Origin of the sequence: Halomonas sabkhae (assembly GCF_030409265.1) — a bacterium.
Classification (GTDB): domain Bacteria; phylum Pseudomonadota; class Gammaproteobacteria; order Pseudomonadales; family Halomonadaceae; genus Halomonas; species Halomonas halmophila.
The window spans coordinates 172617-259633 of record NZ_JAUFPM010000008.1; the positions used below are offsets into that span (position 1 = coordinate 172617).

Below are 87017 nucleotides of genomic sequence, written 5' to 3' on the forward strand. Positions count from 1 at the left end.
GCTTCTCTGCTGTTGCTGGAAGTGTTGCGGCTTGATGAACAGGCCTTCACTCCAGACGACTCGGTTACGACTGGTCATCGGGTTTCCTTTCTCAGCTTGGCTTCATGCGCCAGCAAGTGCACCAGCAGGTGGTAGTCGCGCCCGGTGTCATCGACACGCACGACCTTCTTCCACTGGGCCCGGTTGGGCGCGGCATAGAAGGCGATGATGCCGATGTAGCGGGTGTCCTCTTCCACCTCGAAGGGCTCGTAGAACTTGAACTGGCCCGGCAGCAGGGTGAAATCGTCATGCGCCAGGTAATTGGTGCCCAGGGCTTCTTCCAGATCGGTGTAGAGCTGCTGACGATCGGCGGCCATCAGCATCGAATCGTCCTTGAGCTGCAGGATCTGGAAGCGCAGCGGCGTACCCTGGCCACCGAGGTAGGGGTTGACGTTCTCGGTGGCCAGCATGCTCAGGTCGACCTTCGAGGGCCGGTCTTCAATCGGGCCGACAGGCGTCGAGGGGTCGCTCAATACCTGGAAGGTCTTGCTGGCCGTCGTGCAGCCGCTCAGCACCATGGCCATCAGCGCCACGAGCAGCCAGGTCATGGCCTGCTTACGCCCGGGGTACGGGGTGTGCTTGATCATGATGCCTCCCGTTGTTGACGACGCAGCGAGGCGTCATAGGCTTGTTCGAAGACTTCCCAGAAGAGCTTTTCGAAGCCCTGCTGGCGCCCCGAATTGAGCTCCTGAAAATAGTGGCGATACATGTTCCAGGCCCAGTCGCCTTCGCTGTCGGCCGGGGCGCTGCCGGCGCCGCGGTAGGCCATGAAGCGCTTGAGCAGCGCATCCGGCGAGAAGGCCGCCAGAATCGACGTGAGCGCCTCGTTGATGGCCTCTTCAATGGCCACCATGTGCTGTTGCTGATGCTGCAGGCATTCGGCCACCGCCGCCGGCGCCGACAGATGCACCGGGCTGCGCTGGGCCGAGAAGAGGGTCTGCAGGGTACGCTCGTAGTCTTCTCCGAGCCGCAACGGGTTGTCCTCGATGGGCTGGAGGTGGCGATCGCGCAGCGGATAGCGGCGATCATCATGATGCTGGTGCAGCTTCAGCAGCCCCTGGATGGTGGCGTTCAGGGTCTTGCCGGATTCTTCCAGGAAGGCCTGTTGCTCGGTGCTGTCGGCAAAGTCGAGCTGGCCGCCCAGGGCGCGCAGCAAGGGCGAGGCACTGAGGTGCTCCATGCCGGTCTGGCCGGGTTCTTGCCAGCGGTCCTCGAGCTGCTCGCCGACCGAGCGCTCGAGATCATTCAGCAGTTTTTCGTCCATCTTGGGTTCCTTGTGGTGTCCATGGGATGGCAGGGCAGGCGTCCAGTTGACGGGGTCTGCCTCGTCCACCGTGGTCATGAGGTCGTCCGACGCTTCGATAGGCGCGTCGATCTGGCCGCTGTCCCGCGCCGAGAGGGCATCCAGCGGGTCGTGCTGGCGCTGTGTGGCGGTCGTTTCGCCGAGAGCCCGGAGGGGGTCGTTGCGTTGCTGGGTCTCAACCGTGGTGAAAGAGCCTGCCTCTTCACTCTCCGGGAGCGCCTGGTCGTCGTTGACCAGGGTAGCCAGCGATTGCACACCGCCCTGCTCCGCCTGGCGGTCGCCCATGTGCACACGCATGCGATACTCGCCGACGACCAGCTCGTCGCCGTCGCGCAGCGCCACGTACTTGCTCTGCCCCAGGGGCAGGGAGGCATCGTTGACGAAGGTGCGTCCGCTGCGATCGACCAGGCAGAACTGCCCCTCGCGCAGGCAGATCTCGGCATGGCCGGGCAGAATGCGGCCGGAGTGATCCTGGAGCAGCCAGTCATCCGTGAGAGCGCTGCCCAGGCTGCCTCCCGGAGCCGGGAAGACATGGCTGCTGGTGGAGCGACCTTCGAGCCGTTCGCTGTTGGTGACCACCAGCGTGATCGCGGAGTGTCGGGACGTTTCTGTCATGGAAGTCTCACCGGGTCATCTGGATACGGACCCGGCGTCGCCGAGCCGTGGCATTGAGGTCAGGGTTGACGAAAGTGGTCCAGCCAAGCTGGCAGCTCTTGCTGTCACCCAGGTGCATGGGGCGAACCTCGCTTTCGAGCAGCTCCAGTTCCAGGTCATAGGCCAGGGGCTCACGCAGCACGAAGGTCACCAGGGTTTCCAGGGCGGCATGATCCCGACCATCGGGCAGGAAGTCGCGGAAGCGCTCCAGGCTCAGGCCGCGCAGGCAGAGCGCGAACTTGCCGTTGATATCGGCCACGCTGGCCCCGGAGACCAGGTCCTGCCCCAGGGTGGCGCAACGCATGCCGGTTCGACTGCGCTGGTCATCGGGGATGGTCACCCGCTGATAGACCCAGGGCTCGATCTCGACCTCGGGCAGATCGAAGCAGTGGCTGACGATGCCGGCGACCACATCCGGAGAGCGCGAGCGGCCGGCCAGCAGGCCGGCGTAAGCCAGCATCTTGCTCCAGTTGATGGGCGTTTCACCGCGCAGGCGGTCATCGGCCAGGCCGGCAAGGGCAAAGACGGCGGAGGATAGGCCGTCGCTGGCGCCATCCTGATAGCGAACGTAATGCCGGTACTTGCGCCAGCCGCGATACAGCAGCGTCAGATAGCGGTGGTTGAACAGATTGAGAAAGTCCGCCGCCACGCCTTCACGATGGGCATCCGCATGCGCCATGGACTCCAGGTAATAGCTCGGCAGGGGCGACTGCGAGCCCTGGAGACCCAGGAAGCTGATGCGCATGTTGTAGGTATCGGCCTCCCGGGACTCGAGGTTGACGATGTCACTGCTGGGAAAGCCCAGCGAGGCCGTGGCCTGAAAACGCACACGTTCGGTATCCACGACGCTGCCCCTTTCCAGGTCATCGCCGTGGTACTGGTGAAGCAGCTCGACCAGCCGATAAAAGTTGTAGTGATGTGCGCCCTCGACCAGTGGGGAGAGCGTCACATCAGGGGTTGTTGCCCTGTCTGCAAGTTCCATGCGTAACGCTCACGGTTCTGCTGGTTGATGACTTCCAGCTCATGAAAGGAATTGATGCTGGCGTAGAGGGAGAAGAAGCGCGACAGCATGCAGCCGAACAGGTAGAGGCCGCCTTCATCGCCGAAGGCTTCCTGGTCCAGCGTCATGACCGAGCGCAGTCCGCGCACCGGCAACCCCTTGTAGAGCCGGTCCACCGGCTGGGTCTGGATGTCGACGATGCCCTGCAGGCGCTTCTGCGACATGCGCTCTGCCTGCCGATCCACCAGGGCACGAAAATCGTAGACACGCAGCACGGAGCACAGGGCATCGCGGTTCAGCAGCGACAGATAGTTCAGCGACAGGTTGGAGATCAGCGTCCACAGCAGGCTGCCGTCCAGTGTCGGGCGCATGGCCGGCGTGGGCCGGGTGATGTTGCGAAAGGTGGCGAAGGATGGACTCTCATCGGTCGGCACCTGAACATCTCCGATGGCCAGACGCTCCGGCAGCTCGCGGTTGCTGCAGGTCAGACGCAACGAGATGGTTTCGCGAAAGCCCATGCAGGCCTGCTCATCGCCGCGCACGAAGGCAATATCGTGATCGAAGCCATCGCCCCGCAGACTGTCGCGCACGCGAATGCGGTAGTAGAGCGCCTGACGATCACGGTCCCGCTCGATCTGGTGCTCGAAGCTCTCGAAGGGCACATAGCGGCGTGGCGCGCCGCGAATGCGACCGCTTTCACTCTCCAGCCAGCCTTCCACGTCATCGACACTGAAGACCTCATGGTGAGAGGGGTAGCGGCCGCTGGGGCGAACCCGATATTCGCTGCGCTCGCCGGTCAGGTCGATCGGGTCAGCATCGTGCTCGAAGAGGTTGATGGCCGGCGTGCAGAACAGCGCCAGGCTTTCATCCACCACACGGGCATCGGCCGGCAGGGTGCGCGAGAAGGTGAAACGCAGCGAGATGGTCTCGGCCATTCCCGGGGGCAGATAGTCACCCAGCGACTGCAGTTCGACAAAGTGAAAGGCCTCGGGAAAGCACAGATATTCCTGCAGGATGCGATAGCCCTGATAGGCGTTGCGCGGGTAAGGCAGCAAGGCATCCCTGGCGCTCATGCCCACCGGCTGCAGGAGGCTGGAAGGCAGGCTGAGGCGTCGTCCATCGACCTCCAGCTCGATCCGCGACAGGTAATGATTGAGCCACAGATAGAGAGTGCGTGCCGTGTACTCGCTGCTACCCAGATACAGGCGCAAATCCCCGATGCCGATCTCGTTCAACGGCCGGTCACTGTGCACGGACAGATTCAACTGGAGCTGCGATGACTCTCGCGAATGCTGTACCTTGACGCCTTCATGGCCCAGTGGATAGACATTCAGGTCATGACAGGTACGGAACTGGCATACCGTGTCCTCGACGGGCGCGCTGGCCAGCGTCGTGCCCTTGGCTATCACCTGTCCGGTGCTCAAGCTGTCGAGGTGCGGCTTGAACTGGGTGATCGTCACACTGGGAACCGGCCGCAGATAGTTGGGCCACAGCATGGCGATCAGCGAATGCGTCAGCTCGGGAAACTCGTCATCGACCTTCTCGCGAAGGCGCCCCGAGAGAAACGCAAAACCCTCGAGCAGCCGTTCGACGTCTGGGTCGGTGCTGTGCTCGGCGAGAAAGCGGCTCAGACCGGGGTTGCCCTCGGCGAACTCGCGTCCCTGGCGCTTGAGAAAGTCAAGCTCATCCCGATAGTAGCGATTCAGCATAACGGCCTCAGTTCAAGCACAGATAGCGCTTGTCGTTGAGCAGCAGATCGATGGTGGTTTCCGCCATGTCGTGATCGACATCCAGCACGGCCTGCACCTGAAAACGCAGCTGTAGCGGGTCGTTGTCGTGGTGATGCTGGGTCTCGACATGAACGCGGTGAACCCGCGGCTCATAGCGCTCGATACACTCGCGAATGGCGCTCTCGACCTTGAGTTCCAGGTCAAGCGCGCCGAGCGTGGCATCGTTCAGATCCAGCAGGCCCAGGCCCGGCGCACATTCGCTGTGCCCCGGATGACTGTTGAGAAGCTCGACCAGGTGGCGCTTGATGGAAGTGACCGTGGCCTCGACAACGTCCGCCGACGGCACCGCGTGACGCGGTGCCGACAGACGTTCGAAAAGGCTAGCGCCAGCCAGGCCGCTTCGGTGCCGTGAAGCGGCCATGACGTCACTCCTTGTCGAGGCGACCCACCAGCGACAGCTCGAAGTTGGCACCCATGTACTTGAAGTGCGGGCGCACTGCCAGGGATACCTGATACCAGCCCGGGTCGCCTTCCACGTCGGAGACATGCACCGAGGCGGCGCGCAGCGGACGGCGACTTCTCACATCGGCAGGCGGGTTTTCCTGGTCCGCCACGTACTGACGAATCCAGGTGTTGAGCTCGCGCTCCAGGTCCTGACGCTCTTTCCAGGAGCCGATCTGCTCGCGCTGAAGCACCTTGATGTAGTGCGCCAGGCGATTGACGATGAACATGTAGGGCAGCTGGGTGCCGAGCTTGTAATTGGTCTCGGCTTCCCGACCCTCGGGCGTATTGGGGAACGACTTGGGCTTCTGCACCGAATTGGCCGAGAAGAAGGCCGCATTGTCGCTGCCCTTGCGCATCGTCAGGGAGATGAAGCCTTCCTCGGCCATCTCGAATTCGCGCCGATCGGTGATCAGCACTTCGGTGGGAATCTTGTTCTGCAGCTGCCCCAGGGACTCGAAGGTGTGCGTGGGCAGGTTCTCGACGGCACCACCACTCTGTGGCCCGATGATGTTCGGGCACCAGCGGTACTTGGCAAAGCTGTCGTTGAGACGCTCGGCCAGCAGGTAAGCCGTGTTGCCCCACAGATAGTTGTCGTGACTATCGCTGACGGACTCACGATAGTGGAACGACTTGGCCGGGTTTTCTTCGGGATCGTAAGGCGTTCTCAGCAGAAAGCGCGGCGCGGTCAGCCCCAGATAACGAGAGTCTTCCGATTCGCGCAGGCTGCGCCAGCGGGCATACTTCGGCCCCTCGAAGATCGCCTTGAAATCCTTGATGTTCGGCAGTTCCTCGAAGCTGTCGATGCCAAAGAAGCTGGGCGCCACCGAGGACAGGAAGGGCGCATGCGCCATGGCGCCGACCGAGGAAGTATATTGCAGCAGCTTGATATCCGGCGTGGACGGCGTGAAGTCGTAGTGGCCGATCATGGCCGCTACTGGCTCACCGCCGAACTGACCGTATTCCGCCGCATAGACATGCTGATAGAGACCACTCTGGCTGAGTTCCGAGGCGAACTCGAAGTCTTCCAGCAGCTCTTCCTTGGTGGCATGCAGGACATTGAGCTTGATGTTCTCGCGGAAATCCGTGCGATCCACGAGCAGTTTCAAGCCGCGCCAGGCGGACTCCAGGTGCTGGAATTCATCGGCATGGATGACTTCGTCGACCTGCTGGCCGATCTTGCGATCCAGCTCGACGATCATGCGGTCGACGACCGACTTGTTGACCTGCTGATCGGCGTCATCGGTCTTCAGCAGCTCGCTGATGAAAGCCGCTACGCCCTGCTTGGCCACATCGTACCCTTCTTCCTCGGGAACCATGCGGGTCTGCGCCATGACCTGATCGAGCAGTGACTCGGACTGAACCTCTTCGCTGGCCACGGCCTGGTTCTGAGTGGATTCCGTCATGATAATGCCTCGCTTCCGTGCGGAGAATCAGTTGTCGTTGGAAGATGTCGGGTTGTCGATGAGGTCCAGCTCGCTCAGCAACTGATCACGGGTCGCCGGATCCTCGATCAGGGCCTGAAGGCGCTCGCGAAATGCCGGGACGTTACCCAGCGGCCCCTTGAGCGCCACCAGCGCTTCGCGCAGCTCTACCAGCTTCTGCAGCTCGGGAATCTGGCGCGCGACGCTGTCCGGCCCGAAGTCCTCCAGGGACTGAAACGACAGGTCGACATTGATGTCCTGATCGGTATTGTCGTCTTCCAGACGGCTGGGCACGGATGTCTGCAGGCTGAGTCCGGCTTCACGCATGACCGACTGGAAGTTGTTCTTGTTGACCGAAACGGCTTCGCGGTCCTCGACCGGCGCTTCCTCGGTACCACCCTTGAAATCGCCCACGATGAGGAGTTTCTGGGGAAGCTCCGTTTCTGCCTGGTTGTCGCCAGTGGCGGGCACGTACTTGATGTTGATGCGCTCTTTCGGCGCCACTGAACCTTCCTTGGCCATGATCGAAGTTCCTTGTCGCTTGCACTGATGATTGATTGATGGCGGCAAATCGTGCCTGAAAGAGGCTTGTACTCCACTCGACATCCACTCAACTGCAGACACCGACTACCACCCGGGAAATGCGCCGATGTAGACAAATCAGCACATTTAAAAGCGCGAGAAGATTATCACTATGCAATGACCATTGGGAGTATCCAAAAAGCGACACCACTGAATCATTCAACTGTTTGAAAAGCTTACCAAACCCAAAAAAGTAAAAAACAATTAACAAAAACAGGTGGTTATGAAAACATAAGGATAAATTAATGTTTCATGTAAGAAATATACTACACAAAGTTAATCATTAGACTACATGAAATACTGAACAAAAATTAAACATCCTGCATGGCAAACAGTTGTTTTGAATCGCTTGTATAAAAATAGGCGTCTCCAACTGCTGACAAGTATAGCGCCACCCAGAAACCTTCATTGATTTATAATGAATAAATAGTATCTTTTCCACGCGAGCATTAGTCCTGGTCATACGACAACAGCGACCATGCCCCTGAAAGTTCAGGTTTTAAACCTGAACTGAAAAAACATGCTCGGAATCAAGGTGTATCGGCGGGATGGCATGAACAAAAGCCATTAATCATCAGTACCAGTCGATGTCTGGTTGAATAAACATCAATCACTAGAAAAGTGACATATCTGGACTGTTACTTTTCAGAGAGGTGGATCAGAAAAATGCAAAGGCTCATGAGGAACCGAGTTCTGAAAAAGAGGCAAGCCCTGGCGATTCATCACAGCGACCTGGCCCGGGGGCCAGGCCGCCGCGAGGCATCAAGAGTTTAACCCTCGATCGGCGCGCGCCAGTCGTCGGAACCGGAGGTGCCGGCGACGGTGTGCTCCCAGTCGATCTTGCGGTAGGCCAGGGAGACGTCCATCAGCTGCGTGAACTCGGACTGATTCTTGTCCTGGGCATGCGGCATGTGCAGGTTGATGTCGACGATGGTGGCATCGGTCAGGGTGGTGGTGAAGAAGTGCTCCTGCTTGCCCTCTACCGAGGTGCGGTACCACTTCAGCTCAACGTTGGGCAGCATTTCACCAGAGGCCAGGGCGTTGTACATCAGCGGCACGGCCTTGTTCAGCGCCACGGTGAAGATGAACGGCTTGTGGGCGCGCTGACCGGCCGGCTGACCGGACTGCGGGTCGGTCGGTACGGTGACGATGTGCTTGAATTCCTGGACCAGCATCTCGTCTTCGTGGCCTTCGACGTAGATGTTGCCGACGGATTCAGGCGTGAAGGCACCCGCGGTGATGTTGCCCTGAGTCTGACCTTCGATGCTGATATAACATGGAGTTGGCATGTGTCGATTCCTTGACGGTGAAGTCGCAGCGCGACATTCGTGGAACATTTTGGCGTCTGTGTCCGATGGACACCCTTTTATAGGGCACTATTGATGCCAAAAATCACAAAACTCTTTTAAATCAATTACTTGATAAAAATCAGGGTTTGTCAGATCAGCACAATCGAGCAAGATCTTGCCTGGAAGCGAGCAAAAAGTTGCCCAGCGGGCAAGATCTTGCTCGAATTCTGGCCTTGCTTGTGGATAACTTCAGGCGGTTCGAGGGTCCGCGTCACATGCATTTTGGGGTGAAGGGTGAGGAGTGAGGAGTGAGGGCATCAGCTGAGCGCAGCGCCTGGGTGGGCGCTGCCGCTGCTGGCGATGGTCGCGCTGGCATGGCGCAGCGTCTCAGAGGGGGGTGAGCTTGGCGAAGCCCAGCACCAGCCATTTGTCGCCCTCGCCTTCGAAGCTTATCTGCACGCGGGCACGCTCGCCCTGCCCTTCGGCATTGAGGACCACGCCTTCGCCGAACACCGGGTGGCTGACGCGCTGCCCCAGGCTCAGCGAGGGCAGTTCGTCACCGCCTTCGACACTGCCTTGTTGTGGGCTCGAGGGTCGAGAGGTCACCGGGCGCGAGATCTGGCCACGCAGTCGGACTTCCTCGAGGAAGTGCTCGGGGACCTCGCGCAGGAAGCGCGACGGACGCTGGAAGGTTTCCTTGCCGTGCAGACGACGCAGTTCGGCGTGGGTCAGGTAGAGCTTCTGCATGGCACGGGTCATGCCCACATAACAGAGGCGACGCTCCTCCTCCAGGCGGCCGGGCTCTTCCATGGACATCTTGTGCGGGAAGAGGCCTTCCTCGACGCCGGCCATGAACACCACGGGAAACTCCAGGCCCTTGGCCGAGTGCAATGTCATCAACTGCACGCAGTCCTCGAACTCATCGGCCTCGTGTTCGCCGGCATTGAGGGCGGCCTCGGCCAGAAAGGCCTCCAGGGCGGCCATGCCTTCGCCGGCCTCTCCGGCATCCGAGGCATCTCCGCCGGTAACGGCCTCGCTCTGGGTGAAGGCCCGGGCGGCGGTGACCAGTTCCTCGAGGTTCTCGACCCGGGCCTGGCCCTTCTCGCCCTTCTCGTTGCGGTGATGCTCGACCAGGCCGGTGCGTTCGTTGAGGTGGTCGATGATGTCGTGGAGCGACAGGCCGGCGGCTTCGTTGTCGAGCTGCTCGATCAGATCGGCGAAGGCCTTGAGCGAGGTTACCGCCCGCCCGCGCAGGCTGCCATCCGCGGTGGCCTGGTGCAGGGCCTGCCACAGCGATTCGCCGGTCTGGCGGGCCCGATGACGCAGGGTCTCGACGGTACGGGTGCCGATGCCGCGTGCCGGCACATTGATGACCCGTTCCAGGGAGGCGTCGTCGTCGCGATTGAGCAGCAGCCGCAGGTAGGCCAGGGCGTTCTTGATCTCGAGGCGTTCGTAGAAGCGCTGGCCGCCGTAGATGCGATAGGGCACGCCCTGGCGGATCAGGGTTTCCTCGATGACCCGCGACTGGGCATTGGAGCGGTAGAGGATGGCGACCTCGCGGCGATTGATGCCCTCCTCGACCTTCTCACGAATGGTGTCGACGATGTAGCGGGCTTCATCCAGGTCGTTGAAGCCGCCATACACCGAGATGGGGTCGCCATGATCGCCGGCGGTCCACAGTTCCTTGCCCATGCGATCGGCGTTGTAGCGAATCAGGGCGTTGGCGGCATCGAGAATCACGCTGGTGGAGCGATAGTTCTGCTCGAGGCGCACCAGCTTGGTCTCGGGGAACTCGTTCTCGAAGCGACGGATGTTCTCGATACGTGCGCCCCGCCAGCCGTAGATCGACTGGTCGTCATCGCCGACCACGGTCATCGGCGTGCGCATGCCGGTGAGCAGCTTGAGCCAGGCATATTGTAGGGTGTTGGTATCCTGGAATTCGTCGACCAGCACATGGCCGAAGCGCTCCTGGTAATGCGCCAGCAGGGCCGGGTTGTCGCGTAGCAGTTCCAGGCTACGCAGCAGCAGTTCGCCGAAATCGACCAGGCCGCCGCGTTCACAGGTCAGTTGGTAGCGTTCATAGAGCTCGACCATCTGCAGCATGTAGGCGTCGCCATGGGCATCCACCTGATGCGGGCGCAGGCCCTCTTCCTTGCAGCCGGAGATGAAGGACTGCACCTGACGCGGCGGATAGCGCTCGTCGTCGATGTTGTAGTCCTTGAGCAGGCGCTTGATCAGGCGGAGCTGGTCATCGCCGTCGATGATCTGGAAATGCTGGGGCAGCCGCGCATCCTGCCAGTGGGTCCGCAGCAGGCGATGGGCGATGGAGTGAAAGGTGCCCACCCAGACATGGCGCAGCGAAATGCCCAGCAGCGCCTCGAGACGCGTGCGCATCTCGCGGGCCGCCTTGTTGGTGAAGGTGACGGCCAGCACGGCATAGGGCGACAGCCCCTCCGCCTGCATCAGCCAGGCGATGCGATGCACCAGCACCCGGGTCTTGCCCGAGCCCGCCCCTGCGAGTACCAGCATGTTGCCCTGAGGCGCACTGACCGCCTCGCGCTGGGCGGGGTTCATGTGATCGAGAATCGCCGTGACGTCGTCCATGGGGAAGGCATCGCTGCTCGGGAAATGGAGCGGTAGTTTAGCATAGAGGGAAGAGGGAAGAGGGAAGAGGGAAGAGGGAAGAGGGTAGAGGGTAGAGGGTAGAGGGAAGACAGGCTGAGCCCCTAGTCCGGGATGAAAAGGGGTTTCTTCCCTCTTGAGGCGCGCAGCGCCGCTCTTACCTCTTCGTTCTACTGAGCCGGCTACGCCGGCTCAGGACTCGTCTTCTTCCGGAAACCGCAGGGGGTTGAGGCTGCGTTTCACGGCCTTGAGCTGTTCGGCGAGTTTGGGGCCGCGGGTCTTGGCAACGCCGACGGCGAGGACGTCGATGAGTACCAGGTGGGCGATGCGCGAGCTCATCGGGGTGTAGATTTCGGTGTCTTCGTGCACGTCGATGTACAGCGGCAGGCTCACCTCACCGGCCAGGGGCGAGTCACTGGGACACAGGCCGATGACGGTGGCGCCGGCCTCACGGGCCAGCCGCACGCTGGCCACCAGCGCCTTGGTGCGGCCGGTCTGCGAGATGGCGACGACCACATCGCCGTCCTTGAGCGTGGCCGCCGACATGTTCTGCATGTGCGGGTCATTGTAGGCGGCGGTGGAGATCTGCAGGCGGAAGAACTTGTGCTGGGCATCGAAGGCGACCGCACCGGAGGCGCCGAAGCCGTAGAACTCGACCCGATTGGCCATGCCCAGGGCATTGATGGCCTTGCTGAGGGAGTCGTTGTCCAGTCGGTCGCGCACCGAGAGCAGGGTGCCGACCGTGGAGTCGAAGATGCTGTGGGAGAATTCGGCGACCGAGTCGCTGTCGTTCATCGAGAACTGGGCGAACTGGCTGCCCGTGGCCAGCATCTGCGCCAGCTTGAGCTTGAAGTCCTGAAAACCGTCACAGCCCAGGGCTCGACAGAAACGCACCACCGTGGGTTCGCTGACCTTGGCCTCGGTGGCCAGATCGACGATGCGCATGTGAATGACTTCATTGGGATTGCGCAGCACGAAACGCGCCACTTTCTGCTCGGAGCGACGAAAGTGCTCCATGCGACGTCTCATTTCATCGAACAGGCCAAGACTCACGTGGCGCTCCTTGTGTGGGAAAACCCTATCGGCTCCAATGATGCTACGCCGCATCGCTCGCGTCATCAGTACCGCAATGCTGACAGTATGCCCCATGCTGCCAGGCAATGCGCCCCCGACCGGACGTGCGGCGAGCCCGAAGACGGCGCTTTGCCGCAACATCGATCAGGCGGAGGCAGTGCCAGGCATAATCGGGAGTTTTCGGCCAGGCTTTGCAGCGGATTTTTTGCCGTTGGTTGACGCTACGTCATCAATCTGTCAAGTAATGTATAGTAAGAAGTGCAGTGTCGAGCAGCATGGAGGAAATGCTGAAGAATTCGCCGAGCATAGTGAAGCGCAAGGCGCACGGAGCACAGAAAGCGAGACATAACTATTGGTTAGGCGAGCTTTCGAGCACCGCGCAACGCAGCGATTTGCATGCGCAGGCATTTAAGCAGCGTTTTCTCGAGGATGCCGGCACATTCACTGCAGACAGGAGCGTCGATCATGCGTAAAGCCGAAAGGTTAACCTCCGTCAGAAACGAACTTCTCGATATCTTCATGAGCATGGAAGTCAACGAACACGAGCAGCGTTCTCGCACCGCCGCTCAACGCAATCTCCGCGCCCGCCGGGGCATTGAACTCCATGAAGAGTTCAAGCGCCTCAACCAGGATATCGCCGAACTCCCGGAAGACGAGCCCAACGACGACATGCACTGATCCGACGACGCTCGACCCCAGCCAGGGGGGCTGCAAGCACCGCTGGCAGGATACGCAAAGCCCCGCCGTGGCGGGGCTTGCAGAGGCGCCACTGTCGATGACAATGGCCGCCTTTCGGTCACGCGGCAGCGGCCATCAGAGGCTGGAAACGAAGACCACGATCACCCCGATCGGTGCCACATAGCGTGTCACCAGGTGCCAGATGCTTGCCCCGCCGGCCGACAGGCCAAGCTCGTCGACGACACTCTGGCGATCCAGACGCCAGGCGGCGAACAGGATGGCCCCCAGGCCGGTCAACGGCAGCATGAACTTGCTGGTCAGCTTGTCCAGCAGGTCGAAGACGCCCAGGCCGAACAAGACGGGATCGCTCCACACATTGAACGACAGCAGTGCGGCGATGCCCAGCGCCCAGGCACCGATGCCGGCGACCAGCGTCGACATGGCACGCGACAGTGGCGTGCGTTCCTCGACGAACTCGACCACCGGTTCGAGCAGCGAGATGGCCGAGGTCAGGGCGGCAAAAGTGAGCAACAGGAAGAACAGCAGGCCGAGAATCACGCCACCGCCCATGTTGCCGAAGGCCAGTGGCAGGGTGACGAAGATCAGGCCCGGCCCGGAATTCAGGTCGAGGTCATTGGCGAAGACGATGGGGAAGATCGCCAGGCCGGCACCCAGCGCGATCACGGTATCCATGATCACCACGGTACGTGCCGTCTTGAGCAGGTTGACCTCTTCGCCCAGGTAGGAGCCGTAGGCCATCATGATGCCCATGCCCAGCGAGAGCGTGAAGAAGGCATGGCCGAGGGCCGCCAGCACGGTTTCGCCGGAGAGCGCACTCCAGTCGGGATTGAACAGATAACCCAGGGCCTCGCCGAAATGGCCGGTGGTCACGCCATACCCCACCAGCACCGCCAGCAGCACGCCCAGTGCCGGCATCAGGGTCCTCACGGCGCCTTCCAGCCCCTTGGTCACACCGCGTGCCACGATGCCGATGACCAGCAGCATGAAGACCGAGTGGCCCAACAGCAGCAGACCGGGATTGCCCAGCATGCCGTTGAACAGCGCGCCGATGCCATCGGCATCCTGACCACTGAAGGCACCGGTCACCGAGTTGAGGGTGTAGTACAGCGACCAGCCGCCGATCACACTGTAGAAGGACAGGATCAGGAAGGCGCCGAGGATCCCGCTGATGCCGACGATCATCCAGTTGCGGGAGCGACCGGCTTTCTCGGCCACGCTGCCCATGGCATTCGCCGGGTTGCTCTGGCCACGACGCCCGATCAGCCACTCCGATACCAGGATCGGCAGGCCGATCAGCGCGATACACAGCAGGTAGACCAGCACGAAGGCCGCTCCACCGCTCTCGCCCACCATGTAGGGAAATTTCCAGATATTGCCCAGACCGACCGCCGACCCCGTCGCGGCGAGGATGAAGGCCAGTCGGGACGACCAGTGCGCATGTTGCTTGCTAGACATAAATCACCCTGAAGATACGTGTCGTCATTGATCGATCGGATGCAATGACGTCGTTGTGCTTGTCATCGCCACGTCTGCTGCACTTCGGATCGCGAAGTCCGCATTTTCCAGGGAATGGAAGGATGCCGGGCAGGATCTCTGCCTGGCGGGCATGCCGTCACCGCGATCGTGGCAGGACGGCAACCCGAGCGAGGCATGACGCTGTTTCACGCGGGATAGGCGTGAACCCACAAGACCCTTGGCCAGTGACGATCAGCCGGTAAAAATATCCGATCATACGCTTGATGGCCAGTCACCAGGCCGTTTTCAGCCTGTCGAGGGATCAGAAAAGGCTTGTCTGACGCTCGCCGGGAAAGTCGGCCAGGGGTGCCAGTGTCAGCTGTTCGCCGAGTGCGGCATGCAGCTGTCTCGCCATCTCGGGAGAACGCCGGTTGTCCGCCGTATGCACAAAAAGAAAAGGGCTTATCCCCTGATTTATCCACAACTTGAGCTGGTTAATCCAGGGCTGAAAATAGGCCAGATTGATCGCATCATCGATGTGACCGATGAAGCGCACCACAGGAAAGCAGCCTGTCGAGATCACGTGCAACGGGCGTCTCGGCTTCTCGCCATGGGCCTGCTGCATGCCGGGATGGCCGTCGGCTGATGTGGAGAACAACGGGCGCACATCCAGCATGACGCGGTTGGCGCCATGACTTATCAACATGCGGTTGAGGGTCGTTTCGGCCTCACCCTTGTGGAAAAACTCGGGGTGGCGCGCCTCGACGGCACAGGGAATATCCGCCGGCCAGCGATCCAGCAGTGCCTGCAATTGCGGAAGCTCCTCGGCACCGAAATCGCGAGGCAATTGCACCATCAGTGGACCGAGCTGCGCTTTCAAGGGGGCCAGGGCAGCCACAAAGGCATCGAAGCCGGCTTCGATATTCCACAGCCGATGTTCGTGCGTCAGGCTGGCCGGCAACTTGAAGCAGAAGCGGAAGTCGGCCGGCACCCGTCGCGCCCAGGCGGCAACCGTCTCGCCCCTGGGTGCCCCGCTGTAGAAGGTGGTATTGCCTTCGACGGCGGAAAAGACCCGCGCGTAATCGGCAAGATTGCCGCCTTCACCGGCATGGGGCGGATACAGGCTGCCCCGCCAGTCGTCGTTGGCCCACATGGGCAGGCCGAGGTGCAAGCGTCCCGTCATTGCCGGCAAATCCCTGCGTTGTACTGCGACCATCGCCCCTTCGAGAGCACCTCGACTCTGGCGATCAGGGTACCTAGTATACCCGGCCGTGGAACTGCACTCACTGCGGATCGGGGCGATCGGCCCGGCTCTGCAGACCTCCGGGAAACGCCGTCATGGCGCTGTTTCAGGACCATGGACAAACTATCACTTTACCTTTTCACACACTATATATACCTTTTCCACAGGATTCCCACACCATATCTGGTATTTGAACCGCAAATGCTGTGATATACTGAAGCCAATATTGGCGCCGCGAGGCGCCAGCATGGTGTTCGGCCCAAGGCCGAGCTAAATCTGTCACGTTCGAGAATCTTTATCATGATCATCAAGATTTACAGCTCGCCCGACTGCATGCAATGCCACGCCACCTATCGCGCCCTCGACAAGCAGGGTCTCGACTACACCGTGGTCGATATCAGCGAAGAACCCGAGGCCGCCAACACCGTTCGCGAGCTGGGTTATCGCCAGCTGCCGGTGGTCGTGGCCGCCGATGAGCACTGGTCTGGCTTTCGTCCGGAGCGCATTCGCCAGCTGGCCAGCTGAGGGCCGACATGAGCGTGAGCGAACTGGTCTATTTCTCCACGAAATCGGGCAATACCCATCGCTTCGTGGAGAAACTCGGTTTGCCGGCCCAGCGCATTCCCTTGAGCCGCGACGAGCAGGCACTGCAGGTCGACAACCCCTATGTGCTGGTGGTTCCGACCTATGGTGATGGCGACCCCCGCACGGCCGTGCCCGCGCCGGTGATTCGCTTTCTCAACGATGCGCACAACCGTGCCCTGATTCGCGGCGTGGTGGCAGGCGGCAACACCAACTTCGGCAGTGCCTACTGTCTGGCCGGCCGCGTGATTGCCCACAAGTGCCAAGTTCCACTGCTTCATCGCTTCGAGCTGATGGGCACCCCAGAAGATGTCGCCAAGGTGCAGGAGCGCCTGGCAACGGAGATAGACGATGCTGGATGATACTCTGACCCCGACTGACGCCCCCCAGGAATCGGCGATGGCGTCCGCTGAACAGGCCCAGCCCAAGGAGCTGGACTTTCACGCGTTGAACGCCATGCTCAACCTCTACGATGCCGATGGCCGCCTGCAACTCTCGGCCGACAAGGAAGCCGCGCGCCAGTACTTCCTCCAGCACGTCAACCAGAACACGGTGTTCTTCCACACCCTGGAAGAAAAGCTCGATTATCTGGTCGAGGAAGGCTACTACGAGAGCGAGGTCCTCGAGCAGTATGATGCGGCCTTCATCAAGTCGCTGTTCGATCAGGCCTATGCGGTGAAATTCCGTTTCCAGAGCTTCCTCGGCGCCTTCAAGTACTACACCAGCTATACCCTCAAGACCTTCGATGGTCGCCGCTATCTGGAGCGCTTCGAGGATCGTGTGTGCATGGTCGCCCTGAGCCTGGCTCGCGGCGACGAGTCCCTGGCACGCACCCTGGTCGAGGAAATCCTGCACGGCCGTTTTCAGCCGGCGACCCCGACCTTCCTCAACTGCGGCAAGAAACAGCGCGGTGAGCTGGTGTCGTGCTTTCTGCTGCGCATCGAAGACAACATGGAGTCCATCGGCCGGGCCATCAACTCGGCCCTGCAGCTCTCCAAGCGTGGCGGTGGCGTGGCCTTCTCGTTGAGCAATGTCCGCGAGTCGGGGGCACCGATCAAGCGCATCGCCAACCAGTCCTCGGGCGTCATCCCGATCATGAAGATGCTGGAAGATGCCTTCTCGTACGCCAACCAGCTCGGTGCCCGTCAGGGCGCCGGCGCGGTCTACCTGAACGCGCATCACCCGGACATCCTGCGGTTCCTGGATACCAAGCGCGAAAACGCCGACGAGAAGATCCGCATCAAGACACTGTCGCTGGGCGTGGTGATTCCGGACGTGACCTTCGAGCTGGCCAAGCGCAACGAGCCCATGTACCTGTTCTCGCCCTATGACGTCGAGAAGGTTTATGGCGTGCCATTCGGCGATATCAGCGTGACCGACAAGTATCAGGAAATGGTCGACGATTCACGGATTCGCAAGAGCAAGGTCGATGCCCGCGAGCTCTTCCAGACGCTGGCCGAGCTGCAGTTCGAGTCCGGCTATCCGTATGTCCTCTTCGAGGACACGGCCAACCGCGACAACCCGATCGCCGGTCGCATCAACATGAGCAACCTGTGCTCGGAAATCCTCCAGGTCAACACGCCCAGCGAATACGATGACAACCTGGATTACCGCCGCACCGGCGAGGACATCTCCTGCAACCTGGGCTCGTTGAACATCGCCCGCGTGATGGACTCGCCGGACTTCGGCACCAGCGTCGAGACCGCCATTCGGGCATTGAGCGCCGTCTCCGAGATGAGCGACATCCGCTCGGTGCCGTCGATTGCCGAGGCCAACGCGCGCTCCCACGCCATCGGCCTGGGACAGATGAACCTGCATGGCTACCTGGCTCGCGAGCATATCCATTATGGGTCCGAAGAAGGGCTGGACTTCACCAACCTCTACTTCTACACCATCACCTATCACGCCGTGCGCGCGTCCAACAAGCTGGCCATGGAGCGTGGCGAAAGCTTCGCCGGCTTCGAGGACTCCGCCTATGCCAGCGGCCGGTACTTCGACAAGTACACCGAGCAGACCTGGTTGCCCAGAACCCAGCGGGTGCGCGAGCTGTTCGAGAAGTCGGGCATTCATATCCCGACCCAGCAGGACTGGCGTGAACTCAGGGACTCGGTCATGCAGCATGGCCTGTTCAACCGCAACCTGCAGGCCGTGCCGCCGACCGGCTCGATCTCGTACATCAACCATGCCACCTCGAGCATTCACCCGGTGGTATCCAAGATCGAGATTCGCAAGGAAGGCAAGCTGGGCCGCGTCTATTATCCGGCGCCCTATCTCAGCGACGCGAACCAGGATTACTATCGCGACGCCTACGAGATCGGCCCCGAGAAGATCATCGATACCTATGCCGAGGCCACGCAGCACGTCGACCAGGGCCTGTCGCTGACGCTGTTCTTCCGCGACACGGCCACCACGCGGGACATCAACCGGGCGCAGATCTATGCCTGGCGCAAGGGCATCAAGACGATCTATTACGTTCGGCTGCGTCAGGCGGCGCTGGAAGGTACGGAAGTGGAAGGCTGCGTGTCCTGCACTCTTTAAGATAACGTCTTCAGGCAGGGGCATGGGGACAAGCCGAGAGGAGGTCCGACGCCAGGAAAGGCGTCGGTAGCGTACAGGGATGTATTTACAGCGCCTCCTCGTAGGCTTGTCGCCAGAGCACTCAGCTTCTAAAGAATGTCTTTTAATGCTCCCGGGGCGCTGGCCGTCCCGCGTGACAACCGGATGAGATATCAACCATGACCGCTCGACTGAACCGCGTCGATGCCATCAACTGGAATCGCCTGCAGGATGAAAAGGACCTCGAGGTCTGGAACCGACTGACCAGCAACTTCTGGCTGCCGGAGAAGATTCCGCTATCCAACGACGTGCCTTCGTGGAGTACCCTCACCGAACAGGAACAGCAGCTGACCATCCGGGTATTCACGGGCCTGACACTGCTCGACACCATTCAGGGCACCATCGGCGCGCCGGTGCTGATCAACGACGCCGTCACCCCCCATGAAGAAGCCGTGCTGACCAACATCAGCTTCATGGAGTCCGTGCATGCGCGCTCCTACAGCTCGATCTTCTCGACCCTCTGTGCCACCCGCGATGTGGATGACGCCTATCGCTGGAGCGAGCTGAACCCGCACCTGCAGAAGAAAGCCGACCTGATCCTCGAGCATTACGATACCCAGGACCCGCTGATGCGCAAGGTCGCCTGCGTCTTCCTGGAATCCTTCCTGTTCTATTCCGGCTTCTACCTGCCGATGTACTGGTCGAGCCGCGGCAAGCTGACCAACACAGCCGACCTGATTCGTCTGATCATTCGCGACGAGGCGGTTCACGGCTATTACGTCGGCTACAAGTTCCAGCTCGCCCTGGAGCAGGAAACGCCCGAGCGCCAGAAGGAGATCAAGGACACCACCTATGATCTGCTGCTCGACCTCTACGACAACGAGGTCCACTACACCGAATCACTGTACGACGATGTCGGCCTGACCGAGGACGTCAAGGCGTTCCTGCATTACAACGCCAACAAGGCGCTGATGAACCTGGGCTTCGAGCCGTTGTTCCCGAATGCTACCGAATCGCTCGACCCCGCTATCCTGGCCGCCCTGTCGCCGGGCGCCGAGGAAAACCACGACTTCTTCTCCGGCTCGGGCTCATCCTATGTGATCGGCCGGACTGAGAAGACGGAGGACGAGGACTGGGCATTCTAGATAAAGCCCAGGCTCCTCGCATCATCGGGCTGTCAAAAAAAGCGCCGGGGCAGAAATGCCCCGGCGTTTTTTTGCATGGGCCCCGGATATGACGGGGCCTGAAGCACTCACTCCACGGTGACCGACTTGGCCAGGTTGCGCGGCTGATCGACGTCGGTGCCCTTGAGCACCGCCACGTGGTAGGAAAGCAGCTGCAGCGGTAGCGTGTATACGATCGGCGCCAGGGCCTCGTCGATGTGCGGCAGGTGCAGTACCCGGGTGTCATCACCATCCACCAGGCCGATATTTTCATCGGCAAACACGAAGAGTTCACCGCCTCGCGCCCTGACTTCCTGCAGATTCGATTTCAGCTTCTCGAGCAGTTCATCATTGGGCGCCACCGAAACCACCGGCATCTCGCTGTCGACCAGGGCCAGGGGACCGTGCTTGAGCTCGCCCGCCGGATAGGCCTCGGCGTGAATGTAGGAGATTTCCTTGAGTTTGAGGGCGCCTTCCAGGGCCACCGGGAAGTGGGCACCGCGGCCCAGGAAGAGCGCATGGTGCTTCTCGGCAAAGGCCTGCGACAGGATCTCGATCTGTGGATCCAGTTCCAGCACACGCTCCACCTGAGCCGGCAAGTCACGCAGGGCCGAGACCAGCCTGGCCTGCTCTTCGCTGTCCTGGCCGCGCACTCGACCGAGGGCGAGGGTCAGCAGCATCAGGGCCGTCAACTGGGTGGTGAAGGCCTTTGTCGAGGCCACGCCGATCTCCGGACCGGCGCGCGTCATCAGTGTCAGATCGGATTCACGCGCCAGTGAGCTGCCCGGCACATTGCAGATCGCCAGGCTGCCCAGATAACCGCCCTGCTTGGCAAACCGCAGCGCCGCCAGGGTATCGGCGGTCTCGCCGGACTGTGACAGGGTCACGAACAAGGTGTTCTCGGGCACCACCACGCGGCGGTAGCGGTACTCGGAGGCCACCTCGACCTGGACGGGAATGCCGGCATAACGCTCCAGCCAGTATCGCGCCACCATGCCGGCATGATAGCTGGTCCCGCAGGCCACCAGATGAATCTGCGACGCTTTCGACAACAGGGCCTCGGCATCCGGGCCAAAGCTTTCGACCAGTACCGAGCGATCCCCCAGGCGCCCCTCGAGGGTTTCGGCAATGACCCTGGGCTGCTCGTGGATTTCCTTGAGCATGAAGTGCCGATAGTCACCCTTGCTGGCACTGCCGTCGCCATGCTCGAAGATCTGTACCGGCCGTTCGACGGCTGCACCATTGATGTCGAAGACCTCGATGCCACCATTCCCGGAAAGCCGCACCACATCGCCTTCCTCGAGGTAGATGAAGCGATCGGTCACCTGCAGCAGCGCCAGCGGGTCCGAGGCGATAAAGGCTTCCTCGATGCCGACGCCCACGACCAGCGGGCTGCCCTTGCGGGTGCCGATCACCACATCCGGTTCATCGGCATGAATGACGCCCAGCGCATAGGCGCCATCCAGGCCGGCGGTGATTTTCTGCACGGCGGACAGCAGGTCCGTGTGCCGCGCTTCACGCTCGAGCAGGTGGGCAATGACCTCGGTGTCGGTCTGCGAGGTGAAGACATAACCCTCGCCTTCCAGCTCGGCCCGCAGGCCTTCATGGTTCTCGATGATGCCGTTGTGGACCACGGCCAGACGCTCACCGGACTGGTGAGGGTGGGCGTTTTCCTCGCTGGGCCGGCCATGCGTCGCCCAGCGCGTATGGGCGATACCGCTGTTACCGTTCAGGGCGCCACTTTCCAGCTTGTCTTCGAGGGCGGCGACCTTGCCCAGCGCCCGCTGGCGTTGCAACTGGCCGCTGGCGTTGCGCACGACCATGCCGGCCGAGTCATAACCGCGATACTCCAGACGCTTGAGGCCCTCGAGCAGAATGCCCTGAACGTTGCGCCTGGCTACCGCACCGACGATGCCACACATAGAAAATCTCCTTGTTCAGCCCCGCTTGATGGGACGCTGCCAATCATCCTTGGTCGTCATCCGCGAGCGTTCGACCGCCAGGGTATTCTCCGCCACGTCGCGATTGATGGTCGAACCGGCTCCCACTGTGGCCCCCTTGCCGATGGAAACCGGGGCCACCAGGGCCGTGTTGGAACCGATGAAGGCTCCATCACCGATGTCGGTGCGATGCTTGTTGGCGCCATCATAATTGCAGGTAATGGTGCCGGCGCCGACATTGACACCCTGACCGAGCCGAGCGTCGCCGATATAGCTCAGGTGGTTGATCTTGGACCCTTCACCGACCTCGACGTTCTTGGTCTCGACGAAATTACCGACCCTGGCACCCACCGCCAGGCGCGTGCCCGGTCGCAGGCGAGCGAAGGGCCCCAACTGGTTGTGCCCCGCCACCACGGCGCCCTCGATGACACTGTGGGCTTCGATGACCGTCTCGGCGCCGATATGACTGTCGCGAATCACGCAGTGCGGGCCGACCTTGACGCCCTCGCCCAGCTCGACATGACCCTCGAAGATACAACCGACGTCGATTTCCACATCATGGCCGCATTCCAGCTGACCGCGTACATCCAGGCGTGCGGGATCGCGCAGGGCCACGCCTTGTGCCATCAGGTCATCGGCGATATCGGCCTGCAGGGTACGTTCCAGGCGTGCCATCTGACGGCGGTCATTGACCCCTTCGACCTCCACCGGGCGCGAGGGCTGGGCGGTGGCGACTCCGATGCCATCCGCGGCGGCCATGGCGATGACGTCGGTCAGGTAATATTCCCCCTGGGCGTTCTCGGCCGACAGACGGGGCAACCAGCGGCGCAGCTGCGCGGCCGTCATGGCCATGATGCCGGTATTGCACTCGCGCACCGCCCGCTGGGCCTCGCTGGCATCCTTCTGCTCGACGATGGCCACCGCTTCGCCGGCCTCGTTGCGCAGGATGCGCCCATACCCGGAAGGATCCTCCAGAGTGACCGTCAGCAACGCCATGTGGTCTTCATCGACGGGGGCCAGCAGTGCCCGCAGGGTATCGCGACGAATCAGCGGTACATCGCCGTACAGCACCAGTACCTTGCCGTCGCCGAGTTGATCCAGTGACTGGGCCACGGCATGGCCGGTGCCCTTCTGCTCGGCCTGCAGGGCGAAATTGACCTCATAGTCGGCCAGCGCCTCGCGCAGCGTATCGGCGCCATGCCCGACGACCACATGAGTGCGCTCGGCATCGAGTCCCGCCGCCGTGTCGAGCAGGTGGCGCACCATCGGCTTGCCGGCCAGCGGGTGAAGTACCTTGGGCAATGCCGAACGCATGCGCGTTCCCTTGCCGGCTGCGAGTATCACGACATCCAGGGTCATCCCGACTCCTTCATTGTGTCTCTGATTGGATATTATGGTTGGCAGATGGGGTTAGGCCCATTGTGATCCATTCATTCAGGCGCTTCATCACCTTGTGAAGGGAGTCGATCAGCCGAGTTCACGACCTCGATCCCCATTCTCTTGACCCTGTCCTCACCGAATCGTGCCGTGAAGGCCGGACTCGCCAGACTCTGCCAGCCCTCGCCCTGGCGTACCAGCATCAGCACGGCCAGATCGTGGCGCAGCGCGATCCGCATGCCTTCACGTTCGCCGAGCACCGTCATGGCGGTGGCCCAGGCATCGGCGCGGGCATTGGAAGGGCCCAGGACCGTCACCGACGCCAGGTGATGGCGAATGGGGCGACCGGTCCGCGGGTCGATGGTATGCGAATAGCGTCGCCCATCGGCCTCGAAATAATGCCGGTAATCGCCCGAGGTGGCCACGGATATGCCATCCAGCGGCAGCACATGCTCGGCCCGAGGCTGGCCATCCTGGGGTACCTCGACACCGATGCGCCAGGCTTCGGAATCGCCGTCGCGGTGACCGGCCACCTTGACCTCGCCGCCCAGGTTGACCAGGTAATTGTCGATGCCCGCCTCGTCCAGATAGGCGGCAACCCGGTCGGTGGCATAGCCCTTGGCCACGCCGGAGAGGTCGACGAAGACGTCCTTGAGCCGCCTGGCGCGGTTGTCGTCGACATCCAGCTCCAGGGTCTGCATGCCGACCTCGGCCAGGCGCTGCTCGATCTGGGCATCACCGGGCACCTCTTCGGGACGAGCCTCGGGACCGAAGCTCCACAGATTGACCAGATCGCCCACGGTGACATCGAAGGCGCCATTGCTGGCCTTCCCCACTGCACGGGCCGTGGCCAGTACCTCGATCAGCGGCGCGGAAAGGGTCTGCCACTCGCCGACCGGTGCCTGGTTGAAGGCGACCAGCTCGGCGTCATCGCGGTAGGTGGACATGGAGGCATCGACCGCTTCCAGCTCGTCGAGGATGCCGTCCCGCAGGGTATCGCGACGCTCGGCGGTGATCGGATCGGCGATGGTGACCTGATAGAAGGTGCCGAAGATATCGCCCTTGAGGGTCACCGGGGTTTCCAGCTTGCGCTCGGAACAACCGGCCAGCACGAAAACCAGCAGCAGTAACAGGAACGCATGGCGGTAATTCAAAAGTGGCATGACAAAACTCCAGAAGGAACCCAACCAACAGGATGAGCGCCGGGGACAAGCTGAAGCGAGGGTCCTTTGCCATGGATGGCAAAGGTAGCGCCCAGGGATGGGTTCACAGCGCCCTCGCGAAAGCTTGTCGACGGAACAGCTCATCCTCCCCCGGCGCTCATCGATCGCGCTACCCGAACAACCAGATCAAGGCACCCCCCAGTATCAGCCGATAGATGACAAAGGGCTGCATACCGATGCGCTTGATGAAGGCCAGAAAGAAATGAATACAGGTATAGGCGCTGATGCCCGACAGCACGGCGCCCACTGACAGGGCCAGCCAGTCCACCGGCTGCGGCGCGCGGATCAGCTCCAGGGTCTCCAGGCCGCCGGCCAGCACGATCACCGGAATCGACAGCAGGAACGAAAAGCGTGCCGCCGCTTCGCGGTTGAGCCCCAGCATCAGGGCGGCGGTCATGGTGATGCCCGAGCGCGAGGTGCCGGGTATCAGCGCCAGTGCCTGGGCCAGGCCGATCCACAGCGCATCCTTCCAGCTCATGGCGTATTCGTTGCGCCGTCCGCGACAGCACCAATCGACCACCCCCAACAGGATACCGAACACGATCAGGCCACCGGCCAGTACCAGCGGTGAACGCATGACACTTTCGATGCTGTCCTTGAAGGCCAGGCCGACCAGACACACCGGAATCGTCGCCAGCACCACCCACCAGGCCAGGCGCGCATCGGCATCGGTGCCCTGCCCTGTCAGGCTGCGGCACCAGCTGGCGATCATGGCGATAAGCTCCTCGCGGAAGTACAGCACCACGGCAGCCAGACTGCCGATATGCAGCGCCACATCGAAAGCCAGCCCCTGGTCGGGCCAGTCGGTGAGTACCGGCACCAGAATCAGGTGGGCGGAGCTGGAAACCGGCAGGAACTCGGTCAATCCCTGGACGATGGAAAGCAGGACGATCTGGAGCCAATCCATGGAATACTCTATGTCAGCAAGTAAGTAGCCGGTGCATGAGGATACAGCTCCAATCACGGCCTGTCCCGCCGTCCTGTTCGGGAAAGTCGCTGCTCAGGACAGTATCAGGGTCGCGAAGCTGAAGTAGATCAGCACCCCGGAGGCATCGATCAGGGTGGTGACCAGCGGCGCCGAGGCGGTGGCCGGATCCCAGCCGAAGCGATCGAGCACGAAGGGCAGACACATGCCGAGCAGGCTGCCGAACAGCACGATCGAGATCATGCTGATGGCCACCACCAGGGCCACCGCCTCGCCGCCGCGCATCACCCCGATCGGCGCCACCGCCAGGGCCATGGTCAGGCCCAGCGAACCGGCGACCAGCAACTCGCGCCCCAGCAGCTTGCCCCAGTCGCGCACGCCGACATCCCCGGTGGCCATGCCGCGTACCATCAGGGTCGCCGCCTGGGCTCCGGCATTGCCGCCACTGCCGATCAGCAATGGCAGGAAGAAGACCAATGCCACCTGGGCGGCGATGGTCTCCTCGAAATGCGCGATGCCGGCCCCCGACAACAGGTTGCCGAAGACCAGCAGCACCAGCCAGGTCACGCGCTTGCGATACAGGCTCATCAGCGATACCCGACTGACGCCGTCCTCGAGCTGGCCGATGGACATCCCCTTGTGGATATCCTCGGTGGCCTCGGACTCGACCACATCGAGGGCATCATCATGGGTGACGATACCCACCAGCAGCCCCTGCTCATCGACCACCGGCACGGCCAGCAGGTCATAGCGGGCCACGAGGCGGGCCACATCTTCCTGCGGGGTCTCGACCGAGACGCGGATCACATCCCGAATCATCAGCTCGTCGACCGCGGTGCCGGGCTGCGCCACCATCAACTGGCGCAGCGACATGGTGCCGGCCAGGCAGCCGTCTTCATCGATGACATACAGCTGATAGACGGTCTCGGCATCCGGCGCGGTCTGACGCACCCGCATCATCGCCCGCGAGACCATGATGCCCATGGGGATCGCCACATAGTCGGCGGTCATCAGCGCGCCGGCGGTGCCCTCTTCATAACTGGCCAGGCGCATGAGCTGCTCGCGTTCGCGGTGCGCCATGCGCCGCAGCAATACCTCGCGACGATCCTCGCCGAGCACCTTGAACAGATCCGCGCGCTCATCGGAGCCCATCTCCTCGAGCACCGCCTGCAGCTTGTCGTTGCGCATCACGGCGGTGAAGACCAGCTGCTCCTCGTCATGCAGATAGCCGAGCACACTGGCCTGCCGCTCGAGGGGCAGGCTGTCGAGCAGGGCCCGAGCCCGCAGCTCGTGGTCATCCTCCAGCAGGTCATGCAGGATCTCGGCGATATCCGCCGAGCGCAACTCCGGGAGCTGCCGATTCAGCTGCTGGCGATCATCCATGTCGAGGGCATGCAGCAGGGTGACTTTATGCCGCTCCAGGGAGGCTGTTAATGACATGATGGCTGTCTCCCGGCATCGAGGCCGCTCGATGATCCACAGGTAATTGGCCCGAGCGAACAAAAAAGCGCCCCCCGGTATACATCCGGGAGGCGCCTTGGTCAGTCACGCTCGGCTCGGGGCTGGCTCAGCCGCGCCCCGCCTTGCGCCGCAGCTGCTGGATGGTACGCAGCTGGGCCATGGCTTCGGCCAGTTCGGCCGCGGCGCGGGTGTAATCCAGCTCCGCGGACTTGTCCTGCATGGCCTGAAGCGCCTCCTGGCGAGCCTGTTCGGCGGCGGCCTCGTCCAGATCGTCGGCACGCACGGCGGTGTCCGCCAGTACGGTAACCACGTCGGGCTGGACCTCGAGGAAGCCACCCGAGACATAGAAGTGATCCTCTTCACCCTCGCCTCGGATGACCCGCACCGGACCGGGCGCCAGCTCGGTGAGCAGCGGCGTATGACCGGCCAGAATCCCGAGATCCCCCATGCTGCCGGCCGCCACGACCTGCTCGGCTTCGCCGGAGAAGATCGACGCCTCGGCGCTGACGACCTCGCACTTGATGCTTTTCGTCATGATGACGTCTCCCAGGTGGAGGGATTACTTCATCTGGTTGGCTTTCTCGACGGCTTCGTCGATGGTGCCGACCATGTAGAAGGCCTGCTCCGGCAGTTCGTCGTATTCGCCGTCGAGGATGCCCTGGAACCCGCGAATCGTTTCCTTGAGCGAAACGTACTTGCCGGGAGAACCGGTGAACACCTCGGCCACGAAGAACGGCTGCGACAGGAAGCGCTGGATCTTGCGCGCCCGATCCACGGAGAGCTTGTCCTCGTCGGACAGCTCATCCATGCCCAGGATGGCAATGATGTCCTTGAGCTCCTTGTAGCGCTGCAGCACGCCCTGAACACCACGCGCCGCTTTGTAGTGCTCCTCGCCGATGACCAGCGGATCCAGCTGACGCGAGGTGGAATCCAGCGGGTCGATGGCCGGATAGATACCCTGCTCGGCGATGGAACGCGCCAGTACCACGGTCGCATCGAGGTGCGAGAAGGTGGTGGCCGGCGACGGGTCGGTCAGGTCGTCCGCGGGCACGTAAACGGCCTGCACGGAAGTGATGGAACCCGTCTTGGTGGAGGTGATGCGCTCCTGCAGGACACCCATCTCTTCCGCCAGCGTCGGCTGATAACCCACCGCGGACGGCATGCGGCCGAGCAGTGCGGACACCTCGGTACCGGCCAGGGTATAACGGTAGATGTTGTCGACGAACAGCAGCACGTCGCGGCCTTCATCGCGGAACTTCTCGGCGATGGTCAGGCCGGTCAACGCCACGCGCAGACGGTTGCCGGGTGGCTCGTTCATCTGGCCGTAGACCAGCGAGACTTTGTCGAGGACGTTGGACTCCTGCATCTCGTGATAGAAGTCGTTGCCCTCGCGGGTCCGCTCGCCGACACCGGCGAACACGGAATAACCGCTGTGCTCGGTGGCGATGTTGCGGATCAGCTCCATCATGTTGACGGTCTTGCCGACACCGGCGCCGCCGAACAGGCCGACCTTGCCGCCCTTGGCGAACGGGCAGACCAGGTCGATGACCTTGATGCCGGTTTCCAGCAGCTCTTCGGCGGCTGCCTGGTCGGCATAGCCCGGCGCCTTGCGGTGGATCGGCATGCGTTCCTGCTCGCCGATTTCACCTTCCTCGTCGATCGGCTGACCCAGGACGTTCATGATGCGTCCCAGTGTCGCTTCCCCCACCGGCACGGAAATCGCCGCGTCGGTGCCGGTGATCTCGAGGCCGCGTTTGAGGCCCTCGGTGGTCCCCATGGCGATGGTGCGCACCACGCCGTCGCCCAGCTGCTGCTGGACCTCAAGGATGGTCTCGCTGTTCGAGACCGTCAGCGCGTCGTAGACCTTGGGCACTTCGTCCCGCGGAAACTCTACGTCAATCACCGCGCCGATGATTTGTACGATACGTCCGCTCATCTTGGTTCCTCTCAAAGTACCTGCAAATGAAACCTGTATGCCTGGCGCTATACGGCGGCGGCGCCACCGACGATCTCGGAAATTTCCTGGGTAATGGCCGCCTGACGGGCCTTGTTGTACACCAGTTCCAGGTCGTCGATCATGTTGCCGGCGTTGTCGGTAGCACTCTTCATGGCGATCATGCGCGCAGCCTGCTCACAGGCCACATTCTCGACCACCGCCTGATAGACCTGCGCCTCGACGAAGCGCACCAGCAGGCTATCCAGAAGCGCTTGGGCATCAGGCTCATACAGGTAGTCCCAGCTGCTGGGACGCTCGAATTCCTCGTCGTCGTCATCCTGCGCCTTGCGCCCCATGTCGGGAGACAACGGCAACAGCTGACGGACCACCGGCTTCTGCGTCATGGTGTTGACGAATTCATTGAACACCACATAAAGGCGGTCCAGCGTGCCTTCGTCGTAGGCATCCAGCATGACCTTGACGCTACCGACCAGATCCTCGGCGCGCGGGGATTCCCCCAGGCTGTTCCTGGAGGCCACCAGATTACCGCCATACTTGCGGAAGAAGGCGTTGGCCTTGCTGCCGAGCGTGCAGAAGTCAAGTTCTGCGCCCTGCTCATGCCAGGCCTGGGCGTCCTTGACGACCGACTTGAACAGGTTGCCGTTCAAGCCACCGCACAAGCCGCGGTCACTGGATACCACGATGTAGCCGACACGCTTGACCTCGCGCTCTTCCATCCACGGATGCTTGTACTCCGGGTTGGCATCAGCGAGGTGGCCCACGACCTTGCGAATCTGCTTGGCGTAGGGCTGGCTGGCCCGCATGCGGTCCTGCGCCTTGCGCATCTTCGACGCAGCCACCATTTCCATGGCGCTGGTGATCTTCTGCGTGTTCTTGATGCTCCCGATCTGGGAGCGAATCTCTTTTGCGGCTGCCATAGCGATCTACTCCGTTCGTGGCCCTCAGAATGCTCCATGGCCCGCTTGCCTGAAGCGGGCCGGCGGAATTACCAGCTCTGAGTTGCCTTGAACTTTTCGAGACCTTCCTTCAAGCCACTCTTGATCTCGTCGCTGAAGTCACCGCTCTGGTTGATCGTGTCGAGGAGTTCGGCGAACTCGGACTTCATGAAGTCATGCAGAGAACGCTCGAAGTCCAGCACCTTCTTGACCTCGACATCTTCCAGATAGCCCTCGTTGGCGGCAAACAGGGTCACGGCCATTTCCGCCACGGACATCGGCGAGTACTGATTCTGCTTCATCAGTTCCATCACGCGCTGACCGTGTTCCAGCTGCTTGCGGGTCGACTCGTCGAGGTCGGAAGCAAACTGGGCGAAGGCCGCCAGCTCACGATACTGAGCCAGTGCCAGGCGCACGGTGCCACCAAGCTTCTTGATGATCTTGGTCTGCGCCGAACCGCCCACGCGCGATACCGACAGGCCCGCGTTGATCGCCGGACGCACGCCGGAGTTGAACAGGTCGGTCTCGAGGAAGATCTGACCATCGGTGATCGAGATCACGTTGGTCGGCACGAAGGCGGAGACGTCGCCACCCTGGGTCTCGATGATCGGCAGTGCGGTCAGTGAGCCAGTCTTGCCTTTCACTTCACCATCGGTGAACTTCTCGACATAGTCCTCATTGACACGCGCCGCCCGCTCGAGCAGCCGCGAGTGGAGATAGAAGACATCACCCGGGAAGGCTTCACGACCCGGCGGACGACGCAGCAGCAGGGAGACCTGACGATAGGCCACGGCCTGCTTGGACAGATCGTCATAGACGATCATGGCGTCTTCGCCACGGTCGCGGAAGTACTCGCCCATGGTGCAGCCGGAATAGGCGGCCAGGAACTGCATCGGCGCGGGGTCGGCCGCACCGGCCGCCACCACGATGGTGTTTTCCATGGCGCCATGCTCTTCGAGCTTGCGCACCACGTTGGCGATGGTCGACTGCTTCTGGCCGATCGCCACGTAAACACTGGTCACGCCGGTGTTTTTCTGGTTGATGATGGCGTCGATGGCAATCGCCGTCTTGCCGATCTGGCGGTCGCCGATGATCAGCTCACGCTGACCGCGACCGATCGGCACCATGGCGTCGATCGACTTGAAGCCGGTCTGGATCGGCTGATCAACGGATTGACGGGTGATGACGCCCGGCGCGACCTTCTCGACCGCATCGGTCTTGTCGGTGCCCAGCTCGCCCTTGCCATCGATCGGATTGCCCAGAGCATCGACCACGCGGCCGCACAGTTCCGGACCCACCGGCACTTCGAGGATGCGACCGGTGCACTGAGCGGTCATGCCCTCTTCCAGCTTCAGGTAGTCGCCCAGCACCACGGCGCCGACGTTGTCGCGCTCGAGGTTGAGCGTCATGCCGAAGATGCCGCCGGGGAACTCGATCATCTCACCGAACATTGCATCGGCAAGACCGTGGATCTGCACGATACCGTCAGACACGCTGACGATGGTGCCCTGGTTACGGGCTTCGGATGCGACATCCAGCTTCTCGATACGCTGCTTGATGATGTCGCTGATCTCGGAAGGATTCAGTTGCTGCATGCCATGTCCCTCAGACTCAGGCGGAAAGGGCCTCGTGGAGGCGATTCAGTCGACCACGCACCGACCCGTCGATGACGGTATCGCCGGCACGCAGGACCACGCCGCCCATGAGGCTGCTGTCCACCTGAGTGGTAATGGAGATTTCGCGGTTCAGACGCTTGGCCAGCGCACTCGCGAGCGTTTGTTGCTGCGCGTCGTCCAGCGGGAAGGCGGAGACGATTTCCACGTCCATGCGCTTTTCCTGCTGAGCCTTGAGCAGCGCGAACTGCTCGGCGATGGCCGGCAGAGCCGCCAGGCGACCCTTCTGGCCGACCTGGTAAAGGAAGTTGCGCAGTTCGTCGTTCACGGCATCGCCGCAGAGCTCGACGACCAGCTCGACTTTCTGCGCGCTGGTCAGTCTCGGATTACCGAGCACCTGCTGACGCAGGTCGTCGTTGCCGACAACCTGGGCCACGCTGTCGAGCATGCCGGCCCAGGCATCGAGTGCCTGATGCTGGTCAGCGTACTCGAAAGCTGCCTTGGCATAGGGGCGTGCGACAGTAGACAGTTGCGCCATGGAAGACCTCCTTAAAGCTCGTCAGCGAGTTTTTCGACGAGCTTCGCGTGTTGCTTCTCGTCAATGGAGGATTCCAGGATGCGCTCGGCGCCCATGATGGAAAGACGCGAGACTTCGCCCCGCAGTTCTTCCTTCGCGCGGTTGACTTCCTGCTCGATCTCGGACTTGGCACCCGCGATCATGCGCTCGCCTTCCTGGCGGGCCTGCTCACGTGCCTCGTCGATCATCTGATTGGACCGCTTGTGGGCTTGCTCCAGAATTTCGGCTGCCTGTTCCTTGCTTTCACGCAGAGTCTCTTCGGCCTGCTCTTCGGCCTTTTCGAGGTCACGTGATGCACGGCTGGCAGCGTCCAGGCCATCGGCGATCTTTTTCTGGCGCTCGTGAAGCGCATTGTTGATCGGCGGCCACACGTACTTTATGCAGAACCAGACAAAAATCGCGAAGGCGATCATTTGTCCGATTAGCGTCATGTTGATATTCACAAGGACGTACCTCTGACAGATTCGTGGCGACCGGAAACAGGCAGACCGAGCGCTGCGCGCCCGGTGTGCGATTCGTTAACCGGCAACAACGAAGATCAGGTACATCGCGATGCCCACACCGATCATCGGCACAGCGTCCAGCAGGCCAGCCATCAGGAAGGTCTTGGTCTGCAGCTGGTTGGCCAGCTCCGGCTGACGGGCAGTCGTCTCGAGCAGCTTACCGCCCAGCAGGGCGAAGCCGATGCCCGTGCCCAGGGCACCCAGACCGATCATGAGAGAGGCGGCAATGTAGACGAGTTCCATGGTGATACTCCTATCGAGTTGAGGTTAAGGTTCAAGGGTTTATCAGATGTTGCGCGATTCAGTGATGCTCATGGGCCGCATTCAGGTAGACCACCGTCAGCACGGTGAAGATGAATGCCTGCAGGGTGATGACCAGAATATGGAAGATGGCCCAGGGCACGTTGAGCGTCCAGCTGACCCAGAACGGCAGCAGGGCAATCAGGATGAATATTACCTCGCCGGCGAACATGTTGCCGAAGAGTCGCAGGCCCAGGCTGAGGGGCTTGACCAGCAGACTGATGACTTCCATCACCAGGTTGAAGGGAATCAATAGCCAATGATTGAAGGGCGTCAGTGAGAGCTCCTTGGCAAATCCACCGAGCCCCTTGACCTTGATGCTGTAGTAGATGATCAGGCAGAACACGCCCAGTGCCATGCCCAGGGTGGCATTGGGATCCGTGGTCGGCACCAGTTTCATGTACTCGACCCCGAGCTTGGCGAACAGCTCAGGGGCCAGGTCGACCGGCACGAGCTTGAGCAGGTTCATCAGGAAGATCCAGACGAACAGCGTCAGCGCCAGGGGGCCAATCAGCGAGTTCTTGCGGTGGAAGGCACTATTCACGGTGCCATCAATGAATTCGAAGACCATCTCGATGGCGTTCTGCAACTTGCCCGGCACACCCGTGGTAGCGACCTTGCCGACCTTGCGAAACAGCCAGATGAACAGGACGCCCATCGCCACTGACCAGCCCATGGTATCCAGATGAATGGCCCAGAACCCCATTTCCTGGGCTTCGGCGCTGGAGTGGGCAATCGACCAACCGTTCTCGGGATGGTAGCCATATGTCAGATTCTGCAGGTGGTGCTGAATATACTCCGTGGGAGTCGGGTTGTTGCCTGCCATAAGCTGCCTCGATTTCAGTTGGGTGATGGCCGCGTGCCCAGCCAGGCGGCCAGACAGTGGACGAACAGCATCACCACATAAGCGCCAAAGAAGAAAGCGTGATTTGAGGGGGGCACTGCGACAAATACCACGGTCAGAAGAGCCACCGTCAAACCAAACTTGCCGGCTTCCGCACTGTAGAAGCCTCTCACGATGTTCTTGGCGTGGCGTCCTCCCCGGTAGCGGAAGGCGCGCCAGGCAAAAAAGGCATTGGGCAGGAAAGCCACAACTCCACCCGCAACAACCGAGTGGGCGCCGGAACTCCCTCCCGACAAGGCACCAGCCCCCGTCATCAGGCCTATTACCACCAATTGCGCGAATAACAGTCGCCGAACGCCGGGGCGCTTGATCCTGGCCGCCATGAGGTCTCCGTTGTCTACCTTGCAGGCACCCAGGCCACCTTCTGAACCACCGTCTGCCAATGTCGGCGGTCCGGCGCGATTATAGGGAAGCGGCTCGCCGGCATCAACCGGATGCGCTGCGAATATACGCGATATCACGCCAGGTTAAGACTAAAAGGCAATGAAAAGACGCGAACTTCTTTAGCCCGCTAAATGAATCCTCGCCTCAGCGAATGTGCTCCAGTATGCCGTCGAGCTCTTCCAGGCTGGCATAGCGGATGGTCACGCGCCCCTTGCCGCTCTGGCCGTGCTGGATCTTGACGGGAGCGCCCAGCAGGTCACCGAGGCGCGATTCCAGCCTGGCCACATCGGGACTCTGCTCCGGCTTGGCCTGCTTCTTTGGCCCGCCGGCATTGAGCTGCTTGACCAGGGCCTCGGTGGCACGCACCGTCAGATCCTTGTTGACCACTTCGTGAGCGGCCTTGCGCTGCTTGGCGCCCGAGAGCGACAGCAGCGCCCGGGCGTGCCCCATGTCCAGGTCACCGCGTTCGAGCAGCGTCTGCACTTCCGGGTCCAGCGACAACAACCGCAGCAGGTTGGCGACCTGGGCACGCGAGCGGCCGACGGCATCCGCCGCCTGCTGCTGCGTCAGCTCGAACTCGTCGAGCAGGCGCTTCATGGCCATGGCTTCCTCGACCGGATTGAGGCTCTCGCGCTGAATGTTCTCGATCAGCGCCAGCGCCAGCGCCCCTTCATCGCTGACCTCGCGGATCACCGCCGGAATGACGTCGAGTTCGGCCAGCTGTGCGGCGCGCCAACGCCGCTCGCCGGCCACGATCTCATAGCGTTCGTCGTCCAGCGGCCGCACCACGATGGGCTGCATGACGCCCTGGGCACGGATCGAGTCGGCCAGTTCTTCCAGCGCTTCGGACTGAATGTCACGCCGCGGCTGATAACGCCCGCGGCTCAGCTGGCCGAGCGGCAGACGTTCCAGGCGTTCCTCGGTCTCGGCGAGCCGTTGAGGCTGGTCGTCCTGTTCGTCTCCCGCCAGGGTGGCATCCACTTCCGGCAAGTCCAGACTGTCACGGCGCTTGGCATTGGCGCCGATCAGGGCATCCAGGCCACGTCCCAGGGCGCGTTGTTTGCGCGTCATCGCGTTTCCCTCTTTCGGGGTATATACGGTTCCAGGGTCTATACGATTACAACGACAGACGACGGATCAATTCCTTGGCCAGCACCCGGTGAGCCTGGCTGCCCCGCGAGAACCTGGCGTACTTGGTCACCGGCAGGCCGTGACTCGGTGCCTCGGCGACTCGCACGTTGCGCGGGATGGTGGCCTTGAGCAAGGCATCCCCGAAATAATCGCGCAGCTGCTTGCTGACATCGCGCGTCAGGCTGTTGCGGTTGTCGTACATGGTGCGCAGGATCCCGAAGATCTCGAGCTGGGGGTTCACGCTGTCCTTGATCTGTTCGACGGTGTCGAGCAGCGCCGACAGCCCCTCGAGGGCGTAGAACTCGCACTGCAGCGGGATCAGCACGCCATCGGCAGCCGTCAGGCCATTGACGGTCAGCATGTTCAAGGACGGCGGGCAGTCGATCAGCACTACGTCGTACTCCGCGGCAACCTCGCGCAGGGCGTCGACCAAACAGCGCTCACGGCCATCCTGGCGCTCCAGGAGCTCGACTTCGGCCGCGGTCAGGTCACCATTGCCCGGCAAGAGGGCGTAACCGGCCTCGGGACAGTCGAGGATGACCTCGCTGGACTTGCGATCACCGAGGATGACGTCGAGGACACTGCCGTCCAGCTCGTGCTTGTCGACCCCACTGCCCATGGTGGCATGGCCCTGAGGGTCCAGGTCGACCAGCAGGACCCGGCGGTCCAGAGCCGCCAGGCTGGCGGCAAGGTTGACGGCGGAAGTGGTCTTGCCCACGCCGCCCTTCTGGTTGGTCAAGGCGATGATCTTGGTCACGGCGACATTCCTTGCGTGTGACGGACGCCTCAGTGGCGACCCTGGGTGGAAGCGGTGCGTTCGAGTATCACCAGCCGACGCTGGCCGGGCTCGAAGGGTACCCGCAGTTCATGACTGGCGACCGGGGCAACATCCTCGGGCAATCCGCTCAACTCATCCTCCACGGTGGGGCCCTTCATGGCCAGCCACCGTCCTCCATCCGCCACCAGGCGGGCACTCAGCGAGACGAAATCCCCCAGGCTGGCGAAGGCCCGCGAGATGACTTCGTCATAACCTGTGGCCGGTCCCGCGAAGGCTTCGACCCGCGCCTGGACCGGAGTGACATTGGTCAAACCCAGTTCCATCACCGCCTGGCGTTGAAAGCGTACCTTCTTGCCGTTGCTGTCGAGCAGGGTTACCTGACGTTCCGGGGCGAGAATCGCCAGTACCAGTCCCGGCAAGCCGGGACCGGCCCCCACATCGAGCAGCGACGAACCGGTGACATGGGGCGCCACGACGGCGCTGTCCAGAAGGTGACGCGAGACCATGTCCTCCGGCGCCCGTATCGCGGTGAGGTTATAGGCACGGTTCCACTTGTGCAACAGCGCCAGCAGCGACATCAATGCGTCCCCGGTGCCCGGCCGGGTCTCGAGACCCAGCTCGTCGAGGCCCTGTTCCAGGCGCTCGCGCAAGCGCTGATCATCCTGGGTCATGCGTTGGCTACCCGGCTTTCATCGAGCAGGCGGCGCTTCTTGAGATGGATGAGCAGGATCGACACCGCCGCCGGTGTGACGCCGGAGATGCGCGAGGCCTGCGCCAGTGTCTCGGGCCGGCTCTCGATGAGCTTCTGACGGATCTCGTTGGAGAGCCCTTCCACCTGTTGGTAATCGAGATCGGCGGGCAGCGGCGTGGCTTCATGACGCTTGAGCTTGTCGATGTCGGCCTGCTGACGATCGATATACCCCTGGTACTTGGCCTGGATCTGCACCTGTTCGGCGACGCGCTCATCCTCGACCGGTTCGCCCACCAGCCCGGCGACATCACGATAGCCCAGCTCGGGGCGGCGCAGCAGCTCGAGCAGGTTGTATTCCCGCTTGAGCGGCTGCCCGGTGAGCTCATCGACCCTGGCCGCCGCCTCGCCACCGGGTTGTACCCAGCGGGACTTGAGCCGCGAGGTTTCCTGCTCGACGGCTTCGCGCTTGGTGCTGAAGGTCTGCCAGCGTTGATCATCGATCAGGCCCAGCTCGCGACCGGCCTCGGTGAGGCGCATGTCGGCGTTATCTTCGCGCAGCAGCAGGCGGTACTCGGCGCGAGACGTGAACATGCGATAGGGCTCGCGGGTCCCCAGGGTGATCAGGTCATCCACCAGGACGCCGAGATAGGCTTCGTCGCGACGCGGCCACCAGGCGTCCAGGCCGCTGGCGCGACGGGCGGCATTGAGACCGGCCAGCAGCCCCTGGGCGCCGGCTTCCTCGTACCCGGTGGTGCCATTGATCTGCCCGGCGAAGTAGAGGTTGTCGATATGCCGGGTTTCCAGCGAGTGCTTCAGATCCCGCGGATCGAAGAAATCATACTCGATGGCATAGCCGGGCCGCGTGATATGGGCATTTTCCATGCCGCGGATGGAACGCACGACCTGCAGCTGCACATCGAAGGGAAGCGACGTGGAGATGCCGTTGGGATACAGCTCATGGGTCTCCAGGCCCTCCGGCTCGACGAAGATCTGATGGCTGTTCTTGTCCGCGAAGCGATGCACCTTGTCCTCGATGGACGGGCAATAGCGCGGTCCCACGCTGTCGATGGTGCCGGAAAACATCGGCGACCGATCCAGGTTAGCGTGAATGATCTCGTGGGTGCGCTCGTTGGTGTGCGCGATGTGGCAACTCACCTGACGCGGATGCAGCTCCCGATCGCCCATGTACGACATGACCGGGGTCGGGTCATCACCCGGTTGTGCATCGAGCTGCGAGAAATCGACGCTCTTGGCATCCAGCCGCGGGGGAGTCCCGGTCTTGAGTCGATCGACGCTGAACGGCTGGGCCCGCAGACGCTCTGCCAGCCCATTGGAGGGCGGATCGCCGGCTCGACCGCCGCGGCTGTTGTCCATCCCGATGTGGATAACTCCGCCGAGGAAGGTGCCGGTACACAAGACCACGCTTTCGCTGTGGAAGCGGATTCCGGTTTCGGTGGTGACGCCGCGTACCTGGTTGCCGTCGACGATCAGGTCGCCGGCGGCCTGCTGAAAGATCGTCAGATTGGGCTGGTTCTCCAGCATGCCGCGGATGGCAGCCTTGTACAGCACGCGGTCCGCCTGGGCACGGGTCGCCCGCACGGCTGGGCCCTTGCGCGCATTGAGCACGCGAAACTGGATGCCGGCCATGTCGGTGGCCAGGCCCATGGCACCGCCCAGGGCATCGATCTCCTTGACCAGATGACTCTTGCCGATCCCGCCGATGGCAGGATTGCACGACATCTGACCGAGGGTCTCGATGTTGTGGGTCAGAAGCAGCGTACGGCAGCCCGTGCGAGCCGAGGCCAGAGCGGCTTCGGTGCCCGCATGGCCACCACCGATGACGATGACGTCGAAACGGTCGGGGTAATCCAAGGTTCACCTCGTTCGGCGCATCGGCGCCGATATTGCGAATCGGGGATGAAATCAGCCAGCCAGTATAAACCTCCTGTGGGTAATCGTCAGGGTTTTCCACACCTGGATTTTGGTCCGCGTCCTTTCACACACCCTCAGACAACAATATAAATAATATATAGATAAGAAGTTCTGTTGTTGTTGTTATTACTGGTGTGGAGCTTTTCTGTTGATAAGCGATCATAAACCTTTTACATCAACAACATGTAGTGTTGACTGATACACGCAAAGCTTCCGGGCGAGCTGCGCACGAGCTGTTGGAGGTCTGTGGATGAAACCTCGACTTGCCCACAAGCCGGAAAAATCAGCCCTTTTCCACCGACCACTACCCGAGTTGTCACCGCGGCTGTGAACAACCTGCCTCCTTGTTCAGCATTACCGGCGTGGCAGTGCCTGCGAGCGAATTTCGGGGGTCATCGTCCGGCTGGTTATCCACAGGCAGAAAAAAGGCCCTGTCGATAACGACAGAGCCTTGAGAAAGTGCCTGATTGGCACTCGATGAGATCCTGGAAGGCGATCAATGCCTCCCGCAAATGCGCGACGGTCAGTGCTTGAGCACCCTCGAAAGGAAACTCTGGGTGGCGGCCTCGACAGGCTGATCGAAGATCGTCTCGGGCGGGCCTTCCTCGACGATGCAGCCCTTGTCGATGAAGATCACGCGGTCGGCGACCTCGCGGGCAAAGCCCATTTCGTGGGTGACGATCATCATGGTCATGCCGTCATTGGCCAGCTCGCGCATGGCATCGAGCACTTCGCCGATCATCTCGGGATCCAGCGCCGATGTGGGCTCATCGAAGAGCATCAGGCGGGGTTCCATGGCCAGGGCACGGGCCAGGGCAACACGCTGCTGCTGACCGCCGGAGAGCTGGGTCGGGTACTTGTAGATCTGGTCGCTGATGCCGACACGCTCGAGCAGGCGTTCACCGGTCGCCACCGCCGTTTCGCGGTCCTGCCCGCGTACCTTCATGGGCGCCAGAATCACGTTGTCGAGCACGCTGAGGTGCGGAAAGAGGTTGAATTGCTGGAACACCATGCCGACTTCGGTGCGGATCTTCTGCAGGGCCTGAGTGGCCTTGCCGTAGGGCAGCAAGGGACTGTCGTCGACATCCAGTTCGCCCTGCTGGAATTCTTCCAGGCCGTTGACGCAGCGGATCAGTGTCGACTTGCCGGAGCCACTGGCGCCGATGACCACGACGACCTCGCCGGTGGCGACGCTCAGGTCGATATCCTTGAGCACGTGAAAGTCGCCGAAGTGCTTGTTGAGCTTGTTCATGCGCACGATGGGCTCGGCGCCGGCCGTGGACTTCTGCTGGTTCATGAGGTGCCTTCCTTTATTGTCCGACGAGGCCCTTGCGCTCGAGCATGCGCAGCGCAAACGACAGGGTCAGGGTGATCGCCAGGTACAGCAGGGCAACCATCAGGTAGACCTCCAGGGCGGTGAAGGTGGTGGCGATGTAGATCTGTCCCTGGCGGACGAGTTCGCCGACGCCGATGACCGAGAACAGGGAGGTATCCTTGATGCTGATGATGCCCTGGTTGCCGAGCGATGGAATCATGCGCCGGAAGGCCTGGGGCCAGATGATGTAGCGAAACGTCTGTACCCGTGACAGCCCGAGGGACAGGCCCGCCTCGCGTTGGCCGCGCTCCACGGATTGCACGCCACCGCGCACGATTTCCGAGATATAGGCCCCGGAATTGACGGCAATGGCCGCGATACCGGCGACCAGGGCATTGATGGGACCACCGAGGATCTGCGGCAGACCATAGAAGATGAACAGGACCTGGACGAGCACCGGGGTGCCACGGAAGACTTCGATATAGGCGATGGCGGGCATGCGCAGCCATCGGGTCGGGCTGATTCTCAGCAACCCGAAGATGATGCCGATGATAAAGCCGATCGCCAGACCACCGAAGGATATCAGCAGGGTGTAGGGGATACCCGTTGCCAGTTGCGGAATGGAGGCGAAGGCCGCCTGCCAGTCGAATTGAAAGTCCACAGTGGGTCTCCCTTTCAGCGTTCTTGGCGTGGAAGCACTGGCCCGGTGGCGAAGGGGGGAGCACCGCGGCCAAGCCGGTGGGTCTCACCACTGTGAACCAGTCGCCGCCGGCACGACGCTGAAAGAGGAACTCCGGCAGCGAGCGGTGTCCCTTCGCTCGCGTCTTGGGTCAGTGCTTGCTGGATGATGGGGTAACACAATGGGGTCGGGCCCGTGGACCCGACCCCATGTTCGGCATTGACGTCCGACTCACTCCTCGTCGGAGGAAGAACCGAACCACTTGGCGTGGATTTCGTCGTAGGTGCCATCTTCCTTCATGGACGCCAGGGCCTCGTTGATGGGTTCGACCCATTCGCTGCCCTTGGCGATGGCCAGCCCGTACTGCTGCCCCTCGTAGAGCGGGCCGACGGTCTTGACCTTGCCGTCACCCTTGGTCTGGGAGAAGTAGCCGACATTGGGGGCGTCATAGAAGACGGCATCGACGCTGCCGCCCAGCAGTGCCATGTACATGTCGCTGGTGCCCGGATAGGGCGTGATGTCGGCGCTGTCGCCGAGATTTTCCTGAAGATAGTCGTAGCTGGTGGAGCCGATCTTGGTGCCGATCGACTTGCCTTCCAGGTCATCGACGCTCTGGATGCTGTCATCATCCTTGTTGACCAGCAGCTTCAGACCACTGTCGTAATACGGATCGGAGAAGTCGACGATTTCGCCGCGTTCTTCGGTGATGGTGATGCCGGCGATGGCGATGTCGACATTACCGGTCTGCACGGCGGGGATGATGCCGTTGAAGTCCATGGTCCGCAGGTTGTAGTCGAACCCGGCGCGGTCGGAGATTTCCTGGATGATGTCCATGTCGAAACCGACCATCTCACCGGTTTCCTGGTCCATCATTTCAAAGGGCACGAAGCTCGGATCGGTGGCCACGTTGAGCGTCTGGTCCTGGGCAACGGCCATGCCGGAGGCAGCGAGACCGAAGCCGATGCAGGTAGCCAGTGATACCGCCTTCATTTGACGTTTCATACGTTTCCCCATGGAAGCAATTGTTGTGGAATACATATCCACCATGGCGAGTTGTCATGAAGGCGTCAAGTCAGGGCGGGAAGCCTTGTCAGCGCCAGTTCAACGTTCCGGCGCGGTGCGGTGGGTCAGACCATGAAGGAGGCGCCGCAGCCACAGGTGGTGGTGGCATTGGGGTTCTGGATCATGAAGCGTGCACCGGCCAGTCCTTCCTCGAAGTCGACCGTTGAACCGACCAGATACTGGTAGGAAAGAGGATCGACCACCAGGGCCACGTCGTCGAATTCGACCAGTGTGTCGTCTTCGGCGACCGAATCGGCAAAATCGAAACCGTACTGGAAGCCGGAACAACCTCCGCCGGTCACATAGACCCGCAGCTTGAGTGCCTGGTTGCCCTCTTCCTCGACCAGGCCTCTGATGCGCGCCTTGGCACTGTCGGACAGCAACAGCGGGGTAGGAACAAAGGATGCGACACCACTCATGGGTGACCTCCTCGTGATCGGTGGGTGTGGTTCATGCCACGATTATCCACACCACCCAGTAAAAAGGTCAACTATTGTGTGGGGGCGACCTGTCCCCGGCGCTTCTCACGCCGGGTTGGCGGTGATCGCCTGGTCCGGTAGAGGAAAGCTCAGGGCATCATGGCCGGGGCGTCGAGGCCGGCGGTCTCGTCACAGCCGAACATCAGGTTGAGGTTGTGTATCGCCTGACCCGAGGCGCCCTTGACCAGGTTGTCGATGACCGCGAGGACTACCACGGTGTCGCCGTCTGACGGGCGGTGCACGGCGATGCGGCACATGTTGGCGCCCTTGACGCTGCGGGTTTCCGGGTGACTGCCGGGCGGCATGACGTCGACGAAGGGTTCGTCGGCGAAGCGCTGTTCGAACAGTGCCTGGAGATCCGCGACATCGCCCTGCAACTGACCATAGAGCGTGGCATGGATGCCGCGGATCATCGGGGTCAGATGGGGCACGAAGGTCAGGCCGACCCGCTCGCCGAAGGCATCGCCCAGGCCCTGGCGGATTTCCGGCAGGTGGCGATGACCGGAGGCACCATAGGATTTCATCGATTCGCTGGCCTCGGCCAGCAGTGAGCCAACCTTGGCCCCACGCCCGGCGCCGGTGACGCCGGATTTGCAGTCGGCAATCAGGTGGTTGGCATCGATCGAGGCGCTTTCCAGCAGTGGCAGCAGGCCGAGTTGCACGGCCGTCGGGTAACAGCCGGGCACGGCGACCAGGCGTGCTTCGCGAATGCGCTCGCGGTTGGTTTCCGGCAAGCCGTAGACCGCTTCCGCGAGGAGTTCCGGGGCACCATGAGGCTGGCCATACCACGACTCCCATTCATCGGCATCGCGCAGACGGAAGTCGGCCGACAGGTCGATGACGCGCGTGCCTCGGTCGAGCAGGTCGCCCGCCAGGGCATGGGCGACGCCGTGCGGTGTGGCGAAGAAGACGGCGTCACAAGCGCCCAGGCGTTCGGGGTCGGGATTGCTGAAACGCAGGTCGGCGTAATGCCCCCGCAGATTGGGATACAGTTCGCTGACCGCCAGGCCGGCTTCACTGCGCGAGGTAATGGCCTCGACACTGACACCCGGGTGACGCGCCAGCAGCCTGAGTAGCTCGACTCCGGTATAGCCGGTGCCGCCGACGATTCCGACCTTGATCACGTTGGACTCCTCATCAGGGGTGAAAGCTGGGACCTCTATAGTGAATATGATACACAAGACAGGCATGGCCTACCCAGTGGGGTCATGGTCGGATTATCGATGTCATGGACATCGCTCGGTTCCAGAGGACGGTCTTCTTGTCACGACGCTGGTTTCGCTTCTATTCCCTCGATGGCTTTCGCCGCCGCCTGGCGAGTGTCGATGGCCTGCCGCAGCTGTGCGTACTGGGTGTCTTCTCGGGCTTGATCACCGGCGGTCTGATGGTCGGCTTTCGGTTGCTGCTGGAAGTCGGTGCCATGGCCTTCATGCCGGATGCCGATCCTGAAGCCTTCGAAACGCTCTCGCCCTGGCTCAGATCCTCGCTGCCGGTGCTGGCGGTGATCCTGATTGGCCTGTGGATGCATTATCAGCCTCCTGCCGCGCGTCAGATCGGGGTGGCCCATGTCATCGAGCGACTGACCTACCATCAGGGCCGCTTTCCGCTGCGCAACTGGTTCACACAATGGTGGGTCGGCTTGATCTCGGTACTCGGCGGGCTTTCCGCGGGCCGCGAGGGCCCGGCCATTCATCTCGGCGCGGCGGCTTCGAGCGGCCTGGGTGAGCGCTTGCGGCTGCCGCACAACAGCCTGCGCGTGCTGGTGGGGTGCGGCACGGCCGCGGGCATCTCGGCATCGTTCAACACGCCGATTGCCGGCGTCATCTTCGCCATGGAAGTGGTGATCATGGAATACACGCTGATCGGTTTCATGCCGGTGATCCTGGCCTCTACCATCGGTGCTCTGGTGGCTCAGATGGCCTATGGCAGCGTGCGCCCCTTCCAGATGAGCGGCGTCGAGCTGGAGTCGTTGTACAATCTGCCCTGGATCGTGCTGAGTGCACTGGCGATCGGCCTGATGGCGGGAGGCTTCGTCAAGCTGGCGCGTTCGGGCAATGTCATGAAACGTCTCCCCTTTGCGGCACGCCTGGCCCTGGTTGCCGGCCTGGTCGGTGGCGTGGCCTGGTGGTATCCCCAGGTACAGGGCATGGGCTATGACAGCCTGGGCAGCATCCTGAATGGTTCGATCACCCTGGACGTGCTGATTGCCCTGGCCATCGGCAAGCTGGTGCTGACGGCCCTGGCGGTGGCCTGCGGCATTCCGGTGAGCATCATTGGTCCGGTGCTGGTGGCCGGCGGTGCCGCCGGAGCCCTGTGTGGCCTGTTCGGCGGCTGGTGGTTGCCGGAGGTCGCGGCCGGCCCCGAGGTGTATGCCATGCTGGGCATGGCGGCCATGATGGGGGCCGTCCTGCAGGCCCCGCTGGCGGCGCTGATGGCACTGCTCGAGCTGACGCACAATCCGGGCATGATTCTGCCGGGCATGCTGGCCGTGGTGGTGGCGGGGCTGACGTCACGCCAGCTGTGTGGCTGTGATGGCTTCTTCGTGAGTGTCACCCGCCATGGGCTGCACCCCTTGCAGCAGCCCTTGATGCAGGCCCTGTCACGCGTCTCGGTGCCGGCGGTCATGGAGCGCGCCCTGGTTCGCTCGCCGCGCCGCGTGACGCGTGCCGAGGCCAGTGCCCTGCTGGACGACAAGCCCGAATGGGTGGTCATCGAGCGCACTCGCGATGACAAGCCGACCCTGGCCCTCAAGGCGGCGTCCCTGGCGCGCTGGATGCTGGAGCATGATGACGATGACAATATCGGCAAGGATGGCAAGATGGACCTGCTGGAGATCCCCGGCAAGCGCCTGGACCTGGCACCCATCCATCTGCAGGCGACACTGTCCGAGGCCTTCGATCGGCTCAATACCAAGCATGTCGATGCGCTCTACGTGCAACACGGCCATCGTCCCGGCAAGCAGCGCATCTCGGGTATCATTACCCGCGATGCCATCGAGCGCTATTACCGCTTTCGCAATACGTGAGGAGTGACATGTATCTCTGGATCAAGGCCTTTCACCTGATTGCCATGGTGACCTGGTTGGCGGCGATGTTCTATCTGCCGCGCCTCTATGTGTACCATGCCACGGCCCGCGATCAGGGCGATCGGCAGGCCATGGCGTATTTCACCACCATGGAGCGCAAGCTGTATCGGGGCATCATGATGCCCTCGATGGTGGCTCTGCTGATCCTGGGCGGCATCATGCTCTATCTGGTACCTAACTGGCTGAGTCAGGGCTGGATGCATGTCAAGCTGACCCTGGTCGCCCTGCTGGTGGCGTATCACCATGTATGCCTGATCTATCTCAAGCAGTTTGCCGCCGAGCGTTGCCAGCGCAGCTCGAGATATTTCCGCATCTTCAATGAACTGCCCGTGATCGCCCTGCTGGGGATCATCCTGCTGGCCGTGCTCAAGCCGTTCTGATGACGCCATCCTTGACCATCAATCGACACCTTCCGGTGGTTCTGGCCCTGGGGGGACACGATCCCACCGGCGGTGCCGGTATCATTGCTGACGCCGAGGCCATTGGTGCCTGTGGCGGCTGGGCGTTGACGATTCCCACGGCGATGACGGTGCAGAATTGCCGCGATGTCAGCCGCGTACAGCCGGTGGCCGGCGAGCTGGTCAGCGAGATGGCCGACGGGCTGGCGGATATCGAGATCGATGCCATCAAGATCGGTCTGCTGAGCGATGTCGCGAGCCTGGAGGCGGTGGTGGACATCGTCCGGCGTCGGCCCGGAGTGCCGGTGGTGGCCGATCCGATCCTCAAGGCGGGTGGTGGTCGTGAGTTATCCACGGATGCCCTGGCGGCGGCGTACGCGTCGCGCCTGTTTCCCCTTGTGGATATCCTGACGCCCAATCATCTCGAGCTGCAGCGTCTGGCCGAGGCGGCATGTCGGGATGAGACCGACAGGGCAGTCAGTCTGATGCGCCAGGGCTGCCAGGCGGTGCTGGTCACCGGCACCGATGCGGCGGACGCCGATGACAAGGTTGTCCACACCCTGCATACGCCGGATGGTGATCGCCAGTGGGAATGGCCACGCTTGCCGGCGGTCTTCCATGGTTCGGGTTGCACCCTGGCCGCGGCGCTGGCGGCTCGGCTGGCGCTGGGGGATTCCATGGTCGCCGCCTGTGAGCAGGCTCAGGCCTTTACCTGGGAGGCGCTGTCGAACGGCTGGTGCCCGGGAGATGATCAGTGTCTGCCGCGACGCTACTGGAACGGGCCAGGTATGTAATACTGAATGAGTGAGCCGAGGCAGGCATTGGCGGGATCGATGGCGACCACTTCGACGCTTTTCACCGGTCGATCACTGCTCGTCAAAAGTTTATCCAACGAATTATCCACAAGCTGGAGGCCGCCAGTCTCCTGCCTCCAGCATCATCCAGGGCTTTCCCTCAACAGGACAAGAGGTTGACATGACCACATCAGCGCAGCTCTTCGAACGGGCCTGTCGACGCATTCCCGGCGGTGTCAATTCGCCGGTGCGTGCCTTCAAGGGCATGGACCGTTCCCCGGTTTTCATGGAGCGTGCCCAGGGAGCGTATCTATTCGATGTGGAAGGCAAGCGTTATATCGATTATGTGGGCTCCTGGGGGCCGATGATCACCGGTCACGCCGATCCCGATGTGCTGGGCGCGGTGCGCGAGCGTCTCGATGATGGCCTGTCCTTCGGCACGCCGACGGCCATCGAGACCGACATGGCCGATCTGATCTGCGAGATGATCCCCAGCATGGACATGGTACGCATGGTCAATTCCGGCACCGAGGCCACCATGTCCGCGGTGCGCCTGGCCCGCGGCTACACGGGACGCGACAAGATCGTCAAGTTCGAGGGCAATTACCATGGTCATACCGACTCCCTGCTGGTCAAGGCGGGCTCGGGAGCCGTGACCCATGGTGAGCCGAGCTCGCCCGGCGTGCCGGCATCGCTGGCCGAACATACCATCACGCTGTCGTATAATGATCCGGATGCCGTGGAGGCCTGCTTCGAGGAAATCGGCGACCAGGTCGCCTGCATCATCGTCGAGCCGGTGGCCGGCAACATGAATTGCATACCGCCCCAGCCGGACTTTCTCGAAACCCTGCGGCGGGTCTGTGATCGCCATGAGAGCGTGTTGATCTTCGATGAGGTCATGACCGGCTTTCGCGTCGCCATGGGCGGCGCCCAGGCACATTATGGCGTTACGCCGGATCTGACCTGCCTGGGCAAGATCGTCGGTGGCGGCATGCCCGTGGGGGCCTTCGGGGGTCGCCGCTCGATCATGGAAAACATCTCGCCGCTGGGACCGATCTATCAGGCCGGCACCCTGGCGGGTAACCCGCTGGCCATGGCGGCGGGCATTGCCCTGCTCAACAAGGTGCGTGAACCCGGCTTCCATGATGCCCTGTCCCAGCGTGCCGCAACGTTGTGCGAAGGTCTGCAGACGCGTGCCGATGCCGCGGGTATCGACATGATCACCCAGCAGGCTGGAGGCATGTTCGGCATCTTCTTCACCGGACAGAGCCGGGTGGACAACTTTGCCCAGGCCACGGCCTGTGATGGCGATGCCTTCCGCCGCTTCTTTTCCGCCATGCTCGACCAGGGGATCTACCTGGCACCGTCGGCATTCGAGGCCGGCTTCATGTCCAGCGCGCATGCTCCCGAGGATATCCAGGCGACCCTGGATGCCGCCGAAACGGTGTTTGCGTCGATGAATCAGGCCTGAAGGGCGTTACTGCAAGGAGACCGGTAATGAGCCAGCAACCGCACGACAGCCTGCCGCGGGAGGCGGATTTCGACCTTGCGTCACTGATTGCCGCCTTGCATGCCTGGCATGCGCAACAGTCCACGGTGGACGAGGCATCGGCCGCGCAGTTGATTCGCGACCGCAGTCAGGCAGAGCTCCAGGCCCTGGGTGCTCTGCTGCACGGCGAAGAGGATCGCCAACGGGTGGCCGACCTCGAACGCTGGCTGGAGGAGAACATCGCGCGTCTCGAACCTGTGCTGCAGGCGCGCTGCACCGGGCTCTTGCCGGCCAGCTGGGCCAGGGCTCATGCGGAGAGTCGCTTGATCGATGACGGCCGGGTCCTGATGGCCAATGCCATTGATCGGGATCTCGCGGGCGCGGGCTCAGAGGGGCCGCTGGATGCGGCGAGCGATCTGGCCTCCCTGCTGGTCGGCCTGGAAGTCCGCGATGAGCGTCGCCTCGCCTTTCAGGCACTGGATGGCTATCTGCGCCTGACGGGCGATTACGAGTTGCCGCGACTCTTGCCGGTCTTCCAGGTGATCGAGGCATTATCCGGGGCGCGACGTGTCCTGCGGCGTTTCAGCGATGCCGGGGACGAGGAACAGCCGGCATTGCTGGCCGAGACGATGAGCGATTTTCGGCGTTATCTCGCCCTGGCCGAGCAGTATACCGAGTTTCGCTTCCCGCCCCTGGTGATCGGGGTCGGCGTCTCGGGGAGCGGCAAGAGCCGTTTCACGCGCACCCTGGTGGATCGGCTGGGTGCCATTCGCGTGTGTTCGTCCGCCGAGCGTCGTCGTCTGTACGATGTTTATCCACAGGAGGAGGGCCGGCAACCAGATGTGGACATGTTTTCACGGACGGCGACCGAGGCAACCTATCAGCGCCTGGCACGCTGCGCCGGCGCGCTGCTGGATGCCGGGTTGCCCGTCTGCATCGACAGTACCTGTCTCCAGCGGGAACAGCGTGACCTGCTGCGCCATCAGGCCGAGGCCCGCGGCCTTCCGGTGTTGCTGATCCATTTCGAGGTCGATGACGCCACGCTGCGGCGGCGCATTGCCAAGCGGGCTGCGCGGCAGTCAGTGGCGACCGAGGAAAGCCTGGGTGTGCTGGAACAGCAGTGCAGCCTCTTCGATGCCTTCACCGAAGAGGAGCGTCGTCTGCTGGTGCGTTTGGATACCACGGCCGACAATGCCGCTGAAACCCTGGCCGGGCTGATGCAGGAACACATGCGCTGAAGCGCCTGGCGTTTCAGTGCTGCTCGCCGCGGGGCGGTGGCGCCCCCAGATGCTGGCGGGCCCAGCTGACGGCCTGGCGGCGCGTGTTCACACCGATCTTCTTGAAGGTATTGTAGAGGTGTGACTTCACGGTGTGCTCGCTGACATTCAGGATGTCGGCGATCTCCAGGTTGGAAGACCCCGAGCCCAGCAGGCCGATGATTTCCTGTTCGCGCTGGGTCAGACCGCAGGCCGGTCGATAGGCATTCATCTGCTGCTGACGCAGGAACTCCAGGAGTCGCGCCATCAGTGAGCGGGACATCCAGGGGTGGCCTTCCATCAGCGTGGTCAGGCCCTTGCAGATGAGAGACAGGTCATCCTGACGATAGAAGACCCCCTGGAGGTGCATGGCGGATACCAGTTCCGCGGCATGATCCTCGTCGGCAAGGTTGAACACGGCCAGAGCCACACCGGGCTGGTCGGAATAGTGGGTATACCAGGCATATACCGAAGCTTCGCTCATGTGGTCGATATCCAGCAGGATGACCGTGGGCAGGGCTTCTTCATGCGTCGGGCGGGATTGTGGCAGCGTGACGGACACAGGGAAATCGCCCTGTTCACGCAGGTAATCCACAAAGAGTTGGGAAAAGGCGCTGGGCTCTGTCACCAACAAGAGAGAGCGGTGGTCCTTATCCATGGGTAGCCTCCTTGGCCTGGCTGAATGGTCGTCATGGTTCACGGCACTTGGCATGCATGGTGATGTTGCCTGCACCCCATGGTGTCGACGATCTTCCCCTGCAAAGAACGCCAGTCGCCCTTACGCTGCCAGTTGCCGTTAGCACGGCTGATGCAGAACCTGCGGCTAAGGCCTCTCCGGGCTCTCGGTTCACGTTGTTTCACCGCAGGTCTTAGTCGTTTAAGCTTAGTACGTCTCTATAGCATGCATCTTAACGCAATGTAATAGATGGCTGTAAAAAGTTTGTTCATGCGTTGCGCACGCCTGTCAGTGCCGCGAGCCGCCGCAGTCTGAGCGCTGTCAGACGTTCCGCCAGGCTCATTCCTTATGCTGGCTATTACGCCTAAAATACTGCCATGAATCCCTGAGGAAACACTGCTTAAATGCCTGTGCATGCAAATCGCTGCGTTGCGCGGTGCGCGAAAGCTCGCCTAACTATCTGTTATGTCTCCCTTTCTGTGCTCCGTGCGCCTTGCGCTTCACTATGCGCGGCTATTTATTCAGCGTTTCCCTTATCCGTTTTGTCTGGCAAGAGCATACGAAATGCCCCAACAATTGGTTATCGCCAGCGGTAACGCCGGCAAGTTGAATGAATTTCATCAGTTACTCTCGCCCCTGGGGTACGAGGTCCAGCCGCAGTCCGCGTATGATGTCGTGGAGGTCGAAGAGACCGGGGTGACCTTTGTCGAAAACGCCCTGCTCAAGGCGCGTGAAGCCAGCCGCGTCAGTGGTGCCGCGGCCCTGGCCGATGACTCCGGCCTGGCCGTCGACGCCCTTCAGGGGCGGCCGGGCATCTACTCGGCGCGCTTTGCGGGCGAGCCCAGGAGTGACGAACGCAACAACCAGCAACTGCTCGAGGCCCTGGCCGATACGCCGGAAGGTCGGCGCCAGGCCCGTTACTGGTGCGTACTGGTATTGCTGCGCCATCCCGAGGATCCGGTACCGCTCATCGTCCAGCAACACTGGGATGGTGAAATCCTGGCCCATCCGCGCGGGGACAGCGGCTTCGGCTATGATCCGCTCTTCTGGCTGCCGGATCAGGGCATGTCGGCCGCGGAGCTGACGGCCGCCGAGAAGAATCGGCTGAGTCATCGGGGGCGTGCCTTGGGTGCCCTGGTGACGGCCTTGTCCGAGACACCATGAGCACTGTGTCGAACGCGCTCCCGCCCCTGGCGCTCTACGTCCATGTACCCTGGTGCGTGCGCAAGTGCCCCTACTGTGATTTCAATTCACACGGTGTGGGGCGTGGTGCGGCGTTGCCGGAAGAGGCCTATCTGGCGGCGCTGATCGATGACCTGAAGGCCGATCTGCCGTTGGCGGCCGGGCGTGAAGTGGTCAGCGTGTTCATCGGCGGCGGCACGCCCAGCCTGATGTCGGCTTCCTTCTATCGTCGCCTGCTGCAGGCGCTGGAGGCTTGCCTGCCGTTAGCCGAGGATATCGAGATCACCCTGGAGGCCAATCCGGGTACCCTGGAGCGAGGGCGCTTCGCCGGTTATCGCGCCGCGGGCATCAATCGGCTGTCACTGGGCGTGCAGAGTTTCCAGGATGAGCAGTTGACGGCACTGGGGCGTATCCACAGCGGCGATGATGCCCAGGCGGCCGTTCAGGAAGCACGTGAGGCGGGCTTCGATAACCTCAATATCGACCTGATGCATGGCCTCCCGGGCCAGAGTGTGGCATCGGCGCTGGCCGATCTGGACCAGGCCCTGGCGCTCGCGCCGGAGCATCTGTCCTGGTACCAGCTGACCCTGGAGCCCAATACCGAATTTCATTCCCACCCGCCGACCCTGCCCGAGGAAGAGGTGCTCTGGGACATCCAGGACATGGGACATGACAAGCTCGAGGCCGCCGGGCTGGCACGCTACGAAATTTCGGCTTACTCACGCCCCGGGCGGCGCGCTCGCCACAATCTCAATTACTGGCAATTCGGGGATTATCTGGGCATCGGGGCCGGGGCACATGGCAAGCTGAGTGCCCGGGCGGAGGGCGAACTCGCCATCGAAAGGCGCTGGAAGGCCCGTCAGCCCGAGGCCTACCTGCGCCGGCATCAGGATCCGCGTGGCTTCGTGGCCGGTCGTTCCCCGGTCAGCGATGACGAACTGCCGCTGGAGTTTGCCATGAACGCCCTGCGGCTCGTCGATGGGGTGGCCATGGCAACCTGGGAGGCCAATGCCGGCAAGCCGGCGTCGCTGATGCACGCGCGTCTGCAGGAGGCACGAGAAAAAGGACTTTTGGTGGAAGATACCCGGAGGCTGCAAGCATCTTCCCGAGGGCTATTATTCTTGAACGAGCTACTGGCCATGATCAGTGAACCCGATCGGTGAGGCCGGTGCCCAAGGAGACACTGCTTAAATGCCTGCGCATGCGAATCGCTTCTTTACACGGTGCCCGAAAGCTCGCCTAACTAATTGTTATGTCTCGCTTTCTCTGCTCCGTGTGCCTTGCGCTTCACTTTGCTCGTCGATTTAATCAGCGTTCCCTAATGGATGTTCAATGTTATTTCAAGGAGTACTCGCATGATCAAACCCTTTCGTTCGCTCGTTCCTGTGGCTGTTGCCGTGCTGCTGGTGGGGTGCAGCACCACCAATTCGAATAGTGGACAGACCCAGCGCGGTAATACCGGAACCGGGGCGGCCATTGGTGCCGTGGTCGGGGCCGCGGCCGGTGCCCTGAGTGGTGATGGCAGCTCCAGCCGTCGTGACCGGGCCCTGATCGGTGCCGCCGCCGGCGCGGCAGTCGGTGGTGGCGTGGGGGCCTACATGGATCGTCAGGAAGAGCAACTGCGGCGCAGCATGGAAGGCACCGGTATCGGTGTCGAGCGTGATGGCAACGATATCGTGCTCAACATGCCCAGCAGCGTCACCTTCGGTTTCGACTCCAGCGAGCTGACGTCCTCGGCCACCAATGCCTTGAATGATGTCGCTGGGGTGCTGACCGAATATTCCGAGACACGCATCAACATTGCCGGGCATACCGACAGCACCGGGGATGCGGGCTACAATCAGCAACTCTCCGAGCGCCGTGCCCAGGCAGTGGGCCAATACCTCGGACGCTCCGGCGTGGCTTCCAGCCGGCTCAACATGCAGGGCTACGGGGAAAACCAGCCGGTGGCCAGCAACGATACCGAATCCGGCCGCGCCCAGAATCGTCGTGTCGAGCTGACACTGTCGCCCATCCAGCAGAGTTGATCACCCCGGCTTCTCGAGCCGTTCTCAACCCGGCCCGCCGACCTCTCCGAGGGGCGGGCTCTTGCCTTGTCGACCTCGGAATCCGTGACCATGCTTTCGTATCAGCACGCCTATCATGCGGGCAATTTTGCCGATGTTCACAAGCATTTGATGCTCCATGCCGTGATCGACCATCTATTACGTAAAAGCTCATCTGTTACGTATATCGATACTCATGCCGGCCGAGGTCGCTATCCCCTGCAGGCGGAAGAAACCTCGCGCCTGGCCGAGTATCGCCATGGGGCCGAGAAGCTCTGGCAGGCACGCCAGACGTTGCAGGCCGATCCCCTGCTCGAGGACTGGCTGGCCGGCCTGGCAAGCGCTCAGCAGCATCAGCCAGCCGCCAGGCTCGACCATTACCCGGGATCGCCCTGGTGGATGGCCCAGCGACTGCGCGAGCAGGACAGCCTGCAACTGTTCGAGCTGCATCCCGGTGAGCATGGCCACCTGAGTCAGCAGGATCTGCCCGCCCGGGCACGCCATCTACATGCCGATGGTCTCTCGGGGTTGCTGAGCGCCCTGCCGGTCAAATCGCCGCGACTCTGCGTGCTGGTGGATCCCAGCTATGAACGCAAGAACGAGTACGCCGAGGTGGCGGATACCCTGCTCAAGGCCATGCGCAAGGCACGCCATGCGGTCATGCTGGTGTGGTATCCGCTGCTGCCGGCAGGCCATCACATGACGCTGCTCGAAGCTCTCAAGGAGGGTGGCCAGCGCAAGGTATGGCGCAGCGAGCTGAATCTGGGGACGGCCGGCCGGGAACGCGGCATGCATGGCAGTGGCATGCTGGTCATCAACCCGCCCTGGGGGCTGGAGCAACGCCTCGCGGATGCCATGCGCAGGCTGACGCCACTATGGGGCGAGGCCAGCCATTACCGGGCTGATTGGTGGGTGCCCGAGTAGGGCGACAAGCCCCGCTGTTCCGTACTTGCCGGGCGCATGTCGGGAGGCATTACTTGCCGATACAGAAGCTGCCGAAGATCTCGCCGAGCAGATCATCGGCGCTGAACTCCCCGGTGATTTCCCCCAGGGCCTGCTGGGCATCTCGCAGGTCCTCGGCCAGCAGTTCACCGGCGCCGTGTCCGGATAACTGTGCCCTGCCGTTGTCCAGCGCCGAGGCGGCCCGATCGAGGGCGTCCAGATGGCGGCGGCGGGCCGAGAAGCGGCCTTCGGTGGTTGTGGAAAACCCCATCACCGACTTCAGGTGATCCTTCAGGTTATCCACACCCTCACCGGTCTTCGCCGAGAGCCGGATGATCGGTGTGGCGCTGGAAGTGTCCATGCCCGGCGTTTCCCGGCTGGTATCCACCTTGTTGCGCACCAGGGTCAGACGGCCGGGATCGGCGAGTCGGGCGACGAATTCCGGCCAGATGGCCATCGGATCCACGCTGTCGGTGGTCATGGCATCCACCATCAGGAGCACGCGATCCGCTTTTTCGATTTCCGACCAGGCCCGGGCGACACCGATCTTCTCGACGGCGTCCGGGGTGTCACGCAACCCGGCGGTATCGATCACGTGCAACGGCATGCCGTCCAGATGGATGTGTTCGCGCAGGACGTCGCGGGTGGTGCCCTCGATCTCGGTGACGATGGCGGTGTCCTGCTCGGTGAGGGCGTTCAGCAGGCTCGACTTGCCGGCATTGGGGCGCCCGGCGATGACCACGTTCATGCCCTCGCGCATCAGGGCCCCCTGGCCGGCACTGTCGCGCACCTCGGTCAGGGTGGTGCGAATCGCGTCGAGCTTGCCGGCGACATGGCCGTCGGCGAGAAAGTCGACTTCCTCCTCGGGGAAGTCGATGGCGGCTTCGACGTACATGCGCAACTCGATCAACTGCTGGACGAGGGTGTCGACCCGCGTCGAGAACTCGCCCTGCAGCGAGCGCAGCGCATTCTCCGCGGCGCCGCGCGAGCTGGCTTCGATCAGATCGGCAATGGCCTCGGCCTGGGCCAGGTCCAGCTTGTCGTTGAGGAAGGCGCGTTCGGAAAACTCCCCGGGTCGGGCCAGCCGCGCGCCCAGCTGAACACAGCGCTCCAGCAGCAGGTCCATGATCACGGTGCCGCCATGGCCCTGGAGTTCGAGGACATCTTCCCCGGTAAAGGAATGGGGCCCGGCGAAGAACAGCGCGATGCCTTCGTCGAGCAGGCCGTTGTGGCCCTGAAAAGGCAGGTGCAAGGCGTGTCGCGGTGCCGGGCAGGACCCCAGCACCCGCTCGGCGATCGAGCGGCTGAGAGGCCCAGAGACGCGAATGATGCCGACACCACCCTGTCCGGGCGGTGTCGCCAGGGCGGCAATGGTGTCTTGCGAATACAGGTGGTCGGCCATCGGCTAGTCCTCGGGATGATCGCGGATATTGTCGGTTTCATGGGCCATAAACACCAGACCCCCGCAGGGGCGGGGGTCCGGTGAATCGAGCAGGGCAGGCGTGGCCGCTTACTTGGTCTTCATGCCCTTGCCGATTTCGGGGTCGGCCTCGATCTTGCGCGTGATGAAGTACTGCTGCGCGATCGAGGTGATGTTGTTGACCACCCAGTAGATCACCAGGCCGGCCGGGAACCACAGGAAGAAGAAGGTGAAGACAACCGGCAGCATCTTCATGATCTTGGCCTGGGTCGGGTCCGGCGGTGTCGGATTCAACAACTGCTGAACGTACATGGAGGCGCCCATGAGGATCGGCAGCACGAAGAAGGGATCCTTCACCGACAGGTCGGTGATCCACAGCATGAAGGGCGCATGGCGCAGCTCCACGGACTCCAGCAGCATCCAGTACAGGGCGATGAAGACCGGCATCTGGACCAGGATCGGCAGACAGCCGCCCAGCGGATTGATCTTCTCCTTCTGGTAGAACTTCATCATCTCCTGGGACATCTTCTGGCGGTCGTCGCCGTACTGTTCCTTGAGACGCTGCATCTCCGGCCCGAGCTTGCGCATGCGCGCCATGGACTTGTAGGCCTTGGCCGACAGCGGCCACAGGGCCGTCTTGACCAGCAGCGTCAGGATGACGATGGACCAGCCCCAGTTACCGATGATGTCGTGGATCTTGTCCAGCAGCCAGAACAGCGGGTTGGCGATGAACCACAACCAGCCGAAGTCGACCGTCAGCTCCAGGTGAGGCGCCACGGCTTCCAGGCGATCCTGGATCTTGGGCCCCATGTAGAGGGTCGCCTGCAGCGAACCTTCGCTCTGGGCGCCCAGTGTCTTGGTGGGGCCGGCAAAGGCCGCGACATTGCGGTTCTGGGAGTCGGTCGCGCCGTAGTAGAGGTTCTGTTGATCCTGGGGAGGCGCCCAGGCCGACGTGAAGTAATGCTGGATGATGGCGACCCAGCCGCCTTCCACATCCCGGTTGGTGAATTCGCCGTTGCGAATTTCCTCGAAGTCGACCTTCAGGTAGCGGTCTTCGGGCGTGGAGAAGGCGGCACCGAGGAAGGAGCTCATGCCCATCTTCGGACCGCTCGACGGGTCGCTGGTGTTGTCGCGCACCAGCTGGCCGACGAAACGCGCCGTCAATGGCGTTTCGCTGGCGTTGTTCATCAGGTACTCGACATTCACCGCATAGCTGTCGCGGTCGAAGGTGAAGCGCTTGATGACATCCACGCCATTGACCGTGGCGCTCAGATCCACCTGCAACTGATCATCGCCTTCGGCCAGCTGGTAGGAGGTCTGCTCCGGATCGAAGGCGATGCGGCCATCATGACCTTCCAGCTGCAGCCCCGAGCGCGCCACATAACTGCGGGTGCCGTTGTCGGAAAGCAGCACGAAGGGCTGATCGGAATTCTCGGCGTACTTGTGCTGGGGCAGGGCGGCATAGACGATGTCGCCGCCCTGCGGGTCGATGCGGATATCCAGCACATCCGTGGTCACGGCGATCAGGTCGCGGCTGCTGGATGCGGGTTCGTTACCCGGCATCTGACTTTCCATGTCCGCACTGGAAGGGCTGCTGGCAGGGACCGAGAGGTCATTGCCCTGTTCTTCGCTGCCCTCGGACGCTGTCGAGCTCTCGCTCGCAATGCCCGGAGCTTCCGGCGCCTGTGTGGCCTGGCCATAGTCCTGATTCCACTGCACTACGATCAAGTAGGCGAGCACTGCCAGGGGAATCAGCAGGAGGAGTCGTTTTACGTCCATGAGGGGTCTGCCCGATGGGTGGTGAACATTCCGATGGCGTAGCGTGAGTCGTACACCCTGCACAAACGAAAGCCCGCCAATGGCAGGCCGGCTCTCGTCAGAGGAGCGTCCGCTTTCGGCGGGGTGACGTCAAGCTTGGCGGCAAGCGGAGAAAACAAGCTCATCAGAGCTCCAGGCGATGATGACAGCCGCAGGGTGGATGCTTCATCGATGCTCTGTCGAGGCGTCAGAGGAGTGACGTGAGGCCTTCTGCGCTTCACGCTCGAGGCGACGCCACATGCCATGTAACTGGCGGTGGACAACATCATTGTCCAGCTCCTGTACGCCACGTCGGGCGAGCAGCACGATATCCACGGCGGGAAGTCGGTGCTGTCGATGCCGTATGGATTCACGCGTGATTCGCTTGAGGCGATTGCGATCAACGGCCCGACGGACATTTTTCTTGCTGAAGATCAGGCCAATACGCGGGTGGCCCAGGGTATTGGGTGTGGCCAGCGCCATCATCCCTTTGCCGTGCAGCTTGAAGGCTGCCGAATCGAAGACACGTCGATAGTCCTCGGCGGTCAGCAGTCGCAGCCGCCGAGGAAAGCCCTGACAGGACACGTGTTCTCGATCAAGCGCTTAGACGCTTGCGGCCCTTGGCGCGACGACGCGCCAGGACGGCACGACCATTCTTGGTGGCCATGCGAGCGCGGAAACCATGCATGCGCTTGCGCTTGAGAACGCTGGGTTGAAAGGTGCGTTTCATAACTGATTATTCCCACGTGGTGTTGGTACGGAGTCGAAAGCTGTCTGAGGCGCTCGGCTGCTGCATTGGCGCCGAGCAAAACCGGCTCAAGACCGGGCATTGTAGTGATTTCCAGACGCTGGCGCAATTCCTGCTCGACCTGAGCCCGACAAGCCTCGTTTCTCGGGTTGCCATGACAATCATTATTACAAGAAGAGAGGATAACTGATGCTGTTATTATTGTTGGGGAGAAAAATTGTGGAAAACCCGGTTTAAAACATTATCTTCAAATAGTTAGCTTTTTATTGCTGCTGTGCACAACCTTGGAGGAAAGTGGGCGTTGGCTGTGAATGGCCTCTGCAGGGATTCCTTAGCTGTACACAGGGGCCGATGCTGCCACCTGTTGTGCGCCGCTTGACACCCAGCCTGAAAACAGGGTTTTCCACATTACCAAATCAGACATGCTGTCATGTGGATAACCCGCAGGTTGAGCGCTACAATGTTCGGCCGTTCTTGAATCTACGATGTGAGGTCGTGTGTCACTCGCTCTCTGGCAACAGTGTCTGGCTACCCTTCAGGATGAGTTGAGCTCCCAGCAGTTCAATACCTGGATCCGCCCCCTGCAGGCGGAAGAGGGGGAGGCCAACCAGCTTCGCCTGCTGGCGCCGAACCGCTTTGTGCGCGATTGGGTCAGTGACAAGTACGCCAAGCGCATCAGCGAACTGATGCGCGAGCTGGCGCCTGCCAAACCACCCAAGGTCGTGCTGGTAGTGGGCAGCCGTCGTGCCGCTCCTGCCCCGCAACCCAGAGAGCTCGGCGATCCCGTCTCGGCAACGCCTCAGGCGCCCAATGTGCACACGCCGCCGCGCGGTGATGTGGCGGACGAGTCGGAGATCGATCAGGCCGGGGATGAGGCCGAGGAAGCCCGCGCTCCGCGTCGGCCCTCGGGAGAGCGCCAGGTGCAGGTCGAGGGTAGCCTCAAGCACAACAGCGGGCTGAATCAGAACTTTACCTTCGACACCTTCGTCGAGGGCAAGTCGAACCAGCTGGCCAGGGCCGCCTCCCGCCAGGTATCCGAGAACCCCGGGGGCGCCTACAACCCGCTGTTCCTGTATGGCGGGGTAGGCCTCGGCAAGACTCACCTGATGCATGCGGTGGGCAATGCGCTGGACATGCGGCGCGAGAATGCGCGCGTGGTCTACCTGCACTCGGAACGCTTCGTGGCCGATATGGTCAAGGCGCTGCAGCTCAACGCCATCAATGACTTCAAGCGCTTCTATCGCAGTGTCGATGCACTCCTGATCGATGACATCCAGTTCTTTGCCGGCAAGGAGCGCTCCCAGGAAGAGTTCTTCCACACCTTCAACGCCTTGCTCGAGGGTGGCCAGCAGATGATCCTGACCTCGGACCGTTATCCCAAGGAAATCAGTGGGGTAGAGGAACGTCTGAAGTCGCGCTTCGGGTGGGGGCTGACCGTGGCGATCGAACCGCCGGAGCTCGAGACGCGGGTTGCCATCCTGATGAAGAAGGCCGATCAGGCCAAGGTCAACCTGCCCCATGACGCCGCCTTCTTCATTGCCCAGAAGATCCGCTCCAACGTACGTGAGCTGGAGGGCGCGCTGAAGAAGGTCATTGCCGATTCGCACTTCATGGGCAAGACGATCACCCAGGACTTCATTCGCGAGTCGCTCAAGGACCTGCTGGCACTGCAGGACAAGCAGGTCGGTGTGGATAACATCCAGCGCACCGTGGCCGAATACTACAAGATCAAGCTGGCGGATCTGCTGTCGAAGCGGCGCTCGCGTTCCGTTGCGCGGCCGCGTCAGGTGGCCATGGCACTCGCCAAGGAACTGACCAATCACAGCCTGCCCGAGATCGGCGATGCCTTCGGGGGCCGTGATCACACGACCGTGCTGCATGCCTGCCGCAAGGTTCAGGCGCTGCAGGACGAAAGCGCGGATGTTCGCGAAGACTACAAGAACCTGCTACGAATACTGACGAGCTGAGTGCCCCGCAATCGATCCGGTCGGCTCGCCGGCCTCAGGAAGTGCTGCATACATCGCCGAGCATAGTGAAGCGCAAGGCGTATGGAGCACAGAAAGCGAGACATAACAAGTAGTTAGGTGAGCTTTCGAGCACCGCACAACGAAGCGATTTGCATGCGCAGACATTTATGCAGTGCTTCCTTCACACCCCTCCAGGACAAGAAGTGGAGTCGACATGAAATTTTCCATTTCCCGAGAAGCGCTGCTGCGCCCGCTGACTCTGGTCGCCGGCGTGGTGGAGCGGCGTCAGACCCTGCCGGTACTGTCCAACGTCTTGATCCAGGTCGAGCAGGATCAGGTCTCGCTGACCGGCACGGATCTGGAAGTCGAGCTGATCGGTCGCACCGTGGCCAACCAGGTCGATGAGGCCGGCTCGGTCACCGTGCCGGCGCGCAAGCTGATGGATATCTGCAAGTCGCTGCCCGAACAATCGGACATTCAGCTGGCGGTGGAAGACAATCGCGCCGTGCTGCGCAGCGGCCGCTCGCGTTTCACGCTGTCGACGCTGCCGGTGGCGGAATTCCCGAACATCGAGGATGGTCAGGCCAGCACGGAACTGAGCCTGCCGCGCGGCACCCTTAAGCGCCTGATCGATGCCACTTCCTTCGCCATGGCGCAGCAGGATGTGCGCTACTACCTGAATGGCATGTTGCTGGAATTCGGTACCAATCTGGTGCGCACCGTTGCCACGGACGGCCACCGTCTGGCCGTGGCGTCGCGCTCTGCCGAAGTGCAGGTCGAGCCCGCGCAGAAGCTGATCGTGCCGCGCAAGGGCGTCATGGAGCTGGTGCGCCTGCTGGACGATGGCGAGGACCCGGTGAGCATCACCCTGGGGTCCACCCATGTGCGCGCCCATACCGGCGATTTCACCTTCACCTCCAAGCTGGTCGACGGCAAGTTCCCGGATTACGAGCGCGTGGTGCCCAAGGGGGGCGACAAGGTGCTGATCGCCGATCGTGCCGAGCTGCGCCAGGTGCTGTCACGCACGGCGATCCTCTCCAACGAGAAGTATCGCGGTGTGCGCCTGAATCTCGAGGAAGGCAACCTGCGCGTGATGGCCAACAACCCCGAACAGGAAGAGGCCGAGGAGAATGTCGGTGTCGAATACACCGGCCCGGCCATGGAGATCGGCTTCAATGTCGGATATCTGGTCGATGTGCTGAGCGTGCTGGACGAGGATCGTGTTCAGTTGACCCTGGCCGACCCCAACAGCAGCGCCCTGCTGGAGGAGCCGGGTGGTGGCGATGCCCTCTATGTCGTCATGCCCATGCGTCTCTAGGCAGTCGTGACGTTGCCGCTGGCGCCATACGGCAGGCGGCCCGCCTCGGCCTTGCTGTGCGGGCCGGGTCATGGCGCGCGACGCTTCCGCAATCACCCTGACTCGCCGTGCCGGTGCCCTGGTTGACAGGGCATCGGCAACAGGACCCTCTTCTCAATGCCTCTCGATCGTCTCGCCTTCCAGGGTCTGCGCAACTTCAAGACCCTCGAGCTCTCTCCCGGACCACGCATCAATGTCTTCGTCGGTGAAAATGGCTCGGGCAAGACGAGTCTTCTCGAGGGAATTCATGTGCTTGGCATGGGGCGTTCCTTTCGGACACGGCAGCTGCGCAATGCCATCGCGCACGATGCCTCCGAGCTGGTGTTACACGGACGTCTTGATGGTGAGCCGCCGGTTCCCGTCGGGGTACGCCGTCGTCTCGATGCCGATGAGCTGGAAATGCGGCTTTCCGGCGAAAAGGTAGGGCGGGTGTCCGAGCTGGTGCAGACGCTGCCGTTGCAGCTGATCAATCCCGATGCCTTTCGTCTGCTGGAAGGCTCACCGGCCGGCAGGCGTGAGTTTGTCGACTGGGGTGTGTTTCACGTGAAACATGATTTTCTGGATGCCTGGAAACGCTATAGAAGAGCGCTGAAGCATCGGAATGCCCTGCTCAGACATGGTAGAATGCAGGATGCATCAATGAGCGCCTGGGAGCGGGAGCTGGCGCATTGGGGCGCCCGCATGGATGACCTGCGACGTGCCTGGCTGGATGCCTTTCTTCCCGTCTTTCAGGAAACGCTCGAGGGGCTTATCAGCTTGCCCGATCTGCAGTTGCGCTATGCCCGCGGCTGGGACCGCAAGCGTGAGCTTGCCGAGGTGCTGGAACAAGGTAGAGAAACCGATCAGCAGATGGGCTTCACTCAGCAGGGACCACAGCGTGCCGATCTGAGCATTCGCCTCGGACGCCGGCCTGCCGTCGAGATCCTCTCCAGAGGCCAGCAGAAGCTCGTGGTGAGCGCCTTGAAGCTGGCCCAGGGCAGGCTCCTGGAACGCCTCACAGGGCGCTCATGCGTCTATCTGATTGATGACCTGCCCGCCGAGCTGGATGATGGCCGGAGGCGCATCTTCTGTGAGTGGCTGATGCACATGCGCTGCCAGGCGTTCATTACCAGTGTGGATCCGGGCGCCTTGATGGAACAGTGGGACCCGAACACACCAGTGTCGATGTTTCACGTGAAACATGCCGAGGTGGGCCAGGGGCAGCTGCTGCCAATGGACAGACAGACTTCATGATGGAGTAGTCAATGAGCGAACAAGCTTACGACTCATCGAGCATCAAGGTTCTCAAGGGACTGGATGCGGTACGCAAGCGGCCCGGTATGTACATCGGCGACACCGATGACGGCACCGGCCTTCACCACATGGTCTTCGAGCTGGTGGACAACTCCATCGATGAGGCACTTGCCGGCCACTGCAGTGAAATCGGGGTGGTGATTCATCCGGACGAATCGATCACGGTACGCGACAATGGGCGTGGCATTCCCACCGAGATCCATGAAGGCGAGGGAGTATCGGCCGCGGAAGTGATCATGACCGTGCTGCACGCCGGCGGCAAGTTCGATGACAACTCCTACAAGGTTTCCGGTGGCCTGCATGGCGTCGGCGTCTCTGTCGTCAACGCGCTCTCCGAAGAGCTGAAGCTGACCATCTGGCGTCAGGGACAGGTCCACGAGCAGGTTTATCGTCATGGTGTGGCCGAGTCGCCACTCAGTGTCGTCGGCACCACCGAGCAAAGCGGCAGCCGAGTGCATTTCCGGCCTTCCACCGAGACTTTCCACAACATCGAGTTTCATTATGATGTGCTGGCCAAGCGCTTGCGCGAGCTGTCATTCCTGAATTCCGGTGTGGCCATTCGCCTGACCGACGAGCGTAGCGGCAAGGAAGAGCTTTTCCACTACGAGGGCGGCCTGAGGGCCTTCGTCGACCATCTGAACACCAACAAGACGGTCCTCAATCCGGTCTTCCACTTCAATGTGGAGCGCGAGGATGGCGTGGGCGTCGAAGTGGCGATGCAGTGGAATGACACCTTTGCCGAGAACATCTTCTGCTATACCAACAACATTCCCCAGGGGGATGGTGGTACGCACCTGGCCGGTTTTCGCGCCTCCCTGACGCGCAGCCTGAATCACTACATCGAGGCCGAAGGGCTGCTGAAGAAGGCCAAGGTCAGCACCTCGGGGGATGATGCACGCGAGGGCCTGACGGCGATCATTTCCGTCAAGGTACCGGACCCCAAGTTTTCCTCGCAGACCAAGGACAAGCTGGTGTCCTCCGAGGTCAAGACGGCCGTCGAGCAGGAAATGGGGCGCCAGTTTTCCGACTATCTGGTCGAGCGCCCGAACGAGGCCAAGGCCATCGTCAACAAGATGCTGGACGCCGCTCGTGCCCGCGAGGCGGCCCGCAAGGCGCGCGACATGACGCGTCGCAAGGGTGCCCTGGACATTGCCGGTCTGCCCGGCAAGCTGGCCGATTGTCAGGAAAAGGATCCCAGCCTTTCCGAACTCTACCTGGTCGAGGGTGACTCGGCGGGCGGCAGTGCCAAGCAGGGACGCGATCGGCGTACCCAGGCCATCCTGCCCCTCAAGGGCAAGATCCTCAACGTCGAGAAGGCGCGCTTCGACAAGATGCTGTCATCCGCGGAGGTTGGCACCCTGATCACGGCCCTGGGCTGTGGTATCGGTCGCGAAGAGTTCGATCCCGACAAGCTGCGCTATCACTCCATCATCATCATGACGGATGCCGACGTCGATGGCTCGCACATTCGGACTCTGCTGCTGACCTTCTTCTTCCGTCAGATGTCGCAGCTGATCGAGCGCGGCCACGTCTATATCGCGCAGCCGCCGCTCTACAAGATCAAACGGGGCAAGCAGGAAAGCTACCTCAAGGACGAGCAGGCCCTGACCCAATACCTGACGACGACGGCACTGGATGGTGCACGCCTGCACGTCAATGCCGATGCACCCGGCATCGAAGGCGAACAGCTCGAAGCCCTGGTCAGCCAGTATCGCGATGTCATGAACCGTATCGATCGCCTGTCTCGCGTCTACCCGGACATCGTGCTCAGAAAGATCGTGCATGCCACCAGGCTGCAGGGCGAGGAGAGTCTGCGCGATCGTGCCGTCATGCAGAGCTGGATCGACTACCTGCAGTCCGAAATGGATGCCATCGTCTCCTATGAGGGTGGTCCTCGGTACCACTTCCATCTCGAGGAAGACTCCGAGCGCGGCTTCTTCCTGCCGGCGGTCAGCCTGACGGCCCACGGCACCACTTCCAACTACGTCTGGGGAGTCGACTTCATTACCGGGGCCGATTACCGCGCCCTGGCGGGGCTGGGCGAGACCCTGGATGGCCTGCTGGAAGAGGGCGCCTATATTGCCCGCGGCGAGCGCAAGAAGTCGGTCAGCAACTTCTACGATGCCCTGGAATGGTTGATGAACGAAGCCCAGCGGGGCCTCTCCATCTCCCGCTACAAGGGTCTTGGCGAAATGAACCCCGAGCAGCTGTGGGAAACCACCATGGACCCCAACACGCGTCGCATGCTGCGGGTCTCCATCGAGGATGCCGTGGCCGCCGACATGATGTTCAACACCCTGATGGGTGATGAGGTCGAACCGCGGCGTGACTTCATCGAGCGCAATGCCTTGACGGCCAATCTGGATATCTAGCCTGTGACTCCAGGGAGTGTTTCACGTGAAACACTCCCAGTGCTCGCCTGTGGCCAGACAACAGCAGAAGCGCCACACCGATGCTGTCGGTGTGGCGCTTTTTTATGCCAAGTTATTGATTAATGGGCGCAATTCTCTGGGGTGGTCTGTTCGTCGCTTCGCGTTGGCGGCAATAGTCCGTAACCGCAAGTCTTGAAACGTATCGCGCTTGGGTAGCCCGGCAGATGGCGTGAGAGGGGGTGCGTCGGATGCATGCAAGGTGTTTCACGTGAAACGAGGCTGTCGGGTTGGTCATCCCCTGAGTGAAGCGGAAAAGGGCAGCTGTCCTGGTTCCCGGGCGAGTCTACCGAGCCTCAACGGCTATCCCCGTCATGCAACAGCCATGCGGTAAAGGCCGCCAGATCCTCAAACACCGGTGTGTCGGAAGCGGCAATATCGGGGTGTCTGTCGAGAGTGCGCTGGCCTTTCCCTGTCAATACCAGCGCCTGCTGGCAGCCGGCGGCCTGTCCGGCCTGAAGGTCCCCGAGGCTATCGCCTATCATCCAGCTGTCCTGCAGCGTTTGCAGGCCGAGGGCTTCCCGGATATCGATCAGCATGCCAGGCAGAGGCTTGCGGCATGCACACTGGTCGTGCGGCCCATGGGGGCAGTATGCGATATGGGCTATCTCGCCGCCGGCCTCGGCAACCAGCGCATTCAGGCTATCGTGCATGCGCTTGAGCTCGGTCTCATCATAGTAACCGCGGGCAATGCCGGACTGGTTGGTGGCGATGGCAGTCGTCCAGCCAGCTTGCGTCAGGCGTGCGATCGCCTGGATGGCGCTCGGATAAGGGATCCATTCCGCCAACGACTTGATGTAGTGGTCGGAGTCCTGGTTGATGACCCCGTCGCGGTCAAGAATGACGAGCTTGGTTGGCATGGCTGGCGGCTGTTTCATGATCAGGGGAGTCGCCAGTGTAGAAGGATGTTTCACGTGAAACAATCGGGGTTGGTGTGAGGTGTGAGGTGTGAGGTGTGAGGTGTGAGGGGAGAAGAGGGAAGAGGGAAGAGGGAAGAGGGAAGAGGGGCCGCTTGTTTTCGTGGTGCCGTATTGATTATTAGCTTGCTCAGCGGGTTAATGTTTCACGTGAAACATATGGCTCTCCTGAGTGAATTCACTGTCTGACATGCCGACAGTCACTCGGTGGTGTGGGAGGGGCGGAAAAGTTAGCCAGGGCAGCAAGCGGGGAGCCTGTGTCTCCCGAGTCGAGCGTCAGCCAGGTGAAAGCGAGAGTGTTTCACGTGGAACATGGATGGCGTGCCGGTGAGTGACCTGATTGGCCGTTGAGGAAGTCGCCTGGTGGCTGAAAGGAAGAAGGGTGAAGGGTGTAGAAGGTCTGAAACGGAGGGGGGGGGGGAGGCTGGAACCGGATCAGGGCGCCGTCAGGGAGTGGACGGGGCCTTGAAAGGCAGGGGGCGTGTTTCACGTGAAACACGCCCCCTGTGTCATCGGGGAAGGGTTACATCCCCGCCTGTGAGCCGCTCAACCCTGAGGTTTTACCGACTCAGGACAACTCGGCGATATCCGCCACTTCCAGGAAGAGCCCCTGCAGGCTGGCCAACAGCGCCAGGCGATTGCGTTTTACGGCGTCATCGTCGGCCATGACCATCACCTGGTCGAAGAAGTCGTCGACCGGCTGGCGAAGGCCCGCCAGGACGTCCAGAGCGTCGCTGTAGCGGGCTTCGGCAAATAACGGGTCCACCTGTTGCCGGCAGGCCGTCACTGCCTCGCAGAGGGCCTTCTCGGCGTCTTCCTGAAGCAGCCCGGTATCGACATCGAGGCCTGCGCTACCACCCTGCTTGGCGAGGATATTGGCGACGCGCTTGTTGGCGGCGGCGAGAGCGGCGGCCTCTTCTCGAGCGGCAAACGCATGCACGGCTTGCAGGCGACGTGCGAAGTCCAGAGGCTTGGTGACCGGACGGCTGCGCACGGCCAGGTACACCTCTGCGCCGATGCCTTCGTCGCGGGCCCAGGCACGGAAGCGATCGAGCATGTAGGCCTGCACCTCGTCGACTAGCCCCTGGGCCTTTGGCAGGTTCTGGTGCTGGGAAGCGGCCAGCTCGAGGAGCTCGCGCAGGTCCAGGTCCAGCCCGGCCTTGATCAGGATGTTCAGCACCCCGATGGAGGCGCGACGCAGGGCGAAGGGATCCTTGGTGCCACTGGGGCGCTGACCGATGCCGAAGATGCCGGTCAGGGTGTCGAGACGGTCGGCCAGTGCCAGGGCCAGGCCGGTGGCGGTAGCGGGCACCTCGTCACCGGCAAAGCGCGGCAGGTACTGCTCTTCGAGGGCACGGGCCACCTCGTGCGATTCGCCGTCATGGGTGGCGTAATAGCGGCCCATGGTGCCCTGGAGCTCGGGGAACTCCTGCACCATCTCGGTCACCAGGTCGCACTTGGCCAGCTCGCTGGCACGTTGCGCCTGGTTGACGTCACCTCCGATACGGTTGGCGATGAAAGCGGCAATGGCACCACTGCGGTGGGCCTTGTCGGCCAGCGTGCCCAGCTGCTGCTGGAAGACCACGCTGGAGAGCTCCTTGATGCGCTCGCCGAGGGGACGCTGGCGATCGGTGTCATAGAAGAAGGCAGCATCCGCCAGGCGAGGGCGAATGACCTTCTCGTTGCCGTCGATGACCAGCTCCGGCTTCTGGCTCTCGATATTGGCGATGGTGATGAACTGGGGGCGCAGATTGCCTTCGGCATCGAGCAGGTGAAAGTACTTCTGGTTGGCCTTCATCGAGGACACCAGGCACTCGGCCGGCACTTCCAGGAAGCGTTCGTCGAAGCTGCCGGTCAGGGCGACAGGCCATTCCACCAGACCACTGACCTCGACCAGCAGTTCCTCGTCGATGACCGCGGTGGCCTCGTTGACCTCGGCTTCGGCGAGGACCTGTTCGCGAATGCGCTCGCGACGCTTGTCGCGGTCCACCAGCACCCAGGCGTTCTCCATGCAGGCCAGATAGTCATCGGCGTGATCCAGGTCGAAGGCCTGCGGGGCGTGGAAGCGATGGCCGCGCGTCGTGCGACCGGATTGCAGCCCCAGCGCCGAGGCCTCGACCACCTGCTTGCTGTAGAGCATGACCAGCCAATGGGCCGGACGCGAGAACTCGACCCGCGAGGCGCCCCAGCGCATGTTCTTGGGAACGGGCAGGGCGGTGATGGCGTGCTCGACAATCGCCGGCAGCAGCGAGGTAGTGGCCTCGCCGATCTGCTGCTCGCGGTAGCCCAGCCAGGTGCCCTTGTCGGTTTCCAGGTGGATCAGTTCATCGACGCCGACGCCACAGGAGCGGGCGAAGCCTTCGGCGGCCTTGGTGGGTTCGCCATCCTTGAAGGCGGCGGCGAGGGACGGGCCACGGCGCTCGACCTCGCGGTCGGGCTGCTTGTCGGCCAACCGGGCCACCTGGACCGCCAGGCGGCGAGGACTGGCGAAGGCGACGACCTGGCCGTGTTCGACATTGGCGTCATCCAGCCCCTGGCGAATGCCCTCGGCAAGGGCATCCGACAGCGTATCGATGGCGCCCGGCGGCAGTTCTTCGACGCCCAGTTCGAGCAAAAAGGTATCGGCGGCCATGATCAAGCGTCTCCCTGTTCGGCAGGCGACTCGTTCGCCAGCAATTCTTGGCGCAGGGCCTCGGAAGCCAGCGGGAAGCCGGCGGCCTTGCGGGATTCGTAGTAGGCGTGAGCCACGTCACGGGCCATGGTGCGCACACGCAGGATATAGCGCTGACGCTCGGTCACCGAGATGGCGTGGCGGGCATCGAGCAGGTTGAAGGTATGCGAGGCCTTCAGCACCTGTTCATAGGCCGGGAGAGGCAGTCTGGCATCGAGCAGCTTGTTGCACTCGCCTTCCTGGTGGTCGAAGGCCTTGAACAGTTCCGGGACATCGGCATATTCGAAGTTGTAGGTCGACTGCTCGCGCTCGTTCTGCAGGAAGACGTCGCCATAGGTGACGCGGCTGCCGTCCGGCGCGACCGTCCAGACCAGGTCGTAGACACTGTCGACATCCTGGACGTACATGGCAATGCGCTCGAGACCATAGGTCAGCTCGCCGGTGACGGGATAACACTCCAGGCCGCCGGCCTGCTGGAAATAGGTGAACTGGGTCACCTCCATGCCGTTCAGCCAGACTTCCCAGCCGAGCCCCCAGGCACCCAGCGTCGGCGACTCCCAGTTGTCCTCGACAAAGCGTATGTCGTGGACCAGCGGATCGATCCCCAGGCACTTCAGCGAGCCCAGGTAGAGTTCCTGCAGCTCGGCCGGCGAGGGTTTCATCACCACCTGAAACTGGTAGTAATGCTGGAGGCGGTTGGGGTTCTCGCCGTAGCGACCGTCAGTCGGGCGGCGGGAGGGCTGTACATAGGCCGCGTTCCAGGTCTCGGGGCCGATGGAGCGCAGGAAGGTGGCCGTATGGAAGGTTCCAGCCCCGACCTCCATGTCCAGGGGCTGGAGGATCACGCAGCCCTTTTCGGCCCAGTACTGCTGCAGGGCCAGGATCAAGCCCTGGAAGGTTGTCACGTCTGGCGTCGACTGTGTCATTGCGAAAGCACCGTTGGCCATGAATTCACGAGCCGTCAAGTATACAATCACAGGCAGATCGGTTATAGCCGCAGGCCCGGAGTCTAGAGGAATCTCATGATCGTAGTGACAGGCGGAGCCGGCTTCATCGGCTCGAATCTGGTCAAGGCCCTCAATCAACGAGGCCGTGACGACATCCTGGTGGTCGACGACCTTCGCGACGGCACCAAGTTCATCAACCTGGCCGACTGCACGCTGGGCGACTACCTCGACAAGGATGACTTCCTGGCGAGGGTGCGGGCCGCATTGAATGGCGAGTCATCCCATCTGCCCCCCATCGAGGCGGTCTTCCATGAAGGCGCCTGCTCGGATACCACCGAGTGGGATGGCCGTTTCATGCTCGAGAACAACTTCGAGTATTCCAAGGAGCTGCTGCATTTCTGTCAGCTGAAGGGCATCCCCTTCCTCTATGCTTCCTCGGCTGCCATCTACGGGGGCAGCGAGGTCTTTCGTGAAGACCCCGAGCACGAGAAGCCACTCAACGTCTACGGCTACTCCAAGCTGCTCTTCGACCAGTACGTGCGGGCGCGCCACGACGAGTTCGAGAGCCAGGTCGTCGGCTTTCGCTACTTCAATGTCTATGGCCCGCGCGAACAGCACAAGGGCAAGATGGCCAGCGTGGCCTTCCACCATCACACCCAGATCAGCGGCGGGGAGAATCTCAAGCTGTTCGGCGCCTGGGACGGTTACGCTGCCGGAATGCAGAGCCGCGACTTCATCTATGTGGGCGATGTGGTCGATGTGAACCTGTGGTTCCTCGATAATCCCCAGGCTTCGGGGATCTTCAACCTGGGAACCGGGCGTGCCGAGCCTTTCAAGGCGATCGGCGAGGCGGTGATCGACTATTACGGCAAGGGCGAGATCGAGTACATCGACTTCCCCGAGAGCCTCAAGGGTCGTTACCAGAGCTACACCCGCGCCGATGTCGAGCGGCTGCGCGAGACGGGTTACGACCGCGAGTTCCGTACGGTGGCCGAGGGCGTGCGGGCCTATCTGGAGTGGCTGAATGGCTGAGGCGGCCACGGCAGAGCGCATCCTGGTCGTCGGCCCCGCCTGGGTCGGCGACATGGTCATGGCCCAGAGCCTGTTCAAGACGCTCAAGGCGCGTCAGCCGAGGGCGCGGATCGGGGTCGTGGCGCCGGCCTGGTCGCGGCCGATTCTCGAACGCATGGCAGAAGTCGATGAAGTGGCGGGCCTGGAGGTCGGGCACGGTGAGTTCGGTTGGGCGACACGCCGTCAGCTGGCCGCTGAGCTGCGCGGACGCTTCGACCGGGCCATCATCCTGCCCCGCTCGTGGAAAGCCGCTCTGGTGCCCTTCCTGGCGCGTATACCGCGACGTGTCGGCTTTACCGGCGAACAGCGGTACGGCCTGCTCAATGAACGCCGACACCTCGACAAGACGGTTCTCGACCAGACCGTGAAGCGTTTCGTGGCGCTCGGCCTGCCGGCCGATGAAGCCGCCGGTGGCGACTTTGCGCTGCCGCGGCCAGCGCTGCGGCTCGACTCCGACAATCTGGCCCAGCTGCAGGAGCGGCTCGGACTGAGTGCGCGGCCGGCCATCGCCATGATGCCCGGCGCCGAATATGGCCCTGCCAAGCAATGGCCGCTGGCGTATTTTCGTGAGCTGGCCGAGGCGCTGGTAGCCAGGGGGCATGAGGTCCGCGTGATGGGCGGCCCCAAGGACGCCGCCGCCGGGGACGAGATTGCCGAGGGCATCGAGGGCGTGCACAACCTGTGTGGCAAGACGCGCCTGGGCGACGCCGTGGACCTGCTGGCCGACTGCGCGCAGGCGGTGACCAATGATTCGGGGCTGATGCATGTTGCTGCCGCAGCGGGAACCCGGATCCAGGCGGTCTATGGCTCCTCGTCGCCGGCCTATACGCCACCGCTGACCCCGGACGCCGATATCCATTACCTGGCGCTGGAGTGCTCGCCCTGCTTCCAGCGAACCTGCCCCCTGGGGCACACCAACTGCCTCAACCAGCTGTCGCCGCAACGTCTGCTGAGGGCCATTCTGGCAGCGTCGGACCCAGCCTCCTCGTGAAGCGGCTGCCCGATGCACCTCCTGGCAGGCAGCAGCGGGCTATTCGCCTTCCGAAGGCGAGAGAGAAACCTCATCCGGCGCCATGCCGCCGATATCCAGCCCCTGCCAGAGCCGCTCGTGAAGCGCGGTCTCGCGCTTGAGACGTGCGTTGAGCGTCGCCATGCCATGCTCTTCGACCAGGGTGGGCTCATCCGCGAACAACGAGACGCCCAGACCGGCACGGTGCCAGTCGATGGTGAAGCCCATGCCCTCGAGAATGGTGGGCAGGACGTCCATGGTCGAGGCTTCGACCTTCATGCGCCGCGGCGTCAGATCATTGCCCAGCAGCATGAAGGTGTTGCTGCGTGGCCCCGCCGTCAGTTGCTCCCAGGCTGAGACACGCATCGACAGGTGGTCACTGGCGATGACCACCAGGGTATTCTCGAGCAACCCTTCGCCGGCCAGTCGCTTGACCAGATCATGGGCCATGCGGGCCGAGCACTCCACGCTGTAGAGGATATCGGCGCCGTCGAACTCGCCCTGGCGTTGCCGGCACTCGCCGGGCGGGTAGCCATAGGGCGGATGGGTGGCCAGACTCAGGTTGACCAGCCCCCAGGGCCCTGGCCGGGCGTCCAGGCGGCGAATTTCCTCGACGGTCAAGGCGTAGAGGTCATCATCAAAGAGCCCCCAGCTGTTGAGGTCCTGCGGTGACCGCAGGCGTGGGGTGAGGTCATCACGTCCCAGTACGCGGGAAAACCCATGGCCCTGATAGAAGCGCCCCTTGCCGGCAAACGCCTTGCTGGCGCCGCCCATGTAGGTCAGCTCATAGCCCTGATCGGCCAGCAGGTCACCCAGGCAGTTCACGCCGGGCACGACCCGTTCCAGGGGCTCCAGCTGGCTGTCATGCAAAAGCCCCGCCGGCATCAGCGGCACACCGCACTGACTGGCGATCATGCCGGCCATGGTCCAGCCGGTATTGTCGACCTGGCGGACCCCCTCGAAGACCACGCCCTGATCGCCCAGGGTGCCGAGCGGCGCATAGACATCGTCGAAGCGCTGGCGATCGGCGTAGGTGCGCTCGAGGCTTTCCAGATAGAGAACCAGCAGGTTGGGCGGGGCCTCCGGTGCCTCGAGTATCACCGGGGCCACATAGCGCTGATCCAGCCAGGCGCCTTCCTCGGTGACGACGGCCGCACCCCGCTGACCGATGCCATACAGCAAGGGGTTGCTGGCCAGCAGGGCCAGGGCCAGCAGACGCTCGACAAGTCGCCAGCGGCGGTCGTGCCGCACCAGCCAGGTGAAGGACGCCAGAATGGGCAGCATGGCCAGGGTATAGACGAGCCCGACCAGGGTGCGCTCGCCGCCGCCATGTTCACTGATGCCGGCCTGCAGATGGAAGAAGACCGCACCCAGGTCGACGATGCCGAAGCTGTCGGCGAGGTAGACATAGATGCCCCACAGGATCAGTGGCAGCAGCGACCAGGGCCAGGTGCGCGACGCCGGCTGGGGCGACCTGGCGCCCCAGCGCAGGGTATGCGCCATCATCAGCCAGGCGGCCGTGACGGGCACCAGAACCCAGTGGGACAGCTGGGTGACGGTCGCCGTGGCATAGCCGAGGGCGAGCCCGAGGACCAGCAGGGCCCACCAGCGGGGGCCCTGCCAGGTGGCAGGCAGGGTAGCGAGCAGTTTCTTCATTGGCGGTGGCATCAGGGCGGCACAGGGTCACTCGGGTTATCCGCCCAGCTTGTCACACTCCGCCCCGGCGGGAAACGGCGGGTGTCAGTCGCCGCCGGGCAGATCGAGGGGCGGGAGCTGGCCGGAATCGGCGAAGTACTTGTGCAGCACCAGCAGCCCGATCAGGCGCTCGCGCGCCTGGTCCCTGAAGGTATCGACGTAGCGGTTGGCGCGGCGAATGATGGCTCTGGCTTCTTCCGGGTGGGCGTCATAGTAGGCCAGCTGGTCGTCCAGGTCGGAATAGTCGTCCTTGAGCGGGACATAGTGAACGCCGGGCTCGAGGCGCCCTTCCATGAACCAGGTCTCGAAGCGCGGCCGACGCATCAGGCAGAGTGAATTGGAGGCCATGATCCACTTCAGGTTGGTGGCCACGTCCTTGCCCTCCAGGCTGATGATATAGCGATACTGCAACTGTTCGTCGACCGACATGAAGTCGCCATGCCAGGGCTTGCCGGCGGCATTGGGATGGATATCGGCAATATTGCAGCGCGGGTGGTCATGGAAGGTCTCGACAAACCGGCGCCGATGATCCTGGTGGCAGGATCCGCGCCACACCGCCAGTGGCTTCTTCTGTTCATGGCTCAGCCGGTCGCGGGGCAGGTAGTAGTGACGCACGCGATTGAGCTTGAGCAGCACGCTGTTGTGGTTGTCGTCGGTGATCGGGCGACTCTTGACCAGGGTCGGCACCTCGGGGATGTCGGTGATGTCACCGAACAGGTGACAGAAGCGCAGCTGCGGCGGGAAGTAACGCAGCATGGCCACCAGGTCCAGCTGGTAGGAACGGCTCTTCTCGCGCGGGAAGTCCGCCAGGCTGCTGGTGGTCGGTGGTAGCGCGGTCGGCGCACTCAGGCGGTTGCAGTAATGCACGCGCTGGCGGATGGCGTTCTGCTCGGCCAGGGGCAGGGTTTGCAGCTGGCGCAGCAGCCGCTCGCGCTGATGCCGCAGCCAGGCGGCGGGAACCAGTCGCTGAGCGGCATGGCCCGAGTAGATGCCGACTTTATGCAGGTTCTTGTGTGCCTTGGCAGTGACGGGGCTCACTGGAACAACTCCTGATAATGCGTGCGTTATAGTTGGCGATAGAGACGCAGATACGCCTCGGCCATGGCCTGCGGGCTGTAACTCAGCAGACGCTCGCTGGCTTCCCGACTCAGCCCGGCAGCCAGGTCGGCATCGTCGCACAGGCGCTTCAGCCCTTCCGCCAGGGCGGCGGCATCCCCGGGGGGGAACAATAACCCGGTGGCGGCGTGCTCGACGAGATCGGGAATGCCACCCACGTCACTGGCGATGATCGGTACCTCGAGCTGCATGACATCCAGCAGCACGGACCCCAGGCCCTCGTTGCGCGAAGGGAAGGCAAACACATCCAGGCCCGCCAGGTAATCGGCAATGTTGTCCTTGAAGCCCAGCCAGCTCACATTGCTCAGGTCACCGGATTCCGCGCGCAGCGCTTCGCCATCCGGGCCTTCGCCGAGCAGCACGAAGTGCATCTCGGGGCGCTGCGTGGCCAACTGTCGAGCGCTCTCGAGGAGCACCCGCTGGCCCTTGTGGCGATCGACCAGGGCACCGGCGTGGCCCACCAGGAACCTGCCCGCAAAGGTCTCGCGAAAGGCCTGAGTGGCGACCGGGTCCGTGGTCAGCTCGGCATGGGCGCTGGGGATACGCTCGATGTCACCCCAGTGGCGTGCCTCCAGCTGTGCCTGGATGGGGCGCGAGATGGCCACCCGCCGGGCCGCCTGGCGATAGCACAGGCGGTTGATGGCCTTGTCCTTGACCGGCGTGTCCACGCGGCGGGTGATCAGGTAAGGGGTGCCCCTGAGCCGGTGCTGCAGCCAGGCCCAGTGCACGGCCTTGGCGTCATGGGCATGGACGACGTCCGCCGGCCCGGCCCGCCATTGCCCGCCCAGCTGATGATCCGCGGTGACGAAGCCGAGCCCCGGGACTCCGGCCAGGTGCTCGCGCATCGGCGAGTCCCGGCGGCAGACCAGCTGCTGGTCGAGCCCCTCATGGCTCAGGGCGCGGATGAGCAGTTCGGTCTGGCGCTCGCCGCCCCGAAAACCGCGGGCCAGGTTGACGTGTGTTACCCGCATGACTCACCAGACCTTGTTGAAATCTTCATTGGCCAGCACCTGGGGATCGCGCTGATATTCCAGCAGCTTGGCATATTTCAGATAGCTGTTCAGGCTGGCACTCAACGCCACCGAAAGGCCATCGACTCCGCCCATAAATCCCTTTTGAAACAAATACTTGCGAACAAAAGCGGCCAGCCCGTGAAGGAACGGTGACCAGCCGTTGGCGCGCTTGCCCTTCTGATACATGATCTTGGCGGAGCGGCCGCTGAAATTGCGCGCCGCCTTGGTGAAGAGCTCGCCGAGGTTGGCAAAGGAGTAGTGCCAGAGGTCGGCATCGAGCTGTCTGACGTTGGCGGCGCCGACACTGGCATGCTGCTTGACCTCGCCGAAGCGCGTGCGCCGACGATCATAGAGGCGGATGCAATAATCGGGATACCAGCCACACACCCGTATCCAGCGCGAGCCGACCATGTTGCGGCGGCGGAAGGCGAAGCCGTCATGCGGGGTAGCGGCCAGGTCCAGGCGGCGGATCGCCTCCACCATCTCGGCCGTCAGGCGCTCGTCGGCATCCACGCTCAGCACCCAGTCATGCTGGACATGCTCAAGGGCAATGTTCTTCTGCAGGCCATCGCCCAGATAGGGCTGGTGCACCACCCGCGCGCCGAGGGACTCGGCAATCGCCACGGTGGCATCCTGGCTGCCGGAGTCCACGACCACGACGTCATCGCAGACCTGGCGCACCGAGGCGATGCAGTCGGCGATATGGTCGGCTTCGTCGAGGGTGATGATATTGGCGGAAATCATGAGTCGGCAGGCTCCTGCAGAAACTGGGCGGCAATCCGGGTCGGCGCGAAGGCATTCAGCCAGGCGTCGTCTATGGCATAGCCGTCGGCCGCGAGCGTTCGGTCCAGGCACTCGGCCAGGGCCTCGGGGGTCATCTCGCAGAGGTGGTCGGCCAGCTCACCCTGCATGATATCCCGCACCCCGCCGGGACAATCGACGCTGACCACGGGGGTGCCGCAGGCCAGGGCTTCCAGCAGCACGATGCCCAGGCCCTCGTGGTTCGAGCTGAGCACAAACAGCCGGGCCTGTTGCATCCAGGGGTAGGGGTTGAGCTGATTGCCCACGAAGTGCACCCGCTCGGCGATCTGCAGCGACCTGGCCTGCTCTTCCAGCTCCGCGCGCAGGCGCCCCTCGCCGACGATGACCAGCGGGATCGGTGTCGTCATCAGGGCATAGGCCTCGAGCAGCCGTCGCTGATTCTTCTGCGGCACGAGACGGGCCACATTGAGCAGGTAGGGTGGATAGCGGCTGGCCGCTGAAGTCTCCGTGGCGGCGCGGCGAATCTCGTCGATGGGGCAGGGGTTGGTGATGGTGCGCAGGGAGGCCGGTGTGGCCCCCAGGGTGTCCAGTGTCTCCCCGACCTGTGTCGCGACGCCGGAGGACACGCAGACCAGGTGCTTGTCGTGAAACAGGCAGCGTGCCTTGTGGTGTGCCAGTCGGTCCTGCTCGCGACTCAGTCCCAGGACGTTCTCCAGCACATAGCAGGCACGGGCATCGTGAAAGGACCAGACCGCCTCGAAGGTGCCCATGCCCCGAAAGATGATGCGATCGAAGCGCCCGTACTCGTCTTCCAGCCGTGCCAGCTCGCGTGCGAAGAGGCGACCCGCCCACCAGCCGGCAATCAGCGAGTGGCTCTTGCGCACCAGGCTGTTGGCGACGCGCGCCAGGATATCCACCGGGCCACCCAGACCCGACGTCCACATGGCACGCGACAGGGCGAAGTGATGCACCCTGACGTGCTCATCCCGTGGAGCGAGCTGGGGCGGGCGCGCCTTGAAGTACATCAAATGGCTGTCATGCCCCTGCTCGGCGAAGGCATCCGCCAGATTGACTGCCACCCGCTCCATGCCACCGACTTTCAGGGTACGAACGACGATCAGGGTTCTCATCAGCGCGCCTCTCGGTCGGTTACGGGCAGCGTCAGGCTGGGGGCTTGCCGAAGGCGACGGCGTCGGCGCCACATCCTCGGCAGCTGCATGGCCCGTCGCAAGCGTTGCCTCAGAGTGGGCGGCGTGCCTGCCCGGGTCGGAGCCCAGGGGGTGAGGCGCATGTACTCGTGGAAGAGCGGGGCCAGCGGGTGTCGGCAGCTTCCATGCCAGGGCTTGGTGGCACCGATGAAGTGCACCATGGCGGGCCGCTCCACGGCCTCGACCAGCTCCCGGTGATGGTCGACATAGTGCGCGACGCCTTTCTCGGTGGCCGGGTAGGCATAGGGCTGCATGTTCCAGCGCAAGGGCAGGCGCCGCCAGTCAGGGAAAATCAGGTTCAGGGCGTCCTGATCGGGATAGCGCCAGTCGGGGCCCGAACCTTCGGCAAGCCGTTGTTGAATCCCCGCGACGACCCGGCGCGACCGCCAGCGTTCGAGATCCACCAGCAGCAGGCCCGAATTGAAATACGCCGTATGGGGGGTGCCGAGGCGGTCCTCGGGCCCGTTCTGCAGATTCATGACGGCACCCAGTGCCCGACTCTGCAGGTCGACCTCTCCGAGTCGGGCGATGTCATCGAGCACCAGGACATCGCAGTCCAGATAGACGACGCTTGCCACCTCGGCGGGCAGCCACTGTTCCATGCTCAGGCGCAGCATGGCGGCGGGGCCAAAGCGCCCCAGCGCCAGTGTCTGCCATTGCGGCATGGGGCTGTCGAGCGTCTCGGTAAAGCGCAGGCTGGCGGGCAGGTTGGCGAACCAGGCTTCCAGCCTGACTCGTGAAGCCGTACTGACGTCGTGACCCAACAGATGAAAGGTGATCTCCGCGGGCCGGCTGGCATGGCACAGCACGGAAGCCATCACGGTGGCCGCCTTGTCGATATAGGCTTCGTCGGCGCACAGCAGGATGTTCATCGGTGACTCTCCTGGGCCTGGCCGGGGAGGGACGGTGCCCAGATATGCGTCAGGGAGCCGGCCACGACGAGGTTGAAGAGCAGCGCGCCGGTCCAGAAGAACCAGTAGGACTCGAACAGGTTGACCACACTCCAGAAGACCACAAAGGTCAGGGTGAACACCATGATATCGCCGGGCATGCGGCCGGCTTGCCAGGCCTTGAGCGAATGGCGGACCAGCCAGCCGAGCAGGCCGAAGTAGCCGACCAGGCCGATCAGACCGTATTGCAGGCTGATCTCGATGTACAGGTTGTGCAGGTGACCGAAGTCCAGGTTCTGGTAATGCGCCTGGTTGTAATCGATGTTGTCGAACAGCCAGGTCACGCCATTGTCACCCCAGCCCAGCAGCGGGCGCTGCAGAATCATTTCCCAGGCGCCACGCCAGCTGTACAGGCGCTCCCCGATGCTGGAACGGTTGCTCTCCGTGGAGAGGGGCACGGCGTCCCAGTTGCCCTGCAGCAGCTGGTGGATGACATCGGCCTCGGCCGTGAGGCGCTCCATGAACACCGGATTGGAGACCAACAGATAGCCGCCCCCGGCGATGCTCAGCAGCACCAGCAACGGCAGGTAGCGAATCCGGCGCCGGTGATGCCACAGCAATCCGGCCATCAACAGGCTGGCCGCGACCATCAGTCCCAGCCAGGTAGCCCGCGTCTGCGCGATCAGCACACCGGCGACCAGGACGCTCAACGCCAGGGCCCAGAGCGGCAGCATCCAGTAGCGACCACGCGCCTGCAGCAGGCGTGGCAGGAAGATCAGCAAGCCCAGCAGGGCGGTGCCGAAGAACATGGCGGCATGCTGCACGTTGCGAATGCCAAAGCCGATGCGCTGTCCCGCGAAGCCGCGCTGGAAGTCGTTCAGCCCGTCACCCGCGATCCACGGCGACGACACCACCGCCAGGGCAGCAATGCCCCAGAATATCAGGGTGTTGCGAGTGCTTCCGGCCAGCCACCAGGCCAGCAGCAGAAAGATGAACAGGCGCGCCATGTGGTCGAGCTTGGGGTAATCCCGTGCCAGGGACTCGAGCGTCATCCAGATGAATAACCAGTGGAGGATCGCAAAGCCCAGGGCGATACCCAGAAAGCGAAAGGCCGTGTGTCGCCAGACCGGTCTGCCATACAGGGTCAAGGCTGTCAGGCTCACCAGAATGAGCGCGCCCTTGGCCAGGCTGCCTACAGCATCGAAGTGGACCTTGGTGAAGGCATACAGCAGCGTGCTCAACACACCGAGCTCGACCAGCAGCGCCGGCGTGCTGCCGAGATGGCGGGTTTCCCAGCGCAAAAGTCTGGTCGGGGACAATTTATCCATAACCATGCTGAATCTGTCGGGTGACGTGCGAGGCGATATCCGGAGTCAGGTGCTTGTGCAGCGAGCGTTCCAGACGCGTCAGGTTGGCCTGTTGCCACCTGCCGGGGCGGCGCAGGCGGCAGCGGTCAAGGTCGATCAGCCAGACGCTCGCCTCGGCATCGACCAGCAGGTTGCGGGCGTTGAGGTCGACATGATCCAGGCCTGCAGCGTGAAAGCGCCGGATGGTGCGGCCCACGCGCTGCAGCAGGTCGTCATCCGCCTCGTCCAGGCAGTCGGCCAGGGCGCGGGCGCCGGGCAGACGCACGGTGATCAGGGCGGCCTCATAGGTCAGCCAGTGCCGCGTCACCCGGGCGGCGACCGGGCGGGGCACCGGCAGGCCCTGTTCATGCAGCTGGGCGGTCAGGCGCATTTCGCGGAAGGCGCGGCTATGGTCGGCGCCGCGCCACACGTAACGGTTCTGGCTGAGGTGCGCAACCAGGCCTCCCCGACGATAGGGGCGCAGGACCCACTGGTCGTCACCGGCGTCGAGGAACAGGCTGGCCCCGCGCCCCGGGGCTTCTCCGAGGATCCTGCCGCTGTGACGCCAGTAATCGGGCGCGAGGGTGGCGGGTTCGATTTGTGGCGTCCCGTTGGCGTCACATAAACTATCCGCATCATATAGAATGCAGGTCTTTCCGTTTCGAAACGTTGCCAATCGCATGAAGCATCCTCTGCCCGCCCGACCCGAGCACATTGGTGTGCTGCGCCTTTCCGCCCTGGGCGATGTCTGCAACCTGGTGCCGACGATACGCGCGCTGCAACGCCAGTGGCCCGAGGCGCGCATCACCTGGATCATCGGCAAGGGCGAGCACAGTTTACTGGCCGGACTTTCCGGGGTCGAGTTCATCGTCTATGACAAGGCCTCGGGCCTTGCCGGCATGCGCCAACTCTGGCGCCAGCTGGCGGACACGCGCTTCGACGTCCTGCTGCACATGCAGCAGGCATTGCGGGCCAGCGTCTTGTCGCTGGGCCTCAAGGCGGATCTGCGCATCGGCTACGACAAGGCGCGCGCCAAGGATGGCCAGCACTGGTTCACTCATCGCCAGCTGGCGCCGCACGCCCGGGCGCACGTGCTCGAGTCGTTCCTCGACTTTGCGCGCCTGATGGGCGTCGACGATCTGTCGCTGGAGTGGTCCCTGGCCGTGCCCGAAGCGGCCCGTCAGGAAGCCGCCGGCTTCACCGCCGGCGCGCCCTATATCCTCATGAGCCCCTGTGCTAATCCGCGGCTGCGCAATTTCCGCAACTGGTCCGCCGAGGGTTATGCCGCCGTTGTCGAGCATGCCTGGATGCAGCATGGCCTGAAGACGGTATTGACCGGCGGTGGCAGTACCCAGGAGCGCGAGATGGGACAGCTCATTGCCGCTCGGGCCCGGTCGGGGGCGGTCATCGACGCGATTGGCGAGTCATCGCTGAAGGGGTTGCTGGCGCTGATCGACGCGGCGCAGGCGGTCATCGCGCCGGATTCCGGGCCGGTGCACATGGCCAATGCCATGAACACCCCGACCGTCGGCCTGTATGCCACGACCAACCCCGACCGGGCAGGGCCTTATCGATGGCGCGAGTTCGTGGTCAACCGCTACCCCCAGGCAGTGAGTGAGTACTTGCACAAGGCAGCTGACAGCGTGCCCTGGGGACAGCGCGTGCGCCATCCGGATGCCATGTCGCTGATTCGTGCCGATGAGGTAATCGAACGCCTCGAGGCCGTGCTGGCGCTGCCCGCGCCTCATCAGACAACGGAGCCTGCCGATGAAACTTGATTTGACGGCCCTGGAGCGCTCGCGCCTGCTGGTCGTGGGGGATGTCATGCTGGACCGCTACTGGCATGGCGGCACCTCGCGCATCTCGCCCGAGGCACCGGTGCCGGTGGTGCGGGTCGAGGATGCCGAGGACCGCCCCGGGGGTGCCGCCAACGTGGCGCTCAATATCGCCTCGCTGGGAGCCCGGGCCGGTCTGGCCGGCCTGGTGGGCGATGACGACAATGCCGATCGCCTGACGCAGCGCCTCGAAGATGCCGATGTAAGCACTTACTTCGCACGTAGCGCGCAAATCCCGACGATTACCAAGCTGCGGGTGATGAGTCGCAACCAGCAGCTCATTCGCCTCGATTTCGAGGAAGGGCTGGGCAAGGTCGATACGCAGGGGCTGGCCGAGCAGGTAGAGCTCGCCCTTCCGGACGCCGATCTGGTGATTCTGTCGGATTACGGCAAGGGCACCCTGAGTGACGTCGGTGGCTTGATCGAGCGTGTGCGTCGCGCCGGCAAGCGTGTCCTGGTCGACCCCAAGGGCACCGATTTCACCCGTTACCGTGGTGCCAACGTCATCACGCCCAACCTGGCCGAATTCGAGGCGGTGATGGGCCCATGTCCGGATGATGCCACCCTGGCGGCGCGGGGCGAGAGCCTGCGCGCCGAGCTGGGGCTCGAGGCGCTGTTGATCACGCGCAGCGAGCGCGGCATGACGCTGATCCGCGATGGCGCAGAGCCGCTGCATCTGCCGACCCGGGCGCGCGAGGTGTTCGACGTAACCGGGGCCGGCGATACCGTCATCGGCGTGCTGGGCCTGGCCCTGGCGGCAGGGCACGGCTTTGCCGAGGCGATGACGCTGGCCAACCTGGCCGCCGGACTGGTGGTCGCCAAGCCGGGTACCGCCACCCTGTCGATTGCCGAGCTGTATACGGCGCTGCACGGCGACAAGCTGGCCGAGTTCGGTGCCATCGAGGCGGCGCCGCTGTGTGAAGCCGTGCGCGCCGCCCAGGCGCGTGGCGAACGCGTCGTCATGACCAACGGCTGCTTCGACATCCTGCATGCCGGGCATGTGGCCTATCTGGAGCATGCCCGCCAGCTCGGTGATCGCTTGATCGTGGCGGTCAACGACGACGCCTCCATCGGCCGGCTGAAGGGCCCCTCGCGGCCCATCAACCCGCTGGCGCGGCGCATGCAGGTACTGAGCGGCCTGGGGGCCGTGGACTGGGTGGTGCCGTTCAGCGAGGATACCCCGCAGCACCTGATCGAGGCGGTCCTGCCGGATGTGCTGGTCAAGGGCGGTGACTATCGGCCCGAGGACATTGCCGGGGGAGACGCGGTGCGTGCCGCCGGCGGCGAGGTCAGGGTGCTGGACTTCGAGGATGGCGTTTCCACCACCGCCATGATTTCGACCATCCTGGATCGAGAGCGCTGATGGCCGGTGGCCACCCCTGGGCCAGGCGTGTCTATTCCGCGGTTCTGCTGTTGCTGACGCCGCTGCTGTGGTGGCGTGTGTGGCGCGAGCACCTGCCCGGCCGCAGCCGCATGGAACGGCTCGGCCGGGTGCCCGTCGCCAGCGATCGCCGGCGACCGATCTGGTTGCACTGTGCCTCGGTCGGCGAAGTCCAGGCTGCGCGCTCGCTGATCGAGTCCCTGTACCGATGCTATCCCCGGCACCGCCTGGTGATCACCACCATGACGGCCACCGGCGCCGAGCGTGCCATGGCACTGGCAGAAAGTCTGCAGCGTGAAGGGGGTGGCAGCGAAGTGAGTCATTACTTCGTGCCCCTGGACTTGCCCGGCGCGGCGCGGCGTTTCGTGACGCGACTGCAGCCGGCCCTGGCGATCTTCTTCGAAACCGAGCTGTGGCCCAATCTGCTGGCTTCCTGCGAGCGCCATGAGGTGCCCGTGGCGGTCGTCAACGGGCGGCTGTCGGCGCGCTCGTTGGCGAGCTACCGGCGGCTATCGCGCCTGATGGCCGAGGCCCTGTCGCATGTCGACTGGCTGGGTGCCAAGTCACCCGAGGACGCCAGGCGCTTCCAGGCCCTCGGCATGGCCGTGCATGCGACCTCGATCACCGGCTCGCTGAAGTACGACATGGCCGCTGATGATCAGTCTTCCGAGGTAAGTGAGCGCTTACGAACAAGTCTGGGATCGCGCCCCGTCTGGGTGGCCGGCTCGACGCATCCCGGCGAGGATGAAGTGGTGCTGGCGGCGCATGCCAGGCTGCGCCAGGCGTTGCCCGACAGCCTGTTGATCCTGGTACCGCGTCATCCGCGCCGCTTCGAGGCCGTCGCCGAGCTGTGCGCGAGCTCGGGCATGGCATGCGTGCGGCGTTCGGCGGGTGACATCCCGGCGGCGACCACGGCGGTGTATCTGGGCGACACCATGGGCGAGCTCGGGGCGCTCTATGGCGCCGCCGATCTCGCGTTCGTCGGCGGCAGCCTGGTGCCCGTGGGCGGGCACAACCTGCTCGAACCGGCGGCCATGGGCATCCCCGTGCTGACCGGTCCCGAGCTGGCCAATTTCGAGGATCTCGCGGCGACCCTGCGCGAGTCGTCGGCGCTGGTCGAGGTTCAGGACAGCGCGACCCTGGCGGAGGCACTGTTGCGCCTGTTCGGTGATGCGCCGGAGCGGGCGCGGCTCGCCGAGGCGGGCCGCGCCGTGGTCGAGGCCAACCGAGGGGCCTTGCACGCTACCCTGGAAGGCCTGGCGCGGCTCTTGCCGGAGAAGTGAGTGCTTGCTTACGCTATGGCGCCCCTGATGCGCCACAGCGCCCGCCCGATCGACCCGGGCCGACGACTCAGGGCGTCGAACGCTCCACGCCCCGCTCGGTGCCCAGCAGCAGCACATCGGCACCGCGTGCCGCGAACAGGCCATTGGTGACAATGCCGACGATGGCATTGAGGCGGGCCTCCATGGCGACCGGGTCATCGATCATGAATTCGTAGCAATCGAGGATCTGGTTGCCGTTGTCGGTCACCACGCCCTCGCGATAGACCGGGTCGGCCCCCAGCTTGACCAGCTCCCGTGCCACATAGGAGCGCGCCATGGGGATCACCTCGATGGGCAGGGGAAAGTCGCCGAGGTGCTCCACACGCTTGGAGGCATCGGCGATGCACACGAAGCGCTTCGAGCAGGCCGCCACGATTTTCTCGCGGGTCAGCGCCGCGCCGCCGCCCTTGATCATGTGGAAGTGAGCATTCACTTCGTCGGCACCATCGATGTAAACGGGAAGCGTGCCGGCTTCATTGAGTTCGAAAACCTCGATCCCATGACCCCGCAGGCGCGTCGCGGTGGCTTCGGAGCTGGCGACGGCACCGCGGAAGTCGCCGCGCAGGTCGGCCAGCTGGTCGATGAAGCGGTTGGCGGTCGAGCCGGTGCCGATGCCGATGATGATGTCCTGCCCGAGCAGCGGGCGGATCTCGTCGAGGGCGGCGGCGGCCACGGCGTCCTTGAGGTCGTCCTGATTCATGGTGGTACTCGCTTGCGGAAGATGGCGAATGCGGCGCCATTATAGGGGATAACGCGGTGCCGTGCTGGACGCCATGGCAGGCGGGATGCTACCAATAAAGGTTTACCCTGCTCTTGGTTCGTGAGGCGTTCTCGCGAACCGCCGACACTGTATCTTTGTAGAGATATTGCGTGCGACGCCGGTCCGGCGATCGCGATCTTCATGCGCTACCCCATTGGGATATCAGGATGCTCGAAGCCACCGTCAAGAAAATCCTCCAGGCCCGGGTCTATGAAGCGGCTCGGGAAACGCCGATGTCGCCGGCTCCCTTTCTTTCCCGTCGTTTCAACAACCAGATCCTGATCAAGCGCGAGGACCTGCAACCGGTCCACTCCTTCAAGATTCGCGGGGCCTACAATCGCATGGCCCAGCTGACCGACGAGCAGAAGGCCAAGGGCGTCATCGCCGCCTCGGCCGGCAACCATGCCCAGGGGCTGGCCATGGCGGCCAAGCTGATGGGCGTCAAGGCGGTCATCGTGATGCCGCGCATCACCCCGGAAATCAAGGTACAGGCGGTGCGCGCGCGCGGTGCCAGGGTCGTGCTCAAGGGCGATGCCTTCGCCGAGGCGGCGGCCCATGCCCAGGAGCTGATCCAGGAGCATGGCTACACCTATATCCCGCCCTTCGATGATATCGACGTCATTGCCGGACAGGGCACCGTGGGCATGGAAATCCTGCGTCAGCAGGCCACGCCCCTGGACGCCATCTTCGTGCCGGTCGGCGGAGGCGGCCTGATCGCCGGTATCGCCGCTTACGTCAAGTACCTGCGGCCGGAGGTCAAGGTCATCGGGGTCGAGTCGGAAGACAGTGCCTGCCTCAAGGCAGCGCTGGAATGCGGCGAGCGGGTGATCCTGGATCAGGTGGGCGTGTTCGCCGAAGGGGTGGCCGTGGCGCAGATCGGTGAAGCCCCCTTCGCCCTGATGCGTGACCTCATCGATGAGGTGATCACCGTCAACACCGACGAAATGTGCGCGGCGGTCAAGGATATCTTCGAGGAGACGCGTGCCGTCTCCGAGACCTCGGGCGCCCTGTCGCTGGCGGGGCTCAAGAAGTATATCCAGACCACCGGGGTCAGCGGCGAGACGCTGGTCTGCATCAACTCCGGGGCCAATACCAATTTCGATCGGCTGCAGCACATCGCCGAGCGCACCGAGCTCGGCGAACAGCGCGAGGCCATCCTGGCGGTGACCATCCCGGAGCGGCCCGGCAGCTTCAAGAAGTTCTGCCGCACCATCGGCAAGCGCATGGTGACCGAGTTCAGCTATCGCTATGCCGATCCGGAGTCCGCGCACATCTTTGTCGGTGTGCAGGTCAAGCCCGGAGGCGAGGACCGCCAGGCCGTGATCGACAAGCTGCAGGAAGCGGGCTATACGGTGGAAGACCTGACCGACAATGAGCTGGCCAAGCTGCATATCCGTCACCTGGGGGGCGGGCGGCCCCAGGAGCAGTTCGCCGAAGAGGTCTATCGCTTCGAGTTCCCCGAGCGCCCGGGTGCGCTGATGAACTTTCTGACACATCTGCCCCAGGACTGGAATATCTCGCTCTTCCATTACCGCAATCACGGGGCGGCCTATGGCCGGGTGCTGGTCGGCATGCAGGTGCCCGCTGATGATCTGTCCCACGTTCAGGGTTACTTCGACGACATCGGCTACCGCTACTGGAAGGAAACCGACAATCCGGCCTATCGGCTGTTCATGGCCTGATGTCCGGTCGGTGAAGCGATAGTGAGTGCACACTTTCGGGCTGCGCCGCCTGCCGCGGCGGCCCCTGCTCGGTGGATCCCGAGTCCTTTCCTGGTATCGTCCACCAGAGGGATACCCGGGCATGAGAGTTGTCATGCCCGGCCTCATCCGCTACCCTCGCCCTCGATTCGGCAGATCGGTGCTATCCGGCCGCGGTAAAGCCGCATTTTGCGCGACGTTCGCCACCGAAGCCGAGCACCGGGTGATGTCGCCCATGCAAGTCAGCACAAGCAAGGAGTCGAAGATGAAGCGCAAGCCTGACCTGGTCATGGTGCTGGTTCTGATGTTCGGTGTAGCCGTCGTGATCACCGGCTATGCACAGGCCCTGGCCGGCAACTGAGCAACGCTTCCGCTGACAAGCTGCAGGATTCACGTAAAAGCGGCCGGTGCCCG

79 protein-coding genes (1 of these 79 only partly in view) are annotated in these 87017 nt (G+C 62.8%); 26 read left to right on the top strand and 53 right to left on the bottom strand.

Translation table 11 applies throughout. The features are described from left to right. The 11 genes from tssK to hexR all read right to left on the bottom strand — a co-directional run. A protein-coding gene (gene tssK, locus QWY79_RS06720) for a type VI secretion system baseplate subunit TssK (protein WP_290271148.1) crosses the window boundary here: on the bottom strand, window positions 1–78 show its 5' end (the start). Its footprint begins 1257 nt before the window's first position; only the first 78 of its 1335 coding nucleotides appear in the window; its start codon is at window positions 76–78; the stop codon falls past the left edge of the window. Beyond that, window positions 75–626, bottom strand: coding sequence for a type VI secretion system lipoprotein TssJ (gene tssJ, locus QWY79_RS06725; RefSeq protein WP_290271150.1), 552 nt, complete (start codon window positions 624–626; stop codon window positions 75–77). The genes tssK and tssJ overlap by 4 nt, the downstream gene beginning before the upstream one ends. Then, entirely contained in the window at window positions 623–1957 is a 1335-nt protein-coding gene (tagH, locus tag QWY79_RS06730) for a type VI secretion system-associated FHA domain protein TagH (RefSeq protein ID WP_290271152.1), read from the bottom strand. Before tagH ends, tssJ begins: the two co-directional genes overlap by 4 nt. A 7-nt stretch (window positions 1958–1964) precedes the next feature. After that, complete coding sequence (tssG, locus tag QWY79_RS06735) at window positions 1965–2978, bottom strand: type VI secretion system baseplate subunit TssG (RefSeq protein ID WP_290271154.1); 1014 nt, start codon at window positions 2976–2978, stop codon at window positions 1965–1967. Beyond that, a complete protein-coding gene (gene tssF / locus QWY79_RS06740; RefSeq protein ID WP_290271156.1) occupies window positions 2942–4705 on the bottom strand; it encodes a type VI secretion system baseplate subunit TssF in 1764 nt (587 codons plus the stop codon). The genes tssG and tssF overlap by 37 nt, the downstream gene beginning before the upstream one ends. Window positions 4706–4712: 7 nt before the next feature. Beyond that, entirely contained in the window at window positions 4713–5147 is a 435-nt protein-coding gene (tssE, locus tag QWY79_RS06745) for a type VI secretion system baseplate subunit TssE (protein WP_290271158.1), read from the bottom strand. 4 nt (window positions 5148–5151) lie between these two features. Then, on the bottom strand, window positions 5152–6633 hold the full coding sequence (gene tssC / locus QWY79_RS06750) for a type VI secretion system contractile sheath large subunit (RefSeq protein WP_290271161.1): 1482 nt from the start codon (window positions 6631–6633) through the stop codon (window positions 5152–5154). Window positions 6634–6660: 27 nt separating this feature from the next. Continuing rightward, the gene (tssB, locus tag QWY79_RS06755) at window positions 6661–7173 is read right to left on the bottom strand and encodes a type VI secretion system contractile sheath small subunit (RefSeq protein ID WP_290271163.1); all 513 of its coding nucleotides are present in this window, start codon (window positions 7171–7173) and stop codon (window positions 6661–6663) included. Between the two features lie 830 nt (window positions 7174–8003). Next, window positions 8004–8522: an Hcp family type VI secretion system effector gene (locus tag QWY79_RS06760; protein WP_290271165.1), complete on the bottom strand. Its 519-nt coding sequence runs from the start codon at window positions 8520–8522 to the stop codon at window positions 8004–8006. A 387-nt stretch (window positions 8523–8909) separates the two neighbouring features. Continuing rightward, the gene (uvrD, locus tag QWY79_RS06765; protein ID WP_290271167.1) at window positions 8910–11126 is read right to left on the bottom strand and encodes a DNA helicase II; all 2217 of its coding nucleotides are present in this window, start codon (window positions 11124–11126) and stop codon (window positions 8910–8912) included. 210 nt (window positions 11127–11336) lie between these two features. Further along, a complete protein-coding gene (gene hexR / locus QWY79_RS06770; protein WP_290271169.1) occupies window positions 11337–12197 on the bottom strand; it encodes a transcriptional regulator HexR in 861 nt (286 codons plus the stop codon). Between the two features lie 296 nt (window positions 12198–12493). Here hexR and QWY79_RS06775 point away from each other — a divergent pair, with 296 nt between their 5' ends. Further along, window positions 12494–12691, top strand: a complete 198-nt coding sequence (locus QWY79_RS06775) for a hypothetical protein (protein ID WP_290271171.1) — start codon at window positions 12494–12496, stop codon at window positions 12689–12691. After that, a complete protein-coding gene (locus QWY79_RS06780; protein WP_141319687.1) occupies window positions 12684–12896 on the top strand; it encodes a PA3496 family putative envelope integrity protein in 213 nt (70 codons plus the stop codon). The genes QWY79_RS06775 and QWY79_RS06780 overlap by 8 nt, the downstream gene beginning before the upstream one ends. Before the next feature lie 135 nt (window positions 12897–13031). Here the strand turns inward: QWY79_RS06780 and QWY79_RS06785 are convergent, their stop codons facing one another. Beyond that, window positions 13032–14372 carry a sodium-dependent transporter gene (locus QWY79_RS06785; RefSeq protein WP_290271176.1) on the bottom strand — a complete coding sequence of 447 codons (1341 nt, stop codon included), beginning with the start codon at window positions 14370–14372 and terminating at the stop codon, window positions 13032–13034. A gap of 322 nt (window positions 14373–14694) precedes the next feature. Further along, a complete protein-coding gene (locus tag QWY79_RS06790) occupies window positions 14695–15555 on the bottom strand; it encodes a DUF72 domain-containing protein (RefSeq protein WP_290271179.1) in 861 nt (286 codons plus the stop codon). Between the two features lie 360 nt (window positions 15556–15915). Between QWY79_RS06790 and nrdH the strand changes: the two genes are divergently transcribed. The 4 genes from nrdH (at window position 15916) to nrdF (ending at window position 19898) form a co-directional block, all read left to right on the top strand. After that, window positions 15916–16140 (top strand): glutaredoxin-like protein NrdH, encoded by a 225-nt coding sequence (gene nrdH, locus QWY79_RS06795; protein WP_141319681.1) that lies wholly within the window; start codon window positions 15916–15918, stop codon window positions 16138–16140. Between the two features lie 8 nt (window positions 16141–16148). Beyond that, the gene (gene nrdI, locus QWY79_RS06800) at window positions 16149–16559 is read left to right on the top strand and encodes a class Ib ribonucleoside-diphosphate reductase assembly flavoprotein NrdI (protein ID WP_290271182.1); all 411 of its coding nucleotides are present in this window, start codon (window positions 16149–16151) and stop codon (window positions 16557–16559) included. Further along, window positions 16549–18735: a class 1b ribonucleoside-diphosphate reductase subunit alpha gene (gene nrdE / locus QWY79_RS06805; RefSeq protein ID WP_290271184.1), complete on the top strand. Its 2187-nt coding sequence runs from the start codon at window positions 16549–16551 to the stop codon at window positions 18733–18735. Before nrdI ends, nrdE begins: the two co-directional genes overlap by 11 nt. Window positions 18736–18932: 197 nt before the next feature. Continuing rightward, window positions 18933–19898, top strand: coding sequence for a class 1b ribonucleoside-diphosphate reductase subunit beta (gene nrdF / locus QWY79_RS06810; RefSeq protein ID WP_141319677.1), 966 nt, complete (start codon window positions 18933–18935; stop codon window positions 19896–19898). Between the two features lie 107 nt (window positions 19899–20005). Here the strand turns inward: nrdF and glmS are convergent, their stop codons facing one another. The 23 genes from glmS to argC all read right to left on the bottom strand — a co-directional run bounded on the left by glmS (window position 20006) and on the right by argC (window position 43206). Further along, window positions 20006–21838: a glutamine--fructose-6-phosphate transaminase (isomerizing) gene (glmS, locus tag QWY79_RS06815; protein ID WP_290271187.1), complete on the bottom strand. Its 1833-nt coding sequence runs from the start codon at window positions 21836–21838 to the stop codon at window positions 20006–20008. A gap of 15 nt (window positions 21839–21853) precedes the next feature. Beyond that, on the bottom strand, window positions 21854–23215 hold the full coding sequence (gene glmU, locus QWY79_RS06820; protein ID WP_290271188.1) for a bifunctional UDP-N-acetylglucosamine diphosphorylase/glucosamine-1-phosphate N-acetyltransferase GlmU: 1362 nt from the start codon (window positions 23213–23215) through the stop codon (window positions 21854–21856). A gap of 71 nt (window positions 23216–23286) precedes the next feature. Beyond that, on the bottom strand, window positions 23287–24396 hold the full coding sequence (locus tag QWY79_RS06825; RefSeq protein WP_290271190.1) for an FAD:protein FMN transferase: 1110 nt from the start codon (window positions 24394–24396) through the stop codon (window positions 23287–23289). A 169-nt stretch (window positions 24397–24565) separates the two neighbouring features. Further along, window positions 24566–25363 carry an undecaprenyl-diphosphate phosphatase gene (locus tag QWY79_RS06830; RefSeq protein ID WP_290271191.1) on the bottom strand — a complete coding sequence of 266 codons (798 nt, stop codon included), beginning with the start codon at window positions 25361–25363 and terminating at the stop codon, window positions 24566–24568. Window positions 25364–25456: 93 nt separating this feature from the next. Then, the gene (gene mgtE / locus QWY79_RS06835) at window positions 25457–26821 is read right to left on the bottom strand and encodes a magnesium transporter (RefSeq protein ID WP_290271193.1); all 1365 of its coding nucleotides are present in this window, start codon (window positions 26819–26821) and stop codon (window positions 25457–25459) included. Window positions 26822–26948: 127 nt separating this feature from the next. Continuing rightward, a complete protein-coding gene (locus QWY79_RS06840; RefSeq protein WP_290271195.1) occupies window positions 26949–27377 on the bottom strand; it encodes a F0F1 ATP synthase subunit epsilon in 429 nt (142 codons plus the stop codon). Window positions 27378–27401: 24 nt separating this feature from the next. Next, a complete protein-coding gene (gene atpD, locus QWY79_RS06845; protein ID WP_141319663.1) occupies window positions 27402–28778 on the bottom strand; it encodes a F0F1 ATP synthase subunit beta in 1377 nt (458 codons plus the stop codon). Between the two features lie 47 nt (window positions 28779–28825). Then, window positions 28826–29716 carry a F0F1 ATP synthase subunit gamma gene (gene atpG / locus QWY79_RS06850; RefSeq protein ID WP_290271198.1) on the bottom strand — a complete coding sequence of 297 codons (891 nt, stop codon included), beginning with the start codon at window positions 29714–29716 and terminating at the stop codon, window positions 28826–28828. Between the two features lie 68 nt (window positions 29717–29784). Beyond that, a complete protein-coding gene (gene atpA / locus QWY79_RS06855; RefSeq protein ID WP_290271200.1) occupies window positions 29785–31329 on the bottom strand; it encodes a F0F1 ATP synthase subunit alpha in 1545 nt (514 codons plus the stop codon). Between the two features lie 16 nt (window positions 31330–31345). Further along, window positions 31346–31885 carry a F0F1 ATP synthase subunit delta gene (locus QWY79_RS06860; RefSeq protein WP_290271202.1) on the bottom strand — a complete coding sequence of 180 codons (540 nt, stop codon included), beginning with the start codon at window positions 31883–31885 and terminating at the stop codon, window positions 31346–31348. Window positions 31886–31896: 11 nt separating this feature from the next. After that, window positions 31897–32367 carry a F0F1 ATP synthase subunit B gene (locus QWY79_RS06865; protein WP_290271203.1) on the bottom strand — a complete coding sequence of 157 codons (471 nt, stop codon included), beginning with the start codon at window positions 32365–32367 and terminating at the stop codon, window positions 31897–31899. 75 nt (window positions 32368–32442) lie between these two features. Next, on the bottom strand, window positions 32443–32670 hold the full coding sequence (gene atpE / locus QWY79_RS06870) for a F0F1 ATP synthase subunit C (protein WP_064699929.1): 228 nt from the start codon (window positions 32668–32670) through the stop codon (window positions 32443–32445). 58 nt (window positions 32671–32728) lie between these two features. Further along, window positions 32729–33553: a F0F1 ATP synthase subunit A gene (gene atpB / locus QWY79_RS06875; RefSeq protein WP_290271208.1), complete on the bottom strand. Its 825-nt coding sequence runs from the start codon at window positions 33551–33553 to the stop codon at window positions 32729–32731. A 14-nt stretch (window positions 33554–33567) separates the two neighbouring features. Next, window positions 33568–33954, bottom strand: a complete 387-nt coding sequence (locus QWY79_RS06880) for an ATP synthase subunit I (protein ID WP_290271209.1) — start codon at window positions 33952–33954, stop codon at window positions 33568–33570. A gap of 205 nt (window positions 33955–34159) precedes the next feature. Beyond that, window positions 34160–35086 carry a ParB/RepB/Spo0J family partition protein gene (locus QWY79_RS06885; protein ID WP_290271210.1) on the bottom strand — a complete coding sequence of 309 codons (927 nt, stop codon included), beginning with the start codon at window positions 35084–35086 and terminating at the stop codon, window positions 34160–34162. 46 nt (window positions 35087–35132) lie between these two features. Beyond that, on the bottom strand, window positions 35133–35903 hold the full coding sequence (locus QWY79_RS06890; protein WP_290271211.1) for a ParA family protein: 771 nt from the start codon (window positions 35901–35903) through the stop codon (window positions 35133–35135). Between the two features lie 29 nt (window positions 35904–35932). Then, window positions 35933–36595: a 16S rRNA (guanine(527)-N(7))-methyltransferase RsmG gene (gene rsmG, locus QWY79_RS06895; RefSeq protein ID WP_290271213.1), complete on the bottom strand. Its 663-nt coding sequence runs from the start codon at window positions 36593–36595 to the stop codon at window positions 35933–35935. After that, window positions 36592–38487: a tRNA uridine-5-carboxymethylaminomethyl(34) synthesis enzyme MnmG gene (mnmG, locus tag QWY79_RS06900; protein ID WP_290271214.1), complete on the bottom strand. Its 1896-nt coding sequence runs from the start codon at window positions 38485–38487 to the stop codon at window positions 36592–36594. Before mnmG ends, rsmG begins: the two co-directional genes overlap by 4 nt. Window positions 38488–39070: 583 nt before the next feature. Next, the gene (locus tag QWY79_RS06905; RefSeq protein ID WP_290271217.1) at window positions 39071–39844 is read right to left on the bottom strand and encodes an amino acid ABC transporter ATP-binding protein; all 774 of its coding nucleotides are present in this window, start codon (window positions 39842–39844) and stop codon (window positions 39071–39073) included. Window positions 39845–39857: 13 nt separating this feature from the next. Beyond that, window positions 39858–40523, bottom strand: a complete 666-nt coding sequence (locus QWY79_RS06910; RefSeq protein WP_290271219.1) for an amino acid ABC transporter permease — start codon at window positions 40521–40523, stop codon at window positions 39858–39860. 249 nt (window positions 40524–40772) lie between these two features. Next, on the bottom strand, window positions 40773–41543 hold the full coding sequence (locus QWY79_RS06915; protein ID WP_290271221.1) for a transporter substrate-binding domain-containing protein: 771 nt from the start codon (window positions 41541–41543) through the stop codon (window positions 40773–40775). Between the two features lie 125 nt (window positions 41544–41668). After that, entirely contained in the window at window positions 41669–42022 is a 354-nt protein-coding gene (erpA, locus tag QWY79_RS06920) for an iron-sulfur cluster insertion protein ErpA (protein WP_141319635.1), read from the bottom strand. Between the two features lie 149 nt (window positions 42023–42171). Next, window positions 42172–43206, bottom strand: a complete 1035-nt coding sequence (argC, locus tag QWY79_RS06925; protein WP_290271223.1) for an N-acetyl-gamma-glutamyl-phosphate reductase — start codon at window positions 43204–43206, stop codon at window positions 42172–42174. A 104-nt stretch (window positions 43207–43310) separates the two neighbouring features. On the opposite strand from argC, the gene QWY79_RS06930 reads away from it, so the two are divergent. The 5 genes from QWY79_RS06930 (at window position 43311) to QWY79_RS06950 (ending at window position 49086) form a co-directional block, all read left to right on the top strand. Further along, a complete protein-coding gene (locus tag QWY79_RS06930; RefSeq protein WP_435389766.1) occupies window positions 43311–45107 on the top strand; it encodes a chloride channel protein in 1797 nt (598 codons plus the stop codon). An 8-nt stretch (window positions 45108–45115) separates the two neighbouring features. After that, window positions 45116–45547, top strand: a complete 432-nt coding sequence (gene hemJ / locus QWY79_RS06935) for a protoporphyrinogen oxidase HemJ (RefSeq protein WP_290271227.1) — start codon at window positions 45116–45118, stop codon at window positions 45545–45547. Further along, window positions 45547–46359, top strand: coding sequence for a bifunctional hydroxymethylpyrimidine kinase/phosphomethylpyrimidine kinase (gene thiD, locus QWY79_RS06940; RefSeq protein ID WP_290271229.1), 813 nt, complete (start codon window positions 45547–45549; stop codon window positions 46357–46359). The genes hemJ and thiD overlap by 1 nt, the downstream gene beginning before the upstream one ends. Before the next feature lie 181 nt (window positions 46360–46540). Continuing rightward, window positions 46541–47830 (top strand): glutamate-1-semialdehyde 2,1-aminomutase, encoded by a 1290-nt coding sequence (gene hemL / locus QWY79_RS06945; protein WP_290271231.1) that lies wholly within the window; start codon window positions 46541–46543, stop codon window positions 47828–47830. A 26-nt stretch (window positions 47831–47856) separates the two neighbouring features. Then, the gene (locus tag QWY79_RS06950) at window positions 47857–49086 is read left to right on the top strand and encodes a P-loop nucleotide/nucleoside kinase family protein (RefSeq protein WP_290271233.1); all 1230 of its coding nucleotides are present in this window, start codon (window positions 47857–47859) and stop codon (window positions 49084–49086) included. Between the two features lie 13 nt (window positions 49087–49099). Here the strand turns inward: QWY79_RS06950 and QWY79_RS06955 are convergent, their stop codons facing one another. Further along, on the bottom strand, window positions 49100–49762 hold the full coding sequence (locus QWY79_RS06955) for a LuxR C-terminal-related transcriptional regulator (RefSeq protein ID WP_290271235.1): 663 nt from the start codon (window positions 49760–49762) through the stop codon (window positions 49100–49102). 582 nt (window positions 49763–50344) lie between these two features. Between QWY79_RS06955 and rdgB the strand changes: the two genes are divergently transcribed. From rdgB to QWY79_RS06975, 4 genes are all read left to right on the top strand, one after another. After that, window positions 50345–50944, top strand: coding sequence for an RdgB/HAM1 family non-canonical purine NTP pyrophosphatase (rdgB, locus tag QWY79_RS06960; protein ID WP_290271237.1), 600 nt, complete (start codon window positions 50345–50347; stop codon window positions 50942–50944). Window positions 50945–50949: 5 nt separating this feature from the next. After that, the gene (gene hemW / locus QWY79_RS06965) at window positions 50950–52125 is read left to right on the top strand and encodes a radical SAM family heme chaperone HemW (protein WP_290271438.1); all 1176 of its coding nucleotides are present in this window, start codon (window positions 50950–50952) and stop codon (window positions 52123–52125) included. A gap of 192 nt (window positions 52126–52317) precedes the next feature. Next, window positions 52318–52989: a YiaD family glycine zipper/OmpA-like lipoprotein gene (locus tag QWY79_RS06970; RefSeq protein WP_290271239.1), complete on the top strand. Its 672-nt coding sequence runs from the start codon at window positions 52318–52320 to the stop codon at window positions 52987–52989. Window positions 52990–53079: 90 nt separating this feature from the next. Beyond that, the gene (locus tag QWY79_RS06975; protein WP_290271241.1) at window positions 53080–53931 is read left to right on the top strand and encodes a 23S rRNA (adenine(2030)-N(6))-methyltransferase RlmJ; all 852 of its coding nucleotides are present in this window, start codon (window positions 53080–53082) and stop codon (window positions 53929–53931) included. Between the two features lie 49 nt (window positions 53932–53980). Here the strand turns inward: QWY79_RS06975 and mnmE are convergent, their stop codons facing one another. The 4 genes from mnmE to rpmH form a co-directional block, all read right to left on the bottom strand. Next, window positions 53981–55351, bottom strand: coding sequence for a tRNA uridine-5-carboxymethylaminomethyl(34) synthesis GTPase MnmE (gene mnmE / locus QWY79_RS06980; RefSeq protein WP_290271243.1), 1371 nt, complete (start codon window positions 55349–55351; stop codon window positions 53981–53983). 108 nt (window positions 55352–55459) lie between these two features. Continuing rightward, on the bottom strand, window positions 55460–57148 hold the full coding sequence (yidC, locus tag QWY79_RS06985) for a membrane protein insertase YidC (protein ID WP_290271245.1): 1689 nt from the start codon (window positions 57146–57148) through the stop codon (window positions 55460–55462). A 204-nt stretch (window positions 57149–57352) separates the two neighbouring features. Further along, complete coding sequence (gene rnpA, locus QWY79_RS06990) at window positions 57353–57751, bottom strand: ribonuclease P protein component (RefSeq protein WP_290271247.1); 399 nt, start codon at window positions 57749–57751, stop codon at window positions 57353–57355. 10 nt (window positions 57752–57761) lie between these two features. Further along, the gene (gene rpmH, locus QWY79_RS06995) at window positions 57762–57896 is read right to left on the bottom strand and encodes a 50S ribosomal protein L34 (protein WP_027960517.1); all 135 of its coding nucleotides are present in this window, start codon (window positions 57894–57896) and stop codon (window positions 57762–57764) included. A 515-nt stretch (window positions 57897–58411) separates the two neighbouring features. Between rpmH and dnaA the strand changes: the two genes are divergently transcribed. The 4 genes from dnaA (at window position 58412) to gyrB (ending at window position 64903) form a co-directional block, all read left to right on the top strand. Next, window positions 58412–59881 carry a chromosomal replication initiator protein DnaA gene (gene dnaA / locus QWY79_RS07000; protein ID WP_290271253.1) on the top strand — a complete coding sequence of 490 codons (1470 nt, stop codon included), beginning with the start codon at window positions 58412–58414 and terminating at the stop codon, window positions 59879–59881. Between the two features lie 214 nt (window positions 59882–60095). Beyond that, window positions 60096–61199 carry a DNA polymerase III subunit beta gene (gene dnaN, locus QWY79_RS07005; protein WP_290271255.1) on the top strand — a complete coding sequence of 368 codons (1104 nt, stop codon included), beginning with the start codon at window positions 60096–60098 and terminating at the stop codon, window positions 61197–61199. 156 nt (window positions 61200–61355) lie between these two features. Next, the gene (recF, locus tag QWY79_RS07010; protein ID WP_290271256.1) at window positions 61356–62471 is read left to right on the top strand and encodes a DNA replication/repair protein RecF; all 1116 of its coding nucleotides are present in this window, start codon (window positions 61356–61358) and stop codon (window positions 62469–62471) included. A gap of 11 nt (window positions 62472–62482) precedes the next feature. Continuing rightward, window positions 62483–64903, top strand: coding sequence for a DNA topoisomerase (ATP-hydrolyzing) subunit B (gene gyrB / locus QWY79_RS07015; protein WP_290271258.1), 2421 nt, complete (start codon window positions 62483–62485; stop codon window positions 64901–64903). 353 nt (window positions 64904–65256) lie between these two features. On the opposite strand, the gene gmhB is transcribed toward gyrB, so the two are convergent. The 3 genes from gmhB to glyQ form a co-directional block, all read right to left on the bottom strand. Beyond that, entirely contained in the window at window positions 65257–65820 is a 564-nt protein-coding gene (gmhB, locus tag QWY79_RS07020; protein WP_290271259.1) for a D-glycero-beta-D-manno-heptose 1,7-bisphosphate 7-phosphatase, read from the bottom strand. Between the two features lie 625 nt (window positions 65821–66445). Beyond that, window positions 66446–68509 (bottom strand): glycine--tRNA ligase subunit beta, encoded by a 2064-nt coding sequence (gene glyS, locus QWY79_RS07025; protein WP_290271260.1) that lies wholly within the window; start codon window positions 68507–68509, stop codon window positions 66446–66448. A gap of 2 nt (window positions 68510–68511) precedes the next feature. Next, window positions 68512–69474, bottom strand: a complete 963-nt coding sequence (gene glyQ, locus QWY79_RS07030; protein ID WP_290271261.1) for a glycine--tRNA ligase subunit alpha — start codon at window positions 69472–69474, stop codon at window positions 68512–68514. A 96-nt stretch (window positions 69475–69570) separates the two neighbouring features. On the opposite strand from glyQ, the gene rfaD reads away from it, so the two are divergent. Together rfaD and waaF are read left to right on the top strand one after the other, a co-directional pair. After that, window positions 69571–70527: an ADP-glyceromanno-heptose 6-epimerase gene (gene rfaD / locus QWY79_RS07035; RefSeq protein ID WP_290271262.1), complete on the top strand. Its 957-nt coding sequence runs from the start codon at window positions 69571–69573 to the stop codon at window positions 70525–70527. After that, window positions 70520–71557 carry a lipopolysaccharide heptosyltransferase II gene (gene waaF, locus QWY79_RS07040; protein ID WP_290271263.1) on the top strand — a complete coding sequence of 346 codons (1038 nt, stop codon included), beginning with the start codon at window positions 70520–70522 and terminating at the stop codon, window positions 71555–71557. Before rfaD ends, waaF begins: the two co-directional genes overlap by 8 nt. A gap of 39 nt (window positions 71558–71596) precedes the next feature. On the opposite strand, the gene QWY79_RS07045 is transcribed toward waaF, so the two are convergent. From QWY79_RS07045 to QWY79_RS07080, 8 genes are all read right to left on the bottom strand, one after another. Continuing rightward, window positions 71597–73231 carry a sulfatase-like hydrolase/transferase gene (locus QWY79_RS07045; RefSeq protein WP_290271264.1) on the bottom strand — a complete coding sequence of 545 codons (1635 nt, stop codon included), beginning with the start codon at window positions 73229–73231 and terminating at the stop codon, window positions 71597–71599. 84 nt (window positions 73232–73315) lie between these two features. Then, entirely contained in the window at window positions 73316–74308 is a 993-nt protein-coding gene (locus QWY79_RS07050; RefSeq protein WP_290271265.1) for a glycosyl transferase family 90, read from the bottom strand. A gap of 26 nt (window positions 74309–74334) precedes the next feature. After that, window positions 74335–75357, bottom strand: coding sequence for a glycosyltransferase family 4 protein (locus QWY79_RS07055; RefSeq protein ID WP_290271267.1), 1023 nt, complete (start codon window positions 75355–75357; stop codon window positions 74335–74337). Between the two features lie 3 nt (window positions 75358–75360). Beyond that, window positions 75361–76143, bottom strand: coding sequence for a glycosyltransferase family 2 protein (locus QWY79_RS07060; protein ID WP_290271269.1), 783 nt, complete (start codon window positions 76141–76143; stop codon window positions 75361–75363). Next, window positions 76140–77291 carry a glycosyltransferase gene (locus QWY79_RS07065; protein ID WP_290271271.1) on the bottom strand — a complete coding sequence of 384 codons (1152 nt, stop codon included), beginning with the start codon at window positions 77289–77291 and terminating at the stop codon, window positions 76140–76142. Before QWY79_RS07065 ends, QWY79_RS07060 begins: the two co-directional genes overlap by 4 nt. Further along, on the bottom strand, window positions 77291–78241 hold the full coding sequence (locus QWY79_RS07070; protein WP_290271272.1) for a glycosyltransferase family 8 protein: 951 nt from the start codon (window positions 78239–78241) through the stop codon (window positions 77291–77293). Before QWY79_RS07070 ends, QWY79_RS07065 begins: the two co-directional genes overlap by 1 nt. Continuing rightward, on the bottom strand, window positions 78238–79578 hold the full coding sequence (locus QWY79_RS07075) for an O-antigen ligase family protein (protein WP_290271274.1): 1341 nt from the start codon (window positions 79576–79578) through the stop codon (window positions 78238–78240). The genes QWY79_RS07070 and QWY79_RS07075 overlap by 4 nt, the downstream gene beginning before the upstream one ends. A 1-nt stretch (window position 79579) precedes the next feature. After that, window positions 79580–80287 carry a 3-deoxy-D-manno-octulosonic acid kinase gene (locus QWY79_RS07080; RefSeq protein WP_290271276.1) on the bottom strand — a complete coding sequence of 236 codons (708 nt, stop codon included), beginning with the start codon at window positions 80285–80287 and terminating at the stop codon, window positions 79580–79582. Here QWY79_RS07080 and QWY79_RS07085 point away from each other — a divergent pair. Genes QWY79_RS07085 through waaA form a run of 3 tightly spaced genes read left to right on the top strand, consistent with a single transcriptional unit; the run spans window position 80286 to window position 84104 of the window. Then, complete coding sequence (locus QWY79_RS07085; RefSeq protein ID WP_290271278.1) at window positions 80286–81383, top strand: glycosyltransferase family 9 protein; 1098 nt, start codon at window positions 80286–80288, stop codon at window positions 81381–81383. The genes QWY79_RS07080 and QWY79_RS07085 overlap by 2 nt on opposite strands. Further along, the gene (hldE, locus tag QWY79_RS07090) at window positions 81373–82803 is read left to right on the top strand and encodes a bifunctional D-glycero-beta-D-manno-heptose-7-phosphate kinase/D-glycero-beta-D-manno-heptose 1-phosphate adenylyltransferase HldE (protein ID WP_290271280.1); all 1431 of its coding nucleotides are present in this window, start codon (window positions 81373–81375) and stop codon (window positions 82801–82803) included. The genes QWY79_RS07085 and hldE overlap by 11 nt, the downstream gene beginning before the upstream one ends. Then, window positions 82803–84104, top strand: a complete 1302-nt coding sequence (waaA, locus tag QWY79_RS07095) for a lipid IV(A) 3-deoxy-D-manno-octulosonic acid transferase (protein ID WP_290271282.1) — start codon at window positions 82803–82805, stop codon at window positions 84102–84104. The genes hldE and waaA overlap by 1 nt, the downstream gene beginning before the upstream one ends. Before the next feature lie 67 nt (window positions 84105–84171). Here waaA and rpiA read toward each other — a convergent pair whose 3' ends face one another. Then, window positions 84172–84843 carry a ribose-5-phosphate isomerase RpiA gene (gene rpiA / locus QWY79_RS07100; protein ID WP_290271284.1) on the bottom strand — a complete coding sequence of 224 codons (672 nt, stop codon included), beginning with the start codon at window positions 84841–84843 and terminating at the stop codon, window positions 84172–84174. Between the two features lie 227 nt (window positions 84844–85070). Here rpiA and ilvA point away from each other — a divergent pair, with 227 nt between their 5' ends. Both ilvA and QWY79_RS07110 read left to right on the top strand, forming a co-directional pair. After that, window positions 85071–86585, top strand: a complete 1515-nt coding sequence (gene ilvA / locus QWY79_RS07105; protein ID WP_290271286.1) for a threonine ammonia-lyase, biosynthetic — start codon at window positions 85071–85073, stop codon at window positions 86583–86585. Between the two features lie 133 nt (window positions 86586–86718). Further along, window positions 86719–86964, top strand: a complete 246-nt coding sequence (locus QWY79_RS07110) for a hypothetical protein (RefSeq protein WP_290271288.1) — start codon at window positions 86719–86721, stop codon at window positions 86962–86964. Window positions 86965–87017: the final 53 nt, after the last annotated feature.

Coding starts and splice junctions, on each gene's coding strand:
- tssJ (WP_290271150.1), bottom strand. CDS start 626: ATGATCAAGCACACCCCGTACCCCGGGCGTAAGCAGGCCATGACCTGG.
- tagH (WP_290271152.1), bottom strand. CDS start 1,957: ATGACAGAAACGTCCCGACACTCCGCGATCACGCTGGTGGTCACCAAC.
- tssG (WP_290271154.1), bottom strand. CDS start 2,978: ATGGAACTTGCAGACAGGGCAACAACCCCTGATGTGACGCTCTCCCCA.
- tssF (WP_290271156.1), bottom strand. CDS start 4,705: ATGCTGAATCGCTACTATCGGGATGAGCTTGACTTTCTCAAGCGCCAG.
- tssE (WP_290271158.1), bottom strand. CDS start 5,147: ATGGCCGCTTCACGGCACCGAAGCGGCCTGGCTGGCGCTAGCCTTTTC.
- tssC (WP_290271161.1), bottom strand. CDS start 6,633: ATGACGGAATCCACTCAGAACCAGGCCGTGGCCAGCGAAGAGGTTCAG.
- tssB (WP_290271163.1), bottom strand. CDS start 7,173: ATGGCCAAGGAAGGTTCAGTGGCGCCGAAAGAGCGCATCAACATCAAG.
- QWY79_RS06760 (WP_290271165.1), bottom strand. CDS start 8,522: ATGCCAACTCCATGTTATATCAGCATCGAAGGTCAGACTCAGGGCAAC.
- uvrD (WP_290271167.1), bottom strand. CDS start 11,126: ATGGACGACGTCACGGCGATTCTCGATCACATGAACCCCGCCCAGCGC.
- QWY79_RS06775 (WP_290271171.1), top strand. CDS start 12,494: ATGGAGGAAATGCTGAAGAATTCGCCGAGCATAGTGAAGCGCAAGGCG.
- QWY79_RS06780 (WP_141319687.1), top strand. CDS start 12,684: ATGCGTAAAGCCGAAAGGTTAACCTCCGTCAGAAACGAACTTCTCGAT.
- QWY79_RS06785 (WP_290271176.1), bottom strand. CDS start 14,372: ATGTCTAGCAAGCAACATGCGCACTGGTCGTCCCGACTGGCCTTCATC.
- QWY79_RS06790 (WP_290271179.1), bottom strand. CDS start 15,555: ATGACGGGACGCTTGCACCTCGGCCTGCCCATGTGGGCCAACGACGAC.
- nrdH (WP_141319681.1), top strand. CDS start 15,916: ATGATCATCAAGATTTACAGCTCGCCCGACTGCATGCAATGCCACGCC.
- nrdI (WP_290271182.1), top strand. CDS start 16,149: ATGAGCGTGAGCGAACTGGTCTATTTCTCCACGAAATCGGGCAATACC.
- nrdE (WP_290271184.1), top strand. CDS start 16,549: ATGCTGGATGATACTCTGACCCCGACTGACGCCCCCCAGGAATCGGCG.
- nrdF (WP_141319677.1), top strand. CDS start 18,933: ATGACCGCTCGACTGAACCGCGTCGATGCCATCAACTGGAATCGCCTG.
- glmS (WP_290271187.1), bottom strand. CDS start 21,838: ATGTGTGGCATCGTCGGTGCGGTAGCCAGGCGCAACGTTCAGGGCATT.
- glmU (WP_290271188.1), bottom strand. CDS start 23,215: ATGACCCTGGATGTCGTGATACTCGCAGCCGGCAAGGGAACGCGCATG.
- QWY79_RS06825 (WP_290271190.1), bottom strand. CDS start 24,396: ATGCCACTTTTGAATTACCGCCATGCGTTCCTGTTACTGCTGCTGGTT.
- QWY79_RS06830 (WP_290271191.1), bottom strand. CDS start 25,363: ATGGATTGGCTCCAGATCGTCCTGCTTTCCATCGTCCAGGGATTGACC.
- mgtE (WP_290271193.1), bottom strand. CDS start 26,821: ATGTCATTAACAGCCTCCCTGGAGCGGCATAAAGTCACCCTGCTGCAT.
- QWY79_RS06840 (WP_290271195.1), bottom strand. CDS start 27,377: ATGACGAAAAGCATCAAGTGCGAGGTCGTCAGCGCCGAGGCGTCGATC.
- atpD (WP_141319663.1), bottom strand. CDS start 28,778: ATGAGCGGACGTATCGTACAAATCATCGGCGCGGTGATTGACGTAGAG.
- atpG (WP_290271198.1), bottom strand. CDS start 29,716: ATGGCAGCCGCAAAAGAGATTCGCTCCCAGATCGGGAGCATCAAGAAC.
- atpA (WP_290271200.1), bottom strand. CDS start 31,329: ATGCAGCAACTGAATCCTTCCGAGATCAGCGACATCATCAAGCAGCGT.
- QWY79_RS06860 (WP_290271202.1), bottom strand. CDS start 31,885: ATGGCGCAACTGTCTACTGTCGCACGCCCCTATGCCAAGGCAGCTTTC.
- atpE (WP_064699929.1), bottom strand. CDS start 32,670: ATGGAACTCGTCTACATTGCCGCCTCTCTCATGATCGGTCTGGGTGCC.
- atpB (WP_290271208.1), bottom strand. CDS start 33,553: ATGGCAGGCAACAACCCGACTCCCACGGAGTATATTCAGCACCACCTG.
- QWY79_RS06880 (WP_290271209.1), bottom strand. CDS start 33,954: ATGGCGGCCAGGATCAAGCGCCCCGGCGTTCGGCGACTGTTATTCGCG.
- QWY79_RS06885 (WP_290271210.1), bottom strand. CDS start 35,086: ATGACGCGCAAACAACGCGCCCTGGGACGTGGCCTGGATGCCCTGATC.
- rsmG (WP_290271213.1), bottom strand. CDS start 36,595: ATGACCCAGGATGATCAGCGCTTGCGCGAGCGCCTGGAACAGGGCCTC.
- QWY79_RS06905 (WP_290271217.1), bottom strand. CDS start 39,844: ATGAACCAGCAGAAGTCCACGGCCGGCGCCGAGCCCATCGTGCGCATG.
- QWY79_RS06915 (WP_290271221.1), bottom strand. CDS start 41,543: ATGAAACGTCAAATGAAGGCGGTATCACTGGCTACCTGCATCGGCTTC.
- erpA (WP_141319635.1), bottom strand. CDS start 42,022: ATGAGTGGTGTCGCATCCTTTGTTCCTACCCCGCTGTTGCTGTCCGAC.
- QWY79_RS06930 (WP_435389766.1), top strand. CDS start 43,311: ATGGACATCGCTCGGTTCCAGAGGACGGTCTTCTTGTCACGACGCTGG.
- hemJ (WP_290271227.1), top strand. CDS start 45,116: ATGTATCTCTGGATCAAGGCCTTTCACCTGATTGCCATGGTGACCTGG.
- thiD (WP_290271229.1), top strand. CDS start 45,547: ATGACGCCATCCTTGACCATCAATCGACACCTTCCGGTGGTTCTGGCC.
- hemL (WP_290271231.1), top strand. CDS start 46,541: ATGACCACATCAGCGCAGCTCTTCGAACGGGCCTGTCGACGCATTCCC.
- QWY79_RS06950 (WP_290271233.1), top strand. CDS start 47,857: ATGAGCCAGCAACCGCACGACAGCCTGCCGCGGGAGGCGGATTTCGAC.
- QWY79_RS06955 (WP_290271235.1), bottom strand. CDS start 49,762: ATGGATAAGGACCACCGCTCTCTCTTGTTGGTGACAGAGCCCAGCGCC.
- rdgB (WP_290271237.1), top strand. CDS start 50,345: ATGCCCCAACAATTGGTTATCGCCAGCGGTAACGCCGGCAAGTTGAAT.
- QWY79_RS06970 (WP_290271239.1), top strand. CDS start 52,318: ATGATCAAACCCTTTCGTTCGCTCGTTCCTGTGGCTGTTGCCGTGCTG.
- QWY79_RS06975 (WP_290271241.1), top strand. CDS start 53,080: ATGCTTTCGTATCAGCACGCCTATCATGCGGGCAATTTTGCCGATGTT.
- mnmE (WP_290271243.1), bottom strand. CDS start 55,351: ATGGCCGACCACCTGTATTCGCAAGACACCATTGCCGCCCTGGCGACA.
- yidC (WP_290271245.1), bottom strand. CDS start 57,148: ATGGACGTAAAACGACTCCTCCTGCTGATTCCCCTGGCAGTGCTCGCC.
- rpmH (WP_027960517.1), bottom strand. CDS start 57,896: ATGAAACGCACCTTTCAACCCAGCGTTCTCAAGCGCAAGCGCATGCAT.
- dnaN (WP_290271255.1), top strand. CDS start 60,096: ATGAAATTTTCCATTTCCCGAGAAGCGCTGCTGCGCCCGCTGACTCTG.
- recF (WP_290271256.1), top strand. CDS start 61,356: ATGCCTCTCGATCGTCTCGCCTTCCAGGGTCTGCGCAACTTCAAGACC.
- gyrB (WP_290271258.1), top strand. CDS start 62,483: ATGAGCGAACAAGCTTACGACTCATCGAGCATCAAGGTTCTCAAGGGA.
- gmhB (WP_290271259.1), bottom strand. CDS start 65,820: ATGCCAACCAAGCTCGTCATTCTTGACCGCGACGGGGTCATCAACCAG.
- glyS (WP_290271260.1), bottom strand. CDS start 68,509: ATGGCCGCCGATACCTTTTTGCTCGAACTGGGCGTCGAAGAACTGCCG.
- glyQ (WP_290271261.1), bottom strand. CDS start 69,474: ATGACACAGTCGACGCCAGACGTGACAACCTTCCAGGGCTTGATCCTG.
- rfaD (WP_290271262.1), top strand. CDS start 69,571: ATGATCGTAGTGACAGGCGGAGCCGGCTTCATCGGCTCGAATCTGGTC.
- waaF (WP_290271263.1), top strand. CDS start 70,520: ATGGCTGAGGCGGCCACGGCAGAGCGCATCCTGGTCGTCGGCCCCGCC.
- QWY79_RS07045 (WP_290271264.1), bottom strand. CDS start 73,231: ATGAAGAAACTGCTCGCTACCCTGCCTGCCACCTGGCAGGGCCCCCGC.
- QWY79_RS07055 (WP_290271267.1), bottom strand. CDS start 75,357: ATGCGGGTAACACACGTCAACCTGGCCCGCGGTTTTCGGGGCGGCGAG.
- QWY79_RS07060 (WP_290271269.1), bottom strand. CDS start 76,143: ATGATTTCCGCCAATATCATCACCCTCGACGAAGCCGACCATATCGCC.
- QWY79_RS07065 (WP_290271271.1), bottom strand. CDS start 77,291: ATGAGAACCCTGATCGTCGTTCGTACCCTGAAAGTCGGTGGCATGGAG.
- QWY79_RS07070 (WP_290271272.1), bottom strand. CDS start 78,241: ATGAACATCCTGCTGTGCGCCGACGAAGCCTATATCGACAAGGCGGCC.
- QWY79_RS07085 (WP_290271278.1), top strand. CDS start 80,286: ATGAAGCATCCTCTGCCCGCCCGACCCGAGCACATTGGTGTGCTGCGC.
- QWY79_RS07080 (WP_290271276.1), bottom strand. CDS start 80,287: ATGCGATTGGCAACGTTTCGAAACGGAAAGACCTGCATTCTATATGAT.
- hldE (WP_290271280.1), top strand. CDS start 81,373: ATGAAACTTGATTTGACGGCCCTGGAGCGCTCGCGCCTGCTGGTCGTG.
- waaA (WP_290271282.1), top strand. CDS start 82,803: ATGGCCGGTGGCCACCCCTGGGCCAGGCGTGTCTATTCCGCGGTTCTG.
- rpiA (WP_290271284.1), bottom strand. CDS start 84,843: ATGAATCAGGACGACCTCAAGGACGCCGTGGCCGCCGCCGCCCTCGAC.
- ilvA (WP_290271286.1), top strand. CDS start 85,071: ATGCTCGAAGCCACCGTCAAGAAAATCCTCCAGGCCCGGGTCTATGAA.
- QWY79_RS07110 (WP_290271288.1), top strand. CDS start 86,719: ATGCCCGGCCTCATCCGCTACCCTCGCCCTCGATTCGGCAGATCGGTG.